This is a genomic window from Streptomyces sp. NPDC019224 (genome assembly GCF_040632605.1).
Lineage (GTDB): Bacteria > Actinomycetota > Actinomycetes > Streptomycetales > Streptomycetaceae > Streptomyces.
Genome location: NZ_JBEYCF010000026.1, coordinates 1 through 100771, shown reverse-complemented (window position 1 = coordinate 100771; position 100771 = coordinate 1). Strand labels below are relative to the sequence as shown.

The window sequence follows — 100771 nt, the reverse complement described above, 5'->3', positions numbered from 1 at the left end:
ACCGTCGTCCTGGACAAGACCGGCACCGTCACCACCGGCCGCATGACCCTCCAGGCCGTCCACACCACCCCCACCACCACCGAGACCGACGCCCTCCGCCTCGCCGGAGCCCTCGAAAACGCCTCCGAACACCCCATCGCCCAGGCCGTCGCGACCGGAGCCACCGACCGCACCAGCACCCCCCTCCCCACCCCCGAGGACTTCGCCAACCTCCCCGGCCTCGGCGTCCAGGGCCTCGTCGACGGCCACGCCGTCCTCGTCGGCCGCGAACAGCTGCTCACCGAGGCCGGGATCACCCTCCCCGAGGCCCTGGCCGCCGCCGTCACGGACGCCGCCGCTCAAGGGCGCACGGCCGTCGCGGTGGCCTGGGACGGCGAGGCGCGCGCCGTCCTCAAGGTGGCCGACACGGTCAAGGACAGCAGCGCCGAAGCCGTCGCGGCGCTCCGGGACCTCGGCCTCACCCCGATCCTGCTGACCGGCGACAACCGTGCCGTGGCGGACGCCGTGGCCCGCGAGGTCGGGATCGACGAGGTCCGCGCCGAGGTGCTGCCCGAGGAGAAGGCGCACGTCATCCGGGAGCTGCAGGCCCGGGGGCGGGTCGTCGCCATGGTCGGCGACGGGGTCAACGACGCCGCCGCCCTCGCCCAGGCCGACCTGGGCCTGGCGATGGGAACCGGCACGGACGCCGCGATCGAGGCGAGCGACCTGACGCTGGTTCGTGGAGATCTCAAGGTGACGGCAGACGCCATCCGCCTCTCCCGCCGCACCCTCACCACCATCAGGGGCAACCTCTTCTGGGCATTCGGCTACAACGTGGCCGCTCTACCCCTTGCGGCGTTTGGGCTGCTCAACCCTATGATTGCCGGAGCGGCGATGGCGTTCTCATCGGTCTTCGTCGTGACGAACAGCCTGCGCCTGCGGTCCTTCACGTAATTTCCACAATGAGATCCAGATCACATCGTTTTCAGGGTAACCATTCGATGGGTTCGTAAGTCTTAGAGTGCGATGCCAAGGATGTCTTGGGGGACGTCCGGCGGAGCATCTTGGGGGATGCTCCGGGCAAGCGTGGGCCGGGGCACGTACACCGGGGAGCTTTGAGCGGCCCTCCCGTCGGTACGTACCCCGGCAGACCACAGCAGCAGAAGCAGGACAAGCAGGACCGAGGCACAGCCCAGGAGCTACGGCTCCCACTGAACGCCCGGCCGGATCCCGTGGGGGGAATCCGCTCCGGGACATGGGAAGCGCCTCGCTGTCGGCCCGTGGGGGGATCGACGGCGGGGCGCTTCTCGCTTACACACGGGAGCGCTCCCGCACGCGCCCCGCGCGCCCCTGTACGCGCCCCGCGCACACCCGTACAGCACGCCCGCCCCGCACCGCACCCCCGAGCGCAGCCCCGCGGACGCACAACGCCCCCGGCTCCGCGTCGCTCGGGGCGAGGACGCGGCAGTCGGGGGCGAAGGGTCCGGCGGGTCAGTCAGGGCCGGGGTGATGCGGGAGGGGGCGTTCAGCGGCCCTCGACCGGGACGAAGTCGCGCAGGACCTCGCCGGTGTAGATCTGGCGCGGGCGGCCGATGCGGGAACCCGGCTCCTTGATCATCTCGTGCCACTGGGCGATCCAGCCGGGGAGCCGGCCGAGCGCGAAGAGCACGGTGAACATCTCGGTCGGGAAGCCCATCGCGCGGTAGATGAGACCCGTGTAGAAGTCCACGTTCGGGTAGAGGTTGCGCGAGACGAAGTACTCGTCGGAGAGCGCGTGCTCCTCCAGCTTGAGCGCGATGTCGAGCAGCTCGTCGGACTTGCCGAGGGCGGACAGCACGTCGTGCGCGGCGGCCTTGATGATCTTGGCGCGCGGGTCGAAGGACTTGTACACCCGGTGGCCGAAGCCCATCAGGCGGACGCCGTCCTCCTTGTTCTTCACCTTGCGGATGAAGGAGTCGACGTCGCCGCCGTTGGCCTGGATGCCTTCCAGCATCTCCAGGACGGACTGGTTGGCGCCGCCGTGCAGGGGGCCCCACAGCGCCGAGATGCCGGCGGAGATCGAGGCGAACATGTTCGCCTGCGAGGAGCCGACCAGGCGCACGGTGGAGGTCGAGCAGTTCTGCTCGTGGTCCGCGTGCAGGATGAGCAGCTTGTCGAGCGCCGAGACGACGACCGGGTCCAGCTCGTACTCCTGGGCCGGCACCGAGAAGGTCATGCGCAGGAAGTTCTCGACGTAGCCGAGGTCGTTGCGCGGGTAGACGAACGGGTGACCGATCGACTTCTTGTACGCGTACGCGGCGATGGTCGGGAGCTTGGCGAGCAGCCGGATCGTCGAGAGGTGGCGCTGCTCCTCGTCGAACGGGTTGTGGCTGTCCTGGTAGAACGTGGACAGCGCGCTGACGACCGAGGACAGCATGGCCATCGGGTGGGCGTCGCGCGGGAAGCCGTCGAAGAAGCGCTTGACGTCCTCGTGCAGCAGGGTGTGCTGGGTGATCTCGTTCTTGAAGGTCGACAGCTCGTCGACCTTGGGAAGCTCACCGTTGATCAGCGTGTACGCGACCTCGAGGAACGTCGAGCGCTCGGCGAGCTGCTCGATGGGGTAGCCGCGGTAGCGCAGGATGCCCTGCTCGCCGTCGAGGTAGGTGATGGCCGATTTATAGGCAGCGGTGTTGCCGTATCCGCTGTCCAGCGTCACCAGGCCGGTGTTCGCCCGGAGCTTCCCGATGTCGAAGCCCTTGTCGCCGACGGTGCTGTCGATCACCGGGTAGGTGTACTCGCCATCGCCGTACCGCAGTACCACAGCGTTGTTGGTGTGCTCGCTCACGTCATCCCTCACCGACGTAGTGCCTCTTCTTCGAGGTTCCCTGACTGTCTCCACCCTCCCCCATTTGGCTCAGGAGAGTGCACTCGGGGTCGTCCATTGGATCTATTCGCGGCACTGAGTGCCGCGAACTTAGCCATCCTGCCCCCTTGACTGCGGTTCCGGAAGACCTCCGTGATGTTTCCCACCGTTTTGATCGATCATTTTTACCGACGATCCTCCGTCGGCGTCCCCGCGCAGCCGGTGATCCAGCGCCGTACACCGTCTGCCTGCGGAAACCGTGCGGACCGCCTGGCCGATCGCCTGCCGCGAGCCGACCAGCACGACGAGCTTCTTGGCCCGGGTCACGGCGGTGTAGAGCAGGTTCCGCTGGAGCATCATCCAGGCGCTCTTCGTGACGGGGATGACGACGGCCGGGTACTCGCTGCCCTGCGAACGGTGGATCGTCATGGCGTACGCGTGGGCGAGCTCGTCCAGCTCGTCGAAGTCGTAGCCGATCTCCTCGTCCTCGTCGGTGAGGACCGTCAGCCGCTGTTCGTCCAGGTCGAGGCCGGTGACGACGCCCACCGTGCCGTTGAAGACACCGTTCTCCCCCTTGTCATAGTTGTTACGGATCTGGGTGACCTTGTCCCCCACCCGGAAGACCCGGCCGCCGAACCGCTTCTCGGGCACGCCCGGCCGGCCCGGGGTGATCGCCTGCTGGAGCAGCCCGTTGAGATGACCGGCCCCGGCGGGGCCCCGGTGCATGGGGGCGAGCACCTGGACGTCCCGGCGCGGGTTGAGCCCGAACTTGGCCGGAATGCGACGGGCCGCGACGTCCACCGCGAGCACCCCGGCATCCTCCGTCTCGTCCTCCACGAAGAGGAAGAAGTCACTGAGCCCCTGAGTGAGGGGCGGTACGCCGGAATTGATGCGGTGCGCGTTGGTGACGACGCCCGACTGCTGGGCCTGGCGGAAAATCGTGGTCAGCCGCACCGCCGGCACCGGGCCGCCCTCGGCGAGGAGGTCCCGCAGCACCTCCCCCGCCCCCACCGAGGGCAGCTGGTCCACATCGCCGACGAGCAGCAGGTGGGCACCCGGTGCCACCGCCTTGACCAGCTTGTTGGCGAGCAGCAGATCGAGCATCGACGCCTCGTCCACGACCACCAGATCGGCGTCCAGCGGACGGTCCTTGTCGTACGCCGCGTCGCCGCCCGGTTTCAGCTCCAGCAGCCGGTGCACGGTGGACGCCTCGGCGCCGGTCAGCTCCGAGAGCCGCTTGGCGGCCCGCCCGGTCGGCGCGGCCAGCACCACCTTGGCCTTCTTGGCCCGGGCCAGCTCCACGATGGACCGGACCGTGAACGACTTGCCGCAGCCCGGGCCGCCGGTGAGCACGGCGACCTTCCGGGTGAGCGCGAGCCGCACGGCGGCCTCCTGCTCGGGCGCGAGTTTCGCCCCGGTCCGGCCCGCGAGCCACTTCAGCGCCTTCTCCCAGTCCACGTCCGCGAAGGCGGGCATCCGCTCCTCGGGCGTCCGCAGCAGCCGCCGCACCTGGGCGGCGAGCGAGATCTCGGCCCGGTGGAACGGCACCAGATACACCGCCGTGACCGGCTCCCCGCCCTCGGGCGAGGGCACCTTCTCCCGTACGACGCCCTCCGGCTCCTCGGCCAGCTCCGCCAGGCACTCGATGACGAGTCCGGTGTCCACCTGGAGCAGCTTCACCCCGTCCGCGATCAGCCGCTCCTCGGGCAGGAAGCAGTGCCCCTGGTCGGTGGACTGCGACAGCGCGTACTGCAGACCGGCCTTGACCCGCTCCGGGCTGTCGTGCGGGATGCCGACGGCCTGGGCGATCCTGTCGGCGGTCAGGAAGCCGATTCCCCAGACGTCGGCGGCCAGCCGGTAGGGCTGGTTCTTCACGACGGAGATGGAGGCGTCCTCGTACTTCTTGTAGATCCGCACCGCGATGGACGTCGAGACGCCGACGCCCTGGAGGAAGACCATGACCTCCTTGATCGCCTTCTGCTCCTCCCACGCGGCGGCGATCATCTTCGTCCGCTTCGGCCCGAGCCCGGGGACCTCGACGAGCCGCTTCGGCTCCTGCTCGATGATGTCGAGCGTGTCCACGCCGAAATGGGTGGTGATCCGGTCGGCCATCACGGGCCCGATGCCCTTGATCAGCCCGGAGCCGAGGTAGCGGCGGATGCCCTGGATGGTGGCGGGGAGGATCGTCGTGTAGTTCTCGACGGTGAACTGCTTGCCGTACTGCGCGTGGGAGCTCCAGCGCCCCTCCATCCGCAACGACTCCCCGGGCTGCGCCCCGAGCAGCGCCCCGACGACGGTGAGCAGATCGTTGGCCCCCCGCCCGGTGTCGACGCGCGCGACGGTGTAGCCGTTCTCCTCGTTGGCGTACGTGATCCGCTCGAGGACGCCTTCGAGGACGGCCAGGTTGGGGGTGTGGGACGCGGTGGTGGCCATGGGGCGACGGTATCGGGCGGGTGCGACAGCGATGCGCGGGTGCCGGACAGCGCTACGGTGAGGGGATGGCGACCGAGCGGATTTCCATCAGCATGCCGGCCGAGCTCCGTGCCCGGATCAGGCAGTACGCGGCGGACGCCGGGCTCGACGTCTCCACCTTCATGGTGATCGCCGCGCAGGCTTACATGGATAAGCAGGACCGAGCCAAGAGGGCCTTCGAGCGCGTGAACGAGGCGCGACCGGAGACCGAAGCCTCACGGCAGGAGACCGACTACCTGCTGCGTTCGCCCGCCAACGCCCGACGTCTCCGCGAGTCCGTCGCAGAGGCCGAAGCAGGCGAGCGCGGCGAGTGAGGCACACCGTGGACGCGCTGCCCCGTCTTCAGCGCGCCGTCGCGGCCGCGCTCTGGCACTACACGACCGCCCCGATCGCCAAGCCGTACTACGTGCGCGGGTGCATCCCCGACCCGGACGAGCCACGCGTGACCGTCGCGCTGTGGACCGGTCCCGCAGCGCGCGAGAAGCAGAACCTCTTCCTGTCCATCCCGCTGGTCTCCGGCGACACGCCCCTCTCGGCGGCGCAGATCACCTCGGGGCTGCTGCGGCTGGGCCGGGGAACCCACATCTTCGGCTTCTCCGGCCACTGGTTCGACGGCAAGCCTGTCCTGAACGGCAGCTCGTTGATCGAGGGTGTAGCGCGGACTTCCTGGCCGGAGGACAGCGGCGCACCGAAGGGCCCGCGCGGCTTCTACTTCGAGCGGCCCGGACAGCTGAAGGAGTACTGAGCGCCGCCGCTACAGCTGGTCCGGGTGCTGCCGCGGCGCCGCCATCCGCGCCCCCCGGCTCTCCGCGACGCGGCGGACGTCCCGCAGGGACTCGGTCAGGCGGCTCGCCAGGAAGTGCAGCTCCGGCCACGTGGCCTTCCGGTCGGCGAGGAGGTCGGCCGCGTGGCCCAGCAGGTCGTCGGCCATGCCGAGTTGCACGCTCTCGATGCCGTCGGCCAGCCGGGACACGTAGCCGTTGCCGTCCCCGAAGACGTAACAGGGCTTGCCGCCCTGCCCCTCCCAGGGCAGCAGCCTGATCGTCTGCGCCTCGTTTTCCTTCACATCTGCCTGCTTCCTTCAGAGGGTCTGCGCTCTGTAGCGAACTCATCACAGAGTGGGGCCGCTCGTCGTTACGCTGCCAGGGGGTCGGGGATGACAGCGGAACGGTCAAGACCGGGAGTTGGGCACCATGAGCACGAATCGATCGCCGCGGGCGCCGCGTTCGCCGCGACAGAAGTACGGCGATGAGTTGCGGCTGCGACGCGTCGCGGCGGGACTGACGCAGGAGGCACTGAGCGAGATGGTGGTTTGCTCGCCCACCCTGATCAGCCACTGGGAGGCGGGCCGGCGACTGCCGGGCCCGGAGGACGCGGCGAGGATCGACCGGGCGCTGGACACGGGCGGGTTCTTCGTACGGTGGCTTGAGGACCTGGACTCCAAGTTCGCCCAGTTCTTCGCGCCAGTGGCCGAGCTGGAGCGGCAGGCCGCCGAGGTGCGCCTGTATGGGTTGTCGCTCATCCCTGGGCTCCTCCAGACCGGTCCGTACGCCCGGGCCGTCTTCGAGGCGTTCAACACCAACTATCAGCCGGACGAGCTTGACACGTTCGTCGTCAACCGCCTGGATCGCGGGCGGATGCTCGCGGAGTCGGCGCGTCCGGTCGTCTGGGCGCTGCTCGACGAAGCGTCTCTCCGACGGCGCGTCGGTGGCCCTCAGGTCATGGCGGAGCAGTTGCGCAAGCTCGCGGACATGGCGGCCTCCGGGCGCCTGCGCCTTCATGTGCTGCCCTTTTCCGTGGGCGCCCACGCGCTCATGGAGAGCGCGCTGTACATGATGGACTTCGCGGACGGCCCTCCCCTTGCCTACGTAGAGGGGCTTCACACAGGAAATCTGATGGATGATCCGGCGTTGGTGGCCGCCTGCCAGGCGTCCTACACTCTCGCCCTGAGTGAGGCGGCGCCCCAACGGGCTTCGATCGACCTCATCCGGGCCATCGCAGAGGAGCACGAAAATGCACAGCACCACCCGCCCCTACGCTGACTCCCGAGCCCTGACCGGATGGTTCAAGTCCAGCTACAGCGGCGGCTCCAACGGGGACTGCCTCGAAGCCGCCCGCGGCCACGCCTCCGTCCCCGTCCGCGACAGCAAGGCCATCACCGGGCCCGCCATCGTGTTCTCCGCCGGCGGCTGGGCCACCTTCGTCACTGCGATCAAGGGTGGGCACCTCTCCGCCTGATCCCCGTCCACGCCCGGCGGCCCCGCACGGCCGGCCGCCGGGCCGGTCTCAGGCGCGGGACAGGAACGCCGCGCGCAGATCGCTGTCGCGCAGCAGTCCCAGGGTCTCCTCCTCGCCCAGGAACAACAGCTCCGCGGTGCGGTGGCCGGCTTGGTGGAACATCGCCGCCAGTACGTCCGCGAGCGGCCGGTTCCAGGCCACCCGGACGATCTCGGCCGCCTTGCCGTGCTGGCCCCGGTCGGTGGCGATGCGCCACAGTTCGACCGACTGCTTGGCGGTGCCGTAAGCCGTTCTGCGGCCGTCCACGAGGACACCGCGTGAGTTGAGCCCGAACACGTCGATGCACGCCTCGCCTTGCGGCGTCAGCGCCTTGTACGTGCACAGCGGAAGGACCAGCCGAAGGTGGGCAAGAGGGTCCTCAAGCGTGGGATCGAGCAGCAGCGGGCTGCCGTCCTCCGCGCGCGGGAATCTGCTCCGCTTCTGGTTGCTGTTGCAGTACGCGCAGGCCAGCAAGTGGTTGAGCCACTCGAAGGTACGCACCGGGGCGAGGCTCTTCGGCTCGAAGTGGTCGATGTCCGTGCCCTGGCTGTCGCCGCAGTACATACAGCGCTGGTGGCCGGGAGCCATGTCCGCGAGGGTAGCGAGGAGACCGGCGCGGACGCGCCGCCGTACGGTCGAGTGCGACCACAAGCGTGCCGCGGTGTCCTTCCGGTCCGCCTCGGGGGTCTGCTCCACTTCCCGTGTGTACACCTTCAGCTGCGCCGCCGTGTCCAGGGGCAGGGCGGCGCGTTCCAGCCGGATCACTCCGCCTCGTCCTTGATCTCCTCGGCGAGGCGGTGGAGGTGGGCGGACATCTCGTGCACGCGTGCTGCCGGGGAGCTGGCGAGCAAATCCTTCAGCTCCTTGTACCGCTCGGCCGTCTCCGGCGACACATCCCCCTCGTACACTCTCGACTCCAGCGCCAAGAACTCTGCTCGGACCTGTTCAGCGTGCTCCGAGTACGGGGTGTCGAGCCCGAAGAGGTCGGACAGGACCGCGTCGTCGCCACTGCCGTAGACGACCCGCTCGTACAGGTCATCCGGTACGACCTCGGGCGCGGCGTCCTCCGCCGACCCCGGAAGACGGATCAGCCCACCGGGGTCGGCGGCCTGGCAGATGTACGGGCTGTGCGTCGTGACGATGAACTGAATGTTGGGGAAGTGCGAGGTCAGCCAGGGACCGATGCGGCGCTGCCAGGAGACGTGGAGGTGGGCGTCGATCTCATCGATGATGACGACTCCGGGAACGTGCAGGAGGCTTGCCCGGCCTTCGTCCGCGTGGAAAGCCTCGTCACCGAAGGAATCATGGATCTGCTTCAACAGGTCCACGACCAGCGCGGCCACCGTGCGGAATCCGTCGCTCATCTCCCGCAGCGGGAACCGGTGACCCTCACGTGTGACCCACAATCCCTCGGAGTCGACGTCTTCCACCCGGTATCCGTCGGGCAGCAGCCCGTCGCCCAGGACAGAAAGGGCAGCCCTCTTGAGGCCCGCGGCACCCTCTCGGCCTTCGAGTGCACGCAGGTGCTGTTCGATCAGCCATGCGACGCCTTCGGCCAGGGAGGCGTCCTCGTGAAACAGGCTCGCCTGTCGCGCCACCGGGCCCGACGCCAGCATCAGTCGCTGCACCTCACCCGAACCCCCGGCCATCCGCCGGAACGGCCCGTAGGCGGCACAGAACCAGCCCACAGGGTTGTCGGCCCAGGGACCGCGCTGGGCGGGAGTGGCGCTCGTGGCGTTGGGGTTCGTCCTGATCTCTTCCAGCGCCGGCTGGGCACCCTTGCGGCCGCCCCCGCCGTCGGCCGGGGCCGTCCATCGCAGGCCGGCCCAGAAGTTGGTCGTGGTGCGCCCCGACGCGGTGAACTTGTCGAAGGCCGAGTCCCTGACGATCTTGGCGTGCGCCACACCAACGGCCTCGCCGCGCGACATCCAGTTCTCGAACCCCTGGACCAGCCCTCGCGTCGCCACCGGCCCGCTCAGCGCCAGGGCCAGCGCACGGAGCAACGTCGTCTTTCCCGAACCGTTGCGGCCGGCAAGCACGGTCCATCCGGCGTGCGAACCGTCCGGGCGGGTCAGCCGGAGATCCACCGTGCGAGGACCGTGGAACGACTTGATGTTGTCAACGATCACGCGGGAGACGTACATGGTTGTCGGGTCCGTCCGATATGGGAGGTGAGTGATGCCTGATGGCCCTCCACGATCCTCCCACCGAACGCCGTCGTGGGGCCGCGCCGCTCACAGCCCGGACGGCGGTGCACCAGTACCGGCCGAAGCCGGAAGTGTCCGCCCCGGGACCCGGACCGCACAGCCGGGCCCCGGGGAGGACCGCGTTCAGCAGGCGTGCTCCGCGTAGCGGGACGCCACCTCCGCGAGGACCTCCGCGCCGTCGCGGGCCCACAGGTCCTCGTTGAAGATCTCCACCTCGATCGGGCCGTCGAAGCCGGTGGCCTCCACCGCCTCGCGGAAGAACCGGAAGTCCACGCTGCCGTCGCCGAGTTGGCCGCGGCCGAGCAGGACGCCCGCCGGGAGCGGGGTGATCCAGTCCGCGAGCTGGAAGGAGTGGATGCGGCCGCCCGCGCCGGCCCGCGCGATCTGGGCGGGGGCCTGGTCGTCCCACCAGAGGTGGTACGTGTCCACGACCACGCCGACCTGCTCGGCGGGGAAACGTTCCGCGATGTCCAGGGCCTGGGAGAGCGTCGAGACCACGCAGCGGTCCGAGGCGAACATCGGGTGCAGCGGCTCGATGGCCAGGCGCACCCCGCGTTCGGCCGCGTACGGGGCCAGCTCGGCCAGGGCGTCCGCGATGCGTTCGCGGGCGCCGTACAGGTCCTTGCTGCCCTCCGGGAGGCCGCCCGAGACGAGGACCAGGGTGTCCGTGGACAGGCCCGCCGCCTCGTCGAGCGCGGCGCGGTTGTCGTCCAGGGCGCGGGCCCGCTCCGCCGGGTCCAGGGCGGTGAAGAAGCCGCCCCGGCACAGGCTGGTGACGGACAGACCGTGGTCGGACAGCAACCGGGCCGTCGCCTCGACCCCGTACGACTGGACCGGGGCCCGCCACAGGCCCACCTTGTCGACCCCCGCCTTCGCGCAGCCCTCGGCCAGCTCCGGCAGCGACCACTGTTTGATGGTCTCCTGGTTGATGGAGAGACGGCCGTCGCTCATCGGGTGCCTCCGTTGACCGTCAGGAGCGCGCGCATCCGGGACTCCGCCAGTTCCGGGTCCGGGAACAGGCCGAGGCGGTCGGCCAGTTCGTACGCCTTCGCCAGGTGCGGCAGCGAGCGGGCCGACTGGAGGCCGCCCACCATCGTGAAGTGGTCCTGGTGGCCGGCCAGCCAGGCCAGGAACACCACGCCCGTCTTGTAGAAGCGCGTCGGGGCCTGGAAGAGGTGCCGGGACAACTCGACCGTCGGGTCGAGGAGTTCGCGGAAGCCCTTGGTGTCGCCCGTGTCCAGGACCCGTACCGCGTGCGCGGCCAGCGGGCCCAGCGGGTCGAAGATGCCGAGCAGCGCGTGGCTGAAGCCCCGGTCGTCGCCCGCGATCAGCTCCGGGTAGTTGAAGTCGTCCCCGGTGTAGCAGCGCACCCCGCTCGGCAGCCGGCGGCGCACGTCGATCTCGCGGTCCGCGTCGAGCAGCGACATCTTGATGCCGTCGACCTTGTCCGGGTGCTCCGCGATGACCTGGAGGAACGTGTCGGTGGCCAGGTCCAGGTCGGTGGAGCCCCAGTAGCCTTCGAGCGCCGGGTCGAACATCGGGCCCAGCCAGTGCAGGACGACCGGTTCGGTGGCCTGGCGCAGCAGGTGGGCGTAGGTCTCCAGGTAGTCCTGGGGGCCCTGCGCGGCTGCGGCGAGCGCGCGGGAGGCCATCAGGATGGCCTGGGCGCCGCTCTCCTCGACGACGGCGAGCTGTTCCTCGTACGCGGAACGCACCTCGGCGAGCGTGGCCGGGCCGGGGGGCAGTTGGTCGGTGCCGACGCCGCAGGCGATGCGGCCGCCGACCGCCTTGGCCTCGGCGGCCGAGCGGCGGATCAGCTCCTCGGCGCCCGCCCAGTCCAGGCCCATGCCGCGCTGCGCGGTGTCCATGGCCTCGGCGACGCCCAGGCCGTGCGACCAGAGGTGGCGCCGGAAGGCGAGCGTGGCGTCCCAGTCGACGGCGGCCGGTGAGTCCGGGGTGACGTCGGCGTACGGGTCGGCCACCACGTGCGCGGCGGAGAAGACCGTACGGGAGGCGAGGGGCGTCCCCGTCGGTGCCAGGTCGAGCGGGGTGGCCCTGGGTTCGTAGGGGCCCTGCGGGAGATGGATGGTCACGGCGATGGCTCCAGGGGTCCGTGCGGGAGGCGGCTGGTCAAAGCGACAGCTCCGGGACGTCCAGGCGGCGGCCCTCGGCGTGGGACTTCAGGCCGAGTTCCGCGAGCTGCACGCCACGGGCGCCCGCCATCAGGTCCCAGGTGTAGGGCTCGTCGAGCACGATGTGGCGCAGGAACAGCTCCCACTGGGCCTTGAAGCCGTTGTCGAACACCGCGTTGTCGGGGACTTCCTGCCACTGGTCGCGGAAGGACTCGGTGACCGGGAGGTCCGGGTTCCAGACCGGCTTCGGGGTGGCCGAGCGGTGCTGGACGCGGCAGTTGCGCAGGCCGGCGACGGCGGAGCCGTGGGTGCCGTCCACCTGGAACTCGACCAGCTCGTCGCGGTTGACCCGGACCGTCCAGGAGGAGTTGATCTGGGCGACGGCGCCGCCCTCCAGCTGGAAGATGCCGTAGGCGGCGTCGTCGGCGGTCGCCGCGTACGGCTCGCCGCGCTCGTCCCGGCGCTCCGGGATGTGGGTCTGGACGTGTGCCTGGACCGTGGTGACCCGGCCGAACAGCTCGTGGAGCACGTACTCCCAGTGCGGGAACATGTCGACGACGATGCCGCCGCCGTCCTCGGCACGGTAGTTCCAGGAGGGGCGCTGCGCCTCCTGCCAGTCGCCCTCGAAGACCCAGTAGCCGAACTCGCCGCGCACGGAGAGGATCTCGCCGAAGAAGCCGCCGTCGATCAGGCGCTTCAGCTTCAGCAGGCCCGGCAGGAAGATCTTGTCCTGGACGACGCCGTGCTTGATGCCCGCCTCCTGGGCCAGGCGGGCCAGGTCGAGGGCGCCCTCGACGTCCGTGGCGGTGGGCTTCTCGGTGTAGATGTGCTTGCCGGCGGCGACGGCCTTCTTGATCGCCTCCACCCGGGCCTGGGTGACCTGGGCGTCGAAGTAGATGTCGATGGTGTCGTCGGCGAGGACGGCGTCGAGGTCGGTCGACCACTCGGTCAGGCCGTGCTGCTCGGCGAGCGCCTCCAGCGCGTGGGCGCGGCGGCCGACGAGGACCGGCTCGGGCCACAGCACGTCGCCGTTGCCGAGGTCGAGGCCGCCCTGCTCGCGGATCGCGAGGATCGAGCGCACCAGGTGCTGCCGGTATCCCATGCGCCCGGTGACGCCGTTCATGGCGATGCGCACTGTCCTGCGTGTCACGAAAGTTCCCTCCGTACGGCCGTAGCAAGCGCTTTCTATGCGAGATGACGCTAGCCTGCCGACAGCGGACCGGACAAGGGGGGCCCGCTGATTGGTCCGGCCCCCTCACCACTCCACGGAGGAAATGCGATGACAGTCACCCTGGCGGACGTGGCGGCCCGCGCCCGGGTGTCCCCGGCCACCGTCTCCCGTGTGCTGAACGGCAATTACCCGGTGGCGGCGTCCACCCGGGAGCGGGTGCTGCGCGCGGTGGACGAGCTGGACTACGTGCTGAACGGGCAGGCCAGCGCCCTGGCCGCCGCCACCTCCGACCTGGTCGGCGTCCTCGTCAACGACATCGCGGACCCGTTCTTCGGGATCATGGCGGGCGCGGCGCAGACCGAGATCGGCGGGCCCGGCGACGGGTCCGGGCGGGCGGGCGGCGAGAAGCTGGCGGTCGTCTGCAACACCGGCGGCTCCCCCGCCCGCGAGCTGACCTACCTCACCCTGCTCCAGCGCCAGCGCGCCGCGGCCGTCGTCCTCACCGGGGGCGCCGTGGAGGACCCGGAACACCAGACGGCGATGTCCGCGAAGCTGGCGAAGCTCGCGGAGGCGGGCACCCGGGTCGTGCTGTGCGGGCGGCCGCCGCTGCCGGACGGGGCGTCCGTGGTGGCCGCGCTGACCTTCGACAACCAGGGCGGCGCCCGGCGGCTCACCGGTCACCTGCTCTCCCTGGGCCACCGCCGGATCGGGTACGTCGCGGGCCCGCTGGAACGCACCACGACCCGCCACCGCCTGGCCGGTCACCGCGAGGCGATGCGCGGGGCGGGGGCGGCCGGCGAGGAGGACCGGCTGACCGTGCACGGCTCCTACGACCGGGGCTCCGGCTACGACGCCACGGTCGAACTCCTGCGCCGCGAACCGGCGATCACGGCGGTCGTCGCCGCGAACGACACCGTGGCGCTCGGCGCGGCGGCGGCGATCCGCGACCGGGGGCTGCGCATCCCCGAGGACATCTCGGTGGCCGGCTTCGACGACCTGCCGTTCTCGGTGGACGTGGTCCCGGCCCTGACGACCGTACGGCTGCCACTCTTCGAGGCGGGGGCGCGGGCGGGGCGGCTGGCCATGGGCAAGGAGGACCCGCCGCCCGGCGGCATCGCGCTGATCCCGGCCGAGCTGATGGTGCGCGGATCGACGGCGGCGCCCCGGGGGTGAATCCGGTGGCGGACGGCGGGTACGCGACAGGGCGCCCCGCCTCTCGTAGGGTGCGGCGGCACGGAACGACGGAAGGAACACGCTCGTGAAGCTCGCTTTCTCCACCCTCGGGGTGCCGGGGCTGCCCATCGCCGACGTCGTGCGGCTCGCCGCCGGGAACGGCTACCAGGGGGTCGAGCTGCGCGCCCACCCCGAGGAGCCCGTGCACCCGGGGCTCGACGCGTCCGAACGGGCCTCCGTGCGCGCGGAGTTCGAGCGCGGCGGGGTCGAGATCCTGACCGTGGCGGGGTACGCGAAGGTCGCCGCCGAGGGGGACGACCAGCCGGTCCTGGACGAGCTGGCCGCGCTGACCGAGCTGGCCCGGGACCTGGGCGCGTCGTACGTCCGGGTGTTCCCCGGGGGCGGCGACCAGGACCCGGAGGCGGCCGACGCGGCCGCCGCGCGCCGGCTGGGCGCGGCCGCCCCGTACGCCGCCGACCTGGGCGTACGCCTCCTGCTGGAGACCCATGACTCGCACCGGGCGGGGGCCGACGTGGCCCGGGTGGCCGGCACGGTGGGGCACAAGAGCATCGGCGCCCTGTGGGACGTCATGCACACCTGGCTGGCCGGCGAGGAGCCGGTGGCCAGTCACGCGGTGCTGGCCCCGCACCTGGGCTACGTACAGGTGAAGGACATCGCGTCGGCCGAGGACACCACACCGTTGGCGCTGGGCGCGGGGGTGCTGCCGCTGCGGGCGTGCCTGGACACGCTGGATCCGGACGGCTGGGTCTGCTGGGAGTACGAGAAGCGCTGGTACCCGGAGGCGGCGGAGCTGCCGGGGCTGCTGGGGGCGGGGCGCGAGCACCTGCTGCGGCTGGGCGCGCCCAAGCAGTAGCCCCGGGGCTCGGGCGAGGGCGGCCCGCGATCACGGCGGTGGTGGCGGTGCTCCGGGCGCACGGGGCGGGGGCGGGGCTGCGGCAGGCGGCAGGCGGCAGGCGGCAGGCGGCAGACGGGGACGCGCTCAAAACGGTCCGCACCCTTGACCGGAAGTTATTTTCTGGATATCCGTGCTCCTTGGCAGTTTCTTTCACCACCCCCTCGTCACGCGTACGGCCGAAGGAGCTCACGTGCACCACCGCACCTCCAGACGGACCCTCCTCACCGCCACCGCCGCAACCGCCGTCGCGGCGGCCGCGGGCATGGCGGCCGCCCCCGGGGCCCTCGCCTCCCAGGGCTCCGCGCGCAGCAGTCACACCTCCGCCGCCACGACCCGGCGGCTGAAGCAGCTCATCTCCCGGATGAGCCTGGAGGAGAAGGTCGGCCAGCTCTTCGTCATGCGGGTCTACGGGCACTCCGCCACCGACCCCGACCAGGCCGACATCGACGCCAACCTCGCCGAGATCGGGGTGCGGACGGCCGCCGAGATGATCGCCAAGTACCACGTCGGCGGCATCATCTACTTCGCCTGGGCGCACAACACCCGCGACCCGCACCAGATCGCGGAGCTCTCCAACGGCATCCAGCGCGCGGGCCTCGCGGGACCGACCCCCCTGCCGCTGCTGGTCTCCACGGACCAGGAGCACGGCATCGTCTGCCGGGTCGGCGAGCCGGCCACCCTGATGCCGGGCGCGATGGCGCTGGGCGCGGGCGGTTCGCGCTCCGACGCCCGCAGGGCCGGGCAGATCGCGGGCACCGAGCTGGCGGCGATCGGCATCAACCAGAACTACGCGCCGGACGCGGACGTCAACGTGAACCCGGCCAACCCGGTGATCGGCGTGCGGTCGTTCGGCTCGGACCCGCAGTCCGTGGCGGGGATGGTCGCGGCGCAGGTGAAGGGGTACCAGAGCGCCGGGATCGCCTCCACGGCCAAGCACTTCCCGGGCCACGGCGATACGAGCACCGACAGCCACACCGGCCTGCCGGTCATCGGGCACACCCGCGAGCAGTGGGCGGAACTGGACGCGCCCCCGTTCCGGGCGGCCATCGCGGCGGGCATCGACTCGATCATGACCGCGCACATCGTGGTGCCCGCGCTCGACCCGTCCGAGGACCCGGCGACCCTCTCCAAGCCGATCCTCACCGGCATCCTGCGCGAGGAGCTGGGCTACGACGGGGTCGTGGTCACCGACTCGCTGGGCATGCAGGGCGTGCGCACGAAGTACGGGGACGAGCGGGTGCCGGTCCTCGCGGTCCAGGCGGGCGTCGACCAGCTGCTCAACCCGCCGAGCCTGGACGTCTCGTGGAACGCGCTGCTGGCGGCGGTCAGGAGCGGCGAGATCAGCGAGGCCCGGCTCGACGAATCGATCCTGCGCATCCTGCGGCTGAAGACGAAGCTGGGGCTCTTCGACCAGCCGTTCGTCACCGGGCACGGGGTGGACCGTACGGTGGGCACCAAGGCGCACCTGGACGCCGCCGACCGGATCGCCGAGCGCACCACCACCCTGCTGGCCGACGAGGGCCGGCTGCTGCCGCTGTCGCGCCGCTCGCACAGGAACCTGCTGGTGGTGGGCGCCGACCCGGCGTCGCCCTCGGGCACCACGGGCCCGCCGACGAAGACGCTGGCCGAGGCGTTCAACGAGCTGGGGTACACGGCGACCGCCCTGCCGACGGGGACCGCGCCCACCAAGGCGGCCATCGACGCGGCGGTGGCGGCGGCGCAGGGCAAGGACGCGGTGGTCGTGGGGACGTACAACGTCTCGGCGACCAGTTCGCAGCGGACGCTGGTCAGAGCGCTGGCCGCGACGGGCGTCCCGGTGATCACGATCGCCATCCGCAACCCGTACGACATCGCCCAGTTGGCGGGCACCGGGCACGCGGCGCATCTGGCCGCGTACTCCTGGACCGATGTCGAACTGCGCGCGGCGGCCCGGGTGATCGCGGGCCGGGCCCGGCCGGAGGGGAAGCTGCCGGTGCCGGTGCAGCGCGCCGACGACCCCTCGAAGGTGCTGTTCCCGGTGGGGTACGGGCTGACGTACTGAGAACGAACCCGCCCCCGGCCGCCGTTTCGGTACGGCGGCCGGGGGCGGGCGCACGTCACGGGCGCCGGACGCCGATGCGGTGGTCGGTCGTCAGGTCCTTCGTGTCGAGCCGGGCGTCGAACTTCGCGAGCGGCTTCGCCTTCGACGCGTCCTGCTGGACGGCGGCCGGGGCGACGCCCGCCCAGCGCAGGATGGCGGCCGTGGCCGTGGCGTTCTCCGAGGGGGCGAGCCCCGCGACGTTCGAGCCGTGGTTCCCGCCGGGCACGGTGAAGACGTAGCTGTCACGGGCACCCGACCCGAGCCGGAAGCGCTCCGCGCCCCACGGGTCGTTCTCGCCGTAGACGTACAGCATGTGCGTGGCGTGGTGCTTGACCCAGGTGTCGACGTCCCGCATCACCTGGGGCTGGAACCTCATCGGGATGGAGCGCGGGACGAAGGTGCGCGGCGGCTGGTAGCCGTAGCGGCTGAGCTCGCCGAGCCAGGGCTGCTCGATGTCCGGTGAGCCGAGCTGGGTGCCCGCCTGGTAGTAGTACGGCGTGTACCTGGCCAGGCCCTGGTCGGTGTAGGCGGAGAAACCGGAGATCGAGTCGACGGAGTCCCAGATCGCCTGGTCGGTGGCGTGCTCGGCGTCGGCCGGGATCGTGTCGCAGTCGGCGAGCAGGCTGTACTGCCAGAACGCCCAGACGTAGTCCATGACGACGGCCTCGTAGGCCTTGTCGAGGGTGCCGACCGTGTCGAAGGTGTAGCCGTTGTCGGCGGCGTACCGGGCGTACTTCTCCTCCAGCGGCGCGCGGCGGACCAGCGCCTCGCGCTGGACGCCGTTCAGCTTGTCGCGGCACTCCTCGGTGCCGACCCGCGCGAAGAACCGGTCGTACGCCGAATCCTCCTTGTTCACCACGTCGTTGGGGGCGACGTACGCGACGACGCCGTCCATGTCCGCCGGGTAGAAGCGCTCGTAGTACGTGGCGGTCATACCGCCCTTGGAACCGCCGGTGGTCAGCCAGTTCTCGGAGTAGATCCGTTTGAGCGCGGTGAAGACCCGGTGCTGGTCGCTGGCCGCCTGCCAGATGTTCAGCTCGGACCAGTCGGCCGGCGAGGGGCGCGACGGGGTGAAGAAACGGTACTCCAGCGACACCTGGTTGCCGTCGACGATCCGGGTGGGCTCGGAGCGGCTCGGGCTGGTGGAGACGTTGTAGCCGCCGGTGTAGAAGACCGTGGGGCGGGAGGTGTCCTTGTGCAGCAGGGTGATGCGCTGCTGGAACGTTCCCTCGGACGGATGGCGGTGGTCGACGGGCTGGGTGTAGTTGAGGACGAAGTAGCGGTAGCCCGCGTAGGGCTTCTCCTCGACGAGACTCATTCCCGGGATGGCCAGGATGCGGTCCTTGATGTCCGTGCTCGTCCCGCTGTCGCTCGCGGCGGTGCGGAGCGAGGCCGGTTCGGCGGCGGTGGCCGCCCCGGCCGAGGCACCCGTCGCGCTCACCGTGCCGATGAGCACCGCGAGCGACAGGATTCCTCTGAGCGCCTTGCGCATGCGCGTCCTCCCCTTGGGAGGCGTCTCGCCGGTCCCGAACGGGTAAGCGAGACACCCCTGGATTCACAGCTGACGCGGTGAACCTAGCGGGGCAACACCCGTACCACCAGCCCCTCTTACCGGGGTTCCGGGCATCTCACCCGGTCAGCACAGGATCCAGCTCGTGCGCCCGCCCCTGCCCGCGACCGTGCCGGAGACGCGCACGCACCGGTTCAGCGCGTGGACGGTCACCGGGCCGGCCCGTTCGGTGTAGCGGCCGCTGTCCGTGACCGGGTGGCCGCCGCGCGGCTGGATGGTCACGGCCATGGGGCGGCGCTTGCCGGCCTTGGCGGCGACGGCGGTGGCGCACGCGTAGGCACGCGACTTGTACACGCGCAGCTCGCCCGTCGCGAACTTCACCGTCTTCTTCGGGCGCCCGGCGCACACCGAGGCGGCGTCCGCGCTGCCCGCGCCCGCCCCGCCGAGTACCAGTGCGAAGGCGGTGGCCAGGGCGAGGACCACGACATGGCGGCGGAGCCCGCGCCGCTCGCCCCAGGCATGTCCTTCGGTCCCTCTGGTCACAGCAGCCCCATCGCTTCATCGAACATCCGCGCCCCTACCCGACACCTGGGCGCATACGCCTGTACCTGCGTACGACGCGGGAGGCCATCCGGAGGTTGCGTCCGGCGGGCCCGGCGCCCCCGGAGGCCACAGCGTCCCACCATGGAGCCGGACTGGACAGACCGTCATGAAAGGAAGAAACCACCATGACCCGCACCCACCGCACCCGGCGCACCGCCGCCCGTACGCTGCTCGCCTCCGCGCTCCTGGCCGCGGCCGTCGCCGTGCCCGCCGCCGCCACCGCCGCCCCGCGCGAGGCATCCACCGGGGCGACGGCCGGCGGCGAGACCATGCCCCGGGAATCCCGGCTGGTCGACGACTTCTACAGCGCGTACATCGACGCGGTGGCCGCCGAGGACGGCGCGGGTCTCGCCACCGCGCTGCGGGACTTCTACCTCACGCCCGAGCTGCGCGCCCGCCTCGCCGACCGGGAGGCGGCCGGACACGCGGACGGGGTGCTTCGCGCCCAGGACGTCCCGGCGGACCACCTGGTCACCCCGGGACACAGCGGCGCCGGCCACACCTGGTCGACGGTCCGCCTCACCTGGGGGTCCCCCGAGGACCCCGCGTACACCTACCTGACCGTGCGCTCGGACCTGGCGACCGGCAAGATCTCGGCGATCCGCGAGGGCGCGTAGCCTCACACGCCCGCCGGCTCGTCCTCCCCTATGAACGTGCGCCACAGCACCGCGTAGTGCCCGTCGCGGGCGAGGAGTTCGTCGTGGGTGCCGTCCTCGACGACCCGGCCGTGGTCCATCACCACGACCCGGTCGGCGCGCGCGGCGGTGGTCAGACGGTGGGCCACGACGAGGGTGGTGCGCCGGCCCGCGAGCCGGTCGGTCGCCTGGTTCACCTGGGCCTCGCTGGCGAGGTCGAGCGAGGCGGTGGCCTCGTCGAGCAGCAGGATGTCGGGGTCGACGAGTTCGGCGCGGGCGAGCGCGATCAGCTGGCGCTGCCCGGCCGAGAGGTTGCGGCCCCGCTCGGCGACCTCGTGGAGGTAGCCGCCGTCCAGGGTGGCGATCATGTCGTGCGCGCCGACCGCCCGGGCCGCCGCCTCGACCTCCGCGTCGGTGGCGTCCGGCCGCCCGTAGGCGATGGCGTCGCGCACGGTCCCGGCGAAGAGGTACGCCTCCTGCGGTACGACCCCGAGCCGGCGCCGGTACGCGGTGAGCCCGAGGCCGCGCAGGTCGGTGCCGTCCACCGTGACCCGGCCGTCCGTCGGGTCGTAGTACCGGGCGACCAGCTTGACCAGGGTGGACTTGCCGGCCCCGGTCTCCCCGACGAACGCGACGGTCTGGCCGGCCGGGATGCGCAGGTCGACGCCCCGCAGGGCGGCCTCCTCGTCCCCGTACGCGAACGACACGTCCTCGAAGGCGATCTCGCCGCGCAGCTCGCTCACGTCCCGCGTCTCGCCCCGGTCGGTGGTGGAGGCGGGCTCGCGCAGGAGTTCCTGGATGCGGCCGAGGGAGACGGCGGCCTGCTGGTAGCCGTCGAAGACCTGGGAGAGCTGCTGGACGGGCGCGAAGAACAGGTCGATGTAGAGCAGATAGGCGACCAGCGCGCCCGCGGTGAGCGTGCCGTCGTCGACCCGGCCCGCGCCGACGATCAGCACGGCGGCCGCGGCGACCGACGACAGCAGCTGGACGAACGGGAAGTAGACCGAGATCAGCCACTGCCCGCGCACCCGGGCCTCGCGGTAGTCGTCGCTGCGCGCGGCGAACCGGTCGCCGCCGTCCCGCTCGCGCCGGAACGCCTGGACGATCCGGAGACCCGCGACGGACTCCTGGAGGTCGGCGTTGACGACGCTGATCCGCTCCCGGGCCAGCTCGTACGCCTTGACGCTCTTGCGGCGGAAGAAGACCGTCCCGATGACGAGGAGCGGCAGCGTCGCGAAGACGACGAGGGCCAGTTCCACGTCGAGGACCAGCAGCGCGACCATGATGCCGAAGAAGGTGACGACGGAGACGAAGGCGGTGACCAGGCCGGTCTGGAGGAACGTGGACAGCGCGTCCACGTCCGTCGTCATCCGGGTCATGATGCGGCCGGTCAGCTCGCGCTCGTAGTAGTCGAGGCCGAGGCGCTGGAGCTGGGCGAAGATCTTCAGCCGCAGCGCGTACAGCACCCGCTCACCGGTGCGGCCCGTCATCCGGGTCTCACCGATCTGGGCCGCCCACTGCACGAGGACGACGACCAGGGCGAGGGCGGACGCCACCCAGACCGCGCCCAGCGCCAGCTTGGTGACCCCTTCGTCGATGCCGTGCCGGATCAGCACCGGGAGCAGCAGCCCGGCGCCCGCGTCCACGGCGACCAGACCGAGGCTCACCAGCAGCGGCAGCCCGAAGCCGCGCAGCAGCCTGCGCAGCCCGTAGGAGTCCTCGGCGTGCACGGCACGGGCCTCGTCGACGTCCGGGGTGTCGTTCGCCGGGGGCAGGGCGTCGACCTGGGCGAGCAGTTCGGGTGTGGCGGGCATGCCCGCCGCGTCGGTGCTCCGGTCGTCCTTCTTGCGGACCCACAGCTCGGGGGTGATCCCGCGTTCGGCCTCGGCCTCGGCGTCGATCTCCTCGTGGAGCGCGCGGTCACGGGCGGGGTTCTCGATGGCCTTCGGGACGTCGGCCGGGCGGTGGCCGGGCGAGGGGGTGCCCAGCTCGTCCGGGTCGGTGAGCAGGCGCCGGTAGAGGGCGCAGCGACGCTCCAGTTCCTCGTGGGTGCCGAGGTCGGCGAGGCGGCCGTCGTCCAGGACGGCGATCCGGTCCGCGAGGTTCAGGGTGGAGCGGCGGTGGGCGATGAGCAGCGTCGTGCGGCCGGCCATCACCTGGCGCAGCGCCTCGTGGATCTCGTGCTCGACGCGGGCGTCCACGGCGGAGGTGGCGTCGTCGAGGAGGAGGAGCCGGGGGTCGGTGAGGATGGCGCGGGCGAGCGCGATGCGCTGGCGCTGTCCGCCGGAGAGGGTGAGCCCGTGCTCGCCGACCTTGGTGGCGTAGCCGTGCGGCAGCTCGGCGATGAACCGGTGGGCCTGGGCGGAGCGGGCGGCCTGTTCGATCTGTTCGTCGGTGGCGCCGGGGAGGCCGTAGGCGATGTTGGCGCGGACGGTGTCGGAGAACAGGAAGCTGTCCTCGGGGACGAGCCCGATGGCGGCGCGCAGGGAGTCGAGGGTGAGCTCCCGCACGTCGTGGCCGCCGACGAGGACCGCGCCGTGCGACACGTCGTAGAAGCGGGGCAGCAGCAGCGAGAGGGTGGACTTGCCGCTGCCGGACGCGCCGACGAGGGCGACGGTCTCGCCGGGCTCGATGGTCAGCGAGAAGCCGTCGATGACCGGGCGGCGCGTGTCGGCTCCGCCTCCGAGGTCCTTGTCACTGGCGGAGGCGGAGGGCGGCGGAGCGTAGCCGAAGCGCACGTCGTCGAACTCGACGCTCGCCGGGGCGTCGGCGGGCAGCTCCTTGGTGCCGTCCCGCAGGGAGGGCTCGGTGTCGATGAGTTCCAGGACGCGTTCGACGCCGGCCCGGGCCTGCTGGCCGACGGTGAGGACCATGGCGAGCATCCGGACCGGGCCGACGAGCTGCGCGAGGTACGTGGAGAACGCGACGAACGTGCCGAGGGTGATCTCGCCCCGGGTGGCGAGCCAGCCGCCGAGGGCCAGCATGGCGACCTGGCCGAGGGCGGGCACGGCCTGGAGGGCGGGGGTGTAGCGCGCGTTGAGCCGGATGGTGCGCAGCCGGCCGGCGAACAGCTTGCGGCCGACCTCGCGCAGCTTGCCGGTCTCCTGGTCCTCCTGCCCGAAGCCCTTGACGACGCGGACGCCGGAGACGGCCCCGTCCACGACGCCGGCGACGGCGGCGGCCTGGGACTGGGCGTACCAGGTGGCGGGGAAGAGGCGGGTGCGGGAGCGGCGGGCGATGTACCAGAGGGCGGGGGCGACGGCGACGGCGACGAGGGTCAGCGGCGGCGACAGCCACGCCATGATCACCAGGGAGATCAGGAAGAGCAGGACGTTCCCGATGGTCATCGGGAGCATGAACAGCAGGCCCTGGATCAGCTGGAGGTCGCTGGTGGCGCGTCCGACGACCTGCCCGGTGGACAGCTCGTCCTGACGCTTGCCGTCGAGCCGGGCGATTGTCGCGTACATGCCGGTCCGCAGATCGTGCTGGACGTCGAGGGCGAGCCGGCCGCCGTAGTAGCGGCGGATGTACGTGAAGACGTAGACGAGGACGGCCGCCACGATCAGCAGCCCGGTCCAGACGGCCAGGGAACGGGTGTGGCCGACGACCACGTCGTCGATGATCACCTTGGTGACCAGCGGGACGAGCGCCATCACGGCCATGCCGCCGAGCGAGGAGCCGAGCGCCAGCAGGACGTTGCGCCGGTAGCGCCAGGCGTAGCCGCTCAGTCTCCGCGCCCAGCCGCCCCGCTGCCCGCGCCCCGTCTCCTGTGCGTCCGCCACCCGGTGCCTCCCGTTCGCCCTGTTCCGACGGAAGGCACCAACGCGGTGGGCTGCGGATTTCATCCCGCGTTTACAAATACGGGACCCCGGACCTGGGTCCGGCTAGCGCGGCTTGGCGGTGAGCATCCGGCCGGCGGGGGCTTCCGGGACCGGCGGGACGGCTTCCTGCGGGGCGGCGGGGACGGTGAAGACCCTGGGATGCATGATGCGCGGGTTGAGGTCCTTGTGGACGGCGCGGGCGACGGCCTGGATGGCGTTGACGCCGTCGTTCATCGTCGCGTTGTCCTGGGTGAGGACGGTCAGCGCGTAGTCGTGGCCGTTGCCCGTGAAGGCGCCGATGCTGTGCACCCGCCAGCCGTGGGTGGCGCGCTGCAGCCAGCCGTTCTTGACCTGGACGGTGGTCCCGGTGAGGGCACCGGCCGGGGTGCCCCAGCGCTGCGAGGGGACGACCTTCCTCATCAGCCCCAGCTCGTAGGAGCGGGCACTGTCGGTGAGCACGGAGTTCTTCGAGGTGAGCAGGGTCAGCAGCCGCTGCTCGTCCTGGGCGGTGATCCGGGTCAGGCCCCAGTAGCCGCCGGAGCCGGGGACGGTGTGGGTCATCCCGGCCGCCTTGAGGAAGGCGTTGACCTTGGTCACGCCGAGCTGCTTCCACAGGCTGGTGGTCGCGTCGTTGTCGGACTTGGTGATCATCTTGGTGCTGAGGTCGGTCTCGCGCTGGGTGAGGTGGCGGTTGTGCTTGGCGTTGTCCCACAGGAGCGTGGCCAGCACGGTCGCCTTCACGACGCTCGCCGAGTCGTACGCGGTCGTGGCGCGCAGCGTGCAGGTGGTCCTGGTGGTCCGGTCGTAGAGCGCGACGGCGGCGGTGGACCTGCGGCCCTTGAGCGCGGCGGTGATGTCCTTGGTCAGCTGCGCGGCGAGCCCGGCCCGGCCGGAGGTGCAGCTCACCTGCGCGGTCGCGGCGGACGCGGGCGCGGCGGCGAGGGCGACGGGCGCGAGGACGCCGGTGGCGACGGCGGCGCAGAGCGCGGCGCGGGCGCGCCCGGTGGTACGGGACGTGGTCATGGTGGGTTCCCCCCTGAGTGGTTTCCTGCGGGCGGCCCCCCGGCACGCCCGCAGGAGATGACTCGCGGGCGGGCGGAAGGTTGTACGCACCAGGGATGTGAGGTTCGCCGCCGCTCGGGGACGGGTAGTGATGAGGATCCGCCGGTGGAACAGGGAGGGAACATGGCCGACGGTCAGCCCACGGACGCCTATCGCTGCGGACAGTTGTACGCGGCGCTGGCGGCGCTCGAACGGATCGGCGCACCGAACGGGAAGGTGTCGCTGGACGACAAGGAAACCCGGTCGAAGGCGGCGGCGAACCCGCGAACCGAGTTGAAGGGCCCTCTGGAGCGGGTGGTCGCCCACCTCATGCGCGCCCAGCAGGCGCGCAAGGGTCCGGAGGCGGCGGCCCTCTTCCGGTCGATACCCGATCTGCTGCCCCGGTCCAAGGAGCTGCCGGTCGGCCTCGGGCGTGTGGAGCGCGACGACTTCTACCAGGGGTTGTGCGCGCAGGAGAAGGCGCTGGAGGCCGCCGCGAAATGAGCCGGTCCAGGTCCGGGGCCCACCACGGCCCCGGACCCTCTACAGATGCGTCGGCTCGAACATCTTCAGCAGGGCCGGGAGGACGACGACCGAGGGCCCGGGCCGTCCGAACGCCTCGGCCAGATCCGCGGCGAGCGTCTCGGGGCTCGTACGGACGGCCGGCACGCCGAAGGACTCGGCGAGGGCGGTGAAGTCGGGGCGGGCCAGTTCCGTCCCGGTGGTCTCGCCGAAGGCACCGGTCAGGTACTCGCGCAGGATGCCGTAGCCGCCGTCGTCGACGATCAGCCAGGTGACCGGCAGGCTGTACTGGCGGGCGGTGGCCAGTTCCGCGACCGAGTACATCGCGCCGCCGTCGCCGGAGACCGCGAGGACCGGCCGGGTCGGGTCGGCCACCGCCGCGCCGAGCGCCGCCGGGAACGCGTAGCCGAGACCGCCGGCGCCCTGCGCGGAGTGCATGGTGTTCGGGCGGCGGGCGTCGAACGCGGCCCAGGCCCAGTAGCCGAGGATCGTCATGTCCCAGAAGCTGGGCGAGGCGTCGGGCAGGGCGGTCCGGATCGCGGCGAGGAGGTTCTGCTCCAGGTCGCGCCCCTGGCCGGCGATCCGGTCCCGTACGCGGCCGAGCACGCCGGCGACGCGGTCCGCGGCGGCCGGGTCCTCGCGCGGGGCGACCGCGTCGACGAGGTCGGCGAGCGCGTCGCGGGCGTCCGCGTGGATGCCGAGCGCCGGGAGGTTGGCCTCCAGCTTGCCGGCGTCCGCCTCGATCTGGACGACCCGGCCGCGCGGGGCGAACGTGTAGTAGTTCGAGGAGAGTTCGCCCAGTCCGGAGCCGACGACGAGCAGGACGTCGGCGTCCTCCAGGAAGTCGGTGACGTGCCGGTCCTCGACCCACGACCGGAGCGAGAGCGGGTGCTCCCAGGGGAAGGCGCCCTTGCCGCCGTAGGTGGTGACGACCGGGGCGTCCAGCTTCTCGGCCAGCGCGCGCAGCTTGCCGGAGGCGTCGGACCGTACGACCCCGCCGCCCGCGATGACCGCCGGGCGTTCGGCGTGCGACAGCAGGTGCGCGGCCACGGCGGTCAGTTCGGGGCGGGCGTGGAGTTCGCGCGGGGTGGCGTCCAGGCCGGAGACGACGGGCAGCGTGGTCACCGCCTCCAGGACGTCCTGCGGGATCTCGACCCAGACGGGGCCGTGCGGGGCCGTCAGCGCGGACTCCCAGGCGGCGGCGATCGCGGACGGGATCTGCGAGGCGGCGCGCACGGTGTGGACGGACTTCACGACGTCCCGGAACGACGCCTGCTGGTCGCGCAGTTCGTGCAGATGTCCGTGGCGCCCGCCGCCCAGGCCCCGGACCGGGATCTGGCTGGAGACCGCGAGCACCGGCGCGGAGGCGGCCGCCGCCTCCTGGAGGGCGGCGAGCGAGGTCAGGGCGCCGGGCCCGGTCGACAGGAACAGCGGGGCGACCTCGCCGGTGATCCGCCCGTAGGCGTCGGCGGCGAAGCCCGCGTTGTTCTCGACGCGCAGCCCCACGTACTCCAGCGACGAGCGGCGCAGCGCGTCGAACAGGGCCAGCGCGTGCTGTCCGGGCAGCCCGAAGACGGTGGTCGCGCCGAGGCCCCGCAGGGTCTCGACGACGAGGTCGCCGCCGGTGCGCCCGGGCGGGGGGTTCAGGGCGGCCTCGGTCTGCGCCGGGGTGAGCGCGGGCCGCTCGTCGTGGTGGTCGTGACTCAAGGCTGCCGTGCCTCCGCGATCTGCCGGGTCATGATCGTCGTCAGCTCGTACGCGGTGTGCGAGGCGGCGACGGAGGTGATCTCCGCGTGATCGTACGCGGGGGCGACCTCGACCAGGTCCGCGGAGACCAGGTGACAGGAGGACAGGCCGCGCACGATCTCCAGGAGCTCGCGGGAGGTGAGGCCGCCGGCCTCGGGGGTGCCGGTGCCGGGGGCGTGCGCCGGGTCCAGCACGTCGATGTCGACGGAGATGTACAGCGGGCGGTCGCCGATGCGCCCGCGCAGCTGGTCGGTGATCTCGTCGACGCCGCGCCGCATGACGTCGGCGGAGGTGACGATCCCGAAGCCCATCCTGGCGTCGTCGGTGAGGTCCTGCTTGCCGTAGAGCGGGCCGCGGGTGCCGACGTGGGAGAGCGCCGAGGTGTCGAGGATGCCCTCCTCGACGGCCCGGCGGAACGGCGTGCCGTGCGTGTAGGCGGCGCCGAAGTAGGTGTCCCAGGTGTCGAGGTGGGCGTCGAAGTGGAGCAGCGCGACCGGGCCGTGCTTCTTGGCGACGGACCGCAGCAGCGGCAGCGCGATGGTGTGGTCGCCGCCGAGGGTCATCAGGCGGGCGCCGGTGTCCAGCAGCGCGTCGGCGGCCGCCTCGACGGTCTCCACGGCCTCCTCGATGTCGAACGGGTTGACCGCGATGTCCCCCGCGTCGGCGACCTGGGCGAGGGCGAAGGGCGAGGCGTCCTGCGCCGGGTTGTAGGGGCGCAGCAGCCGCGAGGCCTCGCGGATCGCGTTGCCGCCGAAGCGGGCGCCGGGCCGGTAGGAGACACCCGAGTCGAACGGCACCCCGACGACGGCGACGTCCGCCGTGCCGACCTCGTCGAGGCGGGGCAGCCGGGCGAACGTCGCGGGTCCGGCGTACCGCGGGACGCGGGAGGAGTCGACGGGGCCGCGCGGCGCGTCGTTGCTGCTCATGGTGGGTGTGCCCTTCCTACGGGTGCAGTGCCGAAGCGACCGTAGGCGGCCGCGCGGCCGGACTGAAGTGTACGTTTCGTCCACTCACCCACCGGAACGGATGAATCGCCCGTGCCCGGCGCCGCCCCGGTCCGCCCGCCCTCACGTGCTCCGCATCACCCTGGACAGCCCCATGACCGCCGGGTAACTTCTAACCAGGGCTGAGCAAGCGCTTAGCCATGTCACTGAAGACGCAGCAGCCGCAGCAGACGTTGCCGACCAGGGAGGCACCCGTGCGCCGTACGGTATTCAACGAGGACCACGAGGCGTTCCGGGAGACCATCCGCGCCTTCATCGCGGCCGAGGTCGTGCCCGTGTACGACGAGTGGTTCGCCGCCGGGCAGGCGCCGCGCGACTTCTACAAGCAGCTCGGCGAGCTGGGCGTCTTCGGGATCAACGTCGACGAGGAGTACGACGGCGCGGGCATCGACTCGCACAAGTACGAGGCCGTCATCTACGAGGAGACCGCCCGGGCGGGCGTCTCCTTCGGCGGGTCCGGTGTGCACACGCTGCTCGGTCTGCCGTACATCAAGATGCTCGCCACCGAGGAGCAGAAGAAGCGCTGGCTGCCGAAGTTCGTCACCGGCGAGGAGATGTGGGCCCTCGCGATGACCGAGCCCGGCACCGGGTCGGACGTGGCGGGCATGAAGACCACCGCCAAGCTCTCCGAGGACGGCACGCACTACGTCCTCAACGGCGCCAAGACGTTCATCACCGGCGGTGTGCACGCCGACCGGGTGATCGTCTGCGCCCGCACCTCCGCCCCGCGCGAGGACGACCGCCGCTTCGGCATCTCGCTGTTCGCCGTGGACACCACGTCCGAGGGCTACTCCATCGGCCGCAAGCTCGACAAGCTGGGGCTGCGCGTCTCCGACACCGCCGAGCTGGCGTTCGTCGACGTGAAGGTGCCGGCCGAGGACCTGCTCGGCGAGGAGAACAAGGGCTTCGGCTACCTCGGCACCAACCTGGCCTCCGAGCGCTGGGGCATCGCCTTCGGCGCGTACGCCCAGGCCGCCGCCGCCGTGCGGTTCGCCAAGGAGTACGTCCAGGAGCGCACCGTCTTCGGCAAGACCGTCGCCTCGTTCCAGAACACCAAGTTCGAGCTGGCCGCCTGCCAGGCCGAGGTCGACGCTGCGCAGGCCGTCGCCGACCGCGCGCTGGAGGCGCTGGACGCCGGTGAGCTGACCGCCGCCGAGGCCGCCTCCGCGAAGCTGTTCTGCACCGAGGTCGCGCACCGCGTGATCGACCGCTGCCTCCAGCTGCACGGCGGCTACGGCTTCATGAACGAGTACCCGATCGCCCGCCTCTACGCGGACAACCGCGTCAACCGCATCTACGGCGGCACCAGCGAGGTCATGAAGTCGATCATCGCCAAGTCCATGGGCCTGTAGGGCGATCACGTCCCCTCCATGAGCACCGCACTCGATTCCCTGCTCGATCTGCTCGACCTGGAGCGGATCGAGCAGGACGTCTTCCGGGGCACCAGCCGCTCCGCGGTCGTGCCCCGGGTCTTCGGCGGACAGGTCGCGGCCCAGGCGCTCGTCGCCGCGGGCCGCACCGTCCCCGCCGGCGTTCCCCGAGCTCTCGGCTCCGCTCGAGCGGGGGAGGCCCCGCTCGCCCACTCGCTGCACGCGTACTTCCTGCGGGCGGGCGACCCGGGCGCGCCGATCGTCTACACCGTGGACCGCATCCGCGACGGGCGCTCCTTCACCACCCGGCGGGTGGTCGCCGTCCAGCACGGGCAGCCGATCTTCCACCTCTCGGCGTCCTTCCAGACGTACGAGGACGGTCTCGAGCACCAGGCGGCCATGCCGCCCGCGCCCGATCCCGAGACGCTGCCCACCACCGCCGAGATGCTGGCCCGCCATGCCGGCCGGTTCAGCGACCCGGGCATGGTCGACCGGCTGATCGAGGCGCGGGCCGCGGTCGATCTGCGGTACGTGGACGCGCCGCCGTTCGGCACGGTCGGCGAGCCGCGCGAGCCCAGGTCGCAGGTGTGGTTCCGTACCCACGGCAAGCTGGCCGACGACCCGCTGCTGCACGCCTGCATGGCCACGTACGTCTCCGACATGACCCTGCTCGACTCCGTGCTGCTCGCCCACGGGCGCGGCGGCTGGGCGGTCGGTGACGTGGTGGGCGCGAGCCTGGACCACGCGATGTGGTTCCACCGGCCGTTCCGGGCCGACGAGTGGCTGCTGTACGACCAGGAGTCGCCGTCCGCGTCCGGCGGGCGCGGCCTCGGCCAGGCCCGCATATACACGCGGGACGGGCGCCTGGCGATCACCGTCATCCAGGAGGGCGTCGTCCGGGTCCCCCGCTGAGGGGTCTGCCCCGGCCCCCGGCCGCGCGTCGGACATGAGCGCGCCGGTCGCGGAGATACTCACCGGCATGACTGACGCGAAAAGCAGTGGCGGGGAGTCCACGTTCACCGTCCTCGTCGCGGCGCTCGCCAATCTCGGCATCGCCGTGGCGAAGGCGGTCGCCGGGCTGGTCAGCGGATCGAGCGCGATGCTCTCCGAGGCGGCCCACTCCGTCGCCGACACCGTCACCGAGGTGCTGCTGCTCACCGCGCTCAAGCGCAGCGAGAAGCCGGCCGACGAGGAGCACCCGCTGGGGTACGGCCCCGAGCGGTACATCTGGGCGCTGCTGGCCTCGGTCGCGACCTTCGTCGGCGGCGCCGTCTTCTCGGTCTACGACGGGGTGCACACCCTGCTGGCGGGCGAGGAGCTGGGCGACCCGCTGCTCTCGTACCTCGTGCTCCTGGTGGCGTTCCTGCTGGAGAGCTTCTCGCTGCGGACCGGGCTGAAGCAGGTCCGCGAGGAGGCGGTCCGGCTCGGCACGCCCGCCCGGCACTACTTCCGGCGCACCCCGGACACGGCGGTCAAGGCCGTCGTGATGGAGGACTCGGCGGCCCTGCTGGGGCTGCTGCTCGCGGCGGGCGGGCTGCTCGGCGGCCAGCTGACCGGGTCCGGGGTGTGGGACGGCATCGCCTCGCTGCTGATCGGGGTGCTCCTGGTGTACGTGGCGTGGGTGCTCGGCCGGTCCAACGTCCAGCTGCTGATCGGCCGCCCGGTGCCGGCGCCGATGCGGGACGGCATCCGGGAGGAGCTGCTCGGCGTCGATCACCTCATCTCCGTACTGGAGCTGACCACGCTCATCCAGGGGCCGGACGAGATCCTGGTGGCCGCGAAGGTCGACTTCCGGGACACCGTCAGCGCCGAACAGGTCGAGGCGGCCTGCGAGGAGGCGGAGCGGCGGCTGCGGGAGCGGTACGCGTCCGTCAAACGGGTGTACCTGGACCCCACCTCGGGGCGGGAGGCGCGCCGCCGGGCCCACCAGGCCGGGGAGGACCGGGAAGAAGGCTCCTGAGGCCCTTCAGAGCAGCCCCGCCGCGTCCAGCAGGTAGTCGGTCATCGGGTCGTAGAAGCGCGGGTCCAGGACGTGGTCGTCGAGCGGCACGGCCACCTGGACGGTGCCCTCGGCCTCGCCGAGGAACATCGCCGGGTCGTTGCAGTCCGCGTAGCCGATGGTGTCCAGGCCGCGCTGCGCCGCGCATCCGGCCCAGCCGTGGTCGGCGACGACCAGCTCGGGCAGCGGGCGGCCCTCCCGCTCCAGGCCGTCGAGGATCGCGGCCATCGGGGCCGGGGAGTGGGTGTGCCAGAGCGTCGCGCCGCGCTCCTGGACGGCGACGTCCGCGAACTGGAAGACCATGCCCTCGTCCGCCATCAGCCCGCCCGGGATCCGGACGATCTCGCAGCCGGCCGCCCGCAGCGCCTGCGCCGTCTGCCGGTGCACGTCGAGCAGGCCGCCGGGGTGGCCGGTGGCGAAGAGGACCCGCTCGGAGCCCTCGGCGGCCTTCCGCAGCCGGGCCGCGGCCCGGTCCAGGGCGTCGACGGTCAGCTCGGGGTCGATGGTGTCCTGTCCGAACCGGTGCTCCGGATCGTCGCTGACCCCGCACCGCTCGGCCATCACGGCCAGCACGTCCTGCTCGTCGCGCCACCGGTCGCCCAGCTCCAGGCCCAGCCAGTAGTGCCGGTCCCCGTTGGCCAGGCTGCGGTAGTGGGCCAGGTTGTTGTCGCGCGGGGTGGCGACGTCCCCCGCGATGCGCGTGCGGACGAGGTGTTCGACGAGGGCGGCGCGGCTGGGTATCGGCATGGGGTCATTGTGCCGTGGCGCCCGCGCGGCGTGCCGGTGGTGGCGGAACCGGGATCTCCCCGCCGGTGCGGCGGGAGTGCGTGCGGGGCGTCCCGACGGGGCGAATCGTGGCTGCCGCGGCGCTAGAGGGCGCTCCCCGCCGCCGCGAAGGCGCCCCGGGCCAGCCGGTGCAGCAGCGCCGCCGTCTCGGCGCGGCCGGGCTGGGCGCCGGGACGGCCGAGGTGCGGGGTGGAGTTGAGCAGGCCGAAGACGGCGTGGACGGCGGCCCGGGCCTCGTGCTCGGGCAGGTCCGGGTAGAGGTCGCGGACGACGGCGACCCACACCTCGACGTACTGCCGCTGGAGCCGGCGCACCCGCTTGCGGTCGGTCTCCCGCAGGCGGTCCAGCTCGCGGTCGTGCAGGGTGATCAGGGGGCGGTCGTCGAGGGCGAAGTCGATGTGGCCCTCGATGAGCGCGTCCAGCAGGGCCTCGGGCGATCCGTCGCCGGAGGCGGCGTCCTCGGACACCCGGAGCTCCCCGCCGGCCAGCAGCCGCTCGCTGATGCCGACGAGGAGTTCGGCGAGCATCGCGTCCTTGCCGGGGAAGTGCCGGTAGAGGCCGGGACCGCTGATGCCGACGGCGGCCCCTATCTCGTCGACGCCGACACCGTGGAAGCCGCGCTCGGCGAAGAGGCGGGCGGCCTCCCGGAGGATCTGCTCGCGGCGGGTGGGGGCCGCGACGCGGGCGGCGGCATGGGTGCTCATGAGCATCCATTCTAGACAGGCGGGTTAGCGGTCGTTAACCTGTGGACACGTTAACGCCCATTAACACCGTCGCGTTGACGCTGATCCACACACCGCGGTACGGGCAAGGGGGCTCGACAGGATGCAGCAGGCACCGGTGCTGGCGAGCGCGGCCGATCCCGCCTCGGAGGCCTGGCAGGCCAACGAGGCGGCGCATCACGCGCTCGCCGACGAGCTGCGCAAGCGGCTCGCCACGGCCAGGCTCGGCGGGGGTGAGAAGGCCCGCGCCCGGCATGTGGCGCGCGGCAAGCTGCTGCCCCGGGAGCGGGTGGACACCCTGCTCGACCCCGGCTCGCCCTTCCTGGAGCTGGCCCCGCTGGCGGCCGAGGGCCTTTACGGGGGCGCCGCGCCGGCCGCCGGGGTGATCGCCGGGATCGGCCGGGTCAGCGGGCGCGAGTGCGTGATCGTCGCCAACGACGCGACCGTCAAGGGCGGCACGTACTACCCGATGACCGTGAAGAAGCACCTGCGGGCCCAGGAGGTGGCGCTGGAGAACCGTCTCCCCTGCCTGTACCTGGTGGACTCGGGCGGTGCCTTCCTGCCGATGCAGGACGAGGTCTTCCCCGACCGGGACCACTTCGGGCGGATCTTCTACAACCAGGCCCGGATGTCCGGGGCGGGCGTCCCGCAGATCGCGGCGGTGCTGGGCTCGTGCACGGCGGGCGGGGCGTACGTCCCGGCGATGAGCGACGAGGCCGTCATCGTCCGGAACCAGGGCACGATCTTCCTGGGCGGCCCGCCGCTGGTGAAGGCCGCCACCGGCGAGGTGGTCACGGCCGAGGAGCTGGGCGGCGGCGAGGTGCACTCCCGTACGTCGGGCGTCACCGACCATCTCGCCGAGGACGACGCGCACGCGCTGCGGATCGTGCGGAACATCGTGGCCACCCTGCCGGACCGGGGCCCGCTGCCGTGGTCCGTGCGGCCGGTCGAGGAGCCGAAGGTGGACCCGGCCGGTCTGTACGGGGCGGTGCCGGTCGACTCGCGGACCCCGTACGACGTGCGCGAGGTGATCGCCCGGGTGGTGGACGGCTCGCGGTTCGCCGAGTTCAAGGCGGAGTACGGCACGACGCTGATCACCGGCTTCGCGCACCTCCACGGCCACCCGGTCGGGATCGTCGCCAACAACGGCATCCTGTTCTCCGAGTCCGCCCAGAAGGGCGCGCACTTCATCGAGCTGTGCGACCAGCGCGGCATCCCGCTGGTCTTCCTGCAGAACATCTCGGGCTTCATGGTCGGCCGGGACTACGAGGCCGGCGGCATCGCCAAGCACGGCGCGAAGATGGTCACCGCCGTCGCCTGCGCCCGGGTGCCGAAGCTGACCGTGGTGGTCGGCGGCTCCTACGGCGCGGGCAACTACTCCATGTGCGGCCGGGCCTACAGCCCCCGCTTCCTGTGGATGTGGCCCAACGCGAAGATCTCCGTCATGGGCGGCGAGCAGGCCGCCTCCGTCCTCGCCACGGTCAAGCGCGACCAGCTGGGCGACGACTGGAGCGCCGAGGACGAGGAGACCTTCAAGGCGCCGATCCGCGAGCAGTACGAGACCCAGGGCAACGCGTACTACGCCACGGCCCGGCTCTGGGACGACGGGGTGATCGACCCGCTGGAGACCCGGCAGGTGCTGGGGCTCGCCCTGACCGCGTGCGCCAACGCGCCCTTGGGCGACGCCGGCTTCGGCGTCTTCCGGATGTGAGGAGGAGATGACGATGTTCGACACGGTCCTCGTCGCCAACCGCGGCGAGATCGCGGTCCGGGTCATCCGGACCCTGCGCGAGCTGGGCGTGCGCTCGGTCGCCGTCTTCAGCGACGCGGACGCCGACGCCCGGCACGTACGGGAGGCCGACACGGCGGTACGGATCGGCCCGGCGCCCGCCTCGGAGAGCTACCTGAGCGCGGACCGGCTCCTGGAGGCCGCCCGCCGCACCGGCGCGCAGGCCGTCCACCCCGGCTACGGCTTCCTCGCGGAGAACGCCGCGTTCGCCCGGGCGTGCGCGGAGGCGGGGCTCGTCTTCATCGGGCCGCCCGCCACCGCGATCTCGCTGATGGGCGACAAGATCCGGGCCAAGGAGACGGTCGCGGCGGCGGGCGTCCCGGTGGTCCCCGGCTCCTCCGGGAGCGGGCTGAGCGACGAGGCGCTGGCGGATGCGGCGGCCGGGATCGGCATGCCGGTGCTGCTGAAGCCCTCGGCGGGCGGCGGCGGCAAGGGCATGCGGCTGGTGCGGGAGGCGGCGCTGCTCGCGGACGAGATCGCGGCGGCCCGGCGCGAGGCCCGCGCCTCCTTCGGCGACGACACGCTGCTGGTGGAGCGGTGGATCGACCGGCCGCGCCACATCGAGATCCAGGTGCTGGCCGACGCCCACGGCAACGTGGTGCACCTGGGCGAGCGCGAGTGCTCGCTCCAGCGCCGCCACCAGAAGATCATCGAGGAGGCCCCGTCCGTCCTGCTCGACGAGGCCACCCGGGCGTCGATGGGCGAGGCGGCCGTCCAGGCGGCCCGCTCCTGCGGATACGTCGGCGCGGGCACGGTGGAGTTCATCGTCCCGGGCAAGGACCCGTCCTCGTACTACTTCATGGAGATGAACACCCGCCTCCAGGTCGAGCACCCGGTGACCGAGCTGATCACCGGACTCGACCTGGTGGAGTGGCAGCTGCGCGTCGCCGCCGGTGAGCCGCTGCCGTACGGGCAGGACGACATCACGCTCACCGGGCACGCCGTGGAGGCCCGGGTCTGCGCCGAGGACCCGGGGCGCGGCTTCCTGCCGTCGGGCGGCACCGTGCTGGCGCTGCACGAGCCGCAGGGCGGCGGGGTGCGCACCGACTCGGGGCTCGGCGAGGGCGGCGAGGTCGGGAGCCTGTACGACCCGATGCTGTCCAAGGTCATCGCGTACGGACCCGACCGGGCGACCGCCCTGCGCCGGCTGCGGGTGGCCCTCGCGGACACCGTGGTCCTCGGCGTCCCGACCAACGCGGGCTTCCTGCGCCGGCTGCTGGCCCACCCGGCGGTGGTGGCGGGCGAGCTGGACACCGGCCTGGTGGAGCGCGAGGTGGACGCGCTGGTCCCGGACGGCGTGCCGGAGGAGGTGTACGCGGCCGCCGCGCTGCTCCGGCAGCACACGGCGTCCGCCGCGGCCCGCCCCGCCGCCGGGGCCTGGGCCGACCCGTTCTCGGCCGGGAACGGCTGGCGGCTCGGCGGCACCCCGGCCCGGACGGTGCTCGACTTCCACATCCCCGGCCACGACCCGGTCCAGGTGGGCCTGCGCCCGTGCGGCGGCGGGGACACGGAGCTGACGTTCGGCCATGTCGGCGAGGGCGCGAGTCCGCCGCCCCCGGAATCGGGTGCCTGCGGACCGCTCGGGCCGCTGCCCGGTACGGCGGAGAAGGCCAGGACGCTCTCGGCCGGCGAGGGCCGCATCGCGCTCGAACTCGCCGGGGTCACCCATGTGTTCGCGTACGCGGCCTCCCCGGAGGGGCACTGGCTCGGCCGGGACGGCGACAGCTGGCACGTGCGGGACCACGACCCGGTCGAGGCGTCGCTGACCGGCGCCGCCCGCTCCGGCGCCGACACGCTGGCCGCGCCCATGCCCGGGACGGTGACCGTGGTGAAGGTGGCGGTCGGGGACGAGGTCGCCGCCGGCCAGAGCCTGCTGGTGGTGGAGGCGATGAAGATGGAGCACGTCATCTCCGCGCCGCACGCCGGCACCGTCACCGAACTCGACGTGACCGCGGGGGCCACGGTGGCCATGGACCAGGTGCTGGCCGTGGTCGTGCCCGCCGCCGGGGAGGACGCATGACCACCGCCGCCCGCCCCCTGCCCATGACCGTGCCCGCCGAGGGTCTGCCCGCCCGGGTCCGCATCCACGAGGTCGGCGCCCGCGACGGGTTGCAGAACGAGAAGGGGGTCGTGGCGACCGAGGTGAAGGCGGAGTTCATCCGCCGGCTCGCGGTCGCCGGCCTGACCACGATCGAGGCGACGAGCTTCGTGCACCCCAAGTGGGTGCCCCAGCTCGCCGACGCCGAGCAGCTGTTCCCGATGCTCGGCGACATCGCGGACGTGGGTGACGTGGCGCTGCCGGTCCTCGTGCCGAACGAGCGCGGGCTCGACCGGGCCCTGGCACTCGGGGCCCGCCGGATCGCGGTGTTCGGCTCCGCGACGGAGGAGTTCGCCGCCCGCAACCTCAACCGCACGGTCGACGAGTCGCTGGCCATGTTCGCGCCGGTGGTGGCCCGGGCCAGGGCGGAGGGGGTGCATGTGCGCGGCTATCTGTCGATGTGCTTCGGCGACCCCTGGGAGGGGGCCGTGCCCGTCCCGCGGGTCGTCCGGGTCGCGAAGGCGCTGATGGACCTCGGCTGCGACGAGCTGTCGCTCGGCGACACCATCGGCGTCGCCACCCCCGGCCACGTGACTGCGCTGCTGACCGGGCTCAACGAGGCCGGGGTGGACACCGACGCGATCGGGGTCCACTTCCACGACACGTACGGGCAGGCCCTGTCCAACACCCTCGCCGCGCTGCGGCACGGCGTCTCCACGGTGGACGCCTCGGCCGGCGGCCTCGGCGGCTGCCCGTACGCGAAGAGCGCGACCGGAAACCTCGCCACCGAGGATCTCGTGTGGATGCTCGACGGCCTCGGTATCGAAACCGGGGTCGACCTCGACGAGCTCACCGCCACCAGCGTGTGGCTCGCCGGACACCTGGGCCGACCCAGCCCTTCCCGCACCGTCCGCGCCCTGTCCCACAAGGAGCAGTGAATCCATGTCCCTGGACCACCGGCTGACCGCCGAGCACGAGGAACTCCGCCGTACCGTCGAGGAGTTCGCGCACGACGTCGTCGCCCCGAAGATCGGCGACTTCTACGAGCGGCACGAGTTCCCGTACGAGATCGTGCGCGAGATGGGGCGGATGGGCCTGTTCGGGCTGCCGTTCCCGGAGGAGTACGGCGGGATGGGCGGCGACTACCTCGCGCTCGGCATCGCCCTGGAGGAGCTGGCCCGGGTCGACTCCTCGGTCGCGATCACGCTGGAGGCGGGTGTCTCACTGGGTGCGATGCCGGTGTACCGGTTCGGCACCGAGGAGCAGAAGCGGCGGTGGCTGCCGAAGCTGTGCTCGGGCGAGGCGCTGGGCGCGTTCGGCCTGACCGAGCCGGACGGCGGTTCGGACGCGGGCGGCACCCGGACGACCGCCGTGCGCGACGAGGCGACGGGCGAGTGGGTGATCAACGGCTCCAAGTGCTTCATCACCAACTCGGGTACGGACATCACGGAGTTGGTGACGGTCACGGCGGTGACCGGCCGCAAGGAGAACGGCGCCCCGCTGATCTCCTCGATCATCGTCCCGTCCGGCACCCCCGGCTTCACGGTGGCCGCCCCCTACTCCAAGGTCGGCTGGAACGCCTCGGACACCCGCGAGCTGTCCTTCGCCGACGTGCGCGTCCCGCTGGAGAACCTGCTCGGCGAGGAGGGTCGGGGCTACGCGCAGTTCCTGCGCATCCTGGACGAGGGCCGGATCGCCATCGCGGCGCTCTCGACGGGCCTGGCGCAGGGCTGTGTGGACGAGTCGGTGAAGTACGCCGCCGAGCGGCACGCCTTCGGGAAGCCGATCGGCGCCAACCAGGCCATCCAGTTCAAGATCGCGGACATGGAGATGCGGGCGCACATGGCCCGGATCGGCTGGCGGGACGCGGCGTCCCGGCTGCTGGCGGACGAGCCGTTCAAGAAGGAGGCGGCGATCGCCAAGCTGTACTCCTCGACCGTGGCCGTGGACAACGCCCGCGAGGCGACCCAGATCCACGGCGGCTACGGCTTCATGAACGAGTACCCGGTGGCCCGGATGTGGCGCGACTCCAAGATCCTGGAGATCGGCGAGGGCACCAGCGAGGTGCAGCGGATGCTGATCGCCCGGGAGCTGGGCCTGCAGGCCTGACCTGCGCCACCCCGCTCGTACGGGCCGGGGCCCTCCCCCGGCGGACAGCGCTTGAGGTTAGGCTAACCTTCCTTCGAACGTGTCACCGGCCGGCCCTCCGGCTCGTACGAAAGCGGACTCCGTCATGAGCACAACCCGAGCCTCCCGCCCCACCCGCCGCGGCCTGCTGGCCATGGGCGGCGCCGTTGGTCTCGGCGCCGTGCTCGCGGCCTGCGGCGGCGACGCGAAGGACTCCGCCGGCTCCGGCTCCAAGAGCGCCGACGCCGGGCCGTGGAAGTTCCAGGACGACCGGGGCCAGGTCGCCGAGGCCGGGTCCGTCCCGAAGAACATCGTCGCCTTCACCGGTGTCGCCGCCGCCCTCCACGACTACGGCATCGAGGTCAAGGCGGTCTTCGGGCCGACGAAGACCAAGGACGGCAAGCCGGACGTGCAGGCCGGCGACCTGGACATCGGCAAGGTCGAGGTCCTGGGGAACGTCTGGGGCGAGTTCAACGTCGAGAAGTACGCGGCGCTCGGCCCGGAGCTGCTGGTCACCGCCATGTGGGAGAAGGACGCCCTCTGGTACGTGCCGGACGCGTCCAAGGACAAGATCCTGAAGCTCGCCCCGAGCGTCGCCCTGTGGGCCGCCGAGACCACCATCCCGAAGGCCATCCAGCGCCACGAGGACCTGGCGGCCTCGCTCGGCGCCGACGTGAAGTCCGCGAAGGTGACCGCCGCGAAGGCCCGCTTCGAGAAGGCCGCGGCCCGGCTGCGCGCCGCCGCGAAGTCGAAGCCGGACATCAAGGTCATGATCGGCTCGGCCAGCCAGGACCTGTTCTACGTCTCGCTCGCCAAGATGTCCGCCGACACCCTGTACTTCCAGGAGCTGGGCGTGAGGTTCGTCGAGCCGAAGGTGAACTCGGCCGGCTTCTTCGAGGAGCTGAGCTGGGAGAACGTCGACAAGTACGGCGCCGACGTGATCATGATGGACAACCGCTCCTCGGCCCTCCAGCCCGCGGCGCTGGCCTCCAAGCCGACCTGGGAGCAGCTGCCGGCGGTCGAGGCGGGCCAGGTCGTCCCGCGCACCACCGAGCCGATCTACAGCTACGACAAGTGCGCGCCGATCCTGGAGGACCTGGCGAAGGCCATCGAGAACGCCAGGAAGGTCGCCTGACCCGACCGCCGCCGTCCGGCGGCCGGAAGCCCGGCCGCCGGACGGCGCGTGTCAGCTCCCGCCGGTCTCCGACGCCGGCCACGGGACCTGGGGCGAGCGGTAGTAGTCGATGCCCTGGGCGGTGAACCGCTCCCCGAGCCCCGCCAGCCGCACCTTGTACGTGTCCCAGTCGTGCGTCGACGCCGGTGACCAGGCCAGCTCCGCGGCGCCGGGCAGCCGCGGGAACGCCATCGCGTCGATGTCGTCGCTGTCGGTCAGCGTCTCGGCCCAGATCGGCGCCTCGACGCCGAGCACCGAGCTCTCCGGGGCGCCGGTGAGGTACGTCGCCGGGTCCCAGTCGTAACTGCGCCGGACCTCGACCAGACCGGCCCACTTCAGGCCCAGTTCGGTCTGGTCGTTGTACTTCATGTCGAGGTACACGCGGTCCGCCGGCGACAGCACCAGCCTCGTGCCGTTCTTCGCCGCGTCCACCACCTGCTGCCGGTTGGCGGCGCTGGTCCTGTCGTAGCCCCAGTACTGGGCCACGGCGCCCTTCACCGGGTCGGCACCGGTCAGCTGGTGCCAGCCCATGACGGTCTTGCCGTACTTCCCGACGACCGCCTGGGCCCGGTTCATGATCGCCGCGTAGTCCTCGTGACTGGTGGAGTGCGCCTCGTCGCCGCCGATGTGGAAGTACCGGCCGGGCGTGAGCGCCGCCACCTCGCGGACGACGTCGTCGATGAAGTCGTACGTGACGTCCTTGCCGGCGCACAGGGAGCTGAAACCGACCTTGATGCCGGTGTAGAGCGGGGGCGCGACGCCGTCGCAGTTCAGCTCGGCGTAGGAGGCGAGGGCGGCGTTGGTGTGGCTGGGCATGTCGATCTCCGGCACCACCTCCAGGTAGCGGGAGGCCGCGTACCGCACGATCTCCTGGTACTGCGCCTTCGTGTAGTACCCGCCGGGCCCGCCGCCGACCTCGGTGGAGCCGCCGTACGTCGCCAGCCTCGGCCAGGAGTCGACGGCGATGCGCCAGCCCTGGTCGTCGGAGAGGTGGATGTGGAAGGTGTTGATCTTGTACTGGGCGACCTGGTCGATGTAGCGCTTCACCTCGTCGACCGAGAAGAAGTGCCGCGCCACGTCGAGCATCGCGCCCCGGTAGGCGTACCGCGGGGTGTCGGTGATGGAGCCGCCGGAGACCCGCCACGGGCCCTTCTGGCGGGTGTCGCGCTCCACCCGGGCCGGCAGCAGCTGACGCAGCGTCTGGACGCCGTGGAAGAGCCCTGCGGGCTGGCGGGCGGTGATGGTGACGGAGCCGCGCCCGGAGGTGAGGGTGTAGCCCTCCGCGCCCAGCTCGCCGGCGCGCGGGTCGAGCCGGAGCCGGATGCCGTCGGCGCCGTCCTCGGTGGTGACGGGCAGGGCGAACCCGGTGGAGGGGCGGAGCACGCCCGCCAGGTACTCGCCGACCTTCCGGGCCTCGCCAAAGACGCCGACGGCCCGGATCCGGGTGGAGCCGTTGAGCAGGTACGGCTCGCCACCGGGTCTGACCGAGGCGGGGGCGGGCACCACCTGACCGAGCGGTCTGGGCGCCCAGGCCACCGCGGTGGCCCCTGCGGCGGCCGCCTCGGGGGCGGCACACGCGCTGGAGACACCGGCCGCCGCGACGAGGAGCAGCGAGCCGAGGAGTCGGGGTAGAGCACGGGGAAGAGCACTGCGCCGGACCGTGTGGGGTCTCACAAGCCGGGTCCCTTTCTACGGGGTCACTCTGCTGGTCTCCTGACCTTTCTCCGTCGCCATGCGTACCGCTTACCTTACGGATGGTCAAGGTGTAGACCACTTACCGACGTTGGACACCCCGGCACCCTGAGAGCGTTTTGCGACTCATGCGGTAATTCATCCCTTCGGCTCCGACCACTGCGGCGACACCCCCTCTTCGCGGCCGCGCGCGAAGCCCGCGAAATCCACCCAAGCCAGAAAAAAGAGGGCCTCCGACCCCACTTCCTGCCCGATATCGGGCAGGATTGTTGCGCTCGAGCCCCTTCCGCCGCACTATCGACGGGTGCTCGAACGCCTCTCGTCGTACGACGACCTCATTGACCACGTGGTGCGCAGCACCACGCTGCCCCGTGGTGAAGCCGCCCGGGTGATCCTCGACGTGCTGGCGTACTTCGACGAGACGACCGAGGTCTTCGTCCGCCGCCGCCACCGCGAACTGCAGGCCGGCGGCCTGGTGAACACGGAGATCTTCGAACGGATCGCGGCCGAACTGCCGCACCGGGCGGTCGCACCGCCGGAGCTCTCGCTCCGTCAGCTGCGCCGCATCGTCTACGGCTGAGGCCTCCTCACGGCCGGGTACCCCTTAACTTGTTCGTCGATGGAGGGCGGAAGCTCTATGTGCGGAATCGTCGGTTACATCGGAAAGCGTGACGTGGCCCCGCTGCTGCTGGAGGGCCTGCAGCGGCTGGAGTACCGGGGTTACGACTCCGCCGGCATCGTGATCACCGGGAAGCCCGCGGCCGGGAAGCCCGCCACGCTGAAGTCGGTCAAGGCCAAGGGCCGGGTCCGCGAGCTGGAGTCCCGGGTCCCCAAGCGCTTCGCCGGCACGACCGGCATCGCCCACACCCGCTGGGCCACCCACGGCGCCCCGAGCGACGAGAACGCCCACCCGCACCTGGACGCCGAGGGCAAGGTCGCCGTCGTCCACAACGGGATCATCGACAACGCCTCCGAACTGCGCACCCGGCTGACCGCCGAGGGCGTCGTCTTCCTCTCCGAGACCGACACCGAGGTGCTGGTCCATCTGATCGCCCGCTCGGAGGCCGGGACCCTGGAGGAGAAGGTCCGCGAGGCCCTGCGCTCCGTCGAGGGCACCTACGGCATCGCCGTCCTGCACGCCGACTTCAACGACCGCATCGTGGTGGCCCGCAACGGCTCCCCGGTCGTCCTCGGCATCGGCGAGAAGGAGATGTTCGTCGCCTCGGACGTCGCCGCCCTGGTCGCCCACACCCGCCAGGTCGTCACCCTCGACGACGGCGAGATGGCCACGCTGAAGGCCGACGACTTCCGTACGTACACCACGGAGGGCTCGACCACGACGGCCACGCCGACCACCGTGGAGTGGGAGGCCGAGTCGTACGACATGGGCGGCCACGACACGTACATGCACAAGGAGATCTCCGAGCAGGCGGACGCCGTCGACCGGGTGCTGCGCGGCCGGATCGACGACCGGTTCTCCACGGTGCACCTGGGCGGCCTCAACCTGGACGCCCGTGAGGCGCGCGGGGTCCGCCGGATCAAGATCCTGGGCTGCGGCACCTCGTACCACGCGGGCCAGATCGGCGCCCAGCTGATCGAGGAGCTGGCCCGCATCCCCGCGGACGCCGAGCCCGCCTCCGAGTTCCGCTACCGCAACCCGGTCGTGGACCCCGACACGCTGTACGTCGCGGTCTCGCAGTCCGGCGAGACGTACGACGTGCTGGCCGCCGTCCAGGAGCTGAAGCGCAAGGGCGCCCGGGTGCTCGGGGTGGTCAATGTGGTCGGCTCGGCGATCGCCCGCGAGGCCGACGGCGGCACGTACGTGCACGCCGGACCCGAGGTGTGCGTGGTCTCCACCAAGTGCTTCACCAACACCGTGGTCGCGTTCGCGCTGCTCGCCCTGCACCTGGGCCGCATCCGGGACCTGTCGGTCGCCGACGGCAAGCGGATCATCGAGGGCCTGCGCAAGCTGCCCGCCCAGATCAGCGAGATCCTGGCGGGCGAGGACGAGATCAAGAGGCTGGCCGCCGAGTACGCGGACGCGAAGTCGATGATGTTCATCGGCCGGGTGCGCGGCTACCCCGTGGCCCGCGAGGCGTCCCTGAAGCTCAAGGAGGTCTCGTACATCCACGCCGAGGCCTACCCCGCCTCCGAGCTGAAGCACGGCCCGCTCGCGCTGATCGAGCCCGCGATGCCGACCGTGGCGATCGTGCCGGACGACGACCTGCTGGAGAAGAACCGCGCCGCGATGGAGGAGATCAAGGCCCGCAGCGGCCGTATCCTCGCCGTGGCCCACCAGGTCCAGGAGAAGGCCGACCACACCATCGTCGTACCGAAGAACGAGAACGAGCTGGACCCGATCCTCATGGGCATCCCGCTCCAGCTCTTCGCCTACCACACGGCGCTGGCCATGGGCCGTGACATAGACAAGCCGCGCAACCTGGCGAAGTCCGTCACCGTCGAGTAGGCACGGCACGCCCGTCGCGCGGAAGCGGCCCCGCGGTCACCAGGGGTGACCGGGGGCCGTTTCCGTACACCCACGTGCTCCGCCGGGTGGCGCGAACGCACCGCCCGGGGCCACGGTCCGCAGTCGCGGCGTTACGGGATGACGACCACCGGGCGCTGGGCTCGGCGGGCCAGGCGGCCGGCCACCGAGCCGAAGATCTTGCCCACCAGGCCGTGCGTGGAGCCCACCACGATGGCGTCGGCCGAATACTCCCGGCCGACCTCCTCCAGCTCGTGGCAGATGTCCCCGCCGCGCTCCACGAGCACCCAGGGCACCTCGGCGAGGTAGTCCGCGCAGGCGAGCTCCAGGCCGAGCACCTCGGTGCGGTGGTCCGGGACGTCGACGAAGACGGGAGGCTCGCAGCCCGCCCAGACCGTGGTCGGCAGCCGGTTGGCGACGTGGACGATGATCAGACCGGAGCCCGTCCTGCGGGACATGCCGATCGCATAGGCGAGGGCTCGCTCGCTGGAGGTCGAGCCGTCGAAGCCGACGACGACCCCATGCCGGAAGGCGGGATCGCACGGGCGGCGCGCTTGTTCGGCCGTCAAGGGGTCCGACATGGCGTCGGCAACCTGCTTGCGGTCCGCGGGTTCGGGGATTTCGTGACCGGCCATCGGTGTCTCGGCGGAGAGAGTCCTCGTGAGGAGAGCGACGTGGGAAGGTGCGTCAGCGGGCTGTGTCGTGGTGTCCGGGAATCATCTTCCCAACCCCTTACCCCCAAGGGTACGGCGCCACTCCTCCATTGCCCGCCCCGCGCACGGCGCATGCGACGTTTTCCGGAGCATGCCCGAGAGCAGCCCCGTATGGCAATGCCGGTTGCCTGGTACACAGACGTCCGGGCGGCTGTCCGGACCCCCTTCCAGTGCCCGGCAGGAACGGTTCCTCCGGGCCGCAGGGGCGTCGCCCCGACGTACCGGAACCCACCCTTCCGGGGGAGTCGGCCACCGCGCGCGGGTCCGTCCGGAACCCGTCGCACAACCTGTCCTCGGTGCGGCCCGGTGGGCGGTATTCGGCTGCCCGTCACGGCCGGCGCTCCCCCGGCGGCGCCGGCCCGGGCGCCGCGGCCGCACTTCCCTGTGAGGGGGCGCGCAGGGGCGGAGGGGCGCTCGGGTTGTGCGCCGGTAGAACGACTGATTTCCGTACACGCGACCGTACATTTTCAGCCAACTTCAGGAGCTGGTTGATCCCTTGCCGAAATGGCCGGTCAACCCCCTTGCCACCAGGCAGGAAGAGACCGGCCGGTCCGCTTCCCCCCAAGGGGGACGGGCCATGGACGCCGGACGCGCCTCCCTGCACGACCCGCGAGTGAAACGCTTCGTGATCGAACGCTTCCCGCCAGGTTGCCTTGTCGACAATGAGCCGGTTGGTGAACTTGTCACGACGGCACCACGGGACGCAGTAGATTCGATCTTGGGCGTCGAAGGCCGGGGACTCGTGCACGACCGAGGGGACAAGTGCAGGTGCGACAGGCCCGTAAGGACCAGGAAGACGCGAACACCGAGGGGGGCTTAGCGTCATGAGCCAGGACTCCGCCACCGCAACGGAGGCTGTACGGAAGCTGGGCGGACGGCGACGCCGGGAAGTCGTCGCCGTACTGCTGTTCAGCGGTGGCCCCATCTTCGAGAGCTCCATCCCGCTCTCGGTGTTCGGAATCGACCGCCAGGACGCGGGAGTCCCGCGCTACCGGTTGCTCGTGTGCAGCGGTGAAGAAGGACCTCTGCGCACCACCGGCGGACTCGAACTGACCGCGCCCTACGGGCTGGAGGCGATCAGCAGGGCCGGCACCGTCGTGGTGCCCGCCTGGCGCTCGATCACCTCGCCGCCGCCCGCCGAGGCCCTGGAGGCGCTGCGCCGCGCCCACGAGGAGGGCGCCCGCATCGTCGGGCTGTGCACGGGGGCCTTCGTGCTCGCCGCCGCCGGGCTGCTGGACGGCCGCCCCGCCACCACGCACTGGATGTACGCGCCGACGCTGGCCAAGCGCTATCCGTCGGTGCACGTCGACCCGCGCGAGCTGTTCGTCGACGACGGGGACGTGCTGACCTCCGCCGGGACGGCGGCCGGCATCGACCTGTGCCTGCACATAGTCCGCTCGGACCACGGCACGGAGGCCGCCGGGGCACTGGCCCGCCGGCTCGTCGTACCGCCCCGGCGCAGTGGCGGCCAGGAGCGCTACCTGGACAGGTCTTTACCGGAGGAGATCGGCTCCGACCCGCTCGCCGAGGTCGTCGCCTGGGCGCTGGAGCATCTGCACGAGCAGTTCGACGTGGAGACGCTGGCCGCGCGCGCCTACATGAGCCGGCGGACCTTCGACCGGCGGTTCCGCTCGCTCACCGGCAGCGCACCGCTCCAGTGGCTGATCACCCAGCGGGTGCTGCAGGCGCAGCGGCTGCTGGAGACGTCGGACTACTCGGTCGACGAGGTCGCGGGCCGCTGCGGCTTCCGCTCGCCGGTCGCGCTGCGCGGTCACTTCCGCCGCCAGCTCGGCTCCTCCCCCGCCGCGTACCGGGCCGCCTACCGGGCCCGCCGCCCGCAGGGCGGGGTGCCGGAGCCGGTCCCGGTGTCGGAGATGGCGGTGCCCGCCCAGAGCGCCTCCGGGAGCCGCCGGACCGCCGTCGCGCCCGCGGTGCTGGACGGGGGCCGTCCGGACCGGGGGAAGGCGGCCGCCGACGTGTTCGCCGCGGGCCGCCCGGCCCTGCCGGGGCAGCGGAGCGCCCCGTAGGGTGGGGCGCATGAACGACCGCATGGTGTGGATCGACTGCGAGATGACCGGGCTCTCGTTGACGGAAGACGCACTCATCGAGGTGGCCGCGCTGGTCACCGACTCGGAGTTGAACGTGCTCGGCGAAGGGGTGGACATCGTGATCCGCCCGCCGGACGCGGCGCTGGAGACCATGCCCGAGGTGGTGCGGCAGATGCACACCGCCTCGGGCCTCCTCGACGAGCTGGCCGGCGGCACGACGCTGGCCGACGCCGAGGAGCAGGTCCTCGCCTACGTCCGCGAGCACGTGAAGGAGCCCGGCAAGGCGCCGCTGTGCGGGAACTCGGTCGGGACCGACCGCGGCTTCCTGTCCCGGGACATGCCGCTCCTGGAGGGCTACCTCCACTACCGGATCGTGGACGTCTCCTCGGTCAAGGAGCTGGCCCGCCGCTGGTACCCGAAGGCGTACTTCAACAGCCCGGCGAAGAACGGCAACCACCGGGCCCTCGCCGACATCCGCGACTCGATCACGGAGCTGCGGTACTACCGCGAGGCGGTCTTCGTGCCGCAGCCCGGCCCGGACTCCGAGCAGGCGAGGGCGGCCGCCGCGCGGGCCTCCCGGCCCCGGGGCTGAAGGCACTGGTCACGGCCCTTCCGGGGGCCGTGACCCACCGCCGGGAAATGAGTGCGCGAGCACCCTCCCGGACCCTGTACACTTTTTCTCGGCCGGTCGGAAACGCCCGGGCGTGGTGGGTATAGCTCAGATGGTAGAGCACCTGGTTGTGGTCCAGGATGTCGCGGGTTCGAGTCCCGTTACTCACCCTTGAAGGGGAAGCCCCTGATCTGCGGAAACGCAGATCAGGGGCTTCTTCGTGTCCTGGGCCGGCCAAACCACGGCCAAACGCGGCCGGATTTTCGACCTACCGTCTGTGCCATGGCAACGATCAGGGAGCGGGTCCGCAAGGACGGTACGGCGAGTTTCCAGGTCCGCTGGCTCCAGGGAGGGCGCGGCGGCACCTGGGAAGCCGAGAGGTTCGAGGACCCCGAGCAGGCGGACACGTTCAGGAAGCTCGTCGACGCCCACAAGCAGCAGTGGCCCTACGGGTGGATTCCCGGCCAGGGCTTCGTCGAGCCCGAGCAGGACCCCGACGACGTGCCCCTGACCGACTGGGCCCGGCGCTACGTCGACCGGCTCACCGGCATCGACCCGCGGACCCGGGACGACTACCGGCGCGAGGTGGACCGGCACATCTCCCTCGTGGTGCACCCCAGCCGATCGGGACTGGTGATGCCGGCCACGATCGGGAACATCACCGCTGATGACGTCCAGGACTGGGTTGGTCATGTCCCGTGACGTGGTGTAGGCGATCACTGGGTGGTGCCGGGTAGGACTGTCGGGCTGTCCGGATAGAGGCTGCCCATGCTCTCGGTGGAGAGGTAGCGGCGGGGGGGGAAGGCGATCCATTCGTCGTGGAGTTCGGCAAGGACGGCGGTGGCGAGCCGGTTGACGGCGGCGGTATTGGGGAAGACCTGGGCGACGTCGGATCGGCGTTTGGTCTCCCGGTTCAGCCGTTCGAGCGGGTTGGTCGACTGGATCTTCTTCCAGTGCTGGTGGGGGAAGTCCGCGAACGCGGTGAGGTCCTCTTTCGCGCCCAGGAGCATCTCTTGGACCTTGGGGAACTGTGTGCCGAGCATGTCCGCGACGGTGTCGAGGTGTATGCCGGGCCAGGGTCATTGCGTGAAGGCGCTTCGCGAGGTTGGCCCGTGACGTGTCGTCATGTCGGGGTCGGTCCGGTTCCGGGGGTGGAAGGCAGTACAGGCACGGTGCCGGTGATCATGTGAGTGTCTACGTCCCATGAACACCGAGCGAGCCCGTGCCTGCCCTTGCATCATCGCTTATCGCTGCCCCGCTGGGCCAGCTGGCCTCGATATCCGCCCCGGCACCCCTTCTCGATGCCGTTGACCTGCGAACTTTCCTGACCGGGGTGCCCGATCCCAGGGGCCGTAAAGGCCGGATCTATCCCTTCACCGCGTTGGTCTGCGCGGTGGCCGCCGCCGTCCTGACCGCTGCGAAGTCGCTGGCCGCGATCGGGGAATGGATCACCGACGCGCCCCCCTGGGCCCTGCGGACACTCGGCTTCACCCCCGACCCGTTCACCGGTCAGGTGTCCGCCCCGCACCCCGCGACTATCCGCCGCCTGCTGGAACGTCTCGACGGCGACGCCCTCGACCGTGCCGTCGGCGCGTTCCTCGACACCCGCTCGGCCACAAGCGTCACAGTGGACGGGCCGGCCGCCCGGGCAATCCGCCGGGCCGTCGCGGTGGACGGCAAGACCGTCCGAGGCTCTCGCACCGCCGAGAGGAGCGCGGTGGTCCTGCTCGCCGCGATGGACCACGTCGGAAGCGTCCTGGCCCAACGACAGATCGCTGACAAGAGCAACGAGATCCCCGCCTTCGCGCCGTTGCTGGACTCGATCGAGGATCTGGAGAACACCGTGATCACCGCGGATGCCCTGCACACTCAGCACGCCCATGGCGCCTACCTGCGCGGACGCGGCGCCCACTACCTGGCGATCGTGAAGAAGAACCACGCCAAACTCTTCGACCGGGTCCGGCATCTGCCCTGGCGGGACATGCCGCTGGAGCACTACGACCGCACCCGCGCTCACCACCGCATCGAGATCCGTCGCCTCAAGGCCGCCGCGTTCGACCACATCGACTACCCCGATGCCAAGCAGGCCCTCCAGATCGTCCGCTGGAGGATGGACCGAAGCACCGGACAGCTGTCGATCGAACGGATCTACCTGATCACCAGCCTCGCCGCCGGCGCCGCAACCGGCGCCGAACTCGCCTCCTGGATCAGAGGGCACTGGGGCATCGAAAACCTCCTACATCACGTCCGTGACCGGACCTTCCGCGAGGACGACTCCAGGATCCGCACCGGTCACCTGCCCCGCGCCATGGCCTCCCTGCGTAACCTCGCCGTCGGCGTCCACCGCCAGAACGGCCAGACCAACATGGCCGCCGCCCTCCGCCGAGCCGCCCGCGACTACCGTCGCCCCCTGACCGCCCTCGGCCTCACCTGACGAACCCGGACAAGATCACTTCACGCAATGCCCCTGACCGTGTACCCCCTGGAGTCGAACTGCCCGTTCACCAAGGACAGTTACACGGTGGCCGACCTCGTGTTCAGGGAGCACTCGCAGGCAGTCGACGCACATGACGGCTCAGAACGGGCGCATATCTCCGCCAAGATCGGCTACACCACTCCACGGGACACCATCCGCGTGCCGCCATCGCAGGAGATGACGGCGCACTCCGAGTACGGCGAGGAGTCCGGCATCGGCGCGGGCACCCCACTCGGCGAGTTCGTCGATGGTCCGGCCTCCCGAGACCGCGGCTGCCGCACAGACCAGCAGGATCGAGGCCAACGGGTACCAGCGACCCCGCTTCGAGCGCGGATCGGGAACGGCCTCCAGGAAGACGCGCAGGTCAGCCATATCGTCCGGGTCGAGGGGACCCAGCTTGGCCAACACGGCAGGGATCGGGGAAGATGAGACAGCGGACACGGGAACCTTCTTGATCACTCGGCGTAGACACCTGAATGATCACGGATCCCGTGTCCGCGCTGTCATCCACCCCAACCTGCGCCATCCTCACGCCAGTTGGACGATCCCGGGAACTCGCGCAAGCCCTGCCTTCACCACGCCTCAATATGAGGTTGGAAAAGGCTCACTCACACGCCATCGCCGGGTCTGAACTCAAAGCGTTTCAGGTCAATATAGGGCACGGCCCAGACCTAAAGAAATTTGATGGAATCCTTTAAGATTCTCCACACCTTCCCAGAGATAGTAGCCGATTTACGCCAATTGACTTCCTTGAGTAGGCTACCCTTAGCGACACCAGCTTCCCCAGCCGGGTTATGGGCGGGCAACAAATGATCTGTCGAGATCAGTACACCAACCCTCCCTACAGAAACTCCCAGCATGTGAGCCGCCTCATGCTGAGAGACCCAATCATCCATTGCAACCGTAGGCACCCTCAACAAACCCTTTGGGTACCCTTTGCTAGCGGCCATGCTTCCCTTACCTCTCGGCAGTTACATTTTAAAGATTCCCGCTATCCACGATTGAGTGAAAACGGGAGGGTGCGGAAAAGTGACACCTTTCCGCACCCTGAGGGATTCCGGCTAGAAAAGGAATTCCCTTACGGTCCGAAGGGAAACCCTTACTGCTTCCCGGGGAATTTGCATTCGTGCCGTACCTGCCAGTGGAGTTCCCGCCTTAGGTCCGAACGCGAGACACCCCCCTGGCCCCCTGCCACAGAGGGCGCCGGCAGCAACCCCCTTAGCCTCTGAGATCGCCGTCCTCTTGATGAATTGCGCTCCACCTTCGGTCCGCTCTTCAGGAGTGGACACTGCCATGTGTGCGCCCAGACCGGCTACGAACACTGCCCCCACGCCGACCATGAACATGCCTCCACCGCAAACCACACTCGCGATGCACGCCGCAGTCCCGACGGCGGCGACAGCCGTGATTGCGATGTCTACAATTTTGTGATTTCTCCAGCCTGAACTTCCAAGGCTGTTGTCCCAAGCGGCACCGAAATTACCCTTCTTGATACTACCCCAAATGCCATCCTTTTTTCGGCGCTCCTTATCCGCAGCCTTCTTTGCGGCGGCGATTGCAGCCTTGGCTCGCCGCAACGCTTCAGCTTGTGCCCAGCTCTTTTTACCCGGGAAGGTGACGAGTTTCCCGCTCTTGCTGACGTAGGGGCCGAGTGTCCATCGGTTTCCGGTGGAGGTGTTCTTGGTGTAGCGGGTTTTGTCGCCCTTGGTCTGGCCGGTGCCTCCGATGGGGTATCCGTTGCCGCAGAGGTCTGCGGGGCAGAGGCCGTCGGGGTCGGAGAGGGTGAGGGGGGCGTTGTGGGCGTAGCTGTAGGCGTTCATCTGGGCTGGTTCGTTGATGTCGATGATGGGGTCGACGCTGAGGAATCGGCCGAGGGTAGGGTCGTATTCGCGGGCGCCCAGGTGGGTGAGGCCGGTGAGGTCGTTGGTTCCGCCGACGAAGCCATGGTTTCCGAAGGCTGTTGACTGCTGGGTTCTGAGTTGGCCGAAGGGGAGTTGTTTTCTTCGGGTGATCGCGAGGGTTCCGGCGGTGATCGCGGTCATCGTGGTGCCTTGGTGGTCGCTGATCAGGTAGGAGATGGTGCTGCCGGTGCGGACGGCGATGGTTTCGCCGTTGTGGGTGTAGTAGCGGGTGGCGGTCTTGGTGCCGTTCGCGGCGACGTTGAGCTGGTCGCCGTTGGGGAGCGTCAGGACGCTGGAGCCGTCGGCGTTCCTGGTGATGAGACGGTCGCCGTCCGCGTCGTACAGGTAGCTGCTGGTTTTGCCGGCCTCTGTGAGGGTGGCGAGGTGGCCTTCGGCGTCCCAGGTCAGGTTCTGGGTGGTGGTGGCGATGGTGCGCTTGGTGGTGTTGCCGGTTTGGTCGTACTCGAAGGTGCTGGTGCGACCGTTGTCCGGGCCGCCGCTGACCGTGGCCTGCTGCACACCGTGCGGCAGGCCGGTGCCGGGCGCGGGCTGGGTGTAGGTGGTCGTCGCGTCCGGGGCCGTGGTTGTGGTGGCGTGTTCGGTCTGCTTCGTACGGTTGCCCAGGGCGTCGTAGCTGAAGCTCTGCCAGTAGGCGTCCGGGCCACCGACCGTGGTCTTCGAAGGCGCGGTGACGCAGTCGGTCTTCGCGGTCCACGCCTCGGTGAGCCGGCCCAGGGCATCGTTGGTGAAGCACTGGGTGTCGGTGGACTTCTGCGCGTCCTGACCGCTGACCGTGGTCACCCCCGTGACGTTACCGGAGGGGTCATAGGAGTACGAGGTGTCGTCAACGCGCTGAGGGGCGAGATCCCGGTCGGTGATTTGCTGGGTCAGGCGCCCGGTGTGCTCGTCGTAGACCTGGGTCTTGTAGACCTTCTTGCCCAGGGCGGCCCCGAACTCAAGGCGCTGGGCACGGGAGTACACGTCGTAGGAGGTGTTGGACACCAGGGCGCCGAGAGCGCCGCTGGTGCGGAAGGGGAGGTCGTCGCTGTTGTAGTTGGTGGTGACCCGTTCGGCCGGGATGTTGCCGATGGCGGGGTTCAGGGTCCAGAGCGTGGCCCCGGTCTCCGGGCTGTAGCCGTAGGTCCAGGTGTACATGCCGGCGAGCCCGGTGGCCGCGGAAGGGATGGTGGTCGTGGTGGAGGTGGGCTGGTAGCGGTCGTTGAACGCGTCGGTCGCCGTCGTGTAGGCGGCGCCGTCCACGTAACGGGTGCTGCTGGTGAGCTGCCCCTTGGCCAAGGTGTCGTACGTCCACTTGGCCAGGACCGTGTCGCCCTGCTGGACGGCGGTCTTGCGGCCGAGCTTGTCATACTCCGTGGCCAGGGTGATGCCGCGGGCGTTGGAGACCGAGGTGAGCCGGCCCGCGTCGTCGTAGGTGTTGCGCGCTACGCCCTGGTCGGGGTCGTCGATGACCGTCTTCTGGCCGCGACTGTCGAAGGTGTACTTCCAGACGTTGCCGTCGGGGTCGGTGACCGACGACGGCTCGTCGTACTTGCCATAGGCGTACGTCGTCTTCTGCGACACGGTCCGGGCCGCGTCGGTGTACTCCAGCAGCGCGGTCGTGCGGCCGCGGGCATCGGTCACCGTGGTCGACGCAGTGCCGCCCTTCGGGGGGATCACCGTGGTGCGGTCGCCCTCGTAGACCTTCTTGGACCGCCACTGCTCGTCGCCGTACTTGAGCGACAGGGCGTCGGTGACGCGCCCGGCGCCGTCGAAGAGGTTCTGCGTGGCGGCCGGGACCTTGTTCACCGTCGTGGAGACGAGCGTGGCCGAAGGCGCTCCGGCCGCGTAGTACGCGGCGAAGGACTGCCAGGCCCAGCCACGGGTGTCGTACATCGTCTCGGTCATGATCCGGTCCTGCGTGCCGATGGCCGGTGACTGTGTCTGGCGCTCGCGCAGGAGACCGTCGTAGAGCTGATAGGTGGTCCGGTACTCGCCGTTCTGCTTGAGCGTCTTGGTGGCGACGGCGTTCGCAGCGGTGCGGGAGATGGTGTAGGCGTACTCGACGGACGGCGTGGTTTCGTGGTCGGCCTTGGCCCATCCCGGCTGCCACACCTTCAGCAGCCGGCCGAGACCGTCGTACGTGGCGTCGGTCCGCTTGCCGTTGGGGTCCACTTCTGCCGTGGCTACGCCGCGGGCGGGATCGTAGGACGTGGTGGTCTCGTGGTTCGCCGCGTTGGTCACCTCGACCGAGGTGGGGGCCTCGGTCGTGGTGGGCGTGTACGCGGTGGTGGTGATGCTGCCGAGGGCATCGGTCGCGGTCAGTTCGCGGCCGTGCTGGTCATAGGTGTGCGTGGCGGTGGTGAGGTAGCCGGTGCCCTTGGCGTCCTGCTCGTCCAGCCGGGTCACGTCACCCGTGACCGGGGCGGTCGAAAGGCTGGTCGCCCCGTCGTAGTAGTTCCGCTGGACCGAGATCAGGTCCGCGGGCAGCTCGGGCGGAGTCCCGCACGCCTTGGCGACGACCTTCGCCTCGGAGACGAGAGCGAGGATGTTCTTGGCCGTGTTGGGGACGTAGGTCGTGGTGGTGCACCGCTCATCACCCGACTTCGAGGTGTCCCCGAGCTCCGACTCAGTCAGGATCTGGCCGACGGCGTCGAAAGTCCTCTCGACCCGGGTGGTGCGCCAGGTGTCGCCCACGGCTGTGCGCGTGGACTCGCTTCCGCCACCGGTGGCGTACGCCTTGCGTGCGGGCAGGCCCTCGGACCGGGTCTCGGTGGCCGTGGCGGCGGACAGCCACGGTTCGTAGCTGGTGGTAGCTTCCAGTTTGCCGCCGTCGCCGTTGTAGATCGCCTCTTCGCGGGTCATGCCGGCGAAGGCTTCCTTGTCGGTGACCGCAACACCCGCATGATCCTTGACGGCCGCCCCGTCGATGCCCCTGAAGTAGCGGTACTCCTCAAGTGTCCGCTGGTCGGGTGCGGCCCCGGTGCGGACCTGGACGCGGCCGTAGCCCTTGCGGTCGCTGTAGGTCAGGTGCTTGGCCGTGGTGAACTCGTCGTCCTTCGACTTCGCCCAGGCCATGCCGTCCAGGTAGCTGTAATTGGTTTCCTTGGCCGGCGCGCCACCGGTGTTGTCGGACTCCAGGATCTGAGTGACGACGTAGGAGTGGAACCAGTCCAGGTAGGGCTCGTAGTTCGCGGCGGGTGCGTCGGGCGGTGACCACTTCACGGGGTAGCAGCGCCGGTTGTTGTCCTCGGGGGACGGTACGTCTCCGGCCTTGCAGTCGGTTGGCGAGTAGGTGATGCCGAGGGTGCTTCCTGATTCTGTGCCGATGCCGTAGACGCGGTATCGCCACATCGCCGGCACGGGATCGGGGTCCCCGCCGGTCGTGGCGCCCTCGACGCGGTTGGGAAGGGTCTGGCCCTTGAAGGTCACGGCGGGCAGGGCGACGTCGCCGGTGCCGGTGTGACCGGTGCGGGTGATGGAGGCCAGCCACAGGGCAGGGTCGCTGCCGTCGCCGGTGCTCGGGAACTGCTGTTGCAGAGCCCAGGTGTCGACCGGCTTGTACGTGCCGCCGGTCAGGACCGAGGTGTCGATCTTGGTGATGCGGTTGCGGCTCCAGAAGGACGGGGAGTACCGGTCCTTGCACTCGGTGCCCGAGGCGCAGTAGCGGTCGAAGGGGACGTCGGGCCAGTTCTTCGCGTGGTCCTTGTCGAAGGTGCAGTCGCTCAGGCAGCGGGGGGAGAGAGTGAAGTCGACCTTGGCCGCGGGCTTCGCGTAGAAGTTGCTGGAGCGCAGGCCGTACTCGATGCGCTTGAGGGAGCCGCCGCGGTCGTAGACGGTGGCGGTGGAGTCGCCGGTCGACGGGTTGACGTTGCGGCCGTAGTAGTTGGACTCCTTGTCCCAGTAGTACGTCATGGCGTCGCCGTGCCGGTCGATGACCGCGTCGAGGTTCCAGCGCCATGCCTGCTGGCACCACGAGTCCTTGAAGGCGGTGGCGTGGCAGGGCTCGCCGGACTGGTTCCCGTAAACGGGCACGGTCCAGGTGGAGTTGGTCTCGTCCTTGCCGGCGGCCCAGCCGTTGGGGCGGTTGTAGCCGAAGTAGTAGCGGGTGCCGTCAGGGGTGGTGACGCGCCAGTACTCCCCGTCGTTGTCACCGTTCTCCAGGTCGGTGTTGGTGAGCTTGACGATCTTCGTCCCGTCGTCGCTCTCCAGGTGCCACTCGCCGGAGTCCGTGTCCTTGACCAGGGTGTTGGACTGGCCGCCGAGATTGATGACGGCGTTGTCCTTCTTCCAGCACAGATCACCGACCTTGGCGGTGGTGTTGCTGTCCTTCGTGTCGTCCGTGCACGAGATGTACTGGCGCTCGATATAGCCCGGCTCCATCGACCAACCGTCGCCGATGTTGTTGGCCTGGTTGTTCGTCGAGGCGGTACGCCCGTCCACCGACTGCGAGGAGTAGGCGAGTTTCAGATCCGGTGCCGTTTCACCAGGGACGTCCGGGGCGGTGATCGGGTAGTTCCAGGAGAAGGCGCCGTTCGATCCGCCGGCCGCCCAGGAGGCGGACGGGGCGAGAGACGTCGCCTTGAAGTTGCCCGAGGGCCCCGACTCCGCCGCAGTTGCGGCGAGGAGCACGGTTCCCGTGGACACCGAGAGTTGCTCACCGTGTGTCGCCACGGGGGCAGCAAGGAGCGCTTCGTCCTGCGCGGCAAGTGCGGGTGCGGCGGCAGGAAGGTCCAGTTGCGCGGTCAGCGAGCCGGCCTTGGTGTTGTTTGCCGTCGGCAGGGCGCGCCCGACCACACATCCCTTCTTCCTGGGGGTGCTGGCAGCGCAAGCGGGCAGTTCTCGCAGCGTCAGACGTGATGCCCAGTCACCGCCGTACGCGTTTCGGAAGCCGGAGTAGTCGACCTTGACATCTACAGCGCCGTGCGTTCCTGCCGTGGGCCTCAGCGCGAGCACGACCCCCTCGACGCCCAGATCCTGCGTAGCTGCACGGTCAAGCACCTGGACCTGGACCGTGTCCGGCCCCTGCGTCCCTGCTTCTCGCTTCTCACCTGGGCCAGGGGCCAGGCGCACAGGCAGCGAACCCGCTGTGAGGGAACCGGACCCAGCAAGCTTCGCTGTGGCCGTGCCAGGCCGCGGCCATGCGGTCTGTGGCTTCTTCCACGGGTGCTGAAGCGTCACATCGCGTATCGAGGAAGGCTGCTTCTTTACCTCGGTTGTCGGTACAGGATCACTGTTCTCCAGTTTCGCAAGGTTCAGCTCAGCTGCCGCCACGACAGGCCCGGCCAGCAGACTTGCAAAAAGAAACGCGGTCAGCGCGACGGCTATCAGCCGTACCCGCCGCCCCATGCGTCTCGCGTCGACGCCCCCACCCCAGTGCATGCGCGGAAAACCCCCAACTGTTCGAAGAAAGGAACACAGTCGGACACGGAAGGTAGCAGCGGGTTCACGCCGCCTTCGCCTCAAGGGCGCAGATCTTATTCATTTCAAGCCAACTTGAAAGCTCGGATGAATTAAATCTTTTATGATTTAACAGCAAATATCCATTTTGGGCAGTTGCATTTGAATCGAACTTTGCCCCTCTTGGATGGCTCACAGCTCTTCGACGCCAAAACCACACCCCTCACAGATCCCTCACGCTCTAGTGTGCGAACCGATCAGATTCGGGAGGGGATTTTCGCAATGGTTTTTTGGAGACAAAGGCGCAGACAGGGCGCATCACGGGCAACCGTGGTGGGCGCTGCGGCCGCGATCGCAACTCTCGCCATGTGCTTGCCACCGCAAATGGCACCTACCGCTGAGGCGGCGACGGGCGCGCAGTCCGGGGAGCAGGCGGCATCCCGGCAGTTCGGCGCCGACGAGAGTGCGCTGGCCGATGCCGCCAGCACTGGGCAGCCGGCGGAGGTCCTTGCCCGTCGCACGGAAACCTCGCAGGTGTTCGCCAATCCTGATGGGACGTTCACCCAGGACACTTATGTCCTGCCCCAGTTCGTCCGAAAGGAAAATCAACTCATCCCTGTCGTAACCGACTTGGAGTCGAATGCGGACGGGACGCTGTCTCCGAAGGCGACGGAGGTGGACCTACGATTCTCCGGTGGCGGAGACGGTCCGCTGGCGACCATCGTGCGAGACGGGCGCAGCATGTCGTGGAGCTGGCCCCACACCTTGCCGACGCCCCAGATCGACGGCGACACGGCGATTTTTGCAAATGTCCTGAATGATGTGGACCTCAAGCTACGCGCGAGTTCCTCGGGCTTCACCAGTCTGTTCGTGGTGAAGACACCCCAAGCTGCCGCCAACCCATCGCTCAAGCAAATTCACTTCGACCTCGACACCGACGGAGTGGAGGCAAACACCGACGCGGACGGAAACCTCACCGCCGTCAACCCGGCCGGTCAAGAGGTCTTCAACGCTCCCACCCCCCTCATGTGGGACAGCGCAACGGTCAACGCGCCACAGGCGCGAGCGCTGGCCACCGAGGGAGACGCGGGCCCTCCGCCACCTGCCGACGAATTCGAACCCGGCTACGGAGCTCAGCAGGCAGCTATGGGCGTGGCGGTCGAGGACGGCAAGCTGAGCCTCACACCGGATCAGGGCCTTTTGACCGGTGAGGACACCCAGTACCCCGTCCTGCTGGACCCGGCGGTATCCGGCTCCAGGTATGCCTGGACCATCGCCTACAAGAAGAACCCGAAGACGTCCTACTACAACGGGGCGAACTGGTACAACGGGACCACGACGGCCCGGGCCGGCTACGAGAACGAGACAAACGGACTGGCCCGCTCCTACTTCCGTATGAACACCGGAAATCTCTGGTCGACGGACAAGGTGATCTCCAGCTCCAAGTTCACCATCAAGAACACCTGGTCCTGGTCGTGCACCGATAAGCCGATCGAGCTGTGGCACACCGAGTACATGAGCTCGGCCACCACCTGGGACCATCAGCCCACGAAGATCCGCACCCTGGACACGGTGACCGATGCGAAGGGCTGGGGCCCCGACTGCCCCGCCGGTAACCTCGCCTTCGACGCCACCGCCGCTGCCAAGGATGCCGCCAAGGGACACTGGAACACCATCACCCTAGCGCTCAAGGCAAGCAATGAGAGTGACGTCTTCGGCTGGAAGAAGTTCGACGCCAAGTCGGCCGCCCTCTCGACCACATACAACACCCGTCCGAACGTCCCTACGGGTCTGGACACCATCCCCTCTACCAAGAACAGCACCGGTTGTGGCAGCTCCGCCCCTTATGGGCTGATCGGGAACACCGACCTGTACCTCACCGCCAAGGGCTCGGACCGTGATGGCGGCACGGTCAAGGTGCAGTTCAGTCTCTGGGCCACGGGCCACCACCCCGTCGATGACCCCGACGGGGTAATCATCGTCAACAAAACGGTCTCCACCACCTCCGGAACCGTCGCCAAACTCAAGGTCACCAAAGCCCAGCTCACGTCCTACCTCTCCGTGGCGAACGGCAACTTCTCCTGGAAGGCGCAGACCGAGGACGGCTCCCTGTCCTCCGGCTGGGTACCGGCCACCGGCCAACCGGGCTGCCGCTTCGTCTACGACCCCACCCGGCCCTCCACTCCGCCCGGCGTGACCTCGACCCAGTTCCCGGACGGATCCGACGGCTGGCCCGCCACCACCGGAAGCGCCCGTTCCGAGGGCACCTTCACCCTCAGCAGCGGGGGAGTGGCCGACGTCGCCAAGTACGAGTACTGGACCGACTGGAACAACAAGGTTCAGTCCGCAACCCCCTCTCAGCAGGGTGGATCGGTGAGCGTCAAACTCCGCCCACTGGCAGCCGGAAACCACACGCTGTACGCGAACAGCATCGACAGAGCTGGCAACGTCTCCGACCGAGCCGTCTACATCTTCTACGCCAACAGCCCCGGCATCACCGACAAGCCCGGCGACCTCAACGGCGACGGCAACACCGACAAGTACGGCGTTCGCACCGACGGAACCCTGTGGCTGTATCCCGGCCAGGGCAACGGACAGCACGCCCCCTACACGGTCGCCAGCGGCACGAACTTCAACGGTGCCTCGGTCACCCACCGCGGCGACTGGACCAATGACGGGTATGAGGACCTCATCGCCGCCCAGCCAGCAGCGGACAACGTGAAGGACCTCTACGTCTACCCGAACAACGGCCTGGGTTACGCCTGCACGGCCCGCGGTGAGGAAGCCGACGGCGCCTCACAGGAATGCACCTTCGACCGGGTCGCGCTCAACGTCTACAGCTCCGAGAACAACCACTGGGCCAACGCCGACCAGATCCTCGCGATCGGAGACGTCGACGGTCCGCTCGACGTCGACGCGGACGGCACAGCCGACGTGCCCGGCCACACCGATCTCCTGGTCAAGGAAGGCGACCACCTGTGGCTCTACTACGGCTCCGACTCCTTCTACCTGGACGACGTCACCGACCCCATCCTCATCGGTGACGGCGCCTGGGCCAACTACGACATCACCGCCCCGGGCGACGTCGACGGAGACGGCCAGGTCGACATGCTCGCCAGACAGCGCGATGACGGACGCCTCCGCCTCTACACGGGCACCGGCCCGGCTGGTGAGGGACTCGGGCACACCACCAACGACCTCAAGACCAGCGGCTGGGACAGCAATACCCACCCGCTGATCACCTCCGAAGGCGACAGCAACGGAGACGGCAAGCCCGACCTCTACGCAACCAGCCACGACACCGACAAGGGAATCTACTTCTACCCCTCCATCACCCCAACCGGCATCGGAACACCTACCGTCGCCGGCACCACCGGCTGGCTCAACTTCCAAGCGCTCAGTTAGACCGCCATGCATCCGGCTGGGAGCAAAGCGGCACCCCAGCCGGATGCGTCGGCTACTGGTGTCTTCGGATCTGAGCTTGATTTTTAACGTTCCTTCTGTTTTATCCGAGTACGTTCAGCGAGGGTTTCTGCGCGTTTCACGGTCTTCCCGACGTCGTGGTGCCGCGCCCGGTGCCTGTTCTTCGAGCCGGGTGGCCGTCCCGGTCCTGGTCGGGACGGTTTCGGCGCGGCTGCTGGACCAGTGGTGGTCGCGCGGACGTTGCGAAACCCTCGCCGGACCCGAGCCGGGGTGAGCCGGCGGGGTTCGGCGGGCCTTTCCCAGGGGCGGCGGAGGTCCTCGGCGAGGGGCCGGGCGAGGCGGAGTTGGGTGTGGGCGGCGATGATGAGCCAGGTCCACAGATCGGCGGCGTCCGCGTGGCGGACCTTCGGCGCGGTCCAGCCGAGCGTCTGCTTCATCAGCCGGAAGGTGCGCTCGAGGTCGAATCTGCGGAGGAATGCCTGCCACCAGCGGTCCACGTCCGCACTGGTGGCAGCGGTCGTCGAGCACCACAGCCAGACCGGTTTCGGGGTGCGGTTTCCCGGCAGGTACTCGACTTCGAGGCGGATCAACCTGCCGTGCAGGATGGGCAGTTCGGCTTCTGCGTATTCCAGCCAGGGGCCGTGTCTGCCGAGTCGGGGGTGCATCCGGTCCCTGAAGCTTCCCCAATGCCGGGTAGTTAGCGCTGGTGGCGGGGGTGCAAGGTGCGGGTCATTGGTGGGCGGCTGCCGCGTATCGCCCGGTGCGAACCCTCCTGATCAGCCCTTTTTCCGTCCAGCGGGCGAGTTGTCGGTAGGTGGCGACCAGGGTGACGTCTCCGAGGAGCTCGGCGATCTCTCTGGACCGCCATTCTCGCCGGGGTTGCGCCTGGAGCTCGGCGAGGACGCGGGTCATGCGGGTGCTGCTCTGGCCGGGGCCGACGTACTGAGGGACCGTTGCCGCGGGCAGTGGGGGCGGGGGGATCGGAGGCCGGAGGAGGGTGACGGTCACGGCGGATACGGCCCGGCTCTGGTCGGGGCGGCCGTCCATCTTCCTTTCCGCATAGCGCTGACCGGGCGACTTCATCTTCCGGGTGCTGACGCGGGGGCGACGTGCCGGCAGCAACGCGGCCAGGACACGGCGGCCGATGGCGCCGATGCCCTGTTCGAAGATCTCTTCCGCCCGTACCACCAGGTCACGGGCAGTCTGGAAGGCGATGGTGAAGCCGCAGCGGTCGGGGTCGATGCTCGGCACGGACTCCGCAGCCTCGACCATGGAATGCCGCAGAAGCTGGCAAAGGACCAGCAGAGCCCACATCTCCTGTTCGAGGCCGACCGGGTCACCGGAGCGCAGGAGGCGCCCGGCCATGATCGTATGACGGAGGGCGCAATACGCCGATTCGTGTTCCCAGCGCTCGTGGTAAAGGCGCACGAGGCGTTCGGCGGGGTAGTGGTGGGCGTCCAGCAGGGTTGTCACCAGCCGGTAGGAACTCTCGAAACCGCTGCCGTCCGCGCAGGTGACGTGCACCTTGGCCTCGATAATGCGCACCGAGACACCGCCGATGGTGGAGAGGTAGGAAGAATCCGCGAGGGGTTTCAGGACCGGCGGGCGGCGGCACCGGGTGATGCGGCCGACGATCTGCGCGCCGGTGTCGTGCACCGCGGCGAGGAAGTCGTTTCCGTCGAAGCCTCGGTCCCACAGCACCAGCATGTCGGGGCGCAGGTGCCCCAGCAGCCGGGTGGCGTAGGAGGTCTCACCTTCCGCGGTGGGACCGAACACCGCGGCGATCACTGAGCGGGTCCCGGTCTCGACCAGCGTCATCAGTTCGATCCGGGGGTATCCGCCGTAAGGGCACCGCCCCAGCCAGCCCTGATTGCGGTCGCTGTCGGGGGTCTTGATCGAGCCGCAGCCGTCGAAGGAGACCGTACGGAACTGGCCGAACCGCACGCCGGGGTGTGGGGTTGAGCCAGAGGCCCGGACACCACCTCAAACAGGGCTTTCATCGGAGCGCAGCCCACCCGACGCCGTAGATCACGCAGTCCCTTCGCGCTCGGCGCGGACAGGGAGAAGCCGAGCCCGGCCGTCATCTTGTCCCACACCAGCCGGTAGCCGACCTCGGGGAACAGGACCATCGCCAGCAAGAAGTACACCCCGACCCGCGAGGGCAGATCCCGCAGCCGCCGCTGGACCGTGCGGGTCTCCTCCAGGACCGCGTCCACCAGCTCGAACGGCAGGAACGGTGTCAGCCCGCCCAGGTGCCCAGCGGCGAACCGCCCGCCAGCCAGGGTGCTTTCCCGCGAGGGCGCCATCGAGGTGGGTGGGGAGGCAGAATAGATGGACAACGCGGCTCCATGGGCAGGAAGTCTTGGTCGACACCTGTCTCAATGGAGCCGCGTTGATCACGTTCCGGGCATCAGACGACACCTCTGGCGCACCTTGCACCCCCGCCACCAGCGCTAACTACCCGGCCTTGGGGAAACTTCACTTCGATCGATTCCCTGCTCCACGACGGGGCGCGCGTCTTGACTCTGCCCCCCGCCCTTCGCAAACGGCCCCGGAAGTGCTCCGGGGCCGTCTCGCTGTCCGCGGGAAGTTCCCCTCCTGGAGAGGCGCGGACAGGAGATTCGTCACTCGCCTCCACCACCACCGGGCTCCTGCGCGGTGGGGCGTTTGGCCGTGGCCAAACCGGATCGCACACAGCGGCACTTCACGTCATACATCTGCACCCATTCGTCCGCTTTCCCAGCAAAGCCGCAGGTCACGATCGGAATACGGAACAGGTTCGAGTCCCGTTACTCACCCTGAAGGAAGCGAAGGGCCCGATCCGTGGAAACGGATCGGGCCCTTCGCCGTTTCCAGCTGCGGCGACGCGTACGGGCCGTACGGAAGGGGCTCGCACCCCCGCGTACGGCCCGCGGGCCTCACGACGAGTCGCGGACCACCAGCTCCGTCGGCAGCACGATCTGCGCCCGGTCCGCGCTCTCTCCGGCGATCATGTCGAGCAGGACCCGGGTCATCGCGCGGCCCATCTCCTCGATCGGCTGGCGGACACTGGTGAGGGCCGGGTCCATGTGGCGGGCCACCGCCGAGTCGTCGAAGCCGATGAGGGCGACGTCGTCCGGGATGCGGCGGCCGGCCTCGCGCAGGACCTGGCGGGCGCCGGCGGCCATCACGTCGGAGGCGGCGAAGACCGCGTCCACGTCGGGCCGGCGGGCGAGCAGGTCGCGCATGGCCCGGGCGCCGCCCTCCTCGGAGAAGTCGGCGGGGGCGATCAGCCGCTCGTCGGGCTCCAGGCCCGCGTCGCTGACGGCCTGGCGGTAGCCGTCCAGGCGGCTCTGGGAGGCGTAGACGTCGAGCCGGCCGGTGATGGTGGCGATGGTGCGGCGGCCGCGCGAGACGAGGTGCTCCACGGCGCCGCGGGCGCCCTCGAAGTTGTCCGAGTCGACCGAGGAGAGCGTTTCGGCGGCGGATCTGCGGCCGTTCATCACGGCCGGCATGCCGAGCTGTTCCAGCAGGTCGGGCAGCGGGTCGTCGGCGTGCACGGAGACCAGCAGCACGCCGTCCACGCGGTGCGCGGTGAGGTACTGGGCGAGCCTGCGGCGCTCGCGGTCGCTGCCGACGAGGGTGAGCAGCAGCTGCATCTCCGTGTCGGCCAGGGCCGCGCCGACGCCGCGCACGATGTCGGAGAAGTAGGGCTCCGCGAAGAAGCGGCTCTCCGACTCGGGGACGACGAGCGCGATGGCGTCCGTGCGGTTGCCGGCCAGCGCGCGGGCCGCGCGGTTGGGTACGTAGCCCAGTTCGGCGACGGCGGCCTCGACCGCCTCCCTGGTGTGGGCACTGACCCGGGGCGATCCGTTGATGACGCGCGAGGCCGTGCCCCGCCCGACCCCCGCCCGCGCCGCGACTTCCTCGAGCGTGGGCCGGCCCCCGCTCCGTACTCGCGCTGCCGTCATGGCTGCCTCCCGTTCGCGGTCAATTTCTCACAGTCGGATAACCAAACCAAGCCCTGGCGTTGGTTCCCCCGACACTCTGCGGGACCGGTCGGCCGCTCCCCGCCCCCCTGCGTGGGAGCGCTCCCACTCTACGCGCGTGGTCAAGCCGGACGCGCAGGCCGGGGGTGTTTCGGCCTGCGCGGGGGGCGAAAGCCCTGAGGCCCGGCACGGGTGCCGGGCCTCAGGGGCGGTACGGGCAGGGTGTACCGGAACGGTCAGCCGAGGTCCTCCCGCGGCGGGAGGGCGTGGCGGCGGATCACGTCGGCGTACCAGTGGGCGCTGTCCTTCGGGATGCGGCGCTGGGTGGCGTAATCCACGTACACGGTGCCGAACCGCTTCGAATAGCCGTACGACCACTCGAAGTTGTCCATCAGCGACCAGAGGAAGTAGCCGCGCACGTCCGCCCCGTCGGCCACCGCGCGCTGCACGGCGTCGAGGTGGCCGTGCAGGTAGGCGATGCGCTCGGGGTCCCGCACCCGGCCCTCGGGCGAGACGTAGTCGTCGAAGGCGGCGCCGTTCTCGGTGACCATCAGCGGGACACCGGGGTGCTCGCGGGTGACGTCCATGAGCAGGTTGTAGAGCCCGTTGGGGTCGATCGACCAGTTCATGGCGGTGCGCTCCTTCCCCTCGGCGAGGTGGAAGGCGACGTGCTCGGAGCCGGGCCACGGGGAGTAGTCGCTCGCGCCGTGGCCGTCGTTGCGGGTGCTCCCGGCGCCCTCGGCGGGCGTGGAGACCAGGGTCGGCGTGTAGTAGTTGACGCCCAGGACGTCGACCGGGCGCGAGATCGCCTCCAGGTCGCCGTCCTGGACCAGCTTCGACCAGTCCACCACGTGCGCGGTGTCCGCGAGCAGGTCCTCCGGGTAGGCGCCGTGCAGCATCGGGCCGGTGAAGACCCGGTTGCCGACCGCGTCGATGCGGCGGGCGGCGTCCGCGTCCTCCGGGCTCGACGTCAGCGGACGCACCTGGTGGAGGTTGAGGGTGACCGAGGTCTGCGCGCTAGCGGGGAGTTGAGCGCGCAGAACCTCGATCGCCCGGCCATGGGCGAGATTGAGGTGATGGGCCGCCCGCAGGGCGGAGGACGCCTCGGTGCGGCCGGGGGCGTGCACCCCGGAGCCGTAGCCGAGGAAGGCCGAGCACCACGGCTCGTTGAAGGTGGTCCACGTACCGACGCGGTCGCCGAGGGCGCCCGCCATGATCGCGGCGTAGTCGGCGAACCGCTCCGCGGTCGCGCGCTCCGGCCAGCCGCCCGCGTCCTCCAGCTCCTGGGGCAGGTCCCAGTGGTAGAGGGTGGCGACGGGCGTGATGCCGGCCTCCAGCAGCTCGTCGACGAGCTTGCGGTAGAAGTCCAGACCGCGCTCGACGGCGGGGCCGCGGCCGGTGGGCTGGACGCGGGACCAGGAGACGGAGAAGCGGTACGCCTTCAGCCCCAGCTGCTTCATCAGGGCCACGTCGTCGCGGTAGCGGTGGTAGTGGTCGGCGGCGATGTCGCCGGTGTCGCCGTTGCGGACCTTGCCGGGGGTGCGGCTGAAGGTGTCCCAGATGGAGGGCGTGCGCCCGTCCTCGGCGGCGGCACCCTCGACCTGGTAGGCGGCGGTGGCCGCTCCCCAGAGGAAGCCCGGCGGGAACTTCGTGGTGGCCTCGGGCGCCGGCTTCGGGGCGATGTCGGGTCGTACGGCAGTCATGCGGGAGCGCTCCCAAGGGGTGTGACGGACAGGGGCGGTGACGGGGTGGGGCTCCGGAACCCGTACGGTCCGCGGGGCGGGCGGGGACCGTACGGCTCCGTGACGGAGAAGTGGCGAGCGGGGCGTCAGCCCTTGACGGCGCCGGACATGATCCCGCCGACGATCTGCTTGCCGAAGATCACGAACACCACGAGCAGCGGCAGGGTGCTGATCAGCGCGCCGGCCATCACGATGCTCGTGTCGGGGGTGTACGAGGCGCTGAGCTGGCCGAGGGCCACCTGCAGGGTGGGGTTCTGCTGGTTCAGGGCGAGGTAGGGCCAGAAGAAGTCGTTCCACGCCTGGACGAAGGTGAGCATGCCGAGCACCATCATCGCGGGGCGGGCCACCGGCAGCACCACGCTCAGCACGATGCGGAAGTTGCTCGCGCCGTCGATCTTGGCGGCCTCGATCAGCTCGTACGGCAGCGCCTCGCTCAGGTACTGGCGCATGAAGAACACGCCGAAGGCGCTGACCAGGGTCGGGAAGATCACCGACTCCAGGTTCCCGCCCCAGCCGAGGTCGGCCATCATCATGAACAGCGGGACGACGCTGAGCTGCGGCGGGATCGTCAGGGTCAGGACGACCCCGGTCATCAGGGCGTTGCGGCCGCGGAAGCGCATCTTGGCGAAGGCGTAGCCGGCCAGGGTGCAGAAGAAGAGCGTCGCCGCCGTGATGCAGCCGGCCACGATGACGCTGTTGACGATCGCCTTGCCCAGGTGGGCCTGGGTCCAGGCGGCTTCGAGGTTGTGGAAGAGGCGGCCGCCCGGCAGGAACGGCGGGGTGGTGGCCAGCACTTCGTCCTGGGTGTGGGACGCGGCCACGAGGGTCCAGTACAGCGGCAGCAGCGAGCCGATGCCGACGACGGCCAGGGCGATGTAGGCGAACGGCCCGCCCTTCAGCTGCTGCCCGGCACCGGGCTTGAAGCGACTCGCACGCTTCGGCGCGCGGTGGGCGGAACGCGCCGGGACGCCGAGCTCCGAGACTTTGGTGGGGCTGGTCATGGTCATGGGTTATCGCTCCCGGTCAGACCGCGGATTTGCGTACGAAGCGGCCGATGAGCCAGTTGACCGCGGCGATGATCAGCAGGAGGGCGAGCATCGCCCAGGCCACTGCGGCGGCCGGGCCGAGGTGCCCGAGGTTCCAGCCGTAGTTGTAGAGGTAGACACTGAGGGTCTCGTACTGGTTCTCGTTGCCGCCGGTCGCGCCGAGAGTGCCGCCCTCCAGCAGCAGGGGCTCACCGAACAGCTGCATGGAACCGATGGTCGAGATGACGATCGTGAAGAGGATCGTGGGCCGCAGCGAGGGGATGGTCACCTTGCGGAACTGCTGCCAGCGCGAGGCACCGTCGAGCGAGGCCGCCTCGTACAGGTCGGACGGCACCGCCTGCATCGCGGCCAGGTAGATCAGGGTGTTGTAGCCGGTCCAGCGCCAGATCACGATGACCGAGATGGCGATCTTGGACGTCCAGTGGCCGTTGGCCCAGTTGGTGTCGCCGAGGCCGACGAAGTGCAGTGCCCAGTTCAGCAGACCGCCGTCGGCCCGGAAGACCAGGGCGAAGACGAGGGCCGCGGAGGCCACCGAGGTGGCGTACGGGGTGAGGATGACGGTGCGCCAGAAGGTGCTGGCGCGCAGCTTGTAGTTCAGCAGGTGGGCCAGGCCCAGCGCGACGAGCAGCTGCGGAACCGTCGACATGACGCCGATCAGGAAGGTGTTGCTGACCGCCGTCCAGAACTCGGAGTCGTGCAGGATCCTGTCGAAGTTCTCCCAGCCGACCCACTCCATCTGGTCCATGCCGGTCATCTCGACCCGGTGCAGGGCGATCCAGCCGGTGTAGATCAGCGGGTAGAGCCCGAAGGCCCCGAAGACGAGGAAGAACGGGGCTATGTAGGCGTACGGCGACGCCTTGTCGTCGAACCGCCAGAGCCGGCTCCGCCAGTTCTGCCGGCGGGGGTCCGCCGGTTTCTGCTGGGAGCCGCGGGGTGGCGGCGCGTATGCGTCCCGGGTGGGAGTCGAGGTGGCCACGAGCGGGAGTCCTTCCCTGGAGTGCTTGAGTTACCCGGGTACGGGGCGGGGGCCGAAGGTGTGCGCGGAGGGCTTCCACGGGGCGGCCGGAGCTGTCCGGTCGCCCCGTGCAAGCCCGCCGGGAGGCACCGGCCACCCCGCGGGCTGGGGGGCCGGACCTGATCGACGGTCACCCCCCGGGGACACGCAGGTGCGGGCGGCCCGGGGGCCGCCCGCGCCGGGCGCGTCCGGCGGATCAGGCCGGACGCACCCCGGCGAACGTCAGCCGATCACCTTGTCGATCGCCTCGGTGGCCGCCTCCCAGGCGTCGTCCGGCTTGGTGCCGCGCTGCTCCATGTTGTTGATCTGGGTGGAGATGGTGTCCTTGATCGCCGCGTCCTTCGGGCCGAGGATCGTCTCGGGGATGGACTTGGCCTCGTCGGCGTAGATCTGACCGATCGGGGCGTCGTTGAAGTACGGCAGGGTCGCGTTCTTCACCTCGGGCAGCTCGTACGCGCCCGTGTTGGACGGGAAGGAACCGATCGCCTTGAAGACGGCGGCCTGCTGCTCGGGGGCGGTCAGCCACTTGACGAGCTTGGTGGCCTCTTCGACGTTCTTGCCGGCCTTCGGGACGCCGAGGAAGGAGCCGCCCCAGTTGGCCGCGGTCGCGCCGGGGGCGGTGGTGATGTCCCACTTGCCCTTGTTCGCGTCACCGGCGTTCACGGAGATCTGACCGGCCATCCAGGCGGGGCAGGCCACGGTGGCGATGGTGCCCTTGCGCAGGGCCGCCTTCCACGGGTCGTTGAACTGGGCGAGGCCCTGGGTCAGCTTCTTGTCCGCGGCCTCGGCGGCGAGGTCCCAGCCCTGCTTGACGCTGGGGCTCTCCTTGTAGATCGCCTTGCCGCTCTCGTCGTAGTACTGCTTCGCGTTGGAGCTGACGACGGCGTTGAACATGGCGCTGGCGGAGTCCATGAAGTACGTGCCCGCGGGCGCCTTCTTCTTGTACTCCTCACCGAGCTTGAGGTAGTCCTCCCAGCCGCCGGAGACCTTGGCCGCGACCTCCTTGCGGTCGGTCGGCAGACCGGCCTTCTTGAACAGATCGGTGTTGTAGCAGAGCGACATCGGGCCGATGTCGGTACCCGCGCCGATCACCTTGCCGTCGGCCGTGGTGGCCTGCTTCTCCTTCCACGACACGAACTCGCTGACGTCGATGACCTTGCTCAGGTCGGCGAACTGGTCCGCCTTGGTGTCGACGAGCTCCTTGATGCGGCCGACCTCAAGACCCTGGACGTCGGCGAGACCGCTGCCCGAGTTCAGCTGCTGGAGCAGCTTCGGGTAGTAGACCTTCTCATCGGCGGTGGTGTCTTCCTTCACCGTGATGTTCGGGTGCAGCTCGTGGTACTTCTCGAAGAGGCCGGCTTCCTTGTAGCCGAACTGGCCGTAGTCGGCGACGGTCAGCGTGATCTTCCCGTTCGCGTCGGAGGACTCGTTCGAGTCGGAGTCGTCACTGCTGCAGGCGGTCAGCAGCAGCGCCGAAGCGGTCAGGCCCGTGGTGGCCAGAACCGCGACTCTGCGGCTCCGACCGGCGACGGTGCGGGTGATACGCATTCCACTACTCCTTGTTCCAGGGTGGGACTGGCTCACTGCGTGGCATACGCGCTGGTGAGTGCGGGTGCCGGATGGGTGCGGGGGGAGTACACGGGCAGTGCCGTTTCACGCCGGAAACCTCGCGTGAATGTGGGAGCGCTCCCATGCGTCGATGTCGGAAGATTGCTGCCTTCGGGGGGTGGGTGTCAAGAGTTGAAGACGCTTCCGTTGCGCGAGCGTGTCCTGCAAGTCACGAGACCGTGTCCGGCCGAAGGCTTGCCAAAGCGGGGAGCCGCGGTGCGGCGGGGGCCGCGTTTTCGAATTCCCGCAGGTGGGGGGCGGTTTGAGATTGGATCTTGGCGGGGTGGCCGCAGAAAACCAGCCGCGGTGCCGGTTTCCCGGCATCCCCCCGAAACGGGCTTCCCGGGGGCGGGAAGCCCCGGAGGGGCCCGCCGGGAAGTGAACGGGGCACTGCACGGAGGGGGCGGGGATGCGGAGTTGCGCGTTCTTTGCCCGAAGCCGGAGTCCGGATGGCGGCGGGAGCCGGGGGCCGTGAAGTCCGCGTCATCGATGCCGGCGCCCGCCGTCAGCCGGGCGGCGAGCGCCGCGTCGAGGGCGGCCAGGCCCTCCTCGGTTCGGCGTCGGGCGGCGAGCCGGGTGGAGGCGGGCGGTGAGCCGGGGTGGAGGCGGGCGTCCTGGAGCTGTCGGAGCAGGAGCCTTCGGCCCGGCCGGGCCGGGGTGAGGACGGTGTACGCGCGCTGCCGGGTGGGGGACGGGGCGGGGTGAGGACGGTGTACGCGCGCTGCCGGGTGGGCGGCGGGGAACGGTGGGACGCGGGCCGGGACGCCTCGGGGGTCGCCGCGTCCGTGGCGGCGGTGCTCTCGGCGGTGAACCGGGGCCGGGGTGAGGCACCGGGGGCGGCCGGTCTCCGTGTTCCGCCCCCAAAACGCCCCGCCCCGGGCGGACCCCGTAGACGCGTACGAGGCGTCAGCGGAACGCGTCCGGGGGCGGCGGCGGTGACGGGCGGGCGTCCGCGTCGTGCACGGGGGCCGCGCCGCCGGTGAAGTCCGCGAGGGCCCGGCCGTGTTCGACGCGGCCGGGGTGCGGGTCGGTCGCGACCCGGCGGGTGAGCCGGGCGATCTCGGGCGCCGTGTCGGAGGCCAGCAGGACGGCGTTGCCGAAGCGGCGGCCCCGGAACACCGTGGGGTCGGCGGCGAGGGCGAGTTCGGGGAAGACCGTGGCGGCGGTGGCGATCTGACCGCGCAGATGGGCCAGCGGCGGCCCGTCCGCGAGGTTGGCGACGTAGGTCCCGCCGGGCTTCAGGACACGGCGCACCTCGGCGAGGAACTCGGTGGTGGTGAGGTGGGCCGGGGTGCGGGCGCCGCTGAAGACGTCCGCGATGACGAGGTCGGCCCAGCCGTCCTGGATCTTCCCGAGCCCCGCGCGGGCGTCGGTGGACCTGACCCGGATCCTGGCCTGCGGGTCCAGCGGCAGTTCGCGGCGGACCAGCTGCACGAGGGCCGCGTCCACCTCGATGACCTGCTGGGTGGAGCGGGGGCGGGTGGCGGCGATGTACCGGGCGAGCGTGAAGGCCCCGCCGCCCAGGTGCACCACGTGCAGCGGCTGCCCGGCGGGGGCGACGAGGTCGGCGATGTGGCCGATCCGCCGCTGGTACTCGAAGGAGAGGTACGCCGGGTCGTCGAGGTCCACGTGGGACTGCGGCGCCCCGTCGATCGTCAGCGTCCAGGCGCGCCGGCGCTCCCGGTCGGGCACGAGTTCGGCGAGGCCGCCGTCCACGGGCTCGGCGACGTCGCCCGCCGGGGCCGCCCCCCGGCCGGTCCTGCGGTCCGCCCGCTGTTTGCGGTCGCCGCCGCCGGCCGCTCCTCGACGTGCCACTGCTTCTCGCCCCTGCTCACTGCTCATCGCGTCCGGGACGGGCCGATCCGCGCGGCCCGCCGTCCGGCCATTATGGGCGTGGCGGCGGTCGCGGGCTCAGCGGCAGTTGTCGGCGGCCTCGAGCAGCCGGGCGGCCTGGTCGAGCGCGGCGCGCAGCACGGCCGGGTCGGTGACCGGGGTGTCGGCGGCGGGCGGCAGCAGCCAGCCGCTGCCGGAGACCGGCGGCTCGGCGGGGATGCGCAGCCCGCGGCCGTCGGTCCGCGTACAGGCACTGCCCGGTACGTCCCAGCCCTGCGCGGTGCCCGGGGGCACCAGGAACCCCAGGGTGTCGCAGGTGCCGTCGTGGATGACGGGCCCCACGACGTCCTGCGCCGCGCCCCGGCGCAGGATGTCGACGGCCTCCAGACCCTGCCGGGCGGGCACGGTCACCAGATCACAGGGTTCGCCGGCGGATGCCGTACCACCGGTCGCCATGTCGATGTGCAACAAGGGACCTCTCCTCTCATCGCCGAGGCGGAGCCGCGCTCCGTCTCCACAGGGACCAACGCCCCGACCACGTCAAGGGCTACGGTGCGACACCGCCGCAAAGGGTGGCAGTTCATGGCGGATCGCGACCGAGATGCCCGCTTTGTTCGTAAACGCTGCGTGTACGCGTCGTCACAGCAGGTACGTTCTTGCCCCGCCGGGACACCGGAAACAGCGCCCGGCTCGCACCGAGAGGGCCACGCCATGGTGTCGACAGGGGCAGTTCCCAACCTCGCCTTCCGGCGGCTGCGCGGCTCGCGCTCCGCCGGGGAGTTCGCTGCCGCGGTACGCAGGTCCGCTCGCGAGATCGGCGAGCAGGTCGCGTGCGACGCCCGGTACATCGGACGCGTGGAGTCCGGCGAGATCCGCTGTCCCAACTACGCGTACGAGCGGGTCTTCCTGCACATGTTCCCCGGGACGACCCTGGAGGACCTGGGTTTCTCGCCCCGCGCTTCCGTACGCGGGCGGGCGGCCAGGCCCGCCGCGGACGCCCCGCAGCCCCCGACTGCCCCGCCGCTGGAGCCCGGCAGCGACACCGACGAGGAGAGCGACGTGCTGCGTCGCGTGTTCATGACGAGCGGCACCACCGCGGTGGCGGCCGTCTCCCTGGGTCTGGGCCTCGGCGGCCCGGCCGCCTCCCTGCCCCTGCAACGCCGGGTCGGCGAGACGGAGGTGAGCGCCGTCGAGAGGGCGGTGCGGCAGATCCGGCTGCTGGACGACCGGCACGGCGGCGACTGGCTCTACCGGCGCGCCTCGCAGCCGCTGCGGGCGGCGTACGCGCTGCTCGACGCCGGGACCGCGAACCGGCGCTCCACCGAGGACCGGCTGCACTCCGGCGCCGGCGAGCTGGCCATCTCGGTGGGGTGGCTGGCCCATGACTCGGGCCGCTTCGAGGACGCCCGCTCGCACTACGCGGAGGCGCTGGCCACCGCGCGGGTGGCCGGGGACCCGGCCCTGGAGGCGCACGCGTTCTGCAACGTGTCGTTCCTGGCCCGCGATACGGGGCGGCCCCGGGAGGCGGTGCGCGCGGCGGAGGCGGGCCTGCGGGCCGCCGAACCGCTGGGATCGCCCCGGCTGCGGGCGCTGCTCGCGCTGCGGGAGGCGGGCGGCCGGGCGGGGCTCGGGGACCGTACGGGCTGCGAGCGGGCGCTCGGCCGGGCACACACCGCGTTCTCGCGGGGGCCGTCGGGGGCGGATCCCGAGTGGATGAGCTTCTTCCGGGAGGCGGAGCTGGAGATGCTGGAGGCGCAGTGCTGGGCGGCGCTGGGCGACTGGTCCCGGGCCGCGCGGCACGCGGGCCGGGCGGTACGGCTCCAGGACCCGCACTTCACCCGCAACCTCGCGCTGTACCGGGCCGAGCTGACCACGGATCTGGCGCGGGCGGGGCGGGCGGAGGAGGCGGCGGCGGCCGGCCACGAGGTGCTGGACCTGCTGGACGACGTCCGGTCCTCACGCATCCGCGCGATGCTGCGGGACGCGGTGGCGGTCCTCGGGCCCCGGACGGGGGCGACGCGTGAGGTGGTGGACTTCCTGGACCGTTACGAGGGCGCCGCCCGCTCCGGCCCGTCCGGCGCTTGAGGGCGGAACCCCGCGCCCCGGTCCGGGCCGGCCGGTTCCGTCCTCAGACGCCGGACGGGCCGATACGCGCACCGCGTCCCGCACGGGCCCCGCTCACCGCTCGAGGTGCCCCGTGTCGTTCCACCTCTGGATCGCCGGCGCGCCGTACGCCCAGCCCAGGACCGAGAGGGACGTCGGGGCCAGCCCGATGCGGGCGCCGAAGGCGAGGTCCTCGCCCAGCCAGCGCGCGCCGAGCGCCCGCAGGATGTGGCCGTGGGCGAAGACCAGGACGTCGCGGTCGGCCGAGCGGGCCCACTCCACGATCTCGTCGGCCCGGGCCGACACCTCGGCGGTGCTCTCGCCCTCCGGCACGCCGTCACGCCAGATGAACCAGTCCGGCCGGCCCGCCTTGATCTCGGCCGGGGTCATCCCCTCGTACGCCCCGTAGTCCCACTCCATCAGCGTGTCCCACGGCTCGGCGCGGTCGCCGAAGCCCGCGAGCTCGCAGGTCTCGGCGGCCCGGACCAGCGGGCTGGTGCGGACCTCCAGGTCACGCGGCTCCGCCCATGGCCCCCGGTGCAGCCGCTCACCCAGGAGCTCGGCCCCCGTGCGGCCGGCGCCGAGCAGCGGAATGTCCGTCCTGCCGGTGTGCCTGCCGTTGAGGGACCATTCCGTCTGCCCGTGCCGGACGAGCAGGATGCGCGGTGCCATAAAAGGGTTCTCCCTGGAAAGCCGGGACCTGGGATGCGGAATCTGAGATCTTGTTCCCATCATCCCGTATCCGCCCATGGGGCAACCCGGGGGGCCGTAGCGGCGTCCCACTGACCACAGACGAATCCGAGCGGCTGAGGGGTGGCGACCACACCCCAGGGGGACACGCGGCCGACGCGCACCGTACGGTTGAACGCCCGCAGTCGGCCGCATGAAAACGTGATGGAGAAGTTCCGGATGCCGCACGCCACCACCGCGCCCGCTCCGCTCCCCCGGCCCCGCTGGTGGACCGAGCTGCCGCTCCTGGCCCTGGTGTACGCGGCGTACTCCGGTGGCCGTCTCCTCGTACGCGGCGACGTGGCCACGGCCGTCGACCACGGCCTGAGCATCCTGCGCCTGGAAAAGGCCCTGTTCCTGAACGCGGAGCACCCGCTCAACCGCCTCTTCACGGCGCACCCCTCCATAGGCATACCGTCCGACTTCGCGTACGCCTCCCTGCACTACGCGGTCACCCCGGCCGTCCTGATCTGGATGTTCCGGCGCCACTCGGCCGTGTACCGCAGGGCACGCACCTGGCTGATGACCTCGACGATGCTCGGCCTGATCGGCTTCACGCTGATGCCGACGTGCCCGCCGAGGCTGCTGGCCGCGAAGCACGGGTTCGTCGACACGATGGCCCAGTACAGCTCGTACGGCTGGTGGGGTACGGAGGCGAGCGCGCCGCGCGGCATGGGCGGCATGACCAACCAGTACGCGGCGATGCCCAGCCTGCACGTCGGCTGGGCGCTGTGGTGCGGCATCCTGCTGTGGCGCCACGCCAAGCACCCGCTCCTGCGGGCCGCGGGCATCGCCTACCCGCTGATCACCACGTTCGTCGTGATGGGCACCGCCAACCACTACCTGCTCGACGCGGTCGCCGGCTGCGCCGTGATGGGTGTCGGCGCCCTGCTGGCCCGGCCCGTGATGCGCCTGGCCGACCGGGTCAGGGCGGCCGTCCTGCCCCGCTTCGCCCAGGCGTCCTCGACCGTACGGTCCCCGGATGTCAGTGACGGGTGCAAGACTTCCGCGGGTGAGCGAATCCCCGGCCAGCGGACCTCCTCCGCAGAACCATCCGACGCGGCAGCAGCGGCCGGTCCGCCTGCCCGGGCCGACGTCACCGACCGGGCAGGACGGACCCCCGGCGGGGACCCTGCGACGGCGGCTCGCTGAGCTGAGGGGCCCGGCGGTCGCCCCGCGCCCGCTGGACGCCCGCGCGCTCGCGGCCCTCGCCGCCAACCCGGGCTGCAAGCGCCGCGCCCTGCTCGACGGGGCCGGGGTCGACAAGGGCGCGCTCGCCTCCGCGCTGGGCTCACCGGCCCCCTTCGGCCAGTCCCAGTTCGCCTTCATGCGGGGCAACGCCTTCGAGGCCCGGGTCAAGGCCGACGGCGGTACGGAGCTGATGCGCCTGCTGCACGAGCGGCTCGGCGGGTCCGGTGAACCGCCGCGCGAGGTGGGGGTGCCGGATCTGACGGCCGCCGGGCCCGAGGGCCGCGCGGCCAGGACCGCGCTGGCGCTGCGGGAGGCGACGGAGACGGGCCGCTGGGCGCTGCTCGACCACCCGATGCTCGCCCTGGAGGTGGCGGGCTCGCCCTCCTATCTGGAGCCGGACGCGGTGGTGGTGCACCCCGACGGCACCTGGACGGTCGTCGAGATCAAGTCGTTCCCCATGATCGACGGCTCCGCGGACGCCGCGAAGGTGGGTGCGGCGGCCCGCCAGTCCGCGGTGTACGTGCTGGCGCTGGAGCGGGTCGCGGAGCTCGTGGACGGGGCGCGGGTGGGCCACCGGGTGCTGCTGGTGTGTCCGAAGGACTTCTCCAACCTGCCGGCCGCCTCCGTCGTCGACGTACGCAAGCAGCGCGCCGTCACCCGCCGCCAGCTGACCCGGCTCACCCGCGTCGAGGAGATCGCGGCGGCCCTCCCCGAGGGCGCCACGTTCGATCCGGAGCGCTCCCCCGAGGAACTGGAGACGGCCGTCGGTTCGGTCGCCGCCGCCTACGCGCCGGAGTGCCTGGCCGCCTGCGAGCTGGCCTTCCACTGCCGGTCCCGGGCGCGGGCCGAGGGGGCCGTGGAGGCGCTGGGGCGCGGGGTGCGGGGTGAGCTGGGCGGTCTGACGACGGTCGCCCGGGTGCTGGCGGCGGCCGCGGGCAAGGAGGGCGATCCGGCCGACCCGGCGGTCGCCGCCCTGCGCCGCGCGGCGGCCCTGCGTGCTGAGGCACTGGAAGGGCGCGCCGTATGTCACTGATCACCACGCTGGCCCGGCTGGAGGCCGTGGAGAGCGGCCGGGCCAGGCCGACGGCCACCGTCCGCCACCGCCGGCTGACCGACCGGCCGCTCGTCCTGGTGCCGCTGACCACGGCGGGCGAGGCGGGCGCCCCGCTCGGCGCGCTCGTCGGCACGGACCGGGACGCGCCCCGGCTGCTGGCCGTGGCCCAGCCCCGCGACCGGGACCTGCGCTTCGCCTTCCTCGCCGAGCTGGCCGAGGCGGTCCTGCCGCACATCGAGGCGTACACCGACGTCGTCGAGCCCGCCGAGCGGAGCGAGACCGATCCGGCGACCGGGAAGCGGGTCAGGGTCGAGACCGAGCTGTGCGTGGACGCGGCGCAGATCGTCGTGCCGAGCCGGGCGGGCGTCGAGTTCGTCCGGCTGCTCGGCCGCTCCATGCGCTTCCGCCGCACCGCCGAGGACGACCCGGACACCCCGTATCCGGCGCCCGCCCGGGTCCCGCTGCTGGGGCGCTGGCTGACGCACTACGGGGAGCGGGCCCGGGTCCCCGGCTCCTCGCTGCTGTTGGCGTGCACGGATCTGCTCAACCGGCACTGGGCGACCGGCCAGTCGAATCTGGAGGACCAGCATCTGGGGGCCCTGCTCGCCTGGATCGACCCGCCGGCGGGCGAGTCCGGTGCCCAGGCGGCGCTCCGCGCGGAGCTGGCCCGGGACGCGGCGGGGCAGCTGCTGTGCCCGCCGGCCGGTCCGGCCACCGACCCGGACTTCGACAACCGGCTGCTGGCCCCCGCGATCGAGAGGTACGACCGGGCGCGCGCCTCGCTGGCGGCGGCCGAGGACGGGCTCGCGGCCGACGCCCTGCTCGCCGGGCTGACCGGGGCCGAGCGCGAGATCAGGGCGCTGCTGGCCGGGGTGCTGCGGCCGACCTGGGACGCGGTGTGGCGGGGACTCGATCTGCTGCGTGAGCTGCCGGAGGGGGCCAGGACCGAGGACCGCTGGTCCCGGGACCGCTGGTCGTTCACCGCCCACCGCGACCGGGTGCGCTCCGGTGAGCCGCCGCAGCCGCGCCGGGACGACGCGGTGACGGCCGCCCGCAAGCTGGCCGCCCGGGAGACGGCGCAGGCGCAGCTGGACGCGCAGGAGGCACTGGACGATCCGCTGGTGCTGGCGGGCCGCCGGCTGGCCGGGGAGGCGTTCGTCGGCGAGGTGAGCGCGGTGGAGATGGCGTACAGCGAGTCGAAGCGGCCCTCGCCGCGGCCGCTGGTGACGGTCCGCACGGAGGAGCGGCCGCAGCTGGACGAGGGGGTCAAGGTCTACCGCTCGCTGGACGGCAGGCCGCAGACCGCCCAGTTCGCGGGGTACGGCCCGGCGGAGGAGGGCGGCGCGCGCTCGCTGGTGCTGCGGATCACCGACCGGATGGGGCGGGGGAAGGAACCGGCCCCGGGGTCGGTCCCGGAGCCGGGTGACCGGATCGTCTGGACCCTGTTCGAGCACGACCAGCGCGGTGGGCCGCAGCTGCCGGAGGCGGAGGAGACCCCGTGGACCCACGGCGGTCCGCCGGGCGGCCTCGAAGCGGCCGAGCTCCCCGACCCCGTGACCCCGGAGGACCTGCTGTGACGGCCGTATTCGACCCGGGCGCCTCGGCGGGCCTGGCGACCGCGAAAATCCTGGACGACACGCTGAACGGCACGGCCCGGGGTGTCGTGGTGGACTCCCCGCCGGGGGCGGGCAAGTCGACGCTGGTGGTGCGCGCCGCGCTGGAGCTGGCCGCGGCGGGCCGCCCGCTGATGGTGGTCGCGCAGACGAACGCGCAGGTGGACGACCTGGTGACGCGGCTCGCGGAGAAGGAGCCCGGGCTGCCGGTGGGCCGGCTGCACAGCAACGACCCCGACCCGTACGACAAGGCGCTGGACCGCCTGGAGAACGTGCGCAAGTCCGCGAAGGCGGCGGATCTGGCGGGTCTTGACGTCGTGATCTCGACGGCGGCGAAGTGGGCCCATGTGAAGAACGTGGAGCCGTGGGGGCACGCGATCGTCGACGAGGCGTACCAGATGCGCTCGGACGCGCTGCTGGCGGTGGCCGGGCTCTTCGAGCGGGCGCTGTTCGTGGGTGATCCGGGCCAGCTGGACCCGTTCTCGATCGTCGGCGCGGACCAGTGGGCGGGGCTGAGCTACGACCCTTCGGCGAGCGCGGTGAGCACGCTGCTCGCGCACAACCCGGAGCTGCCGCAGCACCGGCTGCCGGTCTCCTGGCGGCTGCCGGCCTCGGCGGCGCCGCTGGTGTCGGACGCGTTCTATCCGTACACCCCGTTCCGCAGCGGCACGGACCACGGCGACCGGCGGCTGTCCTTCGGGGTGGCGTCGGACGGGTCGGCGGCGGACCGGGTGCTGGACGAGGCGGCGGAGTCGGGCTGGGGGCTGCTCGAACTGCCGGCCCGGCACACCCCGCGCACCGACCCGGAGGCGGTGCGGGCCGTCGCCCTGGTGGTGCGCCGGCTGCTCGACCGGGGCGGCGCGGCCGTCAGCGAGCGGTCGCCGGAGCCGGTCCCGGTGACGGCGGACCGGGTCGCGGTCGGCACGGCCCACCGCGACCAGGCGGCGGCGGTGCGCGCGGCGCTGGCGGAGCTGGGCGTGTCGGGGGTCGCGGTGGACACGGCGAACCGGCTGCAGGGGCGTGAGTTCGACGTGACGGTGGTGCTGCACCCGCTGTCGGGCCGCCCGGACGCGACCGCGTTCCACCTGGAGACGGGCCGGCTGTGCGTCCTGGCCTCCCGCCACCGGCACGCCTGCATCGTGGTCTGCCGGGAGGGGGTCACCGACCTGCTGGACGAGCATCCGTCGACGGAGCCGGTCCAGCTGGGCGTCACGGTGAAGTTCCCGGACGGCTGGGAGGCAATGATGTCCACATGGGATCACTGGTCCGAACACCGGGTGGCCTGGCGTCCCTGACCACCGCTCCAGCACCTGTCCAGCCGGCGATCAGCACGACGCCGCCCAATCCGCCGGACGGAGTCCGGCACGCCGCCGGAGGCGGCCGATGGTTACAGCCCGGACGGCTGGGAGGCGAACCACGCGGTGCCGGCGCATCTGGCGGAACACCGGGTGCGCCGGGGTTGTTGAGTGCGCCGGGGGTGCGGCCGGGCTGCCGCGCGCCCCGGCCGTGACACTTCCGGCGCCCTTGCGGGGGCCCGGACAATGGAGGGTGGCCGTCGGGCCGTCCGAGGAGGAAGACCACATGCCCCAACCCGAGCGGAGCGAGCAGCAGCGGCTGCGTCCCGCACCTCTGCTCTTCGAGCCGGCGTCCGCCGTCGCCGACCCGGAGCACTTCTTCGACCTGGAGTCGATGGACGATCCGAAGGAGCTGCTGGGCCGGGCGACGGAGCTGGCGCTGGCCTTCCGCGCCGCGACCGACCGGGCGGTGGAGTACCAGGCGATAGCCGCGGCCCAGCTGGCCGATCCGCGCCGGTTCGACCGGCTCACGACCGCGGACCTCGCGCGGCGGGCGGAGTGGACCGAGGACTACGCGAAGAAGATGGTCGAGTTCGGCCGCACGCTGCTGAACGCGCCGCCGTCGTAGGCACCCGGGTACCACCACCGGCATATGCCCGGGCGAACCATACTCCCCGTCCGGTTATCGTGTCCCGGTTTTCGGCAACTCTCGGAATCCGGCCGGTCACCCCCGGTAGACCTGTGCACATGACCGCATGGCTGCCCGACGAAACGACCCTGCACCACGGCGACGGACCCTGCCTCCGCGCCGGCCACGACGCCGGCCTCTTCTCCGCGCTGAGTGAGCCCGCCCGGCATCAGACGGCCCAGGTCACCGCGGCCGGTGCCGCGTGGCTGGCCGGGGCGTCGGCGTACCCGCGCAGCGCCCTGGCCCAGTGGGAGTCGCGCCCGACGGCGCCCGGGGTCCTGCCGTGCGGCACGGCGTTCGACGTGGTGAACGTGCCCACGCTGTTCGGGCGCCGGATGCTGGAGCACCTGTGGGCCGACGGCCCGGGCTCGGGTCCGGTCGCCTCGCACCGGGGCCGGATGCTGCTGTTCGCGTCGCCGGGCACGGCCCAGCGGCTGCCTTCGCTGCTGGAGTGGGAGGAGTGGGGCGGCGGTCCGCACGGCCGGGACGGGAGCGGTACGACGATGCCCCCGCTGCTCTGCCACGGCACCGGGGACGCGGTGACGGTGCCGCCCCTGACCTGCGACGAGGAGTACGCGGGGCCTCGTTGGCTGGTGGCCCCGGACACGCGCAGCCCCTGGCTGCCGGGGCCGGACGTGCTGCTGTGGGCGTGCGTGCGGGTGGCCCGTTCCGCGCCCGCTCCGACTCCCCGGATTTCGATTTTTCCTCTCCCCGATCAGGGTGCTAAGGTCTACGACGTCAGCAGGCGCCGCTAGCTCAGTTGGTTAGAGCAGCTGACTCTTAATCAGCGGGTCCGGGGTTCGAGTCCCTGGCGGCGCACAGACGGAAGAAGCCCCTCGCGAGAGCGAGGGGCTTCTTCGTTGTCCGGTACGGGTCCCGTCAGGTTCCCGTGGTGATGCGGATCGTCCAGGAGCCCGAGGGCGTCCGGTCGGCGACCTCGATGGTGGCGTGCGCGCCGGGGACGGAGTACGTCTCGCCGACGCGCAGCGGGGCGTCCGCGAGCGGCGGGTAGACCGACCGCTCCCAGCAGGCGTCGGTGTCCGGGTGGGTGTCGAGCACCTCGACGGGGCCGCCGCCGGAGGGGGTCTCGTTGCGCACCCGGTAGAGCAGGACGCCCTCGGCGCAGGTCGAGCGGTCGTTGCCGGTGGAGCCGCGGGCCTCGACGGCCACCACGCTGCCCTCGCCGGTCCTGATCACGGCGAGCCGGGTGCCGAGGGAGGCGCCGGGGACGGGGACGGCGGCCATCGGTTCGAGGGTGACGACCCGGTCGCTCTGGACGCAGACCACCTGCCGGTCGTCCAGCCAGCCCAGCTTCCACTTGTGCCAGCCGAAGAGGTCGGGCGCGAGCCCGAACTGGCTGCCCATGACGTCCCAGTCGCCGACGTGGGTGTCCCAGTCGCCCTCGCCGTCGGAGGGCCGGTGGTAGAGGTCGGGCAGGTCGAAGACGTGTCCGGTCTCGTGGGCCAGCACGTTGTGGTCCGGCGGGTGCTGCTCGAAGACCGTGACGACGCGCCTGATGTCCGTGCCGTCGGCGCGCAGGGGCCGGTCGAAGTTGACGACCTTGGTGGCGTCGGAGTCGACGCCGGGGGCGTCCGGGTCGGCGACGAGGTAGACGATGTCGTAGCGCGAGAAGTCGATCCGGGCGTCGGCCACGCGGATCGCGTCGCGCAGGTAGGCGCCGCGCCGGTCATTGGCCCAGTCGCGCTGTATGCCGTACCAGGTCGAGGGCTTCGGCATCCGGATCCACTGCCGCTGCGGGTGCGGGCGCAGGGTGAACTTGCCGTACGAGGCGCGCCGGAAGAACTGGGTGGTGGCCGGGAAGTGGTCCGAGGTGAGTTCGGCGGGGGTGGTGGCCGGGCGGGCGTCGGGGAACGAGAGGAAGACCATCACCGCGTCCAGGGCGCGGTCCGGGCGCGGGTAGGCGCCGTTCCACCGGTCGACGCCGAGCGAGTGGTGGGCGGGGGTGCGAGGCAGTGCGCAGGGAGCGGCTTCCCCGGTGGCGGCGGCCGCGGGCCCGGCGACGAGGGAGGTGGCGGCGAGCGCCAGCAGCGAGATCAGCCCGGCCGCGAGTCCGCGTGGAGTCGGCCTCTCCACCCGTGAGGGCCGGGGCTGACGCGGCACATCTACCTCCGGTGCGGGTGGCGGATACCTCCGGGGCGGGGCGCCCGCGACTCCGGCGCGGAGCACGACCCGGGAACCCTCGCGTCCACTTTGTGGGGCTATTGCCGTTTCGTCACGCCGAACTCCCCCAGTCGAGTCACCCTCTCGCCACCCGCCTCCCTCACGGACGGTCACAAATAATCACTGGCACAACGTGCGAGAGCGAGAACGTGCAGAAACAATCAGTCAGGGACAAACCGGATCGGCGTTCGCATGGGCCGTGCGAGTCGCACGAGGGGCTCCCGAGGGCCGGGGCGCTGGAACGGCCGGGGCGCGGCCCTCTATGCTTCACCTCGCTTTCCTGCGCGGTTGCCGCCTCTCACGAGGGCGCTCCACGCGGCGGGCCAGTCCGGCGGAGGTGTCCGGGACAGAACTGCAGGGCGGAGCGAACGGTGAGCGCAACCTCCGAAGGGCCGGGGCCCACGGCGGGCACGGCACCCTCTGCCCGGCGACCGATGGTGACGGAGGGTCACGAGATGGGGCCGTCCGGCGCGTCCGCCACCGAGACGCCCGACTACCGGGCCGCGTTCCGGGCCGCCGCCCTGCCGATGGCTGTCGTCGACCCCGAGGGCCTGATCGTCACCGCCAACGAGGCGCTCGGGGCGCTGGCCGGCACCGGCGCGGCGGCGCTCACCGCGCAGTCGGCGGCCGACCTGGTCGACCTGGCGGCGGACGCCCGCGCCTGGCACGCGTACCGCGAGGTGCTGCACGGCCGGCGCTCCCGCTTCCACTGCACCCGCCGGCTCAAGCACCCCGACGGGCGCGCGCTGTGGGCCGAGATCACCGTCGTACCGATGCCGGACGGCCGGGGGGCGGCGGAGGGCGGCGCGCCGGGCCGGGCCCTGCTCTCCGTCGCGGACGTCAGCGACCGGCGCGAACTGCAGCAGCGGCTGCGCCACCTCCAGATGCACGACCCGGTGACCCGGCTGCCCAACCGGACGCTCTTCTTCGAACGGCTGTCGGCGGCGCTCGGGCCCTCGCTCCCCCAGAGCCGCGAGAACTCCCGTGTCGGGCTCTGCTACCTGGACCTGGACGGCTTCAAGGCGGTCAACGACACGCTGGGCCACCGGATCGGCGACCGGCTGCTGGCGGCCGTCGCCGCACGGCTCACGGACTGCGCCGAGCAGGAGGGCGCGTACCCGGCCGGCGTCCCGCTGGTGGCGCGGCTCGGCGGCGACGAGTTCGCGATCCTGGTCGAGGAGTCCACCGGCACCGAGCAGCTGACCGACCTGGCACGCGCGGTGCTGGGCGCGCTCCAGCAGCCCTTCGACCTCGCCGGGCAGCGGCTCTCGGTCTCGGCGTCGATCGGGGTGGTGGAGCGGCCCGTCGCGGACACGTCGGCCACCGGTCTGATGCAGGCCGCCGACACCACGCTGTACTGGGCGAAGGCCGACGGGAAGGCCCGCTGGACCCTGTTCGACCCGGAGCGCAACGCCCACCGGATGACCCGCCAGGCGCTGTCGTCGACCCTGCGCCCGGCCGTGGAGCGCGGCGAGTTCACCATCGAGTACCAGCCGCTGGTCGGCATGGCGGACGGGGTGGTGCGCGGGGTCGAGGCGCTGGTGCGCTGGAACCACCCGCAGTTCGGCATGCTCTCGCCGAATCGGTTCGTCGCGATCGCCGAGGAGGACGGTTCGATCGTGCAGCTCGGCCGGTGGGTGCTGCGCTCCGCCTGTCGGCAGGCCAGGCGCTGGCAGCTCGACCACCCGGCGAAGCCGCCGCTGTTCATCAGCGTCAACGTCGCGGTGCGCCAGGTCTGGGACTCCGACCTGGTCACCGATGTCGCGGAGATCCTGGCGGAGACCGGGCTCGACCCGGCGCTGCTGCAGCTGGAGCTGACCGAGTCCGCGGTGATGGGGTCGGCGGGCCGGCCGCTGCGGGCCCTCCAGGCGCTCAGCGACATGGGCGTCCGCATCGCCATCGACGACTTCGGCACCGGCTACTCGAACCTCGCCTACCTGAGCCGCCTGCCGGTGTCCGTGCTCAAGCTGGACGGCGCCTTCGTGCGCGGTTTCCGTTACGAGGACGGCACGCACCCCAGCCCCGCCGACGAGACGATCGTGGAGGCCATGGTCGAGCTGGCGCACCGGCTGGGCCTGACCGTCACCGCGGAGTGCGTGGAGACGGCCGGCCAGGCCGAGCGGCTGCGCCGGATCGGCTGCGACACCGGACAGGGCTGGCTCTACTCGCGGGCGGTCGCCCCGGAGCGCATCGCCGAGCTCATCGGGACGCCCGCGCCGGAGGCGTGACCCCGGACCGCCGCGCTCCCCTCACGCCCCCGGCAGCCCGTACGCGTCGGCGATCAGGCCGTAGCTGTGCAGCCGGGCCTCGCCGCCGTGGGCGTTGGCGGTGATCATCAGCTCGTCGGCGCCGGTGCGCTTGGCCAGGTCGTCCAGGCCGGAGCGGACCTCGTCGGCGGTGCCGTGGACGATGTTGGCCAGCCAGCTGTCGACGAACTCGCGCTCCATCGGGGAGAAGGCGTACGCCTCCGCCTCCTCGGGCGTCGGGACCAGGCCGGGCCGCCCGGAGCGCAGCCGGAGCATCGACAGGGCACCGGTCAGCACCTGGCGCCGGGCCTCGCGCTCGTCGTCGGCGGCCAGGGCGGCGACGCCGATCAGGGCGTAGGGGGCGTCCAGGACCGTGGAGGGCTTGAAGGAGTCGCGGTACAGCTCCAGCGCCGGCACGGTGTTCTGGGCCGAGAAGTGGTGCGCGAAGGCGAACGGCAGCCCGAGCACGCCGGCCAGCCGGGCGCTGAAGCCGGAGGAGCCGAGCAGCCAGACGGGCGGGCGCGCCGGGGACTGGACGCCGCCCTCGGCGGTGGCCTGGACGGGGCCGGGGACCGCGTGGATGCGGGCGTAGGGGTGGCCGTCGGGGAAGTCGTCGTCCAGGAACCGGGTCAGCTCCATCAGCTGCTGCGGAAAATCATCCCCAAGGTCTCGGCTTCGCTCGACCAGGGGAGACCCCACTGCCCCTTCGTTCAGCCGGTCGGTGCGCCGGAGCGCCGCGGCCGTGGCGCCGTCCGTGCCGGGGGCGCGGCCCAGGCCGAGGTCGACGCGGCCGGGGGCCATCGCCTCCAGGGTGCCGAACTGCTCGGCGATGACGAGCGGGGCGTGGTTGGGCAGCATGACGCCGCCCGAGCCGAGGCGGATGCGCTCGGTGCGGGCGGCGGTGTGGGCCAGGATCACGGCCGGGGACGAGGAGGCGACCCCGGGCATCGAGTGGTGCTCGGCGACCCAGTAGCGGTGGAAGCCCCGGCGCTCGGCGAGCTGGGCGATCTCCACGCCGGTGCGCAGGGCCTGGCTCGCCGTGCGGCCCTTGCCCACGGTCACCAGGTCCAGCACGGACAGCGGCACGGGGGCGGTCCCCCGGGCCGTGCCGCGGATCTCGTCGCCCTGGATCTCGTCGCCTCGAATCTCGTCCACGTCCTGGCCTCTCCGGTGGTGCGCGTCAGTGCCTCGTCTGTCCGGAGAACACGAACAGGAGGTTGACTCCGTTTATTCCGGGCGCCGCCTCTCAGTGCTTCTTCCCGTGGGCGTACGCCCGTCCGCTCCCCCGGCTCACCGGGGCCGGCGGCTGCTCGCGGGCGGCGAAGAGCGTGCCGAGCCGCGGGGCCCAGGCGGGGCGGTCGGCCAGGCGCAGGGCCTCGCGGGCCGCCACCTGGTTCGCGGTGAGGACGGGCTTGCCGAGCGCCTCCTCCAGTTCGGGGAGGTGGGAGACCGTGTGCAGGGCCGTGTCGGGGATCAGGACGGCCTCCGCGTCGGGGCGGTCGGCGGCCCGGGCCAGGCCGAGGACCCGCTCGCCGTCCCACGAGGCGGCCTCGGCGGCGTCGGTGACGCCCGCCGCGTGGGTGCCGGTCACCTCCAGGCCGGTCTCGCGGAGGAAGGCGGTGAACCGCTCGGCGAGGGCCTCGGGGTAGGTCGCGGCGACCGCGACGCGCGTGGCGCCCAGCTTCCGTACCGCGTGCACGAAGCCGATGGAGGTGCTGGACGCGGGCACACCCGCCGCCCGGGCGAGGGCCGCGGCCTGGTCGTGGGCGCCCCGCCACCCGTGCGGGAAGCTGCCGCCGTCGCAGGCCCAGACGATGGACTGGACCCCGGAGCGCTGCAGCTCCTCGACGCCGGCGGCGAGCCGGCCGGGGGTGCCCAGCGCGCTCAGGGCGTCCTCGCGGTAGGCGCCGTCCGGGCTCTCGGTGTGGTGGACGACGAGTCTGATGGTGCTGTCGAGAAGGATCTCCATGCGCGGGTAGTCGTCCTCGGCGAAGTGGCCCGGGTAGAGGAATCCGACGGTCGTCATGTCCACCCTTTCTCTGCACCTGCGTCCGTACCGCGGCGGGTCGTCCGTCGCGGCCGCCGCGCGAACCGGCGGCGCTGACCGGTTTCCCCGTTCCTGTTCCAGTATTCCGCCATCCGCCCCGGTTATCGCCCCGGGCGGCCGGGCGTGCGCATGGGCGGCGGCCGGGCGGGCACCCGTCGCAGCACGGGGCCGGGGGCGGGATATCCCGCCCAAACCCCGCCTTCCGCCCTCCCCGCGGACACGGGAAGGTCACCCTCCGGCCACCGTTCGATTACATGCGCTCTCTCCCTGCATAGACGCACCGGATCGGGCAGGCGCTAGGCGCCTGTCCGGCGGATCTTCGCCGGGCGGGCGCCAGGCCTGTCCGGACTGTTCGAACCCTTCAGGAGAGCGCGAACCATGGCTGACTTCCCGAACCTGTCCCGCCGGGGATTCCTCAACCGATCGGCAGCGGTGGGCGGTCTGCTCGTCGTCCCGGGCCTCCTCGCCGCGTGCAGCAAGGCCGGTGAGGGCTCCGCCGACGGCGAAGGCGCCCTCGAGAAGCTCCGCGAGCAGGGTTTCGTACGGGTCGCGTACGCCGACGAGGCGCCGTACGGCTACATGGAGGGCAAGGAACTCAAGGGCGAGGCGCCCACGTTGCACCGCGAGATCTTCAAGGCGCTCGGTGTCGACGAGCTGAAGCCCACCCTCTCCGAGTGGGACGGCCTGATCCCCGGACTCAAGGCCGGCAAGTACGACGTGGTCAGCGCCGGCATGGCGATCACCCCGGAGCGCTGCGCCAACGCCCTCTTCTCGGAGCCGGAGTTCATCTCGCCGACCGCGATGATGGTGAAGAAGGGGAACCCGAAGAAGGTCACCGACCTCGCGTCGGCGAAGGCCGCCGGGATCACCCTCGGCGTGATGGCGGGCGCGGTCGAGGGTTCGTACGCCAAGGGCGCCGGCATCCCCGAGAGCAGGATCAAGACGCTGCAGAAGCCGCAGGACGGGGCGGACGCGGTCAAGGGCGGCCGGGTGGACGCGTTCCTGCTGACCGGGATCTCGCTGCGCTGGCTCGCCAGGACCAACGAAGGCACCGAGGTCACCGACGCCTTCCTGCCCGAGCTGGACGGCGTGAAGCAGTACAGCCCCGGCGGCGCCGTCTTCCGCCAGGGCAACGAGGAGCTGCGCGACGCGTTCAACCGCGAGCTGAAGAAGATCGTCGCCGACCGGTCCCGCTATGTGGAACTGCTGCGCGACTACGGCTTCGGCGCGACCGAGCTGCCGCCGGCCACGCTGAAGACGGCCGATCTGTGCAAGGGCTGACGGGGACGGTACCCATCGCATGAATGACTTCTTCTCGGCCTTCGCCGACGATCTGCCGCAGCTGCGGTCGGGCCTGTGGGTGACCCTGGAGGCCACGGTGCTCGGCGCCCTGGTGGCGCTGCTCCTGTCCTTCGCCCTCGGCCTGATGTCGCTCAGCCGGCTCCTGCCGGCGCGCGGGGTCTCCCGCGTGGTCGTGGAGTTCTTCCGCGGCACCTCGCTGTACGTGCAGCTGTTCTGGCTGTACTACGCGATGCCGCAGCTCACCGGGTACGAACTGACGCCGCTCGTCTGCGGGGTGCTCGCGTTCGGCCTCAACTACGGGGCGTACGGCGCCGAAGTGGTGCGCGGCGCGGTCAACTCCGTACCGCGCGGGCAGTACGAGGCGGCGCTCGCGCTGAACATGTCGCCGCTGCACCGGATGCGCAAGGTGATCCTGCCGCAGGCGTGGGTGCAGATGATCCCGTCGTTCACCAACCTGCTGATCCAGCTGCTGAAGGCGACCCCGCTGCTGTGGCTGATCTCGGCGGCGGACCTGATGACCGCCGTCGAGAAGCTGCGCAGCCGTACGGGTGAGACCCTCACCGCCTACGCCACGCTGCTGGTCTGCTACTTCGTCCTGGCCTACGCGCTGACCCTGCTGATGAACCTGCTGGAGCGGTCCGCCAAGCGGCGGCTCGGGCTGGCGGCGGGCGGGAAGAGCCTGCTGAGGACCCGTAGCGCCGTGTCCGCCGCCCAGGCCGGAGGTGCCCGGTGAACAGCGACTTCGACTGGGGCGCCGTCGGCGACGCGTTCCCCCGGGTCCTCGACGGGTTCTGGACGACCCTGCTGGCCACGGTGTTCGGCACGCTGGTCGCCGCGGTCCTCGGGCTGGCCGTCGCGGTCGCCGGACGGGCCCCGAGCCGGCTGGTGACCGTGCCGGTGAAGGCGGTGACGGAGTTCGTCCGCTCCACCCCGCTCCTGGTGCAACTGGTGGGCGCGGCCGCCCTGTTCACCTCGGTGGAGCCGCTCACCATCGGCATCGTGGTGCTGGGCGTGCACTACGCCGCGTACACCTCCGAGGTGTACCGCGCCGGGATCGACGCCGTGCCGAAGGGGCAGTGGGAGGCGTGCCGGGCGCTGTCGCTGACGCCCCGGCGGACCTGGCAGGCCGTGATCCTGCCGCAGGCGGTCCGCAACGTGCTGCCCGCGCTCGGCAACTACGCGATCTCCATGTTCAAGGAGACGCCGTTCCTCGCCGTGATCACCGTGCACGAGATGGTCTTCGAGGCCCGCGGCTACGGAACCGAGAACTTCCGCTACATGGAGGTGTTCACCCTCGCGGGACTGATCTTCCTGGTGGCGAGCTACCCCACCTCGCTGTTGATGAGAAAGCTGGAGAAGCGCCTTGGCCACTGAACCCCTCCCCCTGCAGAAGAACGCGGCCACGGCCCCCGAGGCCGCCCGGCCCGCCGGCGCGCCCGAGGACGCCGGGCACCCGCTCGTCCGCTTCGACAAGGTCGTCAAGCGCTACGGCGACCACACGGTCCTCGACGAGCTGGACTTCACGGTCGAGCGCGGCGAGCACGTCACCCTGATCGGGCCCAGCGGCTCGGGCAAGACGACGATCCTGCGGCTGCTGATGACGCTGGAACGGGTCAGCGACGGCGTGATCTGGATCGACGGCGAGCCCCTGACCCACACGCGGGCACCGGACGGCTCGCTGAAGCCGGCGCCCGAGAAGCACCTGCGCGCGGCCCGCCGGAAGATCGGCATGGTCTTCCAGCAGTTCAACCTCTTCCCGAACATGAAGGTGCTCCAGAACATCACCGAGGCGCCCGTCAACGTGCTCGGCAGGGACCGGGACGAGGCGGAGGCCAGGGCCCGGGAGCTGCTGGAGCTGGTGGGCCTGTCCGGCAAGGTCGACGCGCACCCCTCGCAGCTCTCCGGCGGCCAGCAGCAGCGGGTCGCGATCGCCCGCGCGCTGGCGATGGAGCCGGAGATCCTGCTCCTGGACGAGGTGACGTCCGCGCTGGACCCGGAGCTGGTGGCCGGGGTGCTGGAGCTGCTGACCGACATCGCCAGGAACACCGACATCACGATGCTCTGTGTGACGCACGAGATGAACTTCGCCCGGGACGTCTCGGAGAAGGTGCTGATGTTCGACGCCGGGCGGGTCGTGGAGTCCGGTTCGCCGGAAAAAATCTTCACCGACCCCTCGCACGAACGCACGCGCGAATTCCTCAACGCAGTGCTGTGACCTCGGCATCCGTCGCCCGTGCATGACTCCGGCATATGCCATTCGGGTGCGCCCCTGCTGACAGTGGCGGGGCGCACCCACAAGTCCGCCGGACCGCCCCCTGAACAGGCCCCCGACGGCTATCGTGGTGGCGAAGCCTCCGGCCCGCCGGCCGGCCTCCGGTCCCAACTGGTAGGGGGAAACCGTGGCGTTGAAGCCCGAACCGACCGCGCCGTTCCACTCGGTGCAGTACGCCCTTCGCGTTCTCGAAACGGTCTCCAAGCACGGCAGCGGGGTCACGGACACCCAGATCTCGCGGGAGACGGGCCTGCCCCTCGGCCACCTCTCTCCCCTGCTGCTGACGCTGCGCCGCGAGGGCTACGTCGAGCAGATCACCGACGGGGCGTACGTCATCGGCGCCTCGCTGCTGCTGCTCGGCTCGGGTGCGGCCCGCCGGCAGGCCCTGGAGTCCAAGCTCCAGCAGACCCTCGCCCAGCTGCGCGACTCGGTCGGCGCGGCGGTCTACATCAGCCGGTACGTGGACGGCGAGATCCGCGTCACGCAGTACGCCGACAGCCCGCTCACCCCCGCGGTCAACGAGTGGGTGGACTTCAGGTCCGCGGCGCACGCCTCGGCGATCGGCAAGTGCCTGCTGACCCAGCTGGACCAGAACGGCCGGCGCGACCACATCTCGCGGCACAAGACGGCCCGGCTGACCTCGCGCACGATCACCAACGAGAAGGTCCTCTTCTCCAAGCTGGACAGCCAGCCGGCCACGGTCCCGGTGCTCGACCTCCAGGAGTACGCGGTCGGCACGGTGTGCGCGGCGGTACCGCTGACCGCCGGGGCGTCGGCAGGCTGCCTGGCCCTGTCGATGCCGGTGGAGGACGCGCACCGGCTGCGCGCGGCGGCGGACACGCTGAACCGGCGCGCGGCCCCGGTGCTGCTGTCGCTGGCCCTGTAGGACCGGCCCCGGGGCGCCCGGGGCGGGTGTGTCATCAGCACCCCTGGGGACCAGGTATTATTTTTCACGTCAGCAGGCGCCGCTAGCTCAGTTGGTTAGAGCAGCTGACTCTTAATCAGCGGGTCCGGGGTTCGAGTCCCTGGCGGCGCACAGACAACGCACGAGGCGGTTTCCGTATCCACGGGGACCGCCTCGTGCGTTTTGCGCTGCCCGCAGCCATGTACGAACGTTTTACACAGTCGTACTAGACAAGCGTTTTAAACGGCCGTACATTCCTTGGCATGACGAACCCCACGAGCACCACCGCCGCCCCCGGCGCACTCGCCGGCCGTCGGGAGTGGACCGCCTTCCTGGTCCTGCTCCTCCCCCTCCTCCTCGTCTCGATGGACGTCTCCGTCCTCTTCTTCGCGATCCCGTCCATCGACCGGGACCTCGCCCCCAGCGCCACCCAGCAGCTGTGGATCTTCGACGTGTACGCCTTCGCCCTGGCCGGCCTCCTCATCACGATGGGTTCGCTGGGCGACCGCATCGGCCGCCGGAAACTGCTGATGGCCGGGGCCCTCGCCTTCGGCGCCGCCTCGGTCTGCGCCGCGTACGCGGACAGCCCGGAGATGCTGATCGCGGCCCGGGCCGTCCTCGGGATCGGCGGGGCGACGCTGATGCCGTCCACCATCGGGCTCGTGCGCAACATGTTCCGCGACGAGCGGCAGCGGGCGAAGGCCATCGGCATCTGGTCGGGCGCCATGGCCGGCGGGGTCGCGCTCGGCTCGGTGTTCAGCGGGGTGATGCTGGAGCACTTCTGGTGGGGCTCGGTCTTCCTGATCAACGTGCCCGCGATGGTCCTGCTGCTGGTCCTCGTACCGCTGCTGGTGCCGGAGTTCAAGGACCCCGCACCGGGCCGGTTCGACTTCCTGAGCGTCCCGCTGTCCATGGGCGCGGTCCTGCCGGTGGTCTACGGCATCAAGGAGAGCGCCGCCCACGGACTCGACGCCGAGCGGGCCCTGGTCATCGCCGCCGGTCTGGCCGTCGGCCTGCTCTTCGTCCGCCGGCAGCGCACCCGCTCCGACGCGATGATCAGCCGTGAGCTGTTCCGGGGCCGCGGCTTCGGCATCGGGATCGGACTGAACGCGCTGGCCGCCTTCGCGATGATGGGCTCGTCCTTCTTCACCACCCAGTACCTGCAGTCGGTGCTCGGCATGAGCACGATGGAGGCCGCGCTGTGGAGCCTGGCCCCGTCCCTGGCCGTGGGTGCGGCGGCCCCCGCGGCGACCGCGCTCGCCCAGCGGACCCCGCGCGCCTACGTGGTCTGCGGCGGCTTCGCGGTCGGGGCGGCCGGCTTCGGGCTCTTCACCCTGGCCGGGACCGACTCGCTGGCCCTGCTGCTGATCGGCGCGGCCGTGATGAGCAGCGGCATCGTCGCCGTGATGGCGCTCGTCTCGGACATGGCGATGGCCGTCAGCCCGGCGGAGAAGGCCGGCTCGGCCGCCTCGCTGCTGGAGACCGGGCAGGAGTTCGGCGGCGCGCTGGGCATGGCCCTGCTGGGCGCCGTCGCCACCGCGGCCTACCGGGCGGACATGCCCGCCTCCGCACCCGGGGCCGCCCGCAAGACGCTGCCGGGCGCGCTGGCCACCGGCGACGACTCGCTGATCGCGATCGGCCGGGAGGCCTTCGTGCACAGCATGCGGTACGCCTCGGTGACCGGGTCCCTGGTCCTGCTGACCGGTGCGGTGCTGGCCGCGACCCTGCTGCGCCGGGCGACCCGGCCGGCGCCGGCCGTCGAGGCGCCGGCCGCGGCTCCGGTTCCGGCCCGGGTCTGACCGTGGCCCGGCCCGTACCGGCACGGCGAAACCCGGGGCGTCCTTCGACACCCCGGGTTCGGTGTGCTGCCCGCCGGCAGCACGTCAGTCACGCGGCACGGCCGCCGGCGGACGTCAGAACTGCACGTCCGAGCACGCGTAGAACGCGTTGGCGGTGTCCGCGACGTTCCAGACGCTCAGGATGATGTGCTTCCCGGACTTCTGGGTGGGGATGGTGCCCTGCTGGGTCAGGGTCGCCGGGGGCTGCTTGCCGCCGTACGGCACCGTCATGAAGGGCTGCGGCTCCAGGTCCGCCCGGGTGAGCGGCTTGGTGGGGTCCCAGCCGTCCTTGGTGATGTAGTAGCGGAAGTCCGACGTGGCGTGCCGGGCGGTGAACTGCCAGCGGAAGCTGAAGCCCTGACCGGCCGTCACCTTGGTGGCGGGCCAGTTGCCGCCGCGCGGGTCGTCGAGCTGCGCGAACTCGCCGTGACCGCCGGAGCAGATCTTCCCGTCGGCCGGACCGGCCGCCGGGAAGCCCTTGGGGCCCTCGACGCTCTGCGGCTCCCACTGGATGTTGCCGCAGCCGGTCACCGTGCCGTTGGCACACAGTTTCTGACGGCTGATCGGGTTGTCCGTGTAGCCGTGACTGCTGGCGCTGCCGGTCGCGAACATCGAGACGCCCGCTACCGCAAGACCGACCAGGGCCGCACTTGCCTTCATACGCATTGCTGTCGCTCCTCGGATACGTGGGGGGAGGGGGATTCCATGAGCACTGCCGCGCACGCGCGTTCTGCGGTCTAGACCAAGGCTCAGATTATTGCCGCGCCTTGAACATGTCCAGACCAATGAGCGCGGGATTCCGGTTGCCCCGGAACCTCCCCCACGCCTCCTCAGGCGCCGTCGCCTCCGACCCGCCCGGTGTAGAAGGCCACCGTCAAGTCCTTGACCAGGGACTTGCGTTCGTAGTCGTCGAGCTCCACGAGCCCCCGGGCCGTCAGCCGGCTGACGGTGTCGTCCACCGCGTCCACGACCGACGTCAGGACGCTGTCCCGGTGCTGGGCGTCGATCGCCGCGATCCGGCGCCGCTGCATCGCCGCCGCCACCTCCGGCGCGTACTCGATCCCGGTCGGCTGCGCCGAGTACACCTCGACGCCGACGGGCTCGCAGTCCGCCTTCAGCATCCGCGTCAGCGCGTCGCCGACCGCCTCCGCGTTGCGCAGGGTGTGCGCGTCCTCGTGGAAGGCGTCGGCGGGCAACTGGGACAGGACCCGCGCCATCGCCGCCTCGACCTGCTCGCGCAGGTACGTCTCGTGGTCCTCGACCCCCAGCGCCGCCCGCGCGGTGTCCTTGACCCGCCACACCACCTGGACGACGACCCGCAGCGCCGTGCCGTTCGCGTCCACCGCGGGCAGCGGCTCGCTGCGCCAGTGCCGCAGCCGTACGTCGACGCGGCGGCGCAGCAGCAGCGGGCTGACCCACATCAGCCCGGTCCGCCGCACGCTGCCCCGGTACTGGCCGAAGAGGGTGAGCACCCCGGCGTAGCCGACCCGGCCCCGGCTGAGACCGCCGAACGCGAACAGCACGACGGTCGCCAGGACCACGAGCGCCGCCCAGGCACCGGTGCCGAGTCCGTCGTACGGTCGCGGGCCGAGCCCGAAGCGGGCGAGAACGGCGGCCGGCACCACACCGGTCCACCACAGGACCCCGGCCGCCGCCGCGATCCCGCCGAAGCCGGTGAGCAGCGCGGCCCAGCCGGGCAGTGCGGGTCCCGGCCGCTCGTGCAGGCGGGGGTCGGCCTCGGGCGCGGGCCGGGTCGAGGGGCGCACCTGCGGCGACCTCGGCACGGGCGGCCGCCGCACCCCGGCCCCGGGCTCGCCCCCGCCCGGCCGTACGACGGTGGGCGGCACGGCACCGGCACCGGCGTGCCGGTCCTCACGGAAGAGGAGGTGCACGGGGATGGAGGCGGTGCGCTCGTTGGCGATGACCGCCCGGTGCCGGCCGCTGTCCCGGAGCGGGTCGGTACGGGACCCGGCGTCGTTACGGGACCCGGTGTCGGTGCGGGACCCCCCGTCGTTACGGGCCCCGGTATCGGTACGGGACCCGGCGTCGGGCCCGGGGACGAGGACCGGCCCCGCACCGGAGGCCGCGCCGGCGAGGGCGGGTACCGGTTCGCGGTCGGGTACCGGTTCGCGGTCGGGCGCGCGGGTCTCGGGGACCGGCGCGGACGCCCGGGCCTCGGGGACCGGCTCGGGTGCCCGGGCCTCGGGGACCGGCTCGGGTGCCTGGGTCTCGGGGACCGGCTCGGGTGCCCGGGCCTCGGCGATCCGTAGGGGGGCGGGCGCGGGCTCCGGTGCGGAGGCGGGCGCCGGCACCGCGGCGCCCGCGGGCACCGCGTCGGCGGGCTCCTTCTCGTCGCCCTCCGCGTCCGCTTCCGCCGTCGCGGGCACCGACACCGACGCCGAGGTGGCACCGAGCGGCCCTCTGCGGTCGTCCTCGCGCGGCACCAGATCGAGCACCAGATCGACGACTGAATCGGAACCGGAGGCTTGACGCGTACCGGAATCCGCGGCCTCCCCGGCCCCTCGCCGCGCACCGGCCCCGGCCCGCTCGCACTCCCCCGGGCCCGGCACATCGACCACCACCTCGCCCCCGGCGGGCACCGACACGGCGACCGGCGCGAAGATCGGAGGGGCCTGCCGGCCCGCCCCGTCCCGCCCGGGCACGGCGTCCCGCACCGGCAACCCGTCGGCGATCGGCACCGCGTCCCACACCGGAACCGCGTCCTCCGCCGCCCCGCCGCCCCGGCCCGGAAACGCGTCCCTCACCGCCTCCGCCCCCTCGCCCATCGCGGCCCGGGCGCCTGCCGCCCAGGCGTCCGTGACGCTGCCCGCCCCGCCCGGCCCCACCCATTCCCTTACCGGGACCGTCCCGTACCGCTCCTCCCCGTACTCCGTCTTCCGGCCGTGCTCCGGGTTCCCGGAACTGTCCGACACCGTGGATCGCATTACCGCCTCCGTCATGTCCGTCGTGTCACGCGAAGAGTCGCCGCCAGGTCTCCGGGCCCGGATAGCCGTCGGCCTCCGTGCCCCGCCAGCCCTGGGCCTTCTGGAAGGCCTCGACATTGCGCCGGTCCGCCTCGGTCCACCGGGGACCGGGGCCCGACCGGTAGTGCGCGCCGTATCCCTTCTTCACCAACTGTTTTCCGAGCCTGTCGACATGGCTGTTGGACCGGCCCGGCCGGAAATGGCCCCGCCCGGGGAAGGCCGGAACCGCCTTGGAGCCGCTCTGCCCGCTCGCGGCGGGGATGTCGCGGCCGGTTCCGTTCACCAGGAGTTCCCAGGTGTCGGGGCCGGGGATGCCGTCGGCCTCGGCGCCCTTCCACCCCTGGGCCCGCTGGAACGCCTGGGTGGCCCGGCGGTCGGCGTCGGTCCAGACCGGACCGGGGCCGATCCGGTAGAAGCGCTTGCCGCCCCGCGCGGCGAGCATGGTGCCGAGCCGGGTGACGTGGGCGTTGTTGGCGCGGGGACCGAACTTCGCCGCCCCGGGGAAGGGGGTCGTGGCGGCCTCGCCGGTGGATTTCCCCGGGGTCAGGCCCTTGTAGCGGTAGGCGACATAGCTGCCGGAGTTGGTCCAGTACGCCAGGGGCGTCGTCTGCTTGCGGGTGTGCGGCTTGGTCTGCTCGTACGCCGTGTAGTGGGTGTGCGTGTGGTCGGTCCAGCCGCCGAAGACCGTGACGTGGGAGCCCTTCGCGGGGTCGGCCGGGTTGTGGAAGAGCAGGATGTCGCCGGGCTGCAGGTCCTGGCGGGCGATGCGCGTGCCGTACGCGGCGAGGCTGCCGGTCCACTCGTTGCCCGGCAGGTTCCAGGCCATCGAGACATAGCCGGAGCAGTCCTGCCGGTACCCGTCCGACCAGTACTTCGCCGTGCTGTACGGGACCTGCGCGGCGACCCACGCCTTCGCGCGGTTGATGATGTCGGCCCGGGTCGTCGCCCGCGGCACGGGCGCCCCGGCCGGAGTCGCCGGCGATCCCGGCGAGCCGGACCCCCGCAGCGGTCCGGGGACGCCCTGCGGGCTGTCCGGCAGGGGGCCGAGGCCGGTCGGCACTCCCGTACCGGGCACCGGGGCGGGATCGGCCGGGGCCCCGACGGACTCCGCGGCCCCGCCGCCGAGCACCACCCCGGCCGCGGTGACCAGCACCACCGCGCGCCGCACGCCGTGCGCGGCCGGGTTCCCTCCGCACCGCGCGGGCGGTCTCCCGGCGGCGGTCCGCCGCTGGGCGGCGCACCCCGGGCAGGGACAGTCGGTGGCGGGTACGTACTCCTCGAAGACCGGCACAGTCATGTGATTCCCCTCCGCAGTCGTCAAGTTCTTCGGGCGCATCTGCTCGGGCGTCAGTGTGGCAATACTCGTGACATACCGCAGTTTGACGGATAGAAGGGAAAAAACGACCATCCGACAGGCCGGGAGGCGGCGCATTGGTCAGGAGCACCGCTCGGAATCGGGTAGAGTTCTCCAGGTCAGCAGGCGCCGCTAGCTCAGTTGGTTAGAGCAGCTGACTCTTAATCAGCGGGTCCGGGGTTCGAGTCCCTGGCGGCGCACGCACAGTCAAGGCCCCCTCGCTTCGCGCGAGGGGGCCTTGATCGTTTCCGGGGCGTCCGCGCCACCGCTTCGCCGCGTGCGGAGGGTGACTGATTATCGACGTAACGTCAGAACGCGGGTGGGCGGGCGGAGCCCGTCCCCCTACAGTGGGTCGTGCGGCAGGCCTCCCGTGTCCGCGCCGGGCCACTCCCGCGGCCCGCGCACCGCGGTCGAGGACCGGCCCGGCCGCCGCCCGGTGACGGGTGGCGGCCGGGCCGGGGACCGCAGGAGTTCAGACGGCGCCCGCCGGCGCCTCCCCCTCCGCCGCGGACCTCTCGCCGGTGAGGTAGGCCGAGACGACCACGTTCGCGGTGTACGAGCGCGACGCGCGGTCGTACGTACCGCCGCAGGTGATCAGCCGCAGCTCCGCCCGGCCGTCCTCGCGGGGCCCGTACGCCTTCCCGGCGTCGAACCGCGCGCGGGTGAGGACCTGGACGTCGTCAATGGTGAACTCCGCGATCGTGCCGTCCGTGCGGGTCACCTCGACCTTGGCGCCGGGGCGGGCCGCGCTGAGCCCGTAGAAGACGGCCGGCTCGGCCTCGGTGTCGACATGTCCGACGAACAGGGCCGGGCCCTCGGCGCCGGGCTCGGTGCCGGCGCCGTACCAGCCGACCGCCTGGGGCGTGTCGAAGGACGGCGGCTCGATGGCGCCCTCCGCGTCCAGGCCCCGGGAGACGACGGCGGCCCGGACGCCGATCGAGGGGATCTCGACGCTCCGGGGAGCGGCGCCCCCGATCGGCTCGTGCGCCGGGGGCAGCGGGACGCCGAGCGGGCGCCCGACCGCGGCGACGTCGCCGGTGGTCGGGGCCGAGCCGATGCCCGAGCCGTCGGTGATGCCGCGGCCCCACAGCCACAGGCCCAGCAGGATGACGGCCCAGGCCACTCCGGTGAGCAGCCTGCCGTGACCCGCCGAGTCCTCCGATGCAGACATGTCAGTCGGCCGCCGAGCGGCGACGGCGCACGCTGCGGAAGGCGACGGCGACGGCCGCCGCGGCGGCCAGGCCGAGGCCGATCACCTCGTGGGTGGTGCCGGGGCCGTCCTGCCCGGCGCTCTCGCTCGCGAGCACGGCGGTGCCGCCGCCGCCCGCGCGGACCGGGGCGACGGGCATGGGGTGCTCGCGGTGGACGACGGTGAAGGTGGTGGTCGCCCGGGTGCGCTTGTCGTCCTTGCAGATCGCCTGGACGTCGTAGTCGCCGGGCTCGGCGTCCGCGCGGACGCGGGCCTCGGCGAAGAGCGTCCGGTCCCCGCCGGGCGAGAACCGCGCCTCGGAGACGAAGGCGTCGGAGTTCCCCTTGGCCTCCTTGGCCTTGCAGCCGGCCAGCTCCAGCTCGACCTCACCGCCCGGCGCGACGGACGAGGGGGAGACCGACAGGGTGACGCGGGACCGCGGGTCCTCGTGGCCGGAGCCGGATTCGGCCAGTGCCGCGGGAACGGGCACCAGGGTCGCCGCGGCCACAGCGGCGGCACAGAACGTAAGGGGTATGGAACGCATCGTGAACCTCCTGAGGGAAGGTTCACGCGCGCGGGGTCTCTTCGCATCCGCAGCGGGGGGGACGCTGGGCCGGTGGAGTGGGGGGAGCGAACGCGGTACGGGGCCGCTCCCCCACCGGAATCCGGTGTCAGCCCAGGTCGACGAGGTCGACCAGGTCGGCGATGGAGTCGACGACCGTGGACGGGCGGAACGGGTACCTGTCGATGTCGGCGACCGTGGTCAGCCCGGTGAGCACCAGGAACGTCTGCATGCCCGCCTCCAGACCGGCCAGCACATCGGTGTCCATCCGGTCGCCGATCATGGCGCTGGACTCGGAGTGCGCGCCGATCGCGTTGAGCCCGGTGCGCATCATCAGCGGGTTCGGCTTGCCCGCGAAGTACGGGGCCTTGCCGGTCGCCTTGGTGATCAGGGCGGCGACGGAGCCGGTCGCGGGCAGCGGGCCCTCGGCGGACGGGCCGGTCTCGTCCGGGTTGGTGCAGATGAACCGGGCCCCGGCGTTGATCAGCCGGATCGCCTTGGTGAGCGCCTCGAAGGAGTACGTACGCGTCTCGCCGAGCACCACGTAGTCGGGGTCGTGGTCGGTGAGGACGTAGCCGATGTCGTGCAGCGCGGTGGTGAGCCCGGCCTCGCCGATGACGTACGCCGTGCCGCCGGGCCGCTGGTCGTCCAGGAACTGGGCGGTGGCGAGCGCGGAGGTCCAGATGTTGTCCACGGGCACGTCCAGGCCCATGCGCTGGAGCCGGGCGTGCAGGTCGCGGGCGGTGTAGATCGAGTTGTTGGTCAGGACCAGGAAGGGCAGTCCCGAGTCACGCAGCCGCTTGATGAAGGCGTCGGCACCGGGGATCGGGGTGCCCTCGTGGATGAGGACGCCGTCCATGTCGGTGAGCCAGGACGAGATCGGCTTGCGCTCTGCCATGTGGGACTCCAGTTGCCGTACGCCAGATGCGGGGACGCCGGCGGCACCGCGTTGTGCAGCGCCGACGCCCCCGAGTTTAGGTGGTCCGGCAATTGGGGGGTGGAGGAAGGAGCGGGGCTGGGTGCGTGCAGCTGCAAGGCGGAGGATTGAGCCATGGCGGAGCCATGGTGATTGACGACACCGGTGCTGGAACTCCTCGTGGCTCAGCCGGCTGCCCGCGTTCCACGA

Annotated in this window: 77 protein-coding genes, 4 tRNA genes and 3 pseudogenes; 43 read left to right on the top strand and 41 right to left on the bottom strand. The window is 71.3% G+C overall.

Annotated features, from left to right (window positions below; genetic code table 11):
- Positions 1 to 933, top strand: a 933-nt coding sequence (locus ABZ564_RS18685) for an HAD-IC family P-type ATPase (RefSeq protein WP_360857197.1), incomplete at its 5' end; no start/stop codon positions are given.
- A gap of 571 nt (positions 934 to 1504) precedes the next feature.
- On the opposite strand, the gene ABZ564_RS18680 is transcribed toward ABZ564_RS18685, so the two are convergent.
- Positions 1505 to 2803 (bottom strand): citrate synthase, encoded by a 1299-nt coding sequence (locus tag ABZ564_RS18680; RefSeq protein WP_018518088.1) that lies wholly within the window; start codon positions 2801 to 2803, stop codon positions 1505 to 1507.
- A 129-nt stretch (positions 2804 to 2932) separates the two neighbouring features.
- Positions 2933 to 5254: an ATP-dependent RecD-like DNA helicase gene (locus ABZ564_RS18675; protein ID WP_360857194.1), complete on the bottom strand. Its 2322-nt coding sequence runs from the start codon at positions 5252 to 5254 to the stop codon at positions 2933 to 2935.
- A gap of 65 nt (positions 5255 to 5319) precedes the next feature.
- Between ABZ564_RS18675 and ABZ564_RS18670 the strand changes: the two genes are divergently transcribed.
- Together ABZ564_RS18670 and ABZ564_RS18665 are read left to right on the top strand one after the other, a co-directional pair.
- On the top strand, positions 5320 to 5607 hold the full coding sequence (locus ABZ564_RS18670; protein ID WP_360857191.1) for a hypothetical protein: 288 nt from the start codon (positions 5320 to 5322) through the stop codon (positions 5605 to 5607).
- The gene (locus ABZ564_RS18665; RefSeq protein WP_360857188.1) at positions 5604 to 6038 is read left to right on the top strand and encodes a hypothetical protein; all 435 of its coding nucleotides are present in this window, start codon (positions 5604 to 5606) and stop codon (positions 6036 to 6038) included. Before ABZ564_RS18670 ends, ABZ564_RS18665 begins: the two co-directional genes overlap by 4 nt.
- 9 nt (positions 6039 to 6047) lie before the next feature.
- Here the strand turns inward: ABZ564_RS18665 and ABZ564_RS18660 are convergent, their stop codons facing one another.
- Positions 6048 to 6359 (bottom strand): hypothetical protein, encoded by a 312-nt coding sequence (locus ABZ564_RS18660; protein ID WP_360857185.1) that lies wholly within the window; start codon positions 6357 to 6359, stop codon positions 6048 to 6050.
- Between the two features lie 127 nt (positions 6360 to 6486).
- On the opposite strand from ABZ564_RS18660, the gene ABZ564_RS18655 reads away from it, so the two are divergent.
- Positions 6487 to 7335, top strand: coding sequence for a helix-turn-helix transcriptional regulator (locus ABZ564_RS18655; protein WP_360857182.1), 849 nt, complete (start codon positions 6487 to 6489; stop codon positions 7333 to 7335).
- Complete coding sequence (locus tag ABZ564_RS18650; RefSeq protein ID WP_360857179.1) at positions 7307 to 7531, top strand: DUF397 domain-containing protein; 225 nt, start codon at positions 7307 to 7309, stop codon at positions 7529 to 7531. Before ABZ564_RS18655 ends, ABZ564_RS18650 begins: the two co-directional genes overlap by 29 nt.
- A gap of 48 nt (positions 7532 to 7579) precedes the next feature.
- Here the strand turns inward: ABZ564_RS18650 and ABZ564_RS18645 are convergent, their stop codons facing one another.
- The 5 genes from ABZ564_RS18645 to ABZ564_RS18625 all read right to left on the bottom strand — a co-directional run bounded on the left by ABZ564_RS18645 (position 7580) and on the right by ABZ564_RS18625 (position 13059).
- Positions 7580 to 8335: an HNH endonuclease gene (locus ABZ564_RS18645; protein WP_360857176.1), complete on the bottom strand. Its 756-nt coding sequence runs from the start codon at positions 8333 to 8335 to the stop codon at positions 7580 to 7582.
- Complete coding sequence (locus tag ABZ564_RS18640) at positions 8332 to 9714, bottom strand: AAA family ATPase (protein WP_360857173.1); 1383 nt, start codon at positions 9712 to 9714, stop codon at positions 8332 to 8334. Before ABZ564_RS18640 ends, ABZ564_RS18645 begins: the two co-directional genes overlap by 4 nt.
- A 186-nt stretch (positions 9715 to 9900) precedes the next feature.
- Positions 9901 to 10728: a sugar phosphate isomerase/epimerase family protein gene (locus ABZ564_RS18635; RefSeq protein WP_360857170.1), complete on the bottom strand. Its 828-nt coding sequence runs from the start codon at positions 10726 to 10728 to the stop codon at positions 9901 to 9903.
- Positions 10725 to 11870, bottom strand: a complete 1146-nt coding sequence (locus tag ABZ564_RS18630; RefSeq protein WP_360857167.1) for a dihydrodipicolinate synthase family protein — start codon at positions 11868 to 11870, stop codon at positions 10725 to 10727. Before ABZ564_RS18630 ends, ABZ564_RS18635 begins: the two co-directional genes overlap by 4 nt.
- Positions 11871 to 11907: 37 nt before the next feature.
- Positions 11908 to 13059 (bottom strand): Gfo/Idh/MocA family oxidoreductase, encoded by a 1152-nt coding sequence (locus tag ABZ564_RS18625; RefSeq protein ID WP_360857164.1) that lies wholly within the window; start codon positions 13057 to 13059, stop codon positions 11908 to 11910.
- Between the two features lie 129 nt (positions 13060 to 13188).
- On the opposite strand from ABZ564_RS18625, the gene ABZ564_RS18620 reads away from it, so the two are divergent.
- From ABZ564_RS18620 to ABZ564_RS18610, 3 genes are all read left to right on the top strand, one after another.
- Positions 13189 to 14253: a LacI family DNA-binding transcriptional regulator gene (locus ABZ564_RS18620; protein WP_360857161.1), complete on the top strand. Its 1065-nt coding sequence runs from the start codon at positions 13189 to 13191 to the stop codon at positions 14251 to 14253.
- Between the two features lie 85 nt (positions 14254 to 14338).
- Entirely contained in the window at positions 14339 to 15127 is a 789-nt protein-coding gene (locus tag ABZ564_RS18615) for a sugar phosphate isomerase/epimerase family protein (RefSeq protein WP_360857158.1), read from the top strand.
- Between the two features lie 232 nt (positions 15128 to 15359).
- Positions 15360 to 17210, top strand: coding sequence for a glycoside hydrolase family 3 protein (locus tag ABZ564_RS18610; RefSeq protein WP_360857155.1), 1851 nt, complete (start codon positions 15360 to 15362; stop codon positions 17208 to 17210).
- Positions 17211 to 17265: 55 nt separating this feature from the next.
- Here the strand turns inward: ABZ564_RS18610 and ABZ564_RS18605 are convergent, their stop codons facing one another.
- Positions 17266 to 18741, bottom strand: a complete 1476-nt coding sequence (locus tag ABZ564_RS18605; protein WP_360857152.1) for a S28 family serine protease — start codon at positions 18739 to 18741, stop codon at positions 17266 to 17268.
- Positions 18742 to 18885: 144 nt separating this feature from the next.
- Positions 18886 to 19302 (bottom strand): hypothetical protein, encoded by a 417-nt coding sequence (locus ABZ564_RS18600; RefSeq protein ID WP_360857149.1) that lies wholly within the window; start codon positions 19300 to 19302, stop codon positions 18886 to 18888.
- Positions 19303 to 19487: 185 nt separating this feature from the next.
- On the opposite strand from ABZ564_RS18600, the gene ABZ564_RS18595 reads away from it, so the two are divergent.
- Positions 19488 to 19979, top strand: coding sequence for a hypothetical protein (locus tag ABZ564_RS18595; RefSeq protein ID WP_360857146.1), 492 nt, complete (start codon positions 19488 to 19490; stop codon positions 19977 to 19979).
- 2 nt (positions 19980 to 19981) lie between these two features.
- Here ABZ564_RS18595 and ABZ564_RS18590 read toward each other — a convergent pair whose 3' ends face one another.
- Together ABZ564_RS18590 and ABZ564_RS18585 are read right to left on the bottom strand one after the other, a co-directional pair.
- On the bottom strand, positions 19982 to 23779 hold the full coding sequence (locus tag ABZ564_RS18590) for an ABC transporter ATP-binding protein (protein WP_360857143.1): 3798 nt from the start codon (positions 23777 to 23779) through the stop codon (positions 19982 to 19984).
- A gap of 102 nt (positions 23780 to 23881) precedes the next feature.
- Complete coding sequence (locus tag ABZ564_RS18585) at positions 23882 to 24841, bottom strand: serine hydrolase (RefSeq protein WP_360857141.1); 960 nt, start codon at positions 24839 to 24841, stop codon at positions 23882 to 23884.
- Between the two features lie 162 nt (positions 24842 to 25003).
- Between ABZ564_RS18585 and ABZ564_RS18580 the strand changes: the two genes are divergently transcribed.
- Entirely contained in the window at positions 25004 to 25363 is a 360-nt protein-coding gene (locus ABZ564_RS18580) for a hypothetical protein (RefSeq protein WP_360857138.1), read from the top strand.
- 39 nt (positions 25364 to 25402) lie between these two features.
- On the opposite strand, the gene ABZ564_RS18575 is transcribed toward ABZ564_RS18580, so the two are convergent.
- Both ABZ564_RS18575 and speB read right to left on the bottom strand, forming a co-directional pair.
- Positions 25403 to 27088 (bottom strand): thiamine pyrophosphate-binding protein, encoded by a 1686-nt coding sequence (locus ABZ564_RS18575; RefSeq protein ID WP_360857135.1) that lies wholly within the window; start codon positions 27086 to 27088, stop codon positions 25403 to 25405.
- Entirely contained in the window at positions 27085 to 28053 is a 969-nt protein-coding gene (gene speB / locus ABZ564_RS18570; protein WP_360857132.1) for an agmatinase, read from the bottom strand. Before speB ends, ABZ564_RS18575 begins: the two co-directional genes overlap by 4 nt.
- Before the next feature lie 272 nt (positions 28054 to 28325).
- On the opposite strand from speB, the gene ABZ564_RS18565 reads away from it, so the two are divergent.
- The 3 genes from ABZ564_RS18565 (at position 28326) to ABZ564_RS18555 (ending at position 31461) form a co-directional block, all read left to right on the top strand.
- Positions 28326 to 29483, top strand: coding sequence for an acyl-CoA dehydrogenase family protein (locus tag ABZ564_RS18565; protein WP_360857129.1), 1158 nt, complete (start codon positions 28326 to 28328; stop codon positions 29481 to 29483).
- Positions 29484 to 29501: 18 nt separating this feature from the next.
- On the top strand, positions 29502 to 30413 hold the full coding sequence (locus ABZ564_RS18560; RefSeq protein WP_360857126.1) for an acyl-CoA thioesterase II: 912 nt from the start codon (positions 29502 to 29504) through the stop codon (positions 30411 to 30413).
- A gap of 67 nt (positions 30414 to 30480) precedes the next feature.
- Entirely contained in the window at positions 30481 to 31461 is a 981-nt protein-coding gene (locus tag ABZ564_RS18555; protein WP_360857124.1) for a cation diffusion facilitator family transporter, read from the top strand.
- A 6-nt stretch (positions 31462 to 31467) separates the two neighbouring features.
- On the opposite strand, the gene ABZ564_RS18550 is transcribed toward ABZ564_RS18555, so the two are convergent.
- On the bottom strand, positions 31468 to 32247 hold the full coding sequence (locus ABZ564_RS18550; protein ID WP_360857121.1) for a phosphatase: 780 nt from the start codon (positions 32245 to 32247) through the stop codon (positions 31468 to 31470).
- A 122-nt stretch (positions 32248 to 32369) separates the two neighbouring features.
- A complete protein-coding gene (locus tag ABZ564_RS18545) occupies positions 32370 to 32990 on the bottom strand; it encodes a TetR/AcrR family transcriptional regulator (RefSeq protein WP_360857119.1) in 621 nt (206 codons plus the stop codon).
- A gap of 121 nt (positions 32991 to 33111) precedes the next feature.
- On the opposite strand from ABZ564_RS18545, the gene ABZ564_RS18540 reads away from it, so the two are divergent.
- The 5 genes from ABZ564_RS18540 to ABZ564_RS18520 all read left to right on the top strand — a co-directional run bounded on the left by ABZ564_RS18540 (position 33112) and on the right by ABZ564_RS18520 (position 40097).
- Positions 33112 to 34719 (top strand): carboxyl transferase domain-containing protein, encoded by a 1608-nt coding sequence (locus ABZ564_RS18540; RefSeq protein WP_360857116.1) that lies wholly within the window; start codon positions 33112 to 33114, stop codon positions 34717 to 34719.
- 7 nt (positions 34720 to 34726) lie between these two features.
- Positions 34727 to 36817 (top strand): biotin carboxylase N-terminal domain-containing protein, encoded by a 2091-nt coding sequence (locus ABZ564_RS18535; protein ID WP_360857113.1) that lies wholly within the window; start codon positions 34727 to 34729, stop codon positions 36815 to 36817.
- On the top strand, positions 36814 to 37773 hold the full coding sequence (locus ABZ564_RS18530) for a hydroxymethylglutaryl-CoA lyase (protein WP_360857110.1): 960 nt from the start codon (positions 36814 to 36816) through the stop codon (positions 37771 to 37773). Before ABZ564_RS18535 ends, ABZ564_RS18530 begins: the two co-directional genes overlap by 4 nt.
- 4 nt (positions 37774 to 37777) lie before the next feature.
- Positions 37778 to 38944, top strand: a complete 1167-nt coding sequence (locus ABZ564_RS18525) for an acyl-CoA dehydrogenase family protein (protein WP_147972408.1) — start codon at positions 37778 to 37780, stop codon at positions 38942 to 38944.
- A gap of 124 nt (positions 38945 to 39068) precedes the next feature.
- Positions 39069 to 40097 carry an ABC transporter substrate-binding protein gene (locus ABZ564_RS18520; protein WP_360857107.1) on the top strand — a complete coding sequence of 343 codons (1029 nt, stop codon included), beginning with the start codon at positions 39069 to 39071 and terminating at the stop codon, positions 40095 to 40097.
- A 51-nt stretch (positions 40098 to 40148) separates the two neighbouring features.
- On the opposite strand, the gene ABZ564_RS18515 is transcribed toward ABZ564_RS18520, so the two are convergent.
- Positions 40149 to 41810, bottom strand: coding sequence for a beta-N-acetylhexosaminidase (locus ABZ564_RS18515; RefSeq protein ID WP_360857104.1), 1662 nt, complete (start codon positions 41808 to 41810; stop codon positions 40149 to 40151).
- Positions 41811 to 42132: 322 nt separating this feature from the next.
- Between ABZ564_RS18515 and ABZ564_RS18510 the strand changes: the two genes are divergently transcribed.
- Both ABZ564_RS18510 and glmS read left to right on the top strand, forming a co-directional pair.
- Positions 42133 to 42408, top strand: coding sequence for a hypothetical protein (locus tag ABZ564_RS18510; RefSeq protein WP_018105728.1), 276 nt, complete (start codon positions 42133 to 42135; stop codon positions 42406 to 42408).
- A 57-nt stretch (positions 42409 to 42465) separates the two neighbouring features.
- A complete protein-coding gene (gene glmS / locus ABZ564_RS18505) occupies positions 42466 to 44295 on the top strand; it encodes a glutamine--fructose-6-phosphate transaminase (isomerizing) (RefSeq protein WP_360857101.1) in 1830 nt (609 codons plus the stop codon).
- 131 nt (positions 44296 to 44426) lie between these two features.
- Here the strand turns inward: glmS and ABZ564_RS18500 are convergent, their stop codons facing one another.
- Positions 44427 to 44948, bottom strand: a complete 522-nt coding sequence (locus tag ABZ564_RS18500) for a universal stress protein (protein WP_360857098.1) — start codon at positions 44946 to 44948, stop codon at positions 44427 to 44429.
- A 902-nt stretch (positions 44949 to 45850) separates the two neighbouring features.
- On the opposite strand from ABZ564_RS18500, the gene ABZ564_RS18495 reads away from it, so the two are divergent.
- From ABZ564_RS18495 to ABZ564_RS18480, 4 genes are all read left to right on the top strand, one after another.
- Positions 45851 to 47053 (top strand): helix-turn-helix domain-containing protein, encoded by a 1203-nt coding sequence (locus ABZ564_RS18495; protein WP_360857096.1) that lies wholly within the window; start codon positions 45851 to 45853, stop codon positions 47051 to 47053.
- 10 nt (positions 47054 to 47063) lie between these two features.
- Positions 47064 to 47666, top strand: a complete 603-nt coding sequence (gene orn, locus ABZ564_RS18490; RefSeq protein WP_360857093.1) for an oligoribonuclease — start codon at positions 47064 to 47066, stop codon at positions 47664 to 47666.
- 115 nt (positions 47667 to 47781) lie between these two features.
- Positions 47782 to 47854 (top strand) — tRNA-His (locus ABZ564_RS18485).
- Positions 47855 to 47966: 112 nt separating this feature from the next.
- Positions 47967 to 48386, top strand: a complete 420-nt coding sequence (locus ABZ564_RS18480; RefSeq protein ID WP_360857090.1) for a hypothetical protein — start codon at positions 47967 to 47969, stop codon at positions 48384 to 48386.
- 14 nt (positions 48387 to 48400) lie between these two features.
- Here the strand turns inward: ABZ564_RS18480 and ABZ564_RS18475 are convergent.
- Positions 48401 to 48745 (bottom strand): annotated as a pseudogene (locus ABZ564_RS18475) (transposase); the annotation flags it as partial.
- Between the two features lie 272 nt (positions 48746 to 49017).
- Here ABZ564_RS18475 and ABZ564_RS18470 point away from each other — a divergent pair.
- Entirely contained in the window at positions 49018 to 50118 is a 1101-nt protein-coding gene (locus tag ABZ564_RS18470) for an ISAs1 family transposase (RefSeq protein ID WP_360857088.1), read from the top strand.
- A 141-nt stretch (positions 50119 to 50259) separates the two neighbouring features.
- Here ABZ564_RS18470 and ABZ564_RS18465 read toward each other — a convergent pair whose 3' ends face one another.
- Positions 50260 to 50532 (bottom strand): transposase family protein, encoded by a 273-nt coding sequence (locus ABZ564_RS18465; protein WP_360857213.1) that lies wholly within the window; start codon positions 50530 to 50532, stop codon positions 50260 to 50262.
- Positions 50533 to 51221: 689 nt separating this feature from the next.
- On the bottom strand, positions 51222 to 56855 hold the full coding sequence (locus tag ABZ564_RS18460; RefSeq protein ID WP_360857085.1) for an RHS repeat-associated core domain-containing protein: 5634 nt from the start codon (positions 56853 to 56855) through the stop codon (positions 51222 to 51224).
- Positions 56856 to 58331: 1476 nt separating this feature from the next.
- Here ABZ564_RS18460 and ABZ564_RS18455 point away from each other — a divergent pair.
- On the top strand, positions 58332 to 60863 hold the full coding sequence (locus tag ABZ564_RS18455) for a VCBS repeat-containing protein (RefSeq protein WP_360857082.1): 2532 nt from the start codon (positions 58332 to 58334) through the stop codon (positions 60861 to 60863).
- An 83-nt stretch (positions 60864 to 60946) separates the two neighbouring features.
- Here the strand turns inward: ABZ564_RS18455 and ABZ564_RS18450 are convergent.
- The 10 genes and pseudogenes from ABZ564_RS18450 to ABZ564_RS18405 all read right to left on the bottom strand — a co-directional run.
- Positions 60947 to 61552 (bottom strand): annotated as a pseudogene (locus tag ABZ564_RS18450) (transposase); the annotation flags it as partial.
- A 58-nt stretch (positions 61553 to 61610) separates the two neighbouring features.
- Positions 61611 to 62825: a transposase gene (locus tag ABZ564_RS18445; RefSeq protein WP_360857079.1), complete on the bottom strand. Its 1215-nt coding sequence runs from the start codon at positions 62823 to 62825 to the stop codon at positions 61611 to 61613.
- Between the two features lie 98 nt (positions 62826 to 62923).
- Positions 62924 to 63187, bottom strand: a pseudogene (locus ABZ564_RS18440) (transposase domain-containing protein); the annotation flags it as partial.
- A gap of 612 nt (positions 63188 to 63799) precedes the next feature.
- Entirely contained in the window at positions 63800 to 64831 is a 1032-nt protein-coding gene (locus ABZ564_RS18435; RefSeq protein WP_360857076.1) for a LacI family DNA-binding transcriptional regulator, read from the bottom strand.
- 254 nt (positions 64832 to 65085) lie between these two features.
- Positions 65086 to 66552, bottom strand: a complete 1467-nt coding sequence (locus ABZ564_RS18430; protein WP_360857074.1) for a GH1 family beta-glucosidase — start codon at positions 66550 to 66552, stop codon at positions 65086 to 65088.
- 125 nt (positions 66553 to 66677) lie between these two features.
- Complete coding sequence (locus ABZ564_RS18425; protein WP_360857071.1) at positions 66678 to 67598, bottom strand: carbohydrate ABC transporter permease; 921 nt, start codon at positions 67596 to 67598, stop codon at positions 66678 to 66680.
- A gap of 16 nt (positions 67599 to 67614) precedes the next feature.
- Entirely contained in the window at positions 67615 to 68613 is a 999-nt protein-coding gene (locus ABZ564_RS18420) for a sugar ABC transporter permease (protein ID WP_360857069.1), read from the bottom strand.
- A 261-nt stretch (positions 68614 to 68874) separates the two neighbouring features.
- Positions 68875 to 70200, bottom strand: a complete 1326-nt coding sequence (locus ABZ564_RS18415) for an extracellular solute-binding protein (protein ID WP_360857066.1) — start codon at positions 70198 to 70200, stop codon at positions 68875 to 68877.
- Between the two features lie 966 nt (positions 70201 to 71166).
- The gene (locus tag ABZ564_RS18410; protein ID WP_360857210.1) at positions 71167 to 71976 is read right to left on the bottom strand and encodes a fused MFS/spermidine synthase; all 810 of its coding nucleotides are present in this window, start codon (positions 71974 to 71976) and stop codon (positions 71167 to 71169) included.
- A 195-nt stretch (positions 71977 to 72171) separates the two neighbouring features.
- Positions 72172 to 72549 carry a hypothetical protein gene (locus ABZ564_RS18405; RefSeq protein ID WP_360857208.1) on the bottom strand — a complete coding sequence of 126 codons (378 nt, stop codon included), beginning with the start codon at positions 72547 to 72549 and terminating at the stop codon, positions 72172 to 72174.
- A gap of 255 nt (positions 72550 to 72804) precedes the next feature.
- Between ABZ564_RS18405 and ABZ564_RS18400 the strand changes: the two genes are divergently transcribed.
- Entirely contained in the window at positions 72805 to 74178 is a 1374-nt protein-coding gene (locus tag ABZ564_RS18400) for a tetratricopeptide repeat protein (protein WP_360857064.1), read from the top strand.
- Positions 74179 to 74271: 93 nt separating this feature from the next.
- Here the strand turns inward: ABZ564_RS18400 and ABZ564_RS18395 are convergent, their stop codons facing one another.
- Positions 74272 to 74868, bottom strand: coding sequence for a histidine phosphatase family protein (locus ABZ564_RS18395; protein WP_360857061.1), 597 nt, complete (start codon positions 74866 to 74868; stop codon positions 74272 to 74274).
- 237 nt (positions 74869 to 75105) lie between these two features.
- Between ABZ564_RS18395 and ABZ564_RS18390 the strand changes: the two genes are divergently transcribed.
- The 7 genes from ABZ564_RS18390 (at position 75106) to ABZ564_RS18360 (ending at position 81585) form a co-directional block, all read left to right on the top strand.
- Positions 75106 to 76077, top strand: coding sequence for a phosphatase PAP2 family protein (locus tag ABZ564_RS18390; RefSeq protein ID WP_360857205.1), 972 nt, complete (start codon positions 75106 to 75108; stop codon positions 76075 to 76077).
- Positions 76007 to 77149, top strand: a complete 1143-nt coding sequence (locus tag ABZ564_RS18385; protein ID WP_360857202.1) for a hypothetical protein — start codon at positions 76007 to 76009, stop codon at positions 77147 to 77149. Before ABZ564_RS18390 ends, ABZ564_RS18385 begins: the two co-directional genes overlap by 71 nt.
- Positions 77140 to 78747, top strand: coding sequence for a hypothetical protein (locus tag ABZ564_RS18380; RefSeq protein WP_360857058.1), 1608 nt, complete (start codon positions 77140 to 77142; stop codon positions 78745 to 78747). Before ABZ564_RS18385 ends, ABZ564_RS18380 begins: the two co-directional genes overlap by 10 nt.
- Positions 78744 to 80078: an AAA family ATPase gene (locus ABZ564_RS18375; protein ID WP_360857055.1), complete on the top strand. Its 1335-nt coding sequence runs from the start codon at positions 78744 to 78746 to the stop codon at positions 80076 to 80078. Before ABZ564_RS18380 ends, ABZ564_RS18375 begins: the two co-directional genes overlap by 4 nt.
- Positions 80079 to 80364: 286 nt before the next feature.
- Entirely contained in the window at positions 80365 to 80706 is a 342-nt protein-coding gene (locus ABZ564_RS18370; RefSeq protein ID WP_360857053.1) for a hypothetical protein, read from the top strand.
- Positions 80707 to 80825: 119 nt separating this feature from the next.
- Positions 80826 to 81521: a bifunctional DNA primase/polymerase gene (locus ABZ564_RS18365; RefSeq protein WP_360857050.1), complete on the top strand. Its 696-nt coding sequence runs from the start codon at positions 80826 to 80828 to the stop codon at positions 81519 to 81521.
- Positions 81512 to 81585: transfer RNA gene (locus ABZ564_RS18360), tRNA-Lys, on the top strand. Before ABZ564_RS18365 ends, ABZ564_RS18360 begins: the two co-directional genes overlap by 10 nt.
- A gap of 60 nt (positions 81586 to 81645) precedes the next feature.
- Here ABZ564_RS18360 and ABZ564_RS18355 read toward each other — a convergent pair.
- Complete coding sequence (locus ABZ564_RS18355) at positions 81646 to 82860, bottom strand: M6 family metalloprotease domain-containing protein (protein ID WP_360857200.1); 1215 nt, start codon at positions 82858 to 82860, stop codon at positions 81646 to 81648.
- A 458-nt stretch (positions 82861 to 83318) separates the two neighbouring features.
- On the opposite strand from ABZ564_RS18355, the gene ABZ564_RS18350 reads away from it, so the two are divergent.
- Positions 83319 to 85175, top strand: a complete 1857-nt coding sequence (locus ABZ564_RS18350) for an EAL domain-containing protein (RefSeq protein WP_360857047.1) — start codon at positions 83319 to 83321, stop codon at positions 85173 to 85175.
- A gap of 21 nt (positions 85176 to 85196) precedes the next feature.
- On the opposite strand, the gene ABZ564_RS18345 is transcribed toward ABZ564_RS18350, so the two are convergent.
- Together ABZ564_RS18345 and ABZ564_RS18340 are read right to left on the bottom strand one after the other, a co-directional pair.
- The gene (locus ABZ564_RS18345; protein WP_360857044.1) at positions 85197 to 86348 is read right to left on the bottom strand and encodes an LLM class flavin-dependent oxidoreductase; all 1152 of its coding nucleotides are present in this window, start codon (positions 86346 to 86348) and stop codon (positions 85197 to 85199) included.
- 91 nt (positions 86349 to 86439) lie between these two features.
- Complete coding sequence (locus tag ABZ564_RS18340; RefSeq protein ID WP_360857041.1) at positions 86440 to 87219, bottom strand: decarboxylase; 780 nt, start codon at positions 87217 to 87219, stop codon at positions 86440 to 86442.
- A 399-nt stretch (positions 87220 to 87618) separates the two neighbouring features.
- Between ABZ564_RS18340 and ehuB the strand changes: the two genes are divergently transcribed.
- The 7 genes from ehuB (at position 87619) to ABZ564_RS18305 (ending at position 93517) form a co-directional block, all read left to right on the top strand.
- A complete protein-coding gene (gene ehuB, locus ABZ564_RS18335) occupies positions 87619 to 88521 on the top strand; it encodes an ectoine/hydroxyectoine ABC transporter substrate-binding protein EhuB (protein WP_360857038.1) in 903 nt (300 codons plus the stop codon).
- A 19-nt stretch (positions 88522 to 88540) separates the two neighbouring features.
- Positions 88541 to 89275, top strand: a complete 735-nt coding sequence (gene ehuC / locus ABZ564_RS18330) for an ectoine/hydroxyectoine ABC transporter permease subunit EhuC (protein WP_360857035.1) — start codon at positions 88541 to 88543, stop codon at positions 89273 to 89275.
- Positions 89272 to 89916, top strand: a complete 645-nt coding sequence (ehuD, locus tag ABZ564_RS18325) for an ectoine/hydroxyectoine ABC transporter permease subunit EhuD (protein ID WP_360857032.1) — start codon at positions 89272 to 89274, stop codon at positions 89914 to 89916. The genes ehuC and ehuD overlap by 4 nt, the downstream gene beginning before the upstream one ends.
- Entirely contained in the window at positions 89906 to 90757 is an 852-nt protein-coding gene (gene ehuA, locus ABZ564_RS18320) for an ectoine/hydroxyectoine ABC transporter ATP-binding protein EhuA (RefSeq protein WP_360857030.1), read from the top strand. Before ehuD ends, ehuA begins: the two co-directional genes overlap by 11 nt.
- Before the next feature lie 184 nt (positions 90758 to 90941).
- Positions 90942 to 91700 carry an IclR family transcriptional regulator C-terminal domain-containing protein gene (locus tag ABZ564_RS18315; protein WP_360857027.1) on the top strand — a complete coding sequence of 253 codons (759 nt, stop codon included), beginning with the start codon at positions 90942 to 90944 and terminating at the stop codon, positions 91698 to 91700.
- 76 nt (positions 91701 to 91776) lie between these two features.
- Positions 91777 to 91850: transfer RNA gene (locus tag ABZ564_RS18310), tRNA-Lys, on the top strand.
- 131 nt (positions 91851 to 91981) lie between these two features.
- The gene (locus tag ABZ564_RS18305; protein WP_360857024.1) at positions 91982 to 93517 is read left to right on the top strand and encodes an MFS transporter; all 1536 of its coding nucleotides are present in this window, start codon (positions 91982 to 91984) and stop codon (positions 93515 to 93517) included.
- A gap of 114 nt (positions 93518 to 93631) precedes the next feature.
- Here ABZ564_RS18305 and ABZ564_RS18300 read toward each other — a convergent pair whose 3' ends face one another.
- The 3 genes from ABZ564_RS18300 to ABZ564_RS18290 all read right to left on the bottom strand — a co-directional run bounded on the left by ABZ564_RS18300 (position 93632) and on the right by ABZ564_RS18290 (position 97837).
- Entirely contained in the window at positions 93632 to 94222 is a 591-nt protein-coding gene (locus tag ABZ564_RS18300; protein ID WP_360857021.1) for a lytic polysaccharide monooxygenase auxiliary activity family 9 protein, read from the bottom strand.
- Between the two features lie 164 nt (positions 94223 to 94386).
- A complete protein-coding gene (locus tag ABZ564_RS18295) occupies positions 94387 to 96501 on the bottom strand; it encodes an SPFH domain-containing protein (protein WP_360857019.1) in 2115 nt (704 codons plus the stop codon).
- A gap of 25 nt (positions 96502 to 96526) precedes the next feature.
- Positions 96527 to 97837, bottom strand: a complete 1311-nt coding sequence (locus tag ABZ564_RS18290; protein ID WP_360857016.1) for a peptidoglycan-binding protein — start codon at positions 97835 to 97837, stop codon at positions 96527 to 96529.
- A 183-nt stretch (positions 97838 to 98020) separates the two neighbouring features.
- Between ABZ564_RS18290 and ABZ564_RS18285 the strand changes: the two genes are divergently transcribed.
- Positions 98021 to 98094, top strand: a tRNA-Lys gene (locus ABZ564_RS18285).
- A gap of 272 nt (positions 98095 to 98366) precedes the next feature.
- On the opposite strand, the gene ABZ564_RS18280 is transcribed toward ABZ564_RS18285, so the two are convergent.
- The 3 genes from ABZ564_RS18280 to ABZ564_RS18270 form a co-directional block, all read right to left on the bottom strand.
- A complete protein-coding gene (locus ABZ564_RS18280; RefSeq protein ID WP_360857013.1) occupies positions 98367 to 99065 on the bottom strand; it encodes a class F sortase in 699 nt (232 codons plus the stop codon).
- 1 nt (position 99066) lies between these two features.
- Entirely contained in the window at positions 99067 to 99627 is a 561-nt protein-coding gene (locus tag ABZ564_RS18275; RefSeq protein WP_360857010.1) for a hypothetical protein, read from the bottom strand.
- Between the two features lie 127 nt (positions 99628 to 99754).
- Positions 99755 to 100543 (bottom strand): HAD-IIA family hydrolase, encoded by a 789-nt coding sequence (locus tag ABZ564_RS18270; protein ID WP_360857007.1) that lies wholly within the window; start codon positions 100541 to 100543, stop codon positions 99755 to 99757.
- Positions 100544 to 100771: the final 228 nt, after the last annotated feature.

What these genes read in the sequence shown, in the direction of transcription:
- ABZ564_RS18675 (WP_360857194.1), bottom strand. Translation starts at nt 5,254, where the DNA reads ATGGCCACCACCGCGTCCCACACCCCCAACCTGGCCGTCCTCGAAGGC.
- ABZ564_RS18670 (WP_360857191.1), top strand. Translation starts at nt 5,320, where the DNA reads ATGGCGACCGAGCGGATTTCCATCAGCATGCCGGCCGAGCTCCGTGCC.
- ABZ564_RS18655 (WP_360857182.1), top strand. Translation starts at nt 6,487, where the DNA reads ATGAGCACGAATCGATCGCCGCGGGCGCCGCGTTCGCCGCGACAGAAG.
- ABZ564_RS18650 (WP_360857179.1), top strand. Translation starts at nt 7,307, where the DNA reads ATGCACAGCACCACCCGCCCCTACGCTGACTCCCGAGCCCTGACCGGA.
- ABZ564_RS18640 (WP_360857173.1), bottom strand. Translation starts at nt 9,714, where the DNA reads ATGTACGTCTCCCGCGTGATCGTTGACAACATCAAGTCGTTCCACGGT.
- ABZ564_RS18635 (WP_360857170.1), bottom strand. Translation starts at nt 10,728, where the DNA reads ATGAGCGACGGCCGTCTCTCCATCAACCAGGAGACCATCAAACAGTGG.
- ABZ564_RS18620 (WP_360857161.1), top strand. Translation starts at nt 13,189, where the DNA reads ATGACAGTCACCCTGGCGGACGTGGCGGCCCGCGCCCGGGTGTCCCCG.
- ABZ564_RS18605 (WP_360857152.1), bottom strand. Translation starts at nt 18,741, where the DNA reads ATGCGCAAGGCGCTCAGAGGAATCCTGTCGCTCGCGGTGCTCATCGGC.
- ABZ564_RS18595 (WP_360857146.1), top strand. Translation starts at nt 19,488, where the DNA reads ATGACCCGCACCCACCGCACCCGGCGCACCGCCGCCCGTACGCTGCTC.
- ABZ564_RS18585 (WP_360857141.1), bottom strand. Translation starts at nt 24,841, where the DNA reads ATGACCACGTCCCGTACCACCGGGCGCGCCCGCGCCGCGCTCTGCGCC.
- ABZ564_RS18580 (WP_360857138.1), top strand. Translation starts at nt 25,004, where the DNA reads ATGGCCGACGGTCAGCCCACGGACGCCTATCGCTGCGGACAGTTGTAC.
- speB (WP_360857132.1), bottom strand. Translation starts at nt 28,053, where the DNA reads ATGAGCAGCAACGACGCGCCGCGCGGCCCCGTCGACTCCTCCCGCGTC.
- ABZ564_RS18560 (WP_360857126.1), top strand. Translation starts at nt 29,502, where the DNA reads ATGAGCACCGCACTCGATTCCCTGCTCGATCTGCTCGACCTGGAGCGG.
- ABZ564_RS18555 (WP_360857124.1), top strand. Translation starts at nt 30,481, where the DNA reads ATGACTGACGCGAAAAGCAGTGGCGGGGAGTCCACGTTCACCGTCCTC.
- ABZ564_RS18550 (WP_360857121.1), bottom strand. Translation starts at nt 32,247, where the DNA reads ATGCCGATACCCAGCCGCGCCGCCCTCGTCGAACACCTCGTCCGCACG.
- ABZ564_RS18545 (WP_360857119.1), bottom strand. Translation starts at nt 32,990, where the DNA reads ATGAGCACCCATGCCGCCGCCCGCGTCGCGGCCCCCACCCGCCGCGAG.
- ABZ564_RS18540 (WP_360857116.1), top strand. Translation starts at nt 33,112, where the DNA reads ATGCAGCAGGCACCGGTGCTGGCGAGCGCGGCCGATCCCGCCTCGGAG.
- ABZ564_RS18535 (WP_360857113.1), top strand. Translation starts at nt 34,727, where the DNA reads ATGACGATGTTCGACACGGTCCTCGTCGCCAACCGCGGCGAGATCGCG.
- ABZ564_RS18530 (WP_360857110.1), top strand. Translation starts at nt 36,814, where the DNA reads ATGACCACCGCCGCCCGCCCCCTGCCCATGACCGTGCCCGCCGAGGGT.
- ABZ564_RS18525 (WP_147972408.1), top strand. Translation starts at nt 37,778, where the DNA reads ATGTCCCTGGACCACCGGCTGACCGCCGAGCACGAGGAACTCCGCCGT.
- ABZ564_RS18520 (WP_360857107.1), top strand. Translation starts at nt 39,069, where the DNA reads ATGAGCACAACCCGAGCCTCCCGCCCCACCCGCCGCGGCCTGCTGGCC.
- glmS (WP_360857101.1), top strand. Translation starts at nt 42,466, where the DNA reads ATGTGCGGAATCGTCGGTTACATCGGAAAGCGTGACGTGGCCCCGCTG.
- ABZ564_RS18500 (WP_360857098.1), bottom strand. Translation starts at nt 44,948, where the DNA reads ATGGCCGGTCACGAAATCCCCGAACCCGCGGACCGCAAGCAGGTTGCC.
- ABZ564_RS18495 (WP_360857096.1), top strand. Translation starts at nt 45,851, where the DNA reads ATGAGCCAGGACTCCGCCACCGCAACGGAGGCTGTACGGAAGCTGGGC.
- orn (WP_360857093.1), top strand. Translation starts at nt 47,064, where the DNA reads ATGAACGACCGCATGGTGTGGATCGACTGCGAGATGACCGGGCTCTCG.
- ABZ564_RS18480 (WP_360857090.1), top strand. Translation starts at nt 47,967, where the DNA reads ATGGCAACGATCAGGGAGCGGGTCCGCAAGGACGGTACGGCGAGTTTC.
- ABZ564_RS18465 (WP_360857213.1), bottom strand. Translation starts at nt 50,532, where the DNA reads ATGGCTGACCTGCGCGTCTTCCTGGAGGCCGTTCCCGATCCGCGCTCG.
- ABZ564_RS18435 (WP_360857076.1), bottom strand. Translation starts at nt 64,831, where the DNA reads ATGACGGCAGCGCGAGTACGGAGCGGGGGCCGGCCCACGCTCGAGGAA.
- ABZ564_RS18430 (WP_360857074.1), bottom strand. Translation starts at nt 66,552, where the DNA reads ATGACTGCCGTACGACCCGACATCGCCCCGAAGCCGGCGCCCGAGGCC.
- ABZ564_RS18425 (WP_360857071.1), bottom strand. Translation starts at nt 67,598, where the DNA reads ATGACCATGACCAGCCCCACCAAAGTCTCGGAGCTCGGCGTCCCGGCG.
- ABZ564_RS18415 (WP_360857066.1), bottom strand. Translation starts at nt 70,200, where the DNA reads ATGCGTATCACCCGCACCGTCGCCGGTCGGAGCCGCAGAGTCGCGGTT.
- ABZ564_RS18405 (WP_360857208.1), bottom strand. Translation starts at nt 72,549, where the DNA reads ATGGCGACCGGTGGTACGGCATCCGCCGGCGAACCCTGTGATCTGGTG.
- ABZ564_RS18400 (WP_360857064.1), top strand. Translation starts at nt 72,805, where the DNA reads ATGGTGTCGACAGGGGCAGTTCCCAACCTCGCCTTCCGGCGGCTGCGC.
- ABZ564_RS18395 (WP_360857061.1), bottom strand. Translation starts at nt 74,868, where the DNA reads ATGGCACCGCGCATCCTGCTCGTCCGGCACGGGCAGACGGAATGGTCC.
- ABZ564_RS18390 (WP_360857205.1), top strand. Translation starts at nt 75,106, where the DNA reads ATGCCGCACGCCACCACCGCGCCCGCTCCGCTCCCCCGGCCCCGCTGG.
- ABZ564_RS18380 (WP_360857058.1), top strand. Translation starts at nt 77,140, where the DNA reads ATGTCACTGATCACCACGCTGGCCCGGCTGGAGGCCGTGGAGAGCGGC.
- ABZ564_RS18370 (WP_360857053.1), top strand. Translation starts at nt 80,365, where the DNA reads ATGCCCCAACCCGAGCGGAGCGAGCAGCAGCGGCTGCGTCCCGCACCT.
- ABZ564_RS18365 (WP_360857050.1), top strand. Translation starts at nt 80,826, where the DNA reads ATGACCGCATGGCTGCCCGACGAAACGACCCTGCACCACGGCGACGGA.
- ABZ564_RS18340 (WP_360857041.1), bottom strand. Translation starts at nt 87,219, where the DNA reads ATGACGACCGTCGGATTCCTCTACCCGGGCCACTTCGCCGAGGACGAC.
- ehuB (WP_360857038.1), top strand. Translation starts at nt 87,619, where the DNA reads ATGGCTGACTTCCCGAACCTGTCCCGCCGGGGATTCCTCAACCGATCG.
- ehuC (WP_360857035.1), top strand. Translation starts at nt 88,541, where the DNA reads ATGAATGACTTCTTCTCGGCCTTCGCCGACGATCTGCCGCAGCTGCGG.
- ABZ564_RS18305 (WP_360857024.1), top strand. Translation starts at nt 91,982, where the DNA reads ATGACGAACCCCACGAGCACCACCGCCGCCCCCGGCGCACTCGCCGGC.
- ABZ564_RS18300 (WP_360857021.1), bottom strand. Translation starts at nt 94,222, where the DNA reads ATGCGTATGAAGGCAAGTGCGGCCCTGGTCGGTCTTGCGGTAGCGGGC.
- ABZ564_RS18295 (WP_360857019.1), bottom strand. Translation starts at nt 96,501, where the DNA reads ATGCGATCCACGGTGTCGGACAGTTCCGGGAACCCGGAGCACGGCCGG.
- ABZ564_RS18290 (WP_360857016.1), bottom strand. Translation starts at nt 97,837, where the DNA reads ATGACTGTGCCGGTCTTCGAGGAGTACGTACCCGCCACCGACTGTCCC.
- ABZ564_RS18280 (WP_360857013.1), bottom strand. Translation starts at nt 99,065, where the DNA reads ATGTCTGCATCGGAGGACTCGGCGGGTCACGGCAGGCTGCTCACCGGA.
- ABZ564_RS18275 (WP_360857010.1), bottom strand. Translation starts at nt 99,627, where the DNA reads ATGCGTTCCATACCCCTTACGTTCTGTGCCGCCGCTGTGGCCGCGGCG.
- ABZ564_RS18270 (WP_360857007.1), bottom strand. Translation starts at nt 100,543, where the DNA reads ATGGCAGAGCGCAAGCCGATCTCGTCCTGGCTCACCGACATGGACGGC.